Raw genomic sequence first — 99222 nt, 5'->3', positions numbered from 1 at the left:
TGAGTTCTCAAGGAACGGACGCTTCCTTTGTACTCACCCTCTCGGGCTTTCCTCCGGGCTTTTCCCTTCGGTCTTGCGTTTCCGACTCTATCAGACCGTTTTCCGATCCGATTTCCTCGGTGCTTTCCAGGTTCTCGCTCTCGCGTTTCCCTTTCCGGCGGTTCCGACTTTATCAGATCCTTTCGGGCCTGACCCCCAGTCAGCGGGTCTTGTCCTCGCGGCTGTTGGGCCGTTCCGACGAGTGAGACTTTAGCGGATTCCGTGCTCCCGAGCTAATCGGGGGCTGCGTTCTCTCGAACGCGGATTCCTCATTCCGTAATTACGCAGGCCAATGAGACGACGGCAGACAGATCGACTGTCGTCGAATGGCAGTTGGTACTTGCGGAGTGGCTGTCCGGGGACCGACCGGAGTCGGCGCTCACGTCGGACAACTCGGAGAACAGTACGGACGGCCCTGGGGCGTGTCAACTTCACTCCGTGTGGGACGCCGGGGGCGTAGTCTGGGACCCATGACGACGCGTACGTGCACCCAGCTGTGGTGGGCCGCCTGACGGCGGCCGTAGTCACGTATGTACTCAACGGCCGCCGCCTCGGCGGCCGTTTTCGTGTCTCCCTCCAGAGCTCCTGGGAGTCGGCCGGCCGGGACGGCGGCCTCGACCAGAAGGTGGAGAAGAGATGACGCGAGTCTTCAGCGGGGTCAAGCCGACCGGGCATCTGACGCTGGGGAACTACCTGGGGGCCATGCGGCGGTGGGCTGTCGTGGATCAGCACCAGGCCGACGCGCTGTTCTGCATCGTCGATCTGCACGCGCTGACCGTGGACCACGATCCGGCGCGGGTGCGCAGGCTCAGTCGGCAGGCGGCGACCTTGTTGCTGGCGTCCGGGCTGGATCCGGAGCTGTGCACCGTGTTCGTACAGAGTCATGTGGATGAGCACGCGCGGCTGTCGTACGTGCTGGAGTGCGTGGCCACGGACGGCGAGATGCGACGCATGATCCAGTACAAGGAGAAGGCGGCGCGGGAGCGGGTGCGGGGCGGGAGTGTGCGGCTGTCGCTGCTGACGTATCCCGTGCTGATGGCGGCGGACATCCTGGCGTACGGGACGGACGAGGTGCCGGTCGGGGACGACCAGACGCAGCATGTGGAGCTCGCGCGGGATCTCGCGGTGCGGTTCAACCAGCGGTACGGGCATACGTTCGTGGTGCCTCGGGCCACGTCGCCGCAGGTCGCGGCCCGGGTCATGAACTTGCAGGATCCGGCGTCGAAGATGGGCAAGAGCGATGACTCCGGGCCGGGGATCGTCTATCTGCTCGATGAGCCGGATGTGGTGCGGAAGAAGGTCATGCGGGCCGTGACCGACAGTGGGCGCCAGGTCGTGTACGACCGGGCCGCGCAGCCGGGGGTGGCGAATCTGCTGGAGGTCCTCGCTGCCTGTACGGGTGGGAACCCATCGGAGCTGAGCGGTGTATATGAGACGTACGGCGCCTTGAAGTCAGCCACCGCGGAGGCCGTGGTCGAGACTCTCAGGCCCGTACAGGACAGGCACAGGGAGCTGTGCGCGGATCCTGGCTATGTGGAGGGGGTGCTGCGGGATGGTGCGGAGCGTGCTCGGGCGATGGCTCGGCCGACCGTGGATGCCGCGTATCGGGCGATCGGGCTGCTGCCGGCGGCAGCGGCTGTGGCGGCGACCGCTGATATCGGGGTGACCGCCTAGGGACGGGTGGGCGGGGCCGCCCCCTGGGTCAGAGGGCGGCCGGGCGTCACTTGGTGCCGGAGGCCAGCTCGCGGCTGCGGTCGCGGGCGGCTTCGAGGGCCGCGATGAGAGCGGCTCGTACGCCGTGGTTCTCCAGTTCGCGGATGGCGTTGATCGTGGTGCCGGCGGGGGACGTCACGTTCTCGCGGAGCTTGACGGGGTGTTCCCCGCTGTCGCGGAGCATCGTGGCTGCGCCGATCGCGGACTGGACGATCAGGTCGTGCGCCTTGTCGCGGGGCAGGCCGAGGAGGATGCCGGCGTCGGTCATGGCTTCGACCAGATAGAAGAAGTACGCCGGTCCGGAGCCGGAGAGGGCGGTGCAGGCGTCCTGCTGTGACTCGGGGACGCGGAGCGTCTTGCCCACGGCGCCGAAGATCTCCTCGGCGTGGGCGAGGTCGGCTTCGCTGGCGTGGCTGCCGGCGGAGATGACGGACATGGCCTCGTCGACGAGGGCGGGGGTGTTCGTCATGACGCGGACGACAGGGGTGCCTGCGGTGAGGCGCTCCTCGAAGAAGGAGGTGGGGATGCCCGCGGCTCCGCTGATGACCAGGCGGTCGGTGGGGATGTGCGGGGCGAGTTCGTCGAGGAGGGTGCCCATGTCCTGTGGCTTGACCGTGAGGATCAGGGTGTCGGCGGTCTTGGCGGCTTCCGCGTTGGTGACCGGGGTGACTCCGTAGCGGGTGCGGAGTTCTTCGGCTCGTTCGGCGCGGCGGGCCGTCACCAGGAGGTCGGCCGGGGCCCAGCCGCCGCGGATCATTCCGCTGAGCAGGGCTTCGCCGATCTTGCCGGTGCCGAGGACTGCGACTTTCTGGGTCATGGCTGGGGTGCCCTCCGGGGGTTGCGTCGTCCGGGTTCATCCTCCCACCGGGGCCTCCTTTTCGAGGTGGCGTGTCCGGTGGGCGGACGAGTGGGCCTGGCCCGGTCCCGCGGAGGTCATGTGGTCCTGCGTCGCAGGGTCGCCGCGCCCAGGCCCAGGACCAGCAGGGCGCAGCCCGCCACGATCAGGGCGTCGCGGACGAAGTTGGCGGTCATGTCGGTGTGCTTGAGCACCTCGTTCATGCCGTCCACCGCGTAGGACATGGGGAGGACGTTGGAGATGGCTTCGAGGGCCGGGTGCATGTTGTCGCGGGCGGTGAACAGGCCGCAGAGGAGGAGTTGGGGGAAGATCACGGCCGGCATGAACTGGACGGCCTGGAATTCGGAGGCCGCGAAGGCCGAGACGAAGAGACCTAGCGCGGTGCCGAGCAGCGCGTCGAGCAGGGCCACGAGCAGGAGCAGCCAGGGGCTGCCGGTGACGTCCAGGCCGAGGAGCCAGAGGGCGAGTCCGGTCGCCAGGGCGGACTGGATGATCGCGAGGACACCGAAGGCGAGGGCGTAGCCGGCGATCAGGTCGCCTTTGCCCAGGGGCATGGCGAGGAGGCGTTCGAGGGTGCCCGAGGTGCGTTCGCGCAGGGTGGCGATGGAGGTGACCAGGAACATCGTGATCAGCGGGAAGATCCCGAGGAGGGAGGCGCCGATGTTGTCGAAGGTGCGCGGGCTGCCGTCGAAGACATAGCGCAGCAGGAACAGCATCACGCAGGGGACGAGCAGCATCAGCGCGATGGTGCGGGGGTCGTGGCCGAGCTGGCGCAGGACCCGGGCCGCCGTGGCGGTGGTGCGGGCGAGGTTCAGCGCGCCGGTGGGGGCGGGCCGCAGGGTCGCGGTGGGGCCGGTCGTCGTGGTCATCGGGTGGTCTCCTTCGCGCGGGCGGCCGCGACCGCCTCGTCGACCAGGTGCAGGAAGGCCGCCTCGACCGTCTCGGCGTCGGTACGGGTGCGCAGGGCGTCCGGGGTGTCGTCGGCGAGGATCTGGCCCTCGCGCATGAGGAGGAGGCGGTGGCAGCGCTCTGCCTCGTCCATGACGTGGGAGGAGATGAGGAGGGTGGCGCCGCGGGAGGCGGCGATGTCGTGGAAGAGGGTCCAGAGGTCTCGGCGCAGGACCGGGTCGAGGCCGACGGTGGGCTCGTCCAGGACGAGGAGTTCAGGGGTGCCGAGGAGGGCGACCGCGAGGGAGACGCGGCTGCGCTGGCCGCCGGAGAGGTTGCCGGCCAGGGAGTCGGCGTGGCTGGTGAGGTCGACGTCGGCGATGGCGCGGGTGACGTTCTCGTGGCGTCGGTCGGTGGCTCCGTGGCCGGGGTCGAGGATCGCGGCGAAGTAGGCGAGGTTCTGGCGGATGGTCAGGTCGTCGTAGACGGAGGGGGCTTGGGTGACGTAGCCGATGCGGGTGCGCAGGGTGGGGTGGCCGGCGGGGCGGCCGAGGACGTCGAGGGTGCCGGTGACCTTGGCCTGAGTGCCGACGATCGACCTCATGAGGGTGGTCTTGCCGCAGCCTGAGGGGCCGAGGAGTCCGGTGATCTGGCCGCGCGGGACGGTGAAGTCGAGGTCGCGGAGTACCTGGCGGGGGCCGCGTACGACGTTCAGGGACTCGGCTCGGATGGCGGGGGTGTCTGGGGGTTCGGAGCGGGTCGGCGCGTAATTCATCATGTGATGAATAATCCTCGGGTCAGGCTGCGCCGTCAAGCGCCGTGGCAGGCGCCGGGGTGCGGCTGCGCTGGGCGTGTGGGCGGTTGCCGGGTGCCCCGGGGAGGGTGCTGGGATGCGCCCGGTGCGGTGGGGGCGCGGGGTTCGCGTCCGTGCACATGACTCGCCCGCCCTCGCCGGTTGGGAGTGGCGGGGCGGGCGGCTGTTGGTGATCGGGGCTGTGGGGAGCGTCAGAAGGAGGTGGTGGTGGGGGCTACGGCCACGAGGAGGTCCACGTCGTAGGTCTCTTCGATGATTCCGTCCGGGAAGGCGGCGAGGAGGAACTGCTTCTCCTCGGTCAGGAAGGCTGCGCTCGCCTCCGTGCCGTGGACCAGGAAGATCGAGTGGCTGCCGATGTTGGCGAGGTGTGTGTCGATGGGGACGCGGCGGCTCCAGCGGACCTTGCGGCGGGTGAAGTCGAGGGTGCCGGTGGGGTCGGTCAGGGCGGCTCGGGCGCCGCTGCCATTCTGCTCGACGGCCGGGTGGGCGCCGAAGCGCCGTTCGATCCGCTCCGCCTGGGCGGCGTGCCAGGGGATGTCGAGCGGCGTGGTGTTCCACCACAGGGCGAGCGCTCCGCCGGGCCGGAGCACGCGCAGGGCCTCGGGCGCCGAGTGGGTGGGGTCGGTCCAGTGCCAGGCCTGGGCGTAGGTGAGGAAGTCGGCGGATGCGGTGGCCAGGGGGAGGGCGTCGCCGTTGCCGCGGACGATCGGCAGGTCGGGGTGGGCGCTGCGGAACTGGTCCGCCATGCCCTCGCCGGGCTCCACCGCCAGGACGTCGGCGCCGCGGCTGCGCAGCAGGGCGGTGGCTATGCCCGTGCCCGCGCCGACGTCGATGACGCGTGCGCCGGTGAGGGGGCGGTGGGCGAGTTCCTCGATCGTGTCGAAGAGGGCGGGCGGATAGGAGGGGCGGTTCGCGGCGTACTGGGCTGCGGCGGCGTTGAAGGAGCGGGCGCGGTCGGAGTGGGAAGGGGCGGCCATATGGCCATGGTGGCCCTGGCCGGTGGAGTGAGCACCGAGCTTTCCGAGAGGTTGGCCGACCGGTGATGCCCTGGACGGCGGACCACGCCGGAGGACTCCGAGGGACCGCGCCCGCGCGGGCCGGCCCCGGCCGGCCGCGTGTCGTCGGTCCGGCCTCGCAGGCAGGCGGCCGACAGCTGTGGCCCGCCCATGGCCGGGCCGCCCTCGCCCCGGCCTCGGCGGCTAGGGCCTGTCGTTTGGATCAGGTCGGCTGCGAGGTTCAGCGCCTTTCAGCCGGCCCGAGCGGGGTCTGGTGCGTGCAGCTGCAAGGCGGAGGAGGGAGTCGACGCGGAGCGTCGGCGAGTGACGACAACGCGGCAGATGTGCGTGCCAGACCCCGCGACGCCGACCTGATCCAAACGACAGGCCCTAGGTGCGGCGGCGCTTCTTCGAAGGGTTGCCGGTGCGGCGGGTCGTGCGGGTTTCGTGTTGTTCGCGGGCCGTTTCGTATTCCTCGCGGTGGAGTTTCTCGCCGGGGGCCTCGATGAGGGAGCGGAAGAAGTAGGCGAGGAGTGAGCCGACGAAGCCGATGGTCAGCAGGCCGCGGAGGGAGGCGTGGCGGTGGGGGTCGGTGCGTTTGGTGAAGCCGTCCCAGGTGTGGCGGAAGGCGAGCGCGCTGCACACGGCGAACATCACGACGACCAGCACGGTGACGAAGGTGCCGATGGCGGCGATCTCGATGCCCTGGTAGGCGAAGCGCAGGACCAAGCAGGAGATGGCCGTGGCGGCGAGGGAGCCGGCGGACACGGCGATACGGCGGGTGGTGTACCCGTGGTCGTGATCGACCCAGGTCGTGCCGAAGAAGCGTAGGGGCTCGGGGCGGGGGCCCGTGGAGCCCGCGGGGGTGGCCGGGGTGCCGTTCTTCTCGCTCACCAGTCGATTATGGCTCCGGCGGGCCCGCGGGGTCCGTACGGGTCCCGGCGAACCGGGACCGGCCGGGCTCAGGAGCAGCGCGGACGGACGTATCCGTCGCTGCCGGTGTTCACATAGGCGTCCGAGACGAACTCTCCGTTGTCGATGCAGTCCCAGATGTTGGTGGTGCCGTAGGGACCGCTGACGTTCGTGCCCGGCGTCTGGCAGAAGATCTGTACCTGGGCGCCCTCGGGCAGGGTGCGGACGACGGAGTACTGGGTGCCGGGGCCGCGCCGGACATTCAGGCGGACTCCCGGTGCGACCGAGTAGTAGCGCAGTGCCATGGTCGTAGCCGTGGCCTCCGCCATTGTCGTGACGGTGTCGCCCTCGTCGGCTCTGTCGACCTCTTCGACTCGGTCCATGGACATGATCGAACCTCCCCCGTTGATCCCCATGACTGCCATGGGGTCCCGTTGATTCCCCTAAATCACGCCACGCACACATGTGCGCGTTAGGAACACGGAGGCTAGCAAGCCGCCTCTGTCTCGTACGAGTCATCGACTAGGCTCCGTGCGTCGCGCGCGCGGACGAACAGCACGGGGGTGGTCCCATGGCGCCACAGCAGAACGCCGGAGCGGGCGCGGAAGCGGAACTTCCCGAATACGCCGGTCACTACCGCCTGGAGTCACATCTGGGCTCCGGCGGCATGGGCGTGGTCCATCTGGCCCGCAGCACCTCGGGCATGCAGCTCGCGGTGAAGGTCGTGCATGCCGAGTTCGCCAGGGATCCCGAGTTCAGGGGGCGGTTCCGGCAGGAGGTGGGGGCGGCGCGCCGGGTCAGCGGGGCCTTCACCGCGCCCGTCGTGGACGCCGATCCGGAGGCCGAACGGCCCTGGATGGCCACGCTGTTCATACCCGGCCCGACCCTCTCCGACCAGGTGAAGCGGAACGGCCCCATGGACCCGGCGCAGCTGCGTCGGCTGATGGCCGGGCTGGCCGAGGCGCTGCGTGACATACACCGGGTCGGTGTGGTGCACCGGGATCTGAAACCGAGCAACGTGCTGCTCGCCGAGGACGGTCCGAAGGTCATCGACTTCGGCATATCTCGGCCAAAGGACAGTGAACTGCGGACCGAGACGGGGAAGTTGATCGGTACGCCGCCCTTCATGGCGCCGGAGCAGTTCCGGCGCCCGCGGGAGGTCGGGCCGGCCGCCGACATCTTCGCGCTGGGGTCGGTACTGGTGCACGCGGCGACGGGACGGGGGCCGTTCGATTCCGACAGTCCCTATGTCGTCGCCTACCAGGTCGTCCACGACGAGCCGGATCTGACCGGTCTGCCGGCCGATCTCGCGCCGCTGGTGCTGCGGTGCCTCGCCAAGGAGCCCGAGGACCGGCCCACGCCCGACGAGTTGATGCGGGAACTGCGGTCGGTGGCGGCGTCGTACGACACACAGGCGTTCATTCCGGCGCAGCGGACGACGAGTGCGACCGGTGAGAGCGCGCAGGCGCCGGACGCGCGGCCCTCGGCGGTACGTGACGAAACGTCCCGCCCGAGGCGCGGGAGCCGCAGGACCAGGCTGGTGGCGCTCGGCGCCGGCGCCCTCGGGCTCGTCACGATCGCCGCGTTGGCCGTGGTGCGGATGCTCGGCGACGGCGCCACACCGCACGAGGCCGCGCCGCGCACCACACCGGCCGCCTTCAGCGCGTGGTCGGCGGCCCCGGCGCCCAAGAAGGGCACACCCCAGTGTTCGTACGGTGCGGGGAAGTTGCTCTGCGCCCAGACCGGGCTCACCTTCGCGCTCGACCCGCTGAACGGCCGGCTGCTGTGGCGGCACTCCGTCGACACCGAGCACGTCAGCGGACCGCCGGCCGTGGCGGGCGGCCTCGTGCAGCCGGCGTCCGGGCCGGGAGGCCGGCTGGAGGCACTGGATCCCGCGACGGGCAAGGCGCGTTGGCAGCGGGACATGCCCGCGTACAGCGCGTCGTCGGCCGCCGGGGGCATGCTGCTGCTCACCGGCGCCGACGGCACCCTCACCGGCGTGGACGGCGCTTCGGGCGACACGAAGTGGAGCCGAACCGTACCGGGTCACAAGGAGCCGTACTTCGTCGCGTTCGCCGGAGATCCGCTGGCGTACGCGACGCAGGCGTCCGACGACGGGTCGAGCACCCGGGTCACCGCGCTGGACCCGGCTACGGGCGACGTGCGCTGGGACGCGCGGCTGAAGGGCACGCTGGAGGCGGTCGGCGCGTCGGACGGGTCGGTCTTCCTCATCGCCGTCGACGCGGTCTACAGCGACGCCAGGAGCGTGGTCCGCTACTCCCCCGCCGACCGGAGCACGCGGCGCGTGGCGCTGTCGCTCCCTGTTCAGCAGGCGCACGGCACGGTGCGCGGGAACGTCGTCCATCTCGCGGGCTCCGGCGGTTCGCTGGTCGCCGTCGACATGGCGGCGGGCCGGCAGCTGTGGAGCCTGGAGACGTCCGTGACCCGTACATCGTCGCCCGTCGCCGACGATCGCCGTGTCTACATCAGCGCCCCCGACGGCCGGCTGCTCGCGGTGGACGCCCGCGACGGCAGGCTGCTCGGCCAGACGCCGACGCGGCTCGGTGGCGCCGAGGACGGGGTGGCGGCCGACCTGCCCGAGCCGCTGCTCGCCGACGGCCACGTCTTCGCCGCCGCTCCCGACGGCACCGTGTTCGCCGTGAACGGCAAGGACTCCGCCGCCTGGTGAAGCCGTAGACACGACACAGCCCCATGCGAAGGGGCCGCCCCCGCACCAGCGGGAAGCGGCCCCTTGCTGCGTGAGCCTCAGCCCAGCTTGGACACGTCCCGCACCGCGCCCTTGTCCGCGCTGGTCGCCATCGCCGCGTAGGCGCGCAGGGCGGCCGACACCTTGCGTTCGCGGTTGCCGGGGGCGTACACCCCGCCCAGCGCCTGCTCGCGGCGCGCCAGCTCGGCGTCGTCGACCAGGAGCTCGATCGAACGGTTCGGGATGTCGATACGGATCCGGTCGCCGTCCGCGACCAGGGCGATCGTGCCGCCGGACGCCGCCTCGGGGGAGGCGTGGCCGATGGACAGACCCGAGGTGCCGCCGGAGAAACGGCCGTCGGTGATCAGGGCGCAGGTCTTGCCGAGGCCGCGGCCCTTGAGGAACGACGTCGGGTAGAGCATCTCCTGCATGCCGGGGCCGCCCTTGGGACCCTCGTAGCGGATGACGACGACGTCGCCGTCGGTCACCTGCTTGTTGAGGATCTTCTCGACGGCCTCCTCCTGCGACTCGCAGACGACCGCGGGACCCTCGAAGGTCCAGATGGACTCGTCGACGCCCGCCGTCTTCACGACACAGCCGTCGACGGCGAGGTTGCCCTTGAGGACGGCCAGGCCGCCGTCCTTGGAGTACGCGTGCTCGACGCTGCGGATGCAGCCGCCCTCGGCGTCCTCGTCGAGGGCCGCCCAGCGCTCGGACTGCGAGAAGGCCTCGGCCGACCGGACGCATCCCGGGGCGGCGTGCCACAGCTCGACGGCTTCGACGGAGGGCGAACCGCCGCGCACGTCCCAGGTCTTCAGCCAGTCCGCAAGCGACGGGCTGTGGACGGCGTGCACGTCCTCGTTGAGCAGCCCGCCGCGGTGCAGTTCGCCCAGCAGCGCGGGGATGCCGCCGGCGCGGTGCACGTCCTCCATGTAGTACGTGCGGTCCTTGGCGACGTTGGGGGCGACCTTCGCCAGGCACGGCACGCGGCGCGAGACCGCGTCGATCTCGCCCAGCCCGAACGGGACGCCCGCCTCCTGGGCCGCGGCCAGCAGGTGCAGGATCGTGTTGGTGGAGCCGCCCATGGCGATGTCGAGCGCCATGGCGTTCTCGAAGGCGGCGAAGGTGGCGACGTTGCGCGGCAGGACGGTGTCGTCGTCCTGCTCGTAGTAGCGCCGGGTGATGTCCATGACGGTCTGCGCCGCCGCGACGTACAGCTGTTTACGGGCCGTGTGGGTGGCCAGCACCGAGCCGTTGCCGGGCAGGGACAGGCCGATGGCCTCGGTCAGGCAGTTCATCGAGTTGGCGGTGAACATGCCGGAGCAGGAGCCACAGGTGGGACAGGCGTTCTCCTCGATACGGAGGATGTCCTCGTCCGAGATCTTGTCGTTCACGGCGTCGGAGATCGCGTCGACCAGGTCGAGGGTGCGGACCGTGCCGTCGACGAGCGTGGCGCGGCCGGACTCCATCGGGCCGCCGGAGACGAAGACCGTCGGGATGTTCAGCCGCAGCGCGGCGTTCAGCATGCCCGGGGTGATCTTGTCGCAGTTGGAGATGCAGACCAGCGCGTCGGCGCAGTGGGCCTCGACCATGTACTCCACGCTGTCCGCGATCAGGTCGCGGGACGGCAGGGAGTACAGCATCCCGCCGTGCCCCATCGCGATGCCGTCGTCGACGGCGATGGTGTTGAACTCGCGCGGGATGCCCCCGGCCTCCGTGATCGCCTCGCTGACGATCCGGCCGACGGGCTGGAGGTGGGTGTGACCGGGCACGAACTCGGTGAAGGAGTTCGCCACCGCGATGATCGGCTTCCGGCCGATGTCCGCACCGGGTACACCGGAGGCGCGCATAAGGGCGCGTGCGCCCGCCATGTTGCGGCCGTGGGTGACTGTGCGGGACCTCAGCTCGGGCATCGTCGCTCGCTCCTTCAGGACTACAGAGACTGCGATCAGAGACTTCTGACTGCTAACGAGCGTACGCCCGTCATCCAGGGAGCGGGACGAGGTGTCCGGAATACGGGACGAATGTCTCGCGCATCAGCTGTCCGAGGGGCCCCGCCCGGTGAGATGTGCCTGCACCACGGGGGCCACGCGCGCGATGATCTGTTCCGGGTCCGCCGACGCGATCGGCTCGATCTTGATGACGTACCGCATCATCGCGACGCCCACCAGCTGGGCGGCGGCCAGCTCGGAACGCAGCTCGGCGTCCGGCGCGTCGATCTCGCCGGCGATCCGGCGCAGCAGCTGCGTCGACACCAGCCGCCGGAACACGGTGGCCGCGGCCTCGTTGTTGACCGCCGACCGGACGATGGCCAGCAGCGGCTTGCGGGTCACCGGGTTCTCCCAGAGCCCGAAGAGGAAGCGGGTCATGCGCTCGCCGACGTCGTCCAGGGGCGCGGCCAGCACGGCGTCGCGCACCTTGAGGGCGGGCACCAGGGCGACCTCCACGGCCGCCTCGAAGACCTGCTCCTTGGTGCCGAAGTAGTGGTGCACGAGCGCGGAGTCCACGCCGGCCGCCTTGGCGATGCCGCGCACGGAGGTCTTCTCGTATCCCCGCTCGGCGAACTCCTCGCGGGCCGCGTCCAGGATACGGTCGCGGGTGTCGGCGGATTCGGTACGAGGGGGCCGGCCCCGGCGCCGGCCTGCGGAGGTGTCGCTCACCGCCGGGGCACCTTCACCGCCGAGGCCAGATGCAGCCGCGTGAAGGCGAGGGCCTCGGCGAGGTCGGCCTCACGTTCGGCGCCGGACATCGCGCGGCGGGTGTTGACCTCGATGACGACGTGACCGTCGAAACCGCTCAGCGCGAGACGCTCCAGCACCTCGGCGCAGGGCTGGGTGCCACGGCCGGGAACGAGATGCTCGTCCTTCGCCGAGCCCCTCCCGTCCGCGAGATGGACATGCCCGAGCCGGTCCCCCATCCGATCGATCATCTGCACCGCATCCGTGCGCGCGGTCGCCGTATGGCTGAGATCGATCGTGAAGTGCCGGTAGTCGTCCTTCGTCACGTCCCAGTCGGGGGCGTAGGCGAGCATCTCGCGGTCGCGGTAGCGCCAGGGGTACATGTTCTCGACGGCGAACCGCACATCCGTCTCGTTCGCCATCCGCCAGATACCGGCGACGAAGTCCCGGGCGTACTGGCGCTGCCAGCGGAACGGCGGGTGCACGACGACCGTGGAGGCCCCGAGCTTCTCGGCGGCGGCCTGGGCGCGCTGGAGCTTGGTCCAGGGGTCGGTGGACCACACCCGCTGCGTGATCAGCAGACAGGGCGCGTGGATGGCCAGGATCGGAATGCGGTGGTAGTCGCTGAGGCGGCGCAGCGCCTCCATGTCCTGGCTGACGGGATCGGTCCACACCATGACCTCGACACCGTCGTACCCGAGGCGCGCGGCGATCTCGAAGGCCGTCGCCGTCGACTCCGGATAGACGGAGGCCGTCGACAGAGCGACCTTCGCATCCGGGATGCGCACCACTGGTTCTGCCACGAGGGACAGCGTACGGGGCGGCACGCAGCCCGGGGGAACCGATGACCACCCGCCCGCCGGGACCCTCGACAACCGGCCACGCGCGCGAACTGCGCGGATACCGAGCGAACGCGGCCCGGGGGTGTGGCGGGCTTCACGCTGCACCCCCCACCCCACCGCCGGAGGCGCCAGGCCGTCGCTAGCCCACGGCCAACTGATCCAGCTTCCGCAGGATCACGCCCTCCCGCAGCGCCCAGGGACAGACCTCCAGCGTCTCCACGCCGAACAGATCCATCGCCCCCTCGGCCACCAGCGCCCCCGCCAGCAACTGCCCCGCACGCCCCTCGGAGACCCCCGGCAGCTCCGTCCGCTGCTGCACGGTCATCCCGGCCAGCCGCGGCACCCACGCCTCCAGGGACTCCCGCTTCAGCTCACGCTGCGTGTACAGCCCCTCGGCGGAGCGGGCCGCGCCCGCGATCCGGGCCAGCTGCTTGAAGGTCTTGGACGTCGCGACCACGTGCTCGGGCGCACCGAAGCGGCTGAATTCACCCACCGTACGTGCGATCTGTGCGCGCACATGCCGTCGCAGCGCGCGTATGTCCTCAGCCTCCGGCGGATCCCCCGGCAGCCACCCCGCGGTCAGCCGCCCGGCCCCCAGCGGCAGCGACACCGCCGCGTCCGGCTCCTCGTCGATGCCGTACGCGATCTCCAGGGAGCCGCCCCCGATGTCCAGGACCAGCAGCTTCCCGGCGGACCATCCGAACCACCGCCGCGCCGCGAGAAAGGTCAGCCGGGCCTCTTCCGCGCCGGTGAGGACCTGAAGCTCGACCCCGGTCTCGGCCTTCACACGCGCGAGCACGTCATCGGCGTTGGTCGCCTCCCGCACCGCGGACGTGGCGAACGGCAGTACTTCCTCGACACCCTTGTCCTCGGCGGCCAGCAGCGCCTCGTGCACGACACCGATGAGCCGGTCGACGCCGTCGGGGCCAATGGCACCGCTGTCGTCGAGGAGTTGCGCGAGGCGCAGCTCCGCCTTGTGCGAGTGCGCGGGCAACGGTCGCGCGCCAGGGTGTGCATCCACCACCAGCAGATGCACCGTGTTCGATCCCACGTCGAGGACACCGAGTCTCATGTACGGAACGCTACTGCCACCTGGGCGATCCTCCGTCCTCGAAGTCGCAGGTACGGACGCCGTACCCTGGACCCGTGCCAAAGACGAAAAAGGCGAAGGACGACAAGACGGCCAAACCCGGCAAGGGTTCTTCGCAGGCGAAGGCAGCCATGAAGTCGAAGAGGTCCAAGAAGGGCTCCCCGGAGTCGGACGAGAAGGGCCTCGACTTCGCGCGCGCGTGGGTGGAGTTCCCTGATCCGGCAGATGACGAGCAGATCTTCCGCTGTGATCTGACATGGCTGACCTCCCGTTGGAACTGCATCTTCGGCAGCGGCTGCCAGGGCATCCAGGCGGGCCGCGCGGACGACGGCTGCTGCACGCTGGGCGCGCACTTCTCGGACGAGGACGACGAGAAGCGGGTCGCCGAGCATGTGGCGAGACTCACGCCGGAGATCTGGCAGCACCACGACGAGGGCATGGAGCACGGCTGGATCTCGGAGGACGAGGACGGCGACCGCCAGACCCGCCCCTTCCAGGGCTCCTGCATCTTCCAGAACCGCCCCGGCTTCTCCGGCGGCGCGGGCTGCTCGCTGCACATCCTGGCCCTGAAGGAGGGCCGCGAGCCGCTGGAGACCAAGCCGGACGTCTGCTGGCAGCTGCCGATCCGGCGGACGTACGACTGGATCGACCGGCCCGACGACACGCGGGTGCTCCAGGTGTCGATCGGTGAGTACGACCGCCGCGGCTGGGGTCCGGGCGGCCACGACCTGCACTGGTGGTGCACGTCGGCGACCTCGGCGCACGGCGCCGGCGACCCGGTCTACGTCTCCTACCGGGCCGAGCTGACGGAGCTGATGGGCAAGGCGGGCTACGACCGTCTGGTCGAGCTGTGCGAGGAGCGGCTGGCGTCGCAGCTGCCGCTGATGGCACCGCATCCGGCGGATCCCGTCACTTAAGCGCCCGCACCGGAACCGGCGGCCCTACGACCCGGAAGGGCTCGGCTCCCCGCTGCCGTCGGGCGGCGGTGTCGAGCTCACCGGGTCCGACGGCGCGGACGGCGAGGGCTCCGGCGACGAGGGCGGCGGATCGCTCGGCGTCGGGTCGCCCGGGGTCGGGTCGGACGGCGGCGGACTCGTGGGCGTCGGATCCGGCCCGGACGACGAGGGCGGCGGGTCGGTCGGCGTTCCGGGGTCGGTCGGATCGCCCGGGTGGGGTCCAGGACCTGGTCCGGGGCCGTGGCTTCCCGGGTCGGAGGGGCTCGGGGCGGTGCCGTAGCCCTCGATGGAGACGACGGCGCCGGCCGGTGCGATCGCCACGCGCGCGCTCCAGTGCCCCGAGGGCTCGCGCAGCTGATCGACATACACCTTGATCGTCAACGACTCGCCGGGCACGAGCGTTCCCGCCGACTGGCTCAGGTAGAGCCAGTGCGCGCCGGTGCTCGCCGACCAGCGCACCGGCGCCCGTCCGGTCGCCGTGAGCGTGACGAGCGTGGTGTCGCCGCTGCTGTCGGCCGAGACCTCCAGCTGCCCGGCGCCCGCCACGCGCGCACCGCTCACGCTGACGACCTCGACGAGGACGTCCTGGTCCGGCCGCTCGCCGAAGCGGCCGCCGGGTCTGGTGCTGGCGTTGCCGGCGTTCTCGTAGCCGCTGCCCGCGGCCTCCCCGTCGAGCGCTCCGGGGCCGTGCGCCTCGCTCGCGCTGGCCGCGCCGCCGCCCGCGCCGTCGCCGGTCGACGGGGACCGGTACGCGGCCCACAGGGCGAGGACCGGGGCGGCGACGACGGTGGCGACGACGGTCGTGGTGACGGCACGCGCGCGCAGCCGGTCGCGGCGGGCGGCACGATCCTTCGGGTCCATCGGAAAACCGCGGCGGTCGAAGCGCGGCACGGCACCGCCCCGCGCGCGCGGGCCGTGCGCGAGAGCCATGTGCAGGGCCGCGCGGGGCGCCTGGAGGACGGTCAGTTCGGCCGGGGTGACGGCCGCGCCGGGCCACCGGCCCGGGATCGCGCGCTCGGCCGTGCGGCGGCAGCGCGGGCAGTCGTCGACGTGCCGGACGAGTTCGCGGCGCAGGGCCGTGCCGAGCACGACCTGGTGGTCGCCGGTCAGCCGGGCGACGCCGGGGCAGGCGCCGGTCTCGACGACGGCGAGGGCCGCGCGGGTGCGCTCGACCTCGCAGGCGGCGGACGCGAGGAGCTCGCGCGCGGCGGCGAGGTCCATGCCGAGGACGGCGGCGACCTCGCTCGTGGCGAGGTGGTGGCGTACGGCGAGTTCGAGGGCCTCGCGCTGCTCCGGCGTGGTGCCGGCGGCCTCCGGCCAGGCGAGCAGGGCGAGTTCGCGGCGCCGCTCCTCCTGGACCTCTTCGGCGACGGGCGACCCCATGGGGCGTTCCCCCGACGACCGGTGCGCGCCGTGCCGCCCGGCCGCGTGGCTGCCGCTGCTCTGACGTTTCTGCTTGGCCTCGGCCAGCTTGCGCAGACACGCCCAGCGGGCCAGCGCGTACAGCCAGGGCCGCCGGTCCGCCGGGGCGTCCGGCACGCGCTGCCCGCGCCGCTCGGCGAGCGCGAGGACGTCGCCGAGGGCCGCGGTCGCGGCGTCGTGGTCGCACAGCACGGACAGGCAGTAGGTGAACAGCCCGTCCAGGTAGGGCTCGTAGCGCGCGGGCGGCCGCTGCGCCAACGTGCGCGCCGCCGCACGATCACGCGCCTCCCGGTGCGCCCGGTGCGCGCCGGTGGTGCGGGTCGAGGTCTCCGGAGTGCTGCTCATCATTGGTGGACCGTAGGCGGCTCGCGGTGGCGCCTTCCGCCCGCTTGAGCACTTTTAATCCATACGGGTGAAACGATCCCTCAAAGGGGTACAGGAACCCCGAATTCCGTGGCCTGTGCATGACGAGACGGGTCATCCGACGGGCGACGAGCCGGGGTTGTCAGTGGCCTCGGCTACGGTTCATCGCATGGCTGCCCGTACCAAGACCACGAAGGACCGCCCGTCCTACCGCTGCACGGAGTGCGGCTGGCAGACGGCCAAGTGGCTCGGCCGGTGCGCCGAGTGCCAGGCGTGGGGGACGGTCGAGGAGTACGGCGCGCCCGCGGTCCGTACGACGGCGCCGGGCCGGGTGACGAATTCCGCGCTGCCCATCGGCCAGATCGACGGACGGCAGGCGACCGCGCGGTCCACCGGCGTCCCCGAGCTGGACCGCGTCCTCGGCGGCGGACTGGTGCCCGGCGCGGTCGTCCTGCTCGCGGGCGAACCCGGCGTCGGCAAGTCCACGCTGCTGCTGGACGTGGCGGCCAAGGCGGCGAGCGACGAGCACCGCACGCTCTATGTCACCGGCGAGGAGTCGGCGAGCCAGGTGCGGCTGCGCGCGGACCGCATCGGCGCCATCGACGACCATCTGTATCTAGCGGCCGAGACCGATCTGGCCGCCGTGCTGGGGCACTTGGACGCGGTGAAGCCGTCGCTGCTGATCCTCGACTCCGTGCAGACCGTGGCCTCCCCCGAGATCGACGGTGCGCCCGGCGGTATGGCGCAGGTCCGGGAAGTGGCCGGTGCGCTGATCCGCGCCTCCAAGGAGCGCGGGATGTCCACCCTCCTTGTGGGACACGTCACGAAGGACGGCGCGATCGCCGGCCCGCGCCTCCTGGAGCACCTCGTGGACGTGGTGCTCCACTTCGAGGGCGACCGGCACGCGCGCCTGCGGCTCGTGCGAGGCGTCAAGAACCGCTACGGCGCGACGGACGAGGTCGGCTGCTTCGAACTGCACGATGAGGGCATCACGGGCCTCGCCGACCCCAGTGGACTTTTCCTGACCCGTCGCGCCGAACCGGTCCCCGGCACCTGTCTGACGGTCACCCTGGAGGGCCGCCGCCCCCTGGTCGCCGAGGTGCAGGCGCTCACCGTCGACTCACAGATCCCCTCGCCCCGGCGCACGACGTCGGGTCTGGAGACCTCGCGGGTGTCGATGATGCTGGCGGTCCTGGAGCAGCGCGGCCGGATCAGCGCGCTCGGCAAGCGGGACATCTACTCCGCGACGGTCGGCGGGGTGAAGCTCTCGGAGCCCGCGGCCGACCTCGCCGTCGCCCTCGCGCTGGCCTCCGCCGCGAGTGACACACCTCTCCCCAAGAACCTCGTCGCGATCGGCGAGGTGGGCCTCGCGGGCGAGGTCAGACGGGTCACGGGCGTGCAGCGCAGACTGGCCGAGGCGCACCGGCTGGGCTTCACCCACGCCCTCGTACCGGGCGACCCGGGCAAGGTCCCCGCGGGGATGAAGGTGCTGGAAGTGGCCGACATAGGGGACGCGCTCCGGGTCCTTCCGCGCTCCCGTCGGCGAGAGGCCCCACGGGACGCCGAGGACCGCCGGTAGACTTTGCCCTGGTCTCGCCCGTCCGTACGAACCGATAGTGCGAAACGGGAGCGCCTCAGAACCTGCGACCGGAGGAGTGCAGTGGCAGCCAACGACCGGGCAGCAGCTCCCGGAAAGTCCGGTGGGAGTGCCGGTTCCGATGGCCTGATGCGCGCCTCACTGAGCGCCGTGGCACCCGGCACCGCGCTGCGGGACGGCCTCGAACGGGTCCTCCGCGGCAACACCGGCGGTCTCATCGTGCTCGGTTTCGACAAGACCGTCGAGACGATGTGTACGGGCGGATTCGTGCTGGATGTCGAGTTTGCGGCGACGCGGCTGCGGGAGCTGTGCAAGCTGGACGGCGGCATCGTGCTGTCGTCCGACCTGTCGAAGATCCTGCGCGCGGGTGTCCAGTTCGTGCCGGACGCGACGATCCCCACGGAGGAGACGGGCACCCGGCACCGCACGGCGGACCGGGTCAGCAAGCAGGTCGGCTTCCCGGTCGTCTCCGTCTCCCAGTCGATGCGGCTCATCGCGCTCTACGTCGACGGGCAGCGCCGCGTCCTGGAGGACTCCGCGGCGATCCTCTCCCGCGCCAACCAGGCGCTGGCCACCCTGGAGCGCTACAAGCTCCGCCTGGACGAGGTCGCGGGCACGTTGTCGGCGCTGGAGATCGAGGACCTGGTGACCGTCCGGGACGTCTCGGCCGTGGCCCAGCGTCTTGAGATGGTCCGCCGCATCGCGACCGAGATCGCCGAGTACGTGGTGGAGCTGGGCACCGACGGACGTCTCCTCGCCCTCCAGCTGGACGAGTTGATCGCCGGCGTGGAGCCCGAGCGCGAGCTCGTGGTGCGCGACTACGTGCCCGAGCCGACCGCCAAGCGCTCCCGCACGGTCGACGAGGCGCTGTACGAGCTGGACGCCCTCACCCACGCGGAGCTGCTGGAACTGGCCACGGTGGCACGGGCGTTGGGCTACACCGGCTCCCCGGAGGCGCTGGACTCGGCGGTCTCCCCGCGCGGCTTCCGCCTGCTGGCCAAGGTGCCGAGGCTGCCCGGCGCGATCATCGACCGCCTGGTGGAGCACTTCGGCGGCCTCCAGAAGCTGCTCGCCGCCAGTGTGGACGACCTCCAGACGGTCGACGGCGTCGGCGAGGCGCGGGCGCGCAGCGTCCGGGAGGGGCTGTCGAGACTGGCGGAGAGCTCGATCCTGGAGCGGTACGTCTAGCGGACCTGTGGGTCCGGCGCGCCAGGACCTGTGCGGCGAGGGGATGCCTTCACGCCTCGGCGCGGCTCGACCTACGGTTTGTGGGTGACCCAGAGCAGTTCCGCCGGCCAGCGGTGTGCCCAGTCGGGTGGGTCGGTTTCGTTGTAGCCGTTGGGTGTGCCGCGTTCGGGCCGCGGCTCGATGAGGTCGTCGATGATGAGACCCGCGCCGCGCAGAACCCGGACCCAGCCGCCGTAGGTGAGTTGATAGCTGGTCGCGTCGTCGACTTCGGCGATGGTGTTCAGCCCGAAATAGTCCTGCCGCAGCGTCGTGGTCACGCGGCCGGCGGCTTCGTCGTAGCAGGCTTCGAACCATGGGCTGGCGACGTTGAACACCAGGCGCCCGCCGGGGACCAGAACGCGTGCGGCCTCCGGGACGGCCAGGTGCGGGGGCGCCCAGCTGAGTCCGCCGAAGTCGCAGAACACCAGGTCGAAGCTGTCGTCGGCGAAGGGGAGTTGTTCGGCGGCGCCCTGCACCAGCGGGTACTGGGCGGCTCCCATCGCGTCGGCCGCCGCAGCGAGTTGGACTTCGGACAGGTCGAGCCCGACCACGGTGGCGCCCTCGGCGGCGAGCGCCCTGGACCACTGGCCGGCGCCGCAGCCGAGTTCGAGGACGCGCTTGCCGGTGACCTCGCCCAGGGCGTGCAGGTGCGCGTCGGGGACGGAGTACATGCCCCACAGCCGGGGTGCGGCGCCGATCTGCGGGTCGTGCTCCTGCTGGTAGGCACTGCTGATCCGGTTCCAGAGCCGCCGGTTGGCGGCGATGCTGTCCACGTGCCGACTCCAGCACTGCCTGCCGGGGGCGGTCAACACGATGGGCGCACCGGCCCTCGCCTCGGTCCGGCCTGGCCCGGCCCGTGATCCGCCGGGCGAGCCCTGGGGCCTGTCGTTTGGATCATGCTGGCGTCGGCCGACAGGCGCAGTTCCTCTCAGCCGACCTGATCCAAGCGACAGGCCCTAGTCGTTCTCCAGCACGAACGACGTCTGCGCGGTCCCGAACCCCGGGGTCTTCGCCTCCACCAGATACGTGCCGGCTCCGGCCGACCCGGCGGCAGGGGTCGCGCACTGCGGGGCGCTGGCCTTGCGGTCCCACTTCACGGTGTAGGTGACGCTCTCGTCGGCCGGTACCCGGAAGCGCAGGCTGCCGGCGACATCGGGGCAGTCGGCGGAGGACCAGAGGGCGTCCTCGGATCCCGCCTGAGTGATCGTCACCACCGCGTTCTTCGGGCCGAGATCGACCTTGCAGTCGTAGGTGGAGGAGTTCGCCGCGGTCAGTAGCAGCGCGGGCGTCTCGCCCGGCTCGTAGGCGTTGTCGCGGCTGCTGACGGTCAGCTTCACCTGGCCCGAGACACAGTCGGGCAGCGAGGAGCCGTCGGCGACCGTGTCGTCCGCGCCGACACCACCGCCCGCGCCGCCGCCCGCGGACCCGCTGCCGGAACCGTCCGATCCGCCCGACGAACCGTCCCCGGAGCCGCTGCCGTCGCCGTCGCCGGACCCGGAGCCGTCGCCCGAGCCGCCGGAGTCCCCGCCGCCCGTCGACTCGTCGCGTCCGCCCGGCGCCTGACTGATCGCCGGCCCCGAGCCGGACGGGCCCGGTGTGATCGTCGAGGGCGCGGGATTCTTGCCGTCGGACCCGCCCCTGTCGTTCTTGCCGCCTCCGCCGCCCGACACCAGCACCCAGGCGACCAGCAACGCCAACAGGGCGAACACGGACAGCATTACGGCCCTCCGTCGCCAGTAGATGGAGGAGGGAAGCGGCCCGACCGGATTGCGCAGAGATCCCACGGCGCAAACCTTACGAGAGATCGGTGCGCCGGCCTGCTCCACCCGCCGCCCCGGACGACAACTTTTCCGGATCATCATCCCGGAAACCGCCGGGAGGCGCGCGCGTCACCCCTGTCCGCCGTCAGGGGCAGCACCTGACGATCGCTGGGTGTGACGGTTTCGGCCCGCCGCCTACGGTCCGTGACCATGGACTTCGAGGACGACGAGCTCTACCGCGACATCACCGGATTCGCACACGGCACCCCAACGTGGGTACAGCACACGGCCGAGGCATGGACGGAGGCCGGACTGCTGCTGTTCGCCGCGCTGTTCGTCACCGCCTGGTGGCGGGCGAGACGGGACACGCCCCGGGCCTTCGCGACAGCGGCCCTCGCACCTGTGGCCACCGCTTTGGCGTATGTGTGCAGTGAGCTGCTCAAGTTCGGCTTCACACAGGAGCGTCCGTGCCGGGCGGTGGCGGGCGCCACCGCTTCCCTGAGTGCCTGCCCGCCGCCCGGCGACTGGTCCTTCCCCAGCAACCACGCCACCATCGCGGGCGCCGCGGCCGTCGCCCTGGCCCTCACCCGGCCCGCCCTGCTCCGGCTGACCGCGCCCCTGGCCCTGCTGATGGCCTTCTCCCGCGTGTTCGTGGGCGTGCACCATCCGCACGACGTCGTGGCGGGGCTGGTCCTCGGCGCGGCCGTCGCGGCCACGGTCATACGCCTCGGCATGCGCCCCGCGATCGGGCTGACCGAGGCGATGCGGACCTCGTCGGCACCGGTCGTACGGGCGTTCACCGGCCCGGGACCGGAGCGCGTCCCGTCGTACGACAGCCGCTGAGCCTCATGTCTCCACCAGCCCCGCCTCGTACGCCACGATCGCCGCCTGCACACGGTTGCGCACGCCCAGCCGGTCGAGCGTCGCGCTCACATACGCCTTCACCGTGCCCTCGACGAGATGCAGCCGGGCGGCGATCTCCGGGTTGGACAGGCCCGCGCCGACGAGTCCGAGCACCTCGCGCTCGCGCGGGCTGAGTCCGGCCACACGGGTGCGTGCGGCGGCCTCGCGGCCCAGTCGCCCGTCGCTGCCGCCCAGGCCGTCGATGACGAACCGGGCCACCTTCGGCGACAGGAAGGCGGCGCCGCCCGCCACCGCGCGCACGCCCGCGATGAGTTCGTAGGGATCCCCGGACTTCAGCAGGAAGCCGGTGGCGCCGCCGCCGAGGGCGCGGGCCACGTAGGCCTGTTCGGAGAAGGTGGTGAGCATCGCGACGGCGGTGCCGGGGACGGTCCGTACGATCTCCTCCGCGGCGGCGAGCCCGTCCAGGCGCGGCATCCGGATGTCCAACAGGGCGACGTCGGGCCGGTGGGCGCGGGCCAGCTCGACGGCCGCCCGCCCGTCGCCCGCCTCCGCGACGACCTCGGTCTCGCCGCCGCTCGCCAGGATGGCGCGCACCCCGGCCCGCACCATCGCCTCGTCGTCGGCCAGCAGTACCCGGATCACCGTACGAACTCCTCATCCGTGGAGGGGCGTTGCGCGAGACCTGCCCTGGGGATCACGTCCTTGGCGGCCAGCCGTCCCCTGTCGTCGAAGCAGAGTCTGAAGTGGTCGACGGAGACGAGGAGTTCGCCGCTCGCCCGGTAGTAGCGGCACTCGCTTCCGCGTGGCGGCGGGCCGGGCGCGCGTTCCACGGGCGCGTCGCGCACGGTGCGGTCCGGCAGGACCCGGTCGACGTCGTGGGCGGGCGTGCCCAGGCGCAGTGCGGCGTACGCGGCGGGCGACAGCACCGAGTGGGTCTCCGTGTACGCGTACCAGGCGAACCCGCCGCCGACCAGCGCGATGCCCGCGCCGACGGCGGCGACGAGGGCGAGGGCGACGCGGCGGCGGGCCCGGGTGAAGGGGGCGTACGGGGCGGCGGGGGCCCGGGCCGCGGTCGGGGCGAGGGGCTGCTCGGGGACGTACGCCCGGACGCGGAAGCCGTCCTCGGACGGACCCGCCTCGAAGTCGCCGCCGACCGCGGCCACGGCGACGCGGAGGGCCTGGAGGCCGCTGCCGCCGGAGGACGTGGGCGCCCCGTCGGCCACCGGGCCCCGCCCGCTGGTCACCGTCACCGCCGTACCGTCGGCCTCCCGCGCCGCCGTCACCCCGACCGGGGCGCCCGGCGCGTGCCGGGCCGCGTTGGTGAGGGCCTCGCGGACGACCCGGTACAGGACGCGTTCGGCGACGCCGCCCGGATCCGCCGTACCGTCGGCCGGCCGCTCCCACCGCACCGGCAGCCCCGACTCGGCGGCGCGTGCCACGAGTTGCTCGACGGTCTCGCCGGCCGGCGTCAGGGAGACCGACACCGGTTCGCCCTCCTCGCGCAGGACTCCGATGATGCGGTGCAGCCGCTCGGTGGCGTCGGCGGCCGCCGCGCGCAGGTCGGCGACGGCGTCGCGATGGCGGTCCGGGAGGTCGGGGGCGATCTGGAGGGCGCCGGCGCGCAGGGCGATCAGGCTGAGCTCGTGGCCCAGGGAGTCGTGCATGTCCTGCGCGATCCTGGCCCGCTCGCGCAGCCGGGCGCGCTCCTCGGCGACGCGCTGCTCGCCCTCCAGGCGCGCGGCCCGGCTCCAGCCGGCCTCGGTCAGCTGCCGACTCTGCCGCCAGTAGCGGCCGCCGAGCCACGGGAAGACACAGCCGAACAGCAGCGTGCCGGTCAGTACCACCCACTCCGGCGCCGGGTCGACGCCGAACAGCGCGATCCGCGCCGTACCGAGACAGCCGACGCCCGCGAACACCACCACCGCCGGCCGTACCCGTGCCGCCCGCAGCCCGAGCAGCAGCGCGAACACGCCGAGCGCCGGGCCGTAGGAGAGGGTGAACAGGGCGGGGGCGGCGACGAGGCTCAGTACGGCGGCCAGCGCGAAGGCGAGCAGGGGCTGCCGCCGGGCCAGGGCGACCGCTGCGGCGAGCACGACGAGCCCGGCCGCCTGCTGCCACACGGCACGCGGCTCGTTCAGTCCCAGGCGGTCCGCCGCCGGGCCGGGGAAGGCGAGGGCGGCCCAGAGCAGACAGGCCCGCCAGGTGCGAGGACGTTCCATCCGGCCGACGCTACAAGCGGGTGCCGGGGTGCCACTGCTGCCGATCGTCAGGTGCGGTGCGCGCTCCTTCGCGCACCGGTCCCTCACGGCCGCGCCCCGCAGCCACAAACGCACCGGCGCCGCCGCCTACCCACCGCGTCGCCCCCGGCATGGCAGGATCGGAAAGCCATGACTGCGCCAACGAAGCCCCCGCACACCGAAGCCGACTCCGCCGGCCCCCTCGGTCAGCCTCTGCACAGCAACGTCATCGACTGGTTCGACGAGAACGCCCGTGACCTCCCCTGGCGGCGCCCCGAGGCCGGCCCCTGGGGAGTGATGGTCAGTGAGTTCATGCTCCAGCAGACGCCGGTGAACCGCGTCCTGCCCATCTACGAGCAGTGGCTGGCCCGCTGGCCCCGCCCCGCCGACCTGGCCAAGGAGGCGCCCGGCGAGGCCGTCCGCGCCTGGGGCCGGCTCGGCTACCCGCGCCGCGCCCTGCGCCTGCACGGCGCCGCCGTCGCCATAGCGGAACGGCACGGCGGCGACGTACCGACCGACCACGCCCAACTCCTCGCGCTGCCCGGCATCGGCGAGTACACGGCGGCCGCCGTGGCGTCCTTCGCGTACGGCCAGCGGCACCCCGTGCTCGACACCAACGTCCGCCGGGTGCTGGCCCGCGCGGTCACCGGCGTGCAGTACCCGCCGAACGCCACCACGGCCGCCGAGCGCAAGCTCGCCCGCGCGCTGCTCCCCGACGAGGAACGCACCGCCGCCCGCTGGGCCGCGGCCTCCATGGAGCTCGGCGCGCTGGTGTGCACCGCGAAGAACGAGTCGTGCCACCGCTGCCCGATCGCCGCGCAGTGCGCCTGGCGGCTCGCGGGCAAGCCGGAGCACGAGGGCCCGCCGCGCCGCGGCCAGACCTACGCCGGTACCGACCGTCAGGTGCGCGGCAAGCTGCTGGCCGTGCTGCGGGAGGCCCACTCACCCGTTCCGCAGGCCGCGCTCGACCGGGTGTGGCACGAACCGGTGCAGCGCGCCCGTGCCCTCGACGGGCTCGTCTCGGACGGGCTGGTCGAGCCGCTGCCCGGCGGGATGTACCGGCTGCCACTGAGCTGACGCACAGTCACATCACAGCGGCAGGGCCTTCGCAACAGCCCATGCACAGCCTCCACGTGGTGACAAATCGACCAAATCACCACAGACCACCCTCAACTCCTCGGCCGCTTTGCCCCTTTCCTGAATCCGTTACACAACCGACGGACAGCCGAGCGCTGGCCGCAGGCTGCTTCGGACAGCCCCGTGACAACGCCTCCGTAGCTTCATTTCCGTACCCGACAAGCGGGGACGACTACGAACCACAGGCAGTGGCACCGCCGGCGAACGAGCCGGCCGGGGACGGGGAATCGGGAGGCGGTCAACATGGCGCAGGGCGAGGTGCTCGAGTTCGAGGAGTACGTCCGCACCCGGCAGGACGCGCTGCTGCGCAGCGCCCGCCGGCTGGTCCCGGACCCGGTCGACGCGCAGGACCTGCTTCAGACGGCGCTGGTGCGGACGTACCACCGCTGGGACGGCATCGCGGACAAGCGGCTCGCGGACGCCTACCTCCGCCGCGTGATGATCAACACGCGGACCGAGTGGTGGCGGGCGCGCAAGCTGGAGGAAGTGCCCACCGAGCAGCTCCCGGACGCCTCGGTCGACGACGCCACCGAGCAGCACGCGGACCGCGCCCTGCTGATGGACATCATGAAGGTTCTCGCTCCGAAGCAACGCAGCGTCGTCGTGCTGCGACACTGGGAGCAGATGTCCACGGAGGAGACGGCCGCCGCCCTCGGCATGTCGGCCGGAACGGTCAAGAGCACGCTGCACCGGGCGCTCGCCCGGCTCCGCGAGGAGCTGGAGAGCCGCGATCTGGACGCACGCGCGCTGGAGCGTGAGGAGCGGGAGCGTTGCGCGGCCTAGGCACGACGACGGGCGGCACCGGGCACACGGACAGGGGTGACAGGGCCACGGACGGGGACTCCGAGGACTCCGGCTCCGCACATTCCGGGCCCGGCCGGGGGACCTTGCAGGCGGCGTTCACGGCGATGGCCGTGGTCGTCGCCCTCGCCCTTTTCGCCTCCGGCTGCGCCACCGGCGGCACCGGCGCCCGTGACGAGGGGCCCGCGCACGCCGACGTGGCGGGCGGCAAGGCCGTCTCGTCGTCGGCCGCGCCCTCGCCCGTCCCGGACCGCACCGAGGCCGTCCGGCTGGTCAAGGCGGACCCCGCGGTGTCGGGGGAGGTCAAGCGCGAGCTGACGCCGTGCGTGTCCGACGACTACCCGATCGACGTGTCGTACGGCGAGCTGACCGACGCGCCCGCGGACGACATCGTGGTCAACATCCTGTCCTGCGGCGACGGGGTCGGCGTGGCCTCGTACGTGTACCGCGAGCAGCACGGCTCGTACCGCAATGTCTTCAAGTCCGAGGAGCCCCCGGTCTACGCGGAGATCGACCGCGGCTACCTTGTGGTGACCAAGCAGGTGTACGCCGAGGACGACGCGCTGTCGAACCCCTCCAGCGAGGACGTGACCTCGTACGAGTGGAGCTCCGACCGGTTCGTCCGCAGGTACAGCACCCGCACCGACTACGGCTCTCTCGGCGACGGCGAGTCGGCGGCGCCCGACGGCTGACGTCGGGCGGCACAGCAGCACACCAGCAGAAGCACACGAGGACTGAGAGCACCGGGATGGCAGAGCAGACCCACGTCCTGTTCGTCGAGGACGACGACGTCATCCGCGAGGCCACCCAGCTCGCCCTGGAGCGGGACGGCTTCGCGGTCACCGCCATGCCCGACGGGCTGTCGGGCCTGGAGGCGTTCCGCGCGGACCGACCGGACATCGCCTTGCTGGACGTCATGGTCCCGGGCCTCGACGGGGTCAGTCTGTGCCGACGTATCCGCGACGAGTCGACCGTGCCGGTGATCATGCTGTCGGCGCGCGCCGACTCGATCGACGTGGTGCTGGGACTGGAGGCGGGTGCGGACGACTACGTCACCAAGCCGTTCGACGGTGCGGTGCTGGTCGCCCGGATCCGGGCGGTGCTGCGCCGCTTCGGGCACGCGGGCGGTGCCGACCGGGTGAAGCAGCCGGACGCCTCGGCCAACGGCAGTCCGCTGTCCTTCGGCGACCTGGAGGTCGACACCGAAGGCATGGAGGTGCGCCGGGGCGGGGAGCAGGTCGCGCTGACGCCGACCGAGATGCGGCTGCTGCTGGAGTTCTCCTCTGCGCCGGGCACGGTGCTGTCCCGGGACAAGCTGCTGGAGCGTGTGTGGGACTACGGCTGGGGCGGGGACACCCGTGTCGTCGACGTCCATGTGCAGCGGCTGCGGCAGAAGATCGGCCAGGACCGCATCGAGACGGTCCGTGGCTTCGGCTACAAGTTGAAGGCCTGAGCGGGGCTCGTATGCGGGGGATGTTCGGACGCCCGGCTCCGTCAGGTGCGGCAGGCCTCACGGAACCGGCGGAGATCGCGGGACAGGGGGCGAGTGTCCGTATGGGTTCGCTCATCGGAGGCCGTGCGCGTCCGCGCGTGAGCGGCCGGATCGCCATCCGTACGGGTCTGCGGTGGAAGCTGAGCGCGGCGATCGCGCTGGTCGGCGCGCTGGTGGCGGTCGTGCTGAGCCTCGTGGTGCACAACCAGGCCCGGGTCTCGATGCTGGACAGCGCGCGCGATCTCGCCGACGAGCGGATCCAGATCGCCCAGCGCAGCTATGAGCAGTCCAAGCGGCTGAACTTCCCCAACCTCACCATCGACGACCCTCAGCTGCCGGCGGCGCTGCGGGAGAAGGTCGAGGAGGGCCGGCGCGCGACCTATGTCACCGACTCGCCGAGCGGGGCGCCCGACATCTGGGCGGCGGTGCCGGTCAACAACGGGCACGTCCTGTCGCTGCGCACCGGCTTCACCGACCGCAGCGAGCACATCCTGGCCCGTCTCGACCAGGCCATGATCATCGGGTCCATCGCCGTCGTCCTCGGCGGCAGCGCGCTCGGCGTCCTGATCGGCGGACAGCTGTCACGGCGGCTGCGCAAGGCGGCCGCCGCGGCGAACCAGGTGGCCGGCGGGGAGCCCGACGTGCGGGTGCGGGACGCCATCGGGGGTGTCGTACGGGACGAGACCGACGATCTCGCGAGCGCGGTGGACGCGATGGCGGACGCGCTCCAGCAGCGGCTGGAGGCGGAGCGCCGGGTCACCGCGGACATCGCGCACGAACTGCGCACGCCGGTGACCGGGCTGCTGACCGCGGCCGAGCTGCTGCCTCCCGGGCGGCCCACCGAGCTGGTCCTGGACCGGGCGAAGGCGATGCGCACGCTCGTCGAGGACGTCCTGGAGGTGGCCCGGCTGGACAGTGCCTCGGAGCGGGCCGAGTTGCAGGACATCATGCTGGGCGAGTTCGTCGGCCGGCGGGTCGCGGCCAAGGATCCCGCGATCGTGGTGCGGGTCGTCCATGAGTCGGAGGTCACGACCGACCCTCGGCGCCTGGAACGGGTGCTGTTCAATCTGCTGGCCAACGCGGCACGCCACGGCAGGCCGCCGATCGAGGTCACCGTGGAGGGCCGGGTCATCCGGGTGCGCGACCACGGTCCCGGGTTCCCCGAGGACCTGCTCGCCGACGGACCGAGCCGCTTCCGCACGGGCAGCAGCGACCGCGCAGGCGTCGGGCACGGCCTCGGTCTGACGATCGCGGCAGGTCAGGCGCGGGTTCTCGGTGCCCGGCTGACCTTCCGCAACATCCGCCCCGCGGGCGCGCCGGACGAGGTGCGGGCGGAGGGCGCGGTGGCCGTCCTGTGGCTCCCGGAGCACGCGCCGACCGCCACGGGGAGCTACCCGATGCTTCCGTAGCGTCCGGTGGTACGGGTCACTCGAAGGACTTGCTGAAGTCGAGCTCCGCGCTGCGCTCGGTCAGTGAGTACCAGTTGCCGTTGTCGTCGCGGAAGATCGCCTCGATGCCGTACGGCCGCTCCTGGGGCTCCTGGATGAACTCCACCCCGCGTGCCCGGAAGGTCTCGTAGTCCCCCCGGCAGTCGTCGGTGTGGAAGGCGCCGGCCCCGATGACGCCCTTGGCCACGAGCTTCTTCAGCGCCTCGGAGGACTCGGGGTCGAGACCGGGCCCGTCCAGGCTCATCAGCGCGAGCTCGACGTCCGGCTGTCCCTCGGCCCCCACGGTGATCCACTTCATGTCACCCATGGACAGGTCGTTGCGCACCTCGAAGCCGATCTTCTCGGTGAAGAACGCCTTGGTTCGCTGCTGGTCGAAGGTCCATACGGTGGTGATGCCCAGGCCCTTGATCATGACGCTGCTCTCCCCTTGTGCCGCCTTGCGGTTCCTGCCGTCACGTTAGGCAGAGGCGTGGTCAGGGCGCTTCTCCAGAATTGCCCTCCTCGCGCTGCCGGAAGCCCCCCGCCCACAGCATCGCGTAGCACCCGGGTATCAGCGCGGCCCCGCGGCCGACGTGCTTCTCGCGGTACTCGCTCGGTGAGAGCCCGGTCCGCGCCTTGAACTTCGCCGAGAAGGTCCCGAGGCTGCTGAACCCGACCAGATGGCAGATCTCGGTGACGGTCAGGTTGGCCGCCCGCAGATACTCCTCGGCCCGCTCGATCCGGCGGTGCGTGAGGTACTGCCCCGGGGTCTCGCCGTACACCGCCTTGAAGGTCCGCACGAAGTGATACCGCGAGTACCCGGCGTGCGCGGCCACGGCGTCCAGGTCGAGCCCTGGATCGGCCCAGTCCCGGTCCATCGCGTCCTTGGCCAGCCGCAGCTGCCGCACCCTGTCCATGCAGCCGATGGTGGCACGCCGCACTGACAGGGCCCCCGGGCGGCGATCCACCCGGGGGCCCTGCACTCGTCCGGTACGTCCTACGCCTTCGGTCCCGCTCCCTTGAGCGGCACCTCCTTCACGAACACGGCCGCCGCCAGCGACACCACGGCGATCACGGCTCCGAGCAGGAACGCGGAGTGGGTGCCCGCCGACACCGCGTGCTGGTAGGCCTCCCGCACCGCGTCCGGCAGCTTGGCGAGGCTCTCCGCGTCCAGCTGCGCGGACTGCTCGGTCACCTTCGAACCCAGCGCGCCGCCCCGCTCGGTCATGACGTCGGTCACCCGGTTGTTGAACAGCGCGCCCATGATCGCGACGCCGAACGAGGAGCCGAGCGTACGGAAGAGGGTGGTGGACGAGGACGCGACGCCCATGTCCTTCATCTCGACGCTGTTCTGCGCGACCAGCATGGTGATCTGCATCAGACAGCCCATGCCCAGGCCGACCACGGCCATGAACACGCCGGACACGAACTGGCTCGTCCCGGTGTCCATGGTCGACAGCAGATACAGCCCGACGACCATCAGCACACTGCCGAGCACCGGGAACACCTTGTACCTGCCGGTGTTCGTGGTCACCCGGCCGGCGACCATCGAGGTGACCAGCATCGCGCCGAGCATCGGCAGCAGCAGGAGTCCGGAGTTCGTGGCGGAGGCGCCCTGCACCGACTGCTGGTACAGCGGCAGGAACAGCGTCGCGCCGAACATCACGAAGCCGGTGATGAAGCCGATCACGGACATCAGCGTGAAGTTCCGGCTGCGGAAGATGTGCAGCGGAACGACCGGTTCGGCGGCCTTGGTCTGCCAGTACACGAATCCGACGAGCGCGGCGACACCGATGCCGATGAGCTCCATGATCCGCGCGGACGTCCAGGCGTACTCCGTGCCGCCCCACGTGGTCACCAGCACGATCGCGGTGATTCCCACGGTCAGCAGGCCGGCGCCCAGATAGTCGATCCGCGCCTGCGCCCGCTTCTTCGGCAGGTGCAGCACCACGCTGATCGCGGCGAGCGCGACGACGCCGAGCGGCAGGTTGATGTAGAACGCCCAGCGCCAGCCCCAGTTGTCGGTGATGGTGCCGCCGACCAGCGGGCCGCCGATCATCGCCAGCGCCATCACGCCGGCCATCATGCCCTGGTACTTGCCCCGCTCCCGGGGCGGAATCAGGTCGCCGATGATCGCCATGACGCCGACCATCAGACCGCCGGCGCCGAGGCCCTGCACGGCCCGGAAGGCGATCAGCTGCCCCATGTCCTGGGCCATCCCGCTGAGCGCGGACCCGATCAGGAACAGCACGATCGACGACATGAAGACGCCCTTGCGTCCGTACATGTCGCCGAGCTTGCCCCACAGCGGGGTGGAGGCCGCGGTGGCCAGGGTGTAGGCCGTGACGACCCAGGACAGATGCTCCAGACCGCCGAGCTCACCCACGATGGTCGGCATCGCGGTGCCGATGATCATGTTGTCGAGCATCGCGAGCATCATCGTGATCATCAGGGCGAGCAGCACGACCCGTACGCTCTTGGGTTTCCCCTCCGGATCGGTCTGTTTCGACTGATCCGCCGCCCCCGTGTCCACTGCCAGTGTGTCCGCCATGATTCCCTCTCCCCCAGCTACTTACTTGCCGCCCGGCTAGTTGCCTACACTGAGGAAGGTAGGCGCGTAACTAGCCGGGCGTCAAGTAAGTTTGGTGGAAAGCCGAGGAGTAAGAGGATGGGTGGCACCATGGACGGCACCAAACAGCGGCGCCGCGGGGACACCCGCCAGCGCATCCAGGACGTGGCCCTCGAACTCTTCGCCGAGCAGGGCTACGAGAAGACGTCCCTGCGCGAGATCGCCGAGCGCCTCGACGTCACGAAAGCGGCCCTGTACTACCACTTCAAGACCAAGGAAGAGATCATCGTCAGCCTCTTCGAGGACCTGACGAAACCGATCGAGGAGCTCATCGAGTGGGGCAGGCGGCAGCCGCAGTCACTCGAGACGAAGCAGGAGATCGTACGGCGCTACAGCGAGGCCCTGGCCGGCGCGTCGCCCCTGTTCCGCTTCATGCAGGAGAACCAGGCGACCGTCCGCGAGCTGAGCATCGGCGAGACGTTCAAGGATCGCATGCTCGGCATGCGGGACATCATCATCGACCCGGACGCCGATCTGGTCGATCAGGTGCGCTGCATCAGCGCCCTGTTCACGATGCACGCCGGGATGTTCGTGCTGAAGGACCTCGAAGGCGACCCCGAGGAGAAGCGCAAGGCCATCCTCGAGGTCGCCACGGATCTGATCACCCAGGCGCACAAGGGCGCCTGAACGGCTCGGTGCCTCAGATCGACAGGCCCTGGGCCCGCAGGAAGGCCACGGGGTCGATCGCGGAGCCGTAGTTGGCGGTCTTCCGGATCTCGAAGTGCAGGTGCGGGCCGCTGGAGTTACCGGTGTTGCCGGACTTGGCTATGTTCTGCCCGGTCTTGACGATCTGGCCGACCTTCACGTCGATGCGCGACAGGTGGGCGTACTGGGAGAACGTGCCGTTGCCGTGCTTGATCACGATGGCGTTGCCGTACGCGGGACCGTCACCGGCGCCGTTGCCACCGGCCTTGACGACGGTGCCGCCGTGCGCGGCCATGACCTGGGTGCCGGTCGGGACGGCGAAGTCCTGACCGCTGTGGGTGGACTGCCACATGCCGCCGGCCTGCGCGAAGCTGGCCGACTTCGTGTACTTCTTCACCGGCTTGACCCAGGAGACGGCCTTCTTGGCGGGGGCCTTCTTCGCGGGCGCCTTCTTGGCGGCGACGGGCTGGGCCTGGACGGCGGCCGAAGCAGCGGGGGCGGAGGTCATCTCAGCAGCGACCGCGCCTCCGGCGCCCAGCACGACCGAGGCTCCCAGTCCGGCGGCCAGCACAGCAGCACGGGTGCGGAACGCGGACGTACGGGGCGAACGGAACGAAAAGCGCGGGGACATTCGAAACCTCACGAGAACGACGACAAGGAAAACCACCCGACGCACAAGGCGCTCTCCGGATGGCCATCCCTTGGTAACCCCCGCCGCCCCAAACCCCCAAACACCCCTATCTACGACGGTGGCTAGTACTCCACCCCAAATTTCCCCGCATCTTGACAGACCACCTAATACGGACGAAGCAGCACTGATACCGAAGCTGCGGGCCACTTTTGATGCTTTAAGCCCGTTTTGCCCGCCCGACCCGCTTCCACTATTCCCGCTAGTAACGGACAAATCGCCTGTGCGGCATGTCACCGCCGAGCGCAATCGGAAGACCCCGGAATGTGACGGGCGCTACCCCGCGCACCCACCCTTCGCCCAACAGCGCCTCGGTGTCCCGGTCCTGAAAAAACAGGGCGTTATGTGACGCACATCTCTGGCGACTTACCGCCCAGTAACCCTAGCTTTCCCCTCACGCCACCCCCACCCACGAACATGCACGCGACAACAACACAGCGCACGTGACGTGAGAGGACCCCCACCCATGACGCTTCGCCCCTGGGCGCGACGCATCGCGGTCAGCACCGTCTCCGCGGCCGCCCTCGTGGCTCTCGCGGTTCCCGCGGAAGCCGCGACGAGCACCTCGACCGCCACCACCACGGCCGCGACCACCGCGTCCTCGGCGGAGGTCGGCTACGACACCTGGCAGCAGGACTGCCAGGCGGTGATGGGCCAGGCGCTGCCGTACCTGAAGCAGCGGATCGCCAACACCAAGCCGGGCGAGAAGCAGGCGATCGTCTTCGACATCGACAACACCACCCTGGAGACGGACTTCGGCTTCAGCTACCCCCAGCCGGCCAACAAGCCGGTCCAGGAGGTCGCCAAGTACGCCCAGGAGCACGGCGTCTCCCTGTTCTTCGTCACCGCCCGGCCGGGCATCATCTACACGGTGACCGACTACAACCTCAAGTACGTCGGCTACAAGGTCTCCGGCCTGCACGTGCGCGGCTTCTTCGACCTCTTCAAGAACGTCGCCGACTACAAGACGGCCCAGCGCGTCGACATCGAGAACAAGGGCTACACGATCATCGCGAACATCGGCAACAGCGCCACCGACCTGTCGGGCGGGCATGCCGAGAAGACGTACAAGCTGCCTGACTACAACGGTCAGCTTTCCTGATCCGTCCCCCCAACTCCCGGTAGTCTCACCCCCGTTCGCGCGACAACGGGGGTGAGGCGGATGGAGCCCGCGGTCCTGGGCAGCCGGCTGGCGTCCGCACTGATCGGTCCGCTGGTCAGAAAGCTGTTCGCCCAGGACACCCCGGGCGCCGGAATGGTCGACAAGCCCGTACGCCTGTCGGACCTGGTCTCCTTCCGGGGCGAGAAGCGCACCCTCGGGGAGAAGGACGTCCGGCGGCTCGCCGCCAAGCTGGTGGCGGAGGCTGTGGCCTCACCCGGCGAACGGCCCTTCCCGCCCGACGAGGAGACGGCCGTCACCGACACGCTGGCCCGTCGGCTGCTCGCCCTGGGCGACCTGGACATGGACGACGTCCAGGCCGTCCGGCTCGGCAGCCACGAACTCGCCCAGAAACTGCGCCGCCGTGCCACGCCCCCGGACGGCCTGTCCGCGGATGCCTGCGTCTTCCTCGACTCGGCCACGCAGTGGGCGTGCCTGCACATTCTGGAGTTCTTCACCCGCCGCTCCACCTTTGTGGCCCGGACCCTGGTGGAGCACAGTCGCGCCCAGTCCGAACTGATCGCCCGTGTCGACGAGTTGATCACCCGGACCCCACGGCCCGACGCCCGGGACACCGCCTTCGAACGACGCTATCTGCCGTACGTCGTCGAGCAGCACAACCACATCACCATCTACGGCATAGACCTGCGCGACTCCCCCGACCGCTGGCCCCTGGAAGTCGCCTACCTCAGCCTGGAGGCGACCGGGGACGAGGAGCGCGCGACCTCCGGGATCCGCTCCGAGAGCACCTTCAGCGTTCACCTTCCCGCCGAGGAAGCCCTCCTCGACCACAACAGCGTGCTGCTGCGCGGAGACGCGGGCTCGGGCAAGACGACGCTGGTGCAATGGCTCGCGGTGACCGCCGCCCGCAACGGGGACCGCGTCCCGTACGTCCTGCCGCTGCGCACCCTGATCCGCGCGGGCAACCTGCCGACACCCCAGCGTTTCCTCACGGCCGTGAGCTGCCCCCTGTCGCCCCCGGAGGGGTGGGCCGAGCGGGTGCTGGCCGCCAGACGCGCCCTGGTCCTGGTCGACGGCCTGGACGAGATCCCCGCCGCGGACCGGCACCGGACCCGCGCCTGGCTGCTCGGGCTGATCCACGCCTTCCCCGGCAACCAGTGGCTGCTGACCTCACGCCCCACAGCGGTCCGCCCCGACTGGCTCACCGCCGACGGGTTTCGCGAACTGGTCCTCGCCCCCATGCGCCGGGGCGAGGTCACGACCTTCGTCCGCCGCTGGCACACGGCGGCGCGGGCCCCGGAGTATCTGACCCCGCTCCTGGACGCGCTGCGCACCAAGCGGGACCTGGCGCGGCTCGCCACCAACCCCTTGATGTGCGGGCTGATCTGCGCCCTCCACCGAGAACGCCGGGGCTATCTGCCCATCAGCCGCCAGGAGTTGTACGAGGCCGCCCTGTCGATGCTGCTGGCCCGCCGGGACCGGGAACGTGGCATGGGAGCCCCCGACGGCATCGACCTCAGTCAGGCGGCCCGCTCGGAACTGCTCCGGCGCATCGCCTACGCACTGATCCTGAGCAGCCGTACCGAGATGGACCAGGAGGCGGCCCAGGCAGTCGTGGAACGCGCCCTGCCCGGCATCGTGCCCTCCGGGCAGCACGACGCCCCCGGCGTCTTCCGCCACCTCCTGCTGCGCAGCGGCCTGCTCCGCGAACCGGCCCCGAACATCGTGGACTTCGTGCACCGCACCTTCCAGGACTACCTCGGGGCACTGGCCGCCGTGGAGGAAGGCCACATCGATGTGCTGGTCAGCCGGGCCCACGATCCTCAGTGGGAGGACGTCATCCGCATGGCGGTGGCACACGCGCGGCCGCACGAGCGGGCCGACCTCCTGAGGAAGCTGCTGACCCTCGCCCACACCCGCACCGACCTGCTGGCCCTGGCCTGTCTGGAGGATGCGACGTCGCTGGATCCGCAGGTGCGGACCGAGGTCGAGACGCGTGCGGCGCGGCTGATCCCCCCGCAGACCAAGGCGGAGTCCCGGGTGCTCGCGGCGGCCGGCGGTCCACTGATCCTGGAGTTGCTGCCGGGGCCGGAGGGTCTCTCCACGAAGGAGGCCGCCGAGGTGACACGAACGGCGGCGCTGGTGGGAACCGACGGGGCCCTGCCGGTCCTCAAAAGGTTCCGGGACCACCCCGATCTCGCCGTGCGGGCACAACTGGTCGCCGCCTGGAGCCAGTTCGACGCCGACGAGTACGCCGACGAGGTCCTCACCCACGTCGAGGCCGCCGACCTCTTCCTCACGGTGCGCGAGGACGCCCAGCTCCGCACCCTGCCCCGGCTGGGACCCCGCGCCAGGGTCCGCTTCAACGGACCGCACGACCCGGGGCCACTGCTCTCGGCGCTGGACGGGGAGGCCCTGAGCCACCTCGTGATCTACGAGAACAACCGGCTGACCGACCTGGCGCCCCTGCGCTGCCTGCCCCGGCTGACCTATCTGCATCTGCACCGCTGTCCCGGGATCAGCGACCTCTCGCCGCTGGCCGGCACCGCGCTCGACGAACTGCATCTGTGCTGGGACCGCCGCGGCACCCCGATGGTCGGCCTCGACCGCTGCACGGGGCTTCGCCACCTGGGACTCGACGGGGCACTCCCCTGGGGTGTGACCCTCTCCGAGTTCCTGCCCACCGCGGCACCGCTGGAGTTCCTGTTCCTCTCCCAGGGCGCCGTGGAGAGCCGCGGCGTGCGGGACATCGGCCAGTGGCCCACGCTGCGCACTTTGAGCTTCGGGCCGGAACCGGGGCGTCTGTGGCGTCAGGACTGGGAGGCCGTCGCACAGCTGCCCCGGCTCATCGCGCTGTACCTGCACAGGTCGGTGCTGGAGTCGATCGAGGACGCGCCACAGCTGCCCGGTATCGAGGTACTCAGGGTCACCCAGCTGGAGGGCAGGGAGCAGTTGCACAGGCTCGCCCTGTGCTTCCCCGGCCTGCGCCAGGTGACCCTGGTGGCGGCGCCGGACCGGCTGCTGAGGACCGAGTGGTACGCGGACGTCTTTCCCGACGCGGAGATCGTCGTGGAGCCTCGCTCCTGAGCGTGCCGGATATGCCGAAGGGGCCGCTGCCTGGTCGGCAGCGGCCCCTTCGGGGTGAGGCTTACGCCTCCTTGCTCAGGTTCGGCCCGCTTCCACCGGCCGCCTGCTCGATCGGCGGGACGTCCGGCAGAGCCGACTTCTCTTCACCGCGGAAGGTGAAGGTCTTGTTCTCGCCCTCGCCCTCGGTGTCCACGACCACGATGTGACCGGGGCGCAGCTCGCCGAAGAGGATCTTCTCCGAGAGGCTGTCCTCGATCTCGCGCTGGATCGTGCGACGCAGCGGACGCGCGCCCAGCACCGGGTCGTAGCCCTTCTTGGACAGCAGCTCCTTGGCGGACTGGGAGAGCTCGATGCCCATGTCCCGGTCCTTCAGGCGCTCGTCCACCTTGCCGATCATCAGGTCGACGATCGCGAGGATGTCGTCCTGGGTCAGCTGCGGGAAGACGACCACGTCGTCGACGCGGTTGAGGAACTCGGGCCGGAAGTGCTGCTTGAGCTCGTCCTGGACCTTGTTCTTCATGCGCTCGTAGTTGGACTTGGTGTCACCCGAGGCCGCGAAGCCCAGGTTGAAGCCCTTGGAGATGTCCCGGGTGCCGAGGTTGGTCGTCATGATGATGACCGTGTTCTTGAAGTCCACGACCCGGCCCTGGGAGTCGGTCAGACGACCGTCCTCCAGGATCTGAAGCAGGCTGTTGAAGATGTCCGGGTGGGCCTTCTCGACCTCGTCGAAGAGGACGACGGAGAACGGCTTGCGGCGGACCTTCTCGGTCAGCTGGCCGCCCTCTTCGTAGCCCACGTAACCGGGAGGCGAACCGAAGAGACGCGACACCGTGTGCTTCTCGCTGAACTCCGACATGTCGAGGGAGATCAGCGCGTCCTCGTCACCGAAGAGGAACTCGGCGAGCGCCTTGGACAGCTCGGTCTTACCGACACCGGACGGACCGGCGAAGATGAACGAGCCACCGGGACGCTTCGGGTCCTTCAGACCGGCACGCGTACGGCGGATCGCCTTCGAGAGCGCCTTGACGGCGTCCTTCTGGCCGATGACCCGCTTGTGGAGCTCGTCCTCCATGCGCAGCAGACGCGAGGACTCCTCCTCGGTCAGCTTGAAGACCGGGATGCCGGTGGCGGTCGCGAGGACCTCGGCGATCAGCTCGCCGTCGACCTCGGCGACGACGTCCATGTCGCCGGCCTTCCACTCCTTCTCCCGCTTGGCCTTGGCGGCCAGGAGCTGCTTCTCCTTGTCGCGGAGGGAGGCGGCCTTCTCGAAGTCCTGCGAGTCGATCGCGGACTCCTTGTCCCGGCGGACGCCGGCGATCTTCTCGTCGAACTCGCGCAGGTCCGGCGGCGCGGTCATCCGGCGGATGCGCATCCGGGAGCCGGCCTCGTCGATCAGGTCGATCGCCTTGTCCGGCAGGAAGCGGTCCGAGATGTACCGGTCGGCCAGGGTGGCGGCCTGGACCAGCGCCTCGTCCGTGATGGAGACCCTGTGGTGGGCCTCGTAACGGTCACGCAGACCCTTGAGGATCTCGATGGTGTGCGGGAGCGAGGGCTCGGCGACCTGGATGGGCTGGAAGCGGCGCTCGAGGGCCGCGTCCTTCTCCAGGTGCTTGCGGTACTCGTCCAGCGTGGTGGCGCCGATGGTCTGGAGCTCACCGCGGGCCAGCATCGGCTTCAGGATGGAAGCCGCGTCGATGGCGCCCTCGGCGGCACCCGCACCGACCAGCGTGTGCAGCTCGTCGATGAACAGGATGATGTCGCCGCGGGTGCGGATCTCCTTGAGCACCTTCTTCAGGCGCTCCTCGAAGTCACCGCGGTAGCGGGAGCCGGCGACCAGCGCGCCGAGGTCCAGGGTGTAGAGGTGCTTGTCCTTGAGGGTCTCGGGCACCTCGCCCTTGACGATGGCCTGAGCGAGGCCCTCGACGACGGCGGTCTTACCGACGCCGGGCTCACCGATCAGGACCGGGTTGTTCTTCGTACGGCGGGACAGCACCTGCATGACCCGCTCGATCTCCTTCTCGCGCCCGATGACCGGGTCGAGCTTGGACTCACGAGCGGCCTGGGTGAGGTTCCGGCCGAACTGGTCGAGGACCAGGGACGTCGAGGGGGTGCCCTCGGCAGGCCCGCCGGCGGTGGCGGTCTCCTTGCCCTGGTAGCCGGAGAGCAGCTGGATCACCTGCTGCCGCACCCGGTTCAGATCTGCGCCCAGCTTGACCAGGACCTGGGCGGCGACGCCCTCGCCCTCACGGATCAGGCCGAGCAGGATGTGCTCCGTGCCGATGTAGTTGTGGCCCAGCTGAAGGGCCTCGCGGAGCGACAGCTCCAGGACCTTCTTGGCACGGGGGGTGAAGGGGATGTGCCCGGACGGGGCCTGCTGCCCCTGCCCGATGATCTCCTCCACCTGCTGGCGGACCGCCTCGAGCGAAATCCCGAGGCTCTCAAGGGCCTTGGCGGCGACACCCTCACCCTCATGGATCAGGCCCAGGAGGATGTGCTCGGTGCCGATGTAGTTGTGGTTGAGCATCCGGGCTTCTTCCTGAGCCAGGACGACAACCCGCCGCGCGCGGTCGGTGAACCTCTCGAACATCGTTAATCGCTCCTCAGAGCGGTCAGGCAGTGGGGGGAACTTCCCCTCCCTGTCCTTCCGCAGCTTAGTCCCGCAAGCGGGGACCGCTCATTCCAACTGCCGACACCGTCGATGGCCTCCTGACCCCGAACGCCGACATCTGCTCCAACCCGATGGTGCGAGACGATGTTCCCGCAGGCCAGGTGGTTACCCTCACCATCAGTACGCCGATGGCGAACGTGAGACCCACTGTCCTGCGTGTCGCCCCCTCCCACTAGGGATGTCTTACCCGCTGGGACTGACACTCCATGCCGCGCCCCCCGGTTCCCTCCGCTACGGGCGAACAACCTTGCGCCTCCCCGCACCCCCCGCACGCCCCTTTTTCGACACTCTGCGCATCCACTAGTACACCCAGCGTAACCTGCATGCTCTTTCGGCGGTTGCACTTGGCATGGTCGGCACCCGCCTCTCGATCACCGCGGATCTCACCGCGATCCCCCTCCCCCGTCGGCCGCTCGATCCGGGCGACCAGGTCCTCCGGTGGTACGAGAACGAACTGGGCTGGCCGGTGGTGCCCACCCGCCCCGGAACTCCGCCGAGTCTGCGCGTGGGCCGTTGCTTCGACGTCCTGGACGTGCCGGCCGAGGCGGGCCGCGCGGCGCTGCGCCATCTGAGGCCGGACTCCCCCGTGGCCGCCCAGGGCGACCGGATGCTGCTGCTCATGGCGGCGGGCAGCGCGGAGGAGGTGCCGGGGGTCCTGCTCTGGCTGGAGTGGGGGACGCTGCCCCTGGACCTGCGGGCGCTCGGCGAGGGCGACCTCATGGAGGCGCCGCTGCCGCCGAAGCAAGGTCCGGTGCTCACGGAACGCGGGCCGGTCGCGGGCCTACGGCTTCCGGAGGCGATCGGGGCGGCGGCGGTCGTACGGCCCCGCGCCGAGGATCCGGGTCGGGGCGGCTTCGTTCGGCATGGCGCCGAGGATCCGGGTCCGGCCGCGCCGCGGGGCTGTGCCGGGGCGGCTGTGCGGCGGCCCGTCGATTCCGGGGCCAGGGGGGTCGTACGGCGATCCGGGCTGCCGGGGATCGAGGCGGTGCGGCCGCTTCCCCTGGGGCGCTCCGGTGCCGTGCAGGGGGCCGCCGTGTGGTTGCGGCCCCCCGAGCCTGGGGGCGAGGTCGAGGCCTCGCTGCCGACGCTGTCGGCCCTCGGGGGCGGTGGGGGCGCCCCCGATCTCGTACGGGTTCTGGACACGGTGGCGACGCGGTGCCACCGCCTGGGGCTGCGTCGCGTGGGCGCACAGCCGTCGGGCTGTCCGTAGGGCGGACACCGGCCTGGATCAGGCGTGGGCGTCCTCGTAAGCCTTGCGGATGTTCGCCGGAACGCGGCCACGGTCGTTCACGTCGTAGCCGTTCTCCTTGGCCCACGCGCGAATCTGCGCGGTGTCCTGGCTGCCACCGGAAGCGGCGCGCGCCTTTCCGCGTCCACCCGAAGCGCGGCCTCCGGTGCGACGGCCACCCTTCACGTAAGGGTCGAGAAGGCCACGGAGCTTGTCCGCATTGGCAGTCGTGAGATCGATCTCGTACGTCTTACCGTCCAGCGCGAACGTCACGGTCTCGTCCGCCTCGCCGCCGTCGAGGTCGTCGACAAGAAGGACCTGAACCTTCTGTGCCACCGGATTTCCTTTCATCGAAACTTGAGGGCTGGGGGTCTGCGGCGTCCGCCGTTTCGCCGTCCCCTGTTATATGCAGTACTTCGGTACGTCGGAAAGCAAACCGCTTTTGCTGGAAAAACACAAACCCCCGAGAGAGACCCACAGGCAGACCGCAGTCCGGAAACATGCGCGTTTCGGACATAGGGCACCTGGGCAGCCCCTGTCGGACGGAATACGGTTGTGGATCCACGTTGTGGATCGTGGGTGGATGCCGCGCGATCACAGATGCAGAAGCATGCGCCTGTTGCCCAAGGTGTTCGGTTTCACTCGTTCGAGACCGAGGAACTCCGCGACGCCCTCGTCATAGGAACGCAGCAGCTCCGCGTAGACATCGGTGTCGACCGGCGTCTCGCCGATCTCGACGAAGCCGCGCTTGCTGAAGAAGTCCACTTCGAAGGTCAGACAGAAAACGCGTCGAACACCGAGCCAACGTGCGGTGTGCAGCAACTTCTCCAGCAACTGGTGACCGACGCCCGCGCCCTTCAGACCCGGCTTCACGGCGAGAGTGCGCACTTCCGCCAGGTCTTCCCACATCACGTGCAGGGCGCCGCAGCCGACGACCTCGCCGTTGTCGTCCCGTTCCGCCACCCAGAACTCCTGGATGTCCTCGTAAAGCGTCACCGTGGCTTTGTCGAGCAGGATGCGACGGCGGACGTACTCGTCAAGGAGACGACGCACCGCCGGGACATCGCCGGTGCGGGCCCGCCGGACGGTGATGGCATTTGCGGTGACTTCTGGGCTCTCCGCCGAGGGGGGCTCGGCCGAGTGGCTCTCTGCTGACATGAGCGGACGCTATCGCCCGTCGGGCGACTGTGCGGAGCCGGGGTTCTCGACCGTATTGGCGATGTCGCTATCGGTGCTGGTATCGCTGCTGCGGGTATCGGTGGTCGTATCCGTGCCGGCGGTATCGGGGCCGCCGGTATCGGTGCTCGTGGTTTCCGGGCCTTGGACGATGCGTACGGCGTCCGTCAGTGCTCGGCGCTGTTCCTCGCTCATCATGCCGAAGAAGGCGACGAGCGCGGCAGCGGGGTTGTCGCTCTGTGACCAGGCGTCGTTCATCAGGGCGGCGGCGTAGGCGGCCCGGGTGGAGACGGCCTCATATCGATAGGCCCGGCCTTCCGCTTCACGGCGGACCCAACCCTTCTGATGGAGATTGTCCAAAACGGTCATCACGGTGGTGTACGCGATGGACCGTTCCTGCTGGAGATCTTCCAGGACTTCTCGAACGGTCACCGGGCGGTTCCACTTCCACACCCGCGTCATGACCGCGTCTTCGAGTTCTCCCAATGGGCGAGGCACAGCTCAGCACAATAGTGGGAGAAGTGGGGGTTGGCGCCCCGGACGTGCACTTTCTCTGACAATTAGGAACAAAAAGGGCGTACGACTCGGAAAGTGAGTGGGCTCGAGTCGTACGCCGTGGAGTGCGGCCTCGATGGGGGCCGCGGTGGGGCCGGTCAGGCGTCGGGGTTCGCGGACGGGCGGCGGGAGCCCTCCACGCGCGCGAGGGCGGCGTCCACGGCCGCGTCCTCCTTGGCCTTGTTGGCTCCGCCCTGGGTCTTCACGATCACCCTGATCACGCCGACGAAGAAGACGGCCATGACGGCCGGCGGGAGGAGTGCGGAGACGTAGTCCATGCGTCAAGGGTAGCGACGGGGCCTTGGGCCCGGCGGAGCGGGGCGTGCGGGGCGGCGGGGTGGTGTCGGGTCAGCCTGCGGCGAGCTGCTGGGGTGGGCTCGGGGGAGGCTGGGTCGGGGGTTTGCGGCGCGGGAAGACCTCGCCCGGGGTGGGGATGGGGCGCGTCGGCTTCGGGGCGGCGGGGCCGTGGCTCGGTTTCGGGGCGGCCGGCTTTTCGGCGGGCTTCTTCCGGGGTGGCTTGGCGGGTTCCTCACCTGCGGCTTGGGCGGGGAGGTCGAGCGGGGTGCCGGCACGGCCTCCGGGGAGTGCCTGGAGGTGCGTGCGCGACGCCGGGATGGCCGGGTGGGAGTGGGCGAGGGAGCGGCAGCGGTGCAGGAGGGTGGCCGCGGTGGGGTTGCCGTGCAGGGCCCGGAGGGCGGCGAGGTCCTCGGAGGTCGGGGCGTAGCCGGCGCCTAGGGCCTCTTCGAGGAGGGTGAGGTAGCCGGCTGCGGTGCCGGGGAGGGCGGCGCGGTAGCGGGCGAGATCGGCCACCAGGAAGGCACGCATCCGGGCGCCCTCGCGCATCGCCTCGTCTAGCGATTCGGCGAGGCGAAGACAGTCCTGGACGTCTTCGGCCGAGGCGGGGCTGGGGTGAAGGGCACGGTCGAGGGCGCGGCGGAGCACACGCAGCTCCTCCACGCCGAACGCCATGCCGCCGCGGGATCCGTATGGCGTGGGCATGTGCCGACGATACGCGCTAATCAGACAAACGCGGCATATGGGACGGGGTGTGGCGTGGGGTGACACTCGGGTGGGGGCGGGTGGCGGGGGATGCCTGGAGGGGGATGTCTGCGGTGCGTTTCCGCGCCGGTCGGCATCTCTCAGCCCGTCCGGCGTTTGAGGACGAGGCCCCTTCAGGGCCGACGCGGGGGTCTGGGGGCCGCAGGTCCCCAGGGGAGCGCCCGCGTCGGCGCCGGGTGAGGCTCAGAGCGACGGCATCGACATCCGCAGGCCGAGCGACGGAGTCACATGCGGGAGACGTTGCGTTCGTAGACCAGGCGCAGGCCGATCAGGGTCAGCCACGGTTCGTGTTCGTCGATGACCGAGGACTCACCCAGGACCATGGGGGCCAGGCCGCCCGTCGCGATGACCGTGACGTCGTCGGGGTCGTCCGCCAGTTCGCGGGCCATGCGGTTGACCACGCCGTCGACCTGGCCCGCGAAGCCGTAGATGATGCCGGACTGCATGGCCTCGACCGTGTTCTTGCCGATCACGCTGCGGGGGCGGGCCACCTCGATCTTGCGGAGCTGGGCGCCGCGGACGCCGAGTGCCTCGACGGAGATCTCGATGCCGGGGGCGATGACGCCGCCGATGTACTCGCCGCGCGCGCTCACCGCGTCGAACGTCGTCGCCGTACCGAAGTCGACGACGATCGCGGGGCCGCCGTAGAGGTCGACCGCCGCGACCGCGTTGATGATGCGGTCGGCGCCGACCTCCTTGGGGTTGTCCGTGAGGATCGGTACGCCCGTCTTCACACCCGGTTCGACCAGGACCGCGGGGACGTCGCCGTAGTAGCGGCGGGTCACCTCGCGCAGTTCGTGCAGGACGGAGGGGACCGTCGCGCAGATGGCGATTCCGTCGATGCCGTCGCCCAGTTCGTCGCCGAGCAGCGGGTGCATGCCCATCAGGCCCTGGAGGAGGACCGCCAGTTCGTCGGCCGTGCGGCGGGCGTCCGTCGAGATGCGCCAGTGCTCGACGATGTCCTCGCCGTCGAAGAGGCCGAGGACGGTGTGGGTGTTGCCTACGTCGATCGTGAGGAGCATGCCCGTTCCTACTCCGCCGCTCGCAGGTCCAGGCCGATGTCCAGGATCGGCGAGGAGTGGGTGAGGGCCCCGACCGCCAGGTAGTCGACGCCGGTGTCGGCGTAGGCCTTGGCGTTGGCCAGGGTCAGGCGGCCCGATGCCTCCAGGGCGGCACGGCCGTCCACGATCGCCACCGCCTCCTCGCACTCACCGGGAGTGAAGTTGTCCAGGAGGATCAGGTCGGCGCCCGCGTCCACCACCTCGCGGAGCTGGTGGAGGGTGTCCACCTCGACCTCGATGGCGAGGTCGGGGAACGACTCACGGACGGCCTTGAAGGCCTGGGTCACGCCGCCCGCCGCCAGTACGTGGTTGTCCTTGACCAGGGCCGCGTCGGAGAGGGACATGCGGTGGTTCACGCCGCCTCCGCAGCGGACCGCGTACTTCTCCAGGGCGCGCAGGCCCGGCGTCGTCTTGCGGGTGTCGCGAACGCTCGCCCTGGTGCCTTCCAGTACGTCCGTCCACGCGCGCGTGGCCGTCGCGATGCCCGACAGGCGGCAGAGGATGTTCAGTGCGCTGCGTTCCGCGGTGAGCAGGTCACGGGTGCGGGTGGTGATCGACAGGAGCTTCTGGCCCTCCGACACCCGGTCGCCGTCCTCCACGTGGCGTTCCACCTCGAACTCGTCCTCGCAGACGATCGAGACCACCGCTTCGGCGATCCTGAGGCCCGCCACGACACCGGCCTCGCGTGCCACGAAGTCGGCCGTGGCGACCGCCTCTTCGGGGATCGTCGCGACCGTCGTCACGTCCACGCCGTGGGCCAGGTCCTCCTGGATGGCGACGTTCGCGATGTCCTCGACCTCGACCGGGTCGAGGCCGGCGTCCGCCAGGAGCTCGGCGAGCGCGGGGTCGAGGCCGCACTCCATGTACTCCGCCTCGGCACCGCAGCCGCAGTCGTCGCCGCAGCCGCCGTTCGAGGCGAGGGGAAGGTCGGGGGTGGTCACTGCTGTCACTGCTCCTGGGGCCGGGTCGGGGGGAAGTCTGCGGTGTCTGTGGTGTGCACGGCCAGCGTGCGGTCGGGGTTCAGGCGTACGACGATGTGGCGGCGCCAGGTCGCGTCGTCGCGGTCGGGCTCGTCCTCGCGCCAGTGGCAGCCGCGCGTCTCCTCGCGCAGCAGGGCCGCGGCGACCAGGACGCGGGCCACGCACAGGAGGTTGGTGGCCTCCCAGGTGTCGACGCCGGGTTCGGCCGTCTTGCCGTTCTCGGTGAGGGCGTCGCGGGCCTCGGTGCGCAGCCGCTGGAGCTGGTCGGCGGCCTGGGCGAGGGAGTCCGCGGAGCGCAGGACACCGGCCCCGATCGTCATGATCCGCTGGATCGCGAAGCGGGCCTCGGGCGCGAGCAGGGGGTGCTCGGGGGTCTCGGGATGCGGCACCGGCTGCGGCACGCGCGCGTGGAGGTCGTCGGACGCCTGGGACGCCGTGATGTCCTCCACGATGCGCTCGGCGTAGACCAGGCCTTCGAGGAGTGAGTTGGAGGCCAGCCGGTTGGCGCCGTGCACGCCGGTGCAGGCGACCTCGCCGCACGCGTACAGACCGGGGACCGTCGTACGGCCCATGGAGTCGGTGCGGACGCCGCCGGAGGCGTAGTGGGCGGCCGGGGCGATCGGGATGGGCGTGGTGACCGGGTCGATGCCGTTCGCGCGGCACGCCGCGAGGATCGTCGGGAAGCGGTGCTCCCACATCTCGGCGCCGAAGTGGCGCGCGTCGAGGAACATGTGCTCGGCGTCCTGCTCCTGCATGCGCCGCATGATGCCCTTGGCGACGATGTCCCGGGGGGCGAGTTCGGCGAGTTCGTGTCGGCCGACCATGAAGCGGACGCCGTCGGCGTCGACCAGGTGGGCGCCCTCGCCGCGGACCGCCTCGGAGACCAGGGGCTGCTGGCCCTCCGCCTCCGAGCCGAGGAACAGGACCGTGGGGTGGAACTGGACGAATTCGAGATCGCTGACCTCGGCGCCCGCGCGGAGCGCGAGGGCCACGCCGTCGCCCGTGGACACGGACGGGTTCGTCGTCGCCGAGAAGACCTGGCCCATGCCGCCGGTCGCCAGGACCACCGCGGGGGCGTGGACCGCTCCCACGCCGTCGTGCTGGCCCTCGCCCATGACGTGCAGGGTGACGCCCGCGGTACGCCCTTCGGCGTCCGTGAGGAGGTCCAGGACCAGCGCGTTCTCGATCGTGCGCAGGCCACGCGCGTGTACCGCCTCGACCAGGGCGCGGGAGATCTCCGCGCCGGTCGCGTCGCCGCCGGCGTGGGCGATACGGCGGCGATGGTGGCCGCCCTCGCGGGCGAGCGCGAGTTCCCCTTCGGAGGACTCGTCGAAGTGGGCGCCGGTCTCGATGAGGCGGCGTACGGCGTCGGGGCCCTCGGTGACGAGGATGCGGACCGCTCCCTCGTCGCACAGGCCCGCGCCCGCGACCAGCGTGTCGTCCAGGTGCTGTTCTGGGGTGTCGCCCTCGCCCAGGGCCGCGGCGATGCCGCCCTGGGCCCAGCGGGTGGAGCCGTCGTCGAGGCGGGCCTTGGTGACGACGACCGTCGTCAGGCCGGCGGCCTCGCAGCGCAGGGCGGCCGTGAGGCCGGCGACACCGGAGCCGACGACCACGACGTCGGCGGCGATGGACCACCCGGGCGCGGGCGCGTGCAGTCTTATGCCTGTGGTGCTCACGAGGCGGCTCCGAAGGTGAGGGGAATGTTGTCGATCAGCCGGGTCGTCCCGACCCGGGCGGCGACGGCGAGGACGGCCTCGCCGGTGAAGTCGTCCCCGATCTCGGTGAAGTCGGAGGGGTCGACGAGGGCGAGGTAGTCCAGTTCGAGGGGCGGGTCGAGCCGGACCGCCTCGTCGAGGACCAGGCGGGCGGCGGCGCGGACGGCCGCGGCGCTGCCGGGGACGGCCTTGGCGACGGCGTGCGCGTCGGCCGCCGCGCGGGACTCGCCTATGGCGCTGAGCGCCTCCGCACGCGCGCGCGAGGCGGGCACTTCGCGGGCCCGCGCGCGCAGCGCCTCCTGGGCGGCGTGCCGGTCGCGGCCGGCGAACAGCGCCTGGGAGAGCGCGAGCGCGGTGCGGCGCTCCTTGGGCGAGAGGTAGCGGTTGCGGCTGGACAGGGCGAGGCCGTCCTCCTCGCGCACGGTCGGGACGCCGATGACCTCCACGCCGAAGTTCAGGTCGCGTGCCATCCGGCGGATCAGGGCGAGCTGCTGGGCGTCCTTCTGGCCGTACAGGGCGACATCGGGGCGGGTGAGGTGGAGCAGCTTGGCGACCACGGTGAGCACGCCGTCGAAGTGGCCGGGGCGCGAGGCGCCTTCCAGGCGCTCGCCCATGGGGCCGGCGCTGACCCGGACCTGGGGTTCGCCGCCCGGGTAGACCTCGTCGACGGCCGGGGCGAACACGGCGTCCGCGCCCCCCGCTTCGGCGATCTTGAGGTCGGCCTCCAGGGTCCGCGGGTAGCGGTCGAGGTCCTCGCCCTGGCCGAACTGCAAGGGGTTCACGAAGACCGTGACGACGACCTCGCCGTCCGGTCCGGCGATCCCGCGCGCGGTGCGGATCAGGGTCGCGTGGCCCTCGTGCAGGGCGCCCATGGTCATCACGACGGCACGACGGCCGGCACGCGCGCGTGCGTGCAGTTCGGCGGCGGTACGCAGCAGGGCGGTCATCGGGCGTCTCCCTCGGCGCCAGGGGCCCCGTCAGTCCCGTCGGGTCCGGCGCCTCCGTCGGCGAGTACCCCGAGGAGGTCCTCGGCGAGTTCCGGCTTGAGCAGGCCGTGGGCGAGCGCCCGGTCGGCGGTCGCGCGGGCCATCGCCAGATAGCCGGCGACGGCCTGCGGGGCGTGCCTGCGCAGCTCGGTGACGTGCGCGGCGACGGTGCCCGCGTCCCCGCGCGCGACGGGGCCGGTCAGGGCCGCGTCGCCGGAGCGCAGGGCGTTGTCGAGGGCGGCGCCGAGCAAGGGGCCGAGCATCCGGTCGGGGGCCGCGACGCCCGCCTCGCGCAGCAGCTCCATGGACTGGGCGACGAGGGTCACCAGGTGGTTGGCGCCCAGTGCGAGGGCCGCGTGGTACAGCGGGCGCATGTCCTCGGCGACCCACTCGGGCTCGCCGCCCATCTCGATGACGAGGGCCTCGGCGGCCAGCCGCAGCTCGTCGGGCGCGGTGACGCCGAAGGAGCAGCCCGCGAGGCGCTGTACGTCCACGGGAGTACCGGTGAAGGTCATCGCCGGGTGCAGGGCGAGGGGCAGCGCGCCCACGCGCAGGGCGGGTTCCAGGACCTTCGCGCCGTACCGTCCGGAGGTGTGCACCAGCAGCTGTCCCGGCCGTACGGCCCCGGTCTCGGCCAGGCCCTCGACCAGGCCGGGCAGGGTGTCGTCGGGGACGGTGAGCAGGACGAGCTCGGCGCGCGCGAGGACTTCGGCGGGCGGTACGAGCGGTACGCCGGGGAGCAGGTGCTCGGCACGTCGCCGGGAGTCGTCGGAGACCCCGGACACGGCCACCGGGCGGTGCCCGGCGAGCTGGAGGGACGCGGCGAGCGCGGGGCCCACGCGCCCGGCGCCCACGACACCGACGGTGAGCCGCGCGGGGCGGTCCTTGGGATCTGGCTGTTGGCTTGTACTCACGCGAAGGCGGCCTTCCCGTTCCAGTCCGCTCGGGGTACCGGACGATTTCTCGTCATGTTAACGCGATTGGTTCGAGAGGCGTTCGGTTGTCCACAGGCTGTGGTTGTCCACAGGCTGTGGGTTTCGCCACGCCCCTCGCGCGCGAGTGGCGGGCCGGAAATACGGGTGCCCGCGGGATCGCGCCCACGGGATGATCCGAGCCATGAGCGATACGGCGGAACAGAGCGGTACGGCGGAAAAGGGCGATACGGCGGAACACGGCGAGCAGCAATTGTCGGACGAGGGGTTGTCGGAGGACGAGCGGCGCAAGCGGCGCCGTGAACGGCGCATCGCCGCCTACCGCAGCGCGCGGCGGGTGCTCGCGCGCCCCGGCTTCCTGGGCACCCTGCGCGAGCGCCTGGCGTTGCTGGACGAGGCGCGCGCACTGGACCTGCACGACCTCGACGAGTCGGCGGACGCTTATGGCGACGGCATCGTCGAGGCCCTGGAGGAGAAGACCGCCGGGCTGCTCGGCAAGGAGGCCGCCGCGTTCTTCCCGACGGGCACCATGGCCCAGCAGGTGGCCCTGCGCTGCTGGGCGGGCCGCACCGGGAACCCGACCGTCGCCCTGCACGCGCTCGCCCACCCCGAGGTGCACGAGAGGAACGCGTTCAGCCAGGTCGGCGGCCTGCGCCCGGTCCGTGTGACGAGCGAGCCACGGCTGCCGACCGCCGCCGAGGTACGTGACTTCGACGAGCCCTTCGGGGCGCTGATGCTCGAACTGCCCCTTCGGGACGCCGGTTTCGTACTGCCGACGTGGGAGGAGCTCACGGCGGTGGTGGAGGCGGCGCGGGAGCGCGAGGCGGTGGTGCACTTCGACGGCGCGCGCCTGTGGGAGTCCACCGTCCACCTCGGCCGCCCGCTGAAGGAGATCGCGGACCTGGCGGACAGCGTGTACGTGTCGTTCTACAAGTCCCTCGACGGCTTCGGCGGCGCCGCACTCGCCGGTCCGAAGACGCTGGTGGAGGAGGCGAAGGCCTGGCGGCACCGCTACGGCGGAACGATCTTCCAGCAGTTCCCGACCGCCCTGTCGGCCCTCGCCGGCCTGCGCCGGGAGCTGCCCCGGCTGCCGGAGTACGTCCACCACGCGCGCGTGGTGGCCGCCGCGCTGCGCGAGGGGTTCGCGGCGAGCGGGGTGCCCTGGACCCGCATCCACCCGGACCCGCCGCACACCAACGAGTTCCAGGTCTGGCTGCCCTATGACGCGGACACCCTCGCGGAGGCCGCGACCCGTCAGGCCGAGGAGACGAAGACGGTCCTGTTCGCCCACGGCTGGGAGGCCAGGGGGCCGGGTATGGCCTACACCGAGGTCTACGTACGGGCCGCCGCCCTGGAGTGGACGCCCGACGACGTGCGGGAGGCCGTCGCCGACTTCGTGGCGCGGCTGGCCGACGTCAGCCGGTAGCCAGTAGGTGGAGCGGGGCCGCCGACGTCAGCAGGTGGAGCGCGGCCGGCCGACGTCAGCATGTGGAACGCGGCCGCGGGCGCAGCCACCGCCCCAGTGCCTCCCGCAGCCGCCCGCGGGCCGGACGGCCGGCGACCACGGCACGGAACCGGCGGTAGTCGCGGAACTCGCGCACGACCTGCCAGTCGTGGCGCCCCGGCGCCGGCGGGGGCGCCTCGCCGAGCTGGCGGGCACGGTGGCTGTCGAGGAGGTACTGCTGCGTGATGCTCATGATCGATCGCCTTCTCGGGACGTGACAGGGGCCGTGCCGGTGTTCCCGGGCCACCCCGGTGCTCGCAGGCCGCCCCGGTCCTCCCAGCCCGGCCCGGTGCTCCCAGGCCGCCCCGGTCCTCCCAGCCCGGCCCGGTGCTCCCAGGCTGCGCCGGTCACGGCGGCGGCGTCGCGTCGATTGACGGGCGCCGTCAATCGACGGCCGCGTTGTCAGTGGCGGGGTGCACCATGAAGGACATGAGCGTGACCATCGACATCGCGGGGCTGCGGCCGGAAGGGCTCGCCGTCGTGCCCTCACCCCTGGCCGAGCTCGGCATGGCGCTGCACGCGCTGTCGGAGCCGGGACACCACCCGGGCCTTCAGGGCTGGGTGACGGGTGTCACGGCCCGGCTGGACTCCCACCTGGCCGACCGGATGTGCGAGGCCGACTTTCTGTGGCGGACCACGTTCTCCGACCTGTTCATGCCCTTCGCCGGGATCCCGGGCCGCAGCACTCTCCCGGGTGCCACGCTGGCGGAGGATCTGGACCTGCTGGACAAGCTGACGGACGAGCAGTTCGTGGACGCCGCCCTGGAGTTCACCTGCGCGCTGCCCTACAGCGCACCCGGGCCCGGCGCGCTCTGCGACCCCGGGGTGCGGCAGCGCGCGCTGGACTTCGCCGCCGCGCGCGGGCCGCAGCAGCTGCGGTTCAGTGAGCGGCTGCTCGTCGATCCGCCGCGGATCAGGGCCTGGCTGCGGCAGTTCCTCCAGGACTGCGACGAGGCGTTCTTCGCGGATGCCTGGTCCCGGCTGCGCCACCAGCTCGCCTCGGACGCCCGTCACAAGACGGACCTCGTGCGGCACAAGGGCCTCGCGGACGCGCTGGCCGCGGTCTCCCCGGCGGTGACGCTCGACGAGGCCGCCGCGCGGATCACGGTCGACAAGCTGGGCAAGGCCCATACGGCCGTGGGGGACGGCGGCCTCCTCCTCGTCCCGACCAGCCTGGGCTGGCCCCACCTGACGGTCCTGCATCGCTACGCCTGGCAGCCGGTGCTGCACTACCCGGTCGGCTCCCCCGAGCCGGCCGACCCGCCCAGGGTCGAGCAGCTGGCCCTGCGGATGACGGCGCTCTCCCACCCCGTACGGATGCGCATCTGCCGCAACCTCGCCCGCGGCACGTACACCACGGGCGAGCTGGCGCAGGTGCACGGCATGACGGCACCGGAGATATCCCGGCACCTGAGCGTCCTGAAGAAGGCGGGCCTGCTCACCACCCGCCGCCGCGGGCGGTACGTCCTGCACCAGCTGGACGTGACGGTCGTGGCCCGGCTGGGCAGCGACTTCCTGGAGGGCATCCTGCGCTGAGCGCCCCGGCTCAGTCGAAGCGGATGTGCCGGACACCGACCCGCGCCTGCCGCAGCCGCGTCCGCAGCACGCCCTCGTCATTGGGCCGCAGCCGCAGCCCGGAGAGGACGGCGATGCGGTCGGCCGTCCTCGGCACGGTCGAGTGGTCCGTCCACAGCTGCTCGGCGAACTCCGGCCCCCGCAACCGCTCCAGGCAGTGGTCGAGCTGCTGGACGGCCCAGCTCTCCCGCCGCAGCCCGGCGTTCTTTCCGGCGACGTGCCGAAGGAGGTGTCCGAAGCCGCGCTCACGCAGCCGCCTCAGGACGGTCTCGCGTTCGGCGAGGAGCGTGAAGTGCCGTACGTCATGACCGAGTTCGCCCAGCCGTCCGACCGTCTCGGTGAAGTAGCCGGAGTGCGTGACCGTCATGGGGACGATCACCACGCCGTCCTGCCGCGTGAGGGCGAGGTCGAGGACCTCGACGACGCCCTGCCGCCAAGCCGCCAAGTCCTGGAAATCGCCGCGCAGTTCGGGCGGGAGCATGCGCCGCAGGCCGAAACCGGCGTGCTCCGGATCGCAGACCACGCTGCCGGGCAGCCGGCGCTGGATCTCGTACGGTCTGTGTCTTGCCGCCCCCGAAGGGGCCGTTGATCCACAGGAGCATGCGCAGACCCTAGTGCCCGGGCCGCAAGCGCGCCGCGCCCCCGCGGCCTCCGCCTCGGCCTCAGCCTCCCGGGCTCAGCCGTGCCCGCCGGCCCGCACCAGCCCCGTCTCATAGGCCAGCACCACCACCTGCACCCGGTCCCGGAGCCCCAGCTTGGTCAGGATGCGGCCGACGTGGGTCTTCACCGTCGCCTCGGACAGCACCAGCCGGGCGGCGATCTCGCCGTTGGACAGGCCCTGCGCGACCAGCACCATGACCTCACGCTCCCGGTCGGTGAGCCGCTCCAGCTCCTTGTGCTGGGGCTTGCTGCCGCTGGAGGGCAGCATGGGTGCGAACCGGTCGAGCAGGCGCCGGGTCGTCGACGGGGCGACCACCGCGTCGCCGCTGTGCACCGCGCGGATGGCGCCGAGCAGTTCGGCGGGCGGCACGTCCTTGAGCATGAAGCCGGAGGCGCCCGCCTTCAGCCCGGAGAAGGCGTACTCGTCGAGGTCGAACGTGGTCAGGATCAGCACCTTGGGCGGCTCGGGCTCGGAGCAGATGCGGCGGGTGGTCTCCACGCCGTCCAGCTTCGGCATGCGCACATCCATCAGCACCACGTCGACGGAGGTCGAGCGCAGCACCTGGAGGGCCTCGACGCCGTCGCCCGCCTCCGCAACGACCTCCATGTCCGGCTGTGCGGCGAGCACCATCCGGAACCCGGTGCGCAGCAGCACCTGGTCGTCGACGAGCATCACGCGGATCGCCATCGGGGTCCTCTTCCGTGTCTTTCGTATCCGTCTACAGGGCCGTTACAGGTGTCAATCAGGGGCATGGCTGAGAGGTCAGTGTGCTGGCTTGAGCGGCAGCAGCGCACTGATGCGGAATCCTCCGCCCGGACGCGGCCCCGCGTCCAGCGTGCCGCCGACCATGCCGACCCGTTCGCGCATCCCGATCAGGCCGTGCCCGCTGCCGTCGGCGCCGCCGTCCTCGTACAGCTCGTGCGGGGCGCCCTTGCCGTCGTCCTCGACGAGCAGGCCGAGCCCGTCGTCGAAGTAGACCAGGCGCACGCTGGCGCCCGCGTTCGGGCCACCGTGCTTGCGCGTGTTGGTGAGCGCCTCCTGCACGATGCGGTACGCCGTCAGCTCGACGCCGCTGGGCAGCGGGCGCGGCGTGCCCTCGACCTTGAAGTCGACCGGCAGGCCGGAGGTGCGGCACTGCTGGATGAGCTCGTCGATCTGCTCGACGTCGGGCTGGGGGACGTATTCGCCGGTCTCCTGGTGCTCGCCGGTGCGCAGCACGCCGAGCAGCCGACGCATCTCGGCGAGGGCCTGGCGGCCGGTGGAGGAGATCGTCTCCAGGGCCTTCTTGGCCTGGTCCGGGGCGGCGTCCAAGACGTAGGCGGCGCCGTCGGCCTGGACCACCATCACGGAGACGTTGTGCGCGACCACGTCGTGCAGCTCGCGTGCGATCCGGGCGCGTTCGGCGGCGACCGCGACCTTGGACTGCGCCTCGCGCTCCTTTTCGAGCCGGGTCGCGCGCTCCTCCAACTGCTCGTAGTAGGCGCGACGAGTGCGGATGGAGTCGCCGAGCACCCAGGCGAGCGCGAAGGGCACCGTCATGAAGATCATCAGGGCGATGTTGCCGAGGACGCTGGAGTCCTCCTCCGGCCAGCGCAGCTGTGCCAGGGGCGCCGCGCCCAGGCCCACGCCCAGCGCGAGCCAGGAGGCCCAGCGGGCGCCGCTCACGGCGACGGTGTAGGTGATCACCAGGAAGGCGAAGTTGGCGAGCGTGGTCGACACGTCCAGCGCCAGCTGCAACACCCCCACCGCGATGGCCAGCAGCAGCATCTTCTCCGGCATACGCCGGCGCAGCGCGATCACCAGGGACAACAGGAGGATCACCGAGAGCATGGCCGCCTCGGAGTCGGTGCCCGGAAGATCCTGTCCGGCCTCCTCCCGGACGGCCACGCCCACCACAGAGATCCCGAGCACGAGGACGGCCCAGAAGCTGTCGACCCATGTCGGGTGCCTGCGGATGAAGTCGTAGAGGCGCTGCACGTAACCCAGCGTAGGGAAGCGAGATGTGTGCAGGGGTCAACCGGAGGGCCGATCCGCAGTACGTGCGCGTACTCCCCAAGGTGGAGGCGTCGTTCCCCTGTGCGCCTAACCTGGGCCGGTGACAGCGGAGAGGGCGGGCGAGTGGCACGGGTGGCGCGCGGCGGCGGAGGCCGCCCTCTACGGGCCTGACGGCTTCTACCGCCGCCCCGAGGGCCCGGCCGGCCACTTCCGTACGTCCGTCCACGCCTCGCCGCTCTTCGCCGTCGCCGTGGCCCGGCTGCTGTGCCGGGTCGACGAGGCCCTGGGCCGGCCGGACCCCCTCGGCTTCGTCGACATGGCGGCGGGCCGCGGCGAACTGGTCACCGGCGTCCTGGCCGCCCTGCCGGCCGAGGTGGCGGCCCGCACGCGCGCGTACGCCGTCGAGATCGCCGGCCGCCCGGAGGCCCTGGATCACCGGATCGAGTGGCTGCCCGAACCGCCGCCCGGGATCACGGGCCTGCTGTTCGCCAACGAGTGGCTGGACAACGTCCCCGTCGAGGTCGCCCAGGCGGACGCCAGGGGCGTACCGCGCCGGGTCCTCGTACGACGTGACGGCACCGAACGTCTCGGGGAGCCGGTGGCGGGGCCGCAGGCGCGGTGGCTCGCGCGGTGGTGGCCGCTGGCGGGCGGCGCCGAAGGCACCCGGGCCGAGATCGGCCTGCCGCGGGACGAGGCGTGGGCCGCCGCGGCCGGCACGCTGGACCGGGGTCTCGCGGTCGCCGTGGACTACGCGCACACGGCCGCGCACCGACCGCCCTTCGGCACCCTCACCGGCTTCCGGGAAGGCCGCGAGACGGCACCCGTCCCGGACGGTTCGTGCGACCTGACGGCACATGTGGCGCTCGACGCGTGCGCGCTGCCGGGGGCGCGTCTCATGTCCCAGCGCGATGCCCTGCGCGGCCTGGGCATCACGGGCGCACGCCCCCCGCTCGAACTGGCCTCGACCCGCCCCGCCGAGTACGTGCGAGCCCTCGCGAGCGCCGGCGAGGCGGCCGAGCTGACGGCGACGGGCGGCCTGGGGGACTTCGGCTGGCTGATGCAGTCGGTTGGAATTCCCGACGTGCTGCCGGACGTACTGACTGAGTAGTCGGTTGGAATTCCGGACGTACTGCCGGAGTAGGCCCCCGACCGTCCTGCCGCCCCGCCGCCCTACTTGTCGATGTCCCCCACCACGAAGAACATCGACCCCAGGATCGCCACCATGTCCGCGACCAGCGTCCCCGGCAGCAGCTCGACCAGGGCCTGGATGTTGTTGTACGACGCCGAGCGCAGCTTCAGCCGGTACGGGGTCTTCTCGCCCTTGCTGACGAGGTAGTAGCCGTTGATGCCGAGCGGGTTCTCGGTCCACGCGTAGGTGTGGCCCTCGGGCGCCTTCAGCACCTTGGGGAGCCGCTGGTTGATCGGCCCCGGCGGCAGCTCGGCGAGCCGGTCGAGGCAGGCGTCCGCGAGGTCGAGGGCGACGTGGGTCTGCTCCAGCAGGCACTCGAAGCGGGCGAGGCAGTCACCCTCCTCGCGGGTCACCACCCTCAGGACGTCCCCCAGCTCGCGGTAGGCGAGATAGGGCTCGTCGCGGCGCAGGTCGAAGTCGACGCCCGAGGCGCGCGCGATCGGCCCGCTCACGCCGTACGCGTGCACGGCCGCCGGCGTGAGGACGCCCACGCCCCGCGTGCGCCCCCGGAAGATCTCGTTGCCGAGGACGAGGTCGTCGAACCGGTCCATGCGCGAGCGCACGTCGGCGACGGCCGTACGCGCGCGTGCGGTCCACCCGGACGGCAGGTCCTCCTTCAGGCCGCCGACCCGGTTGAACATGTAGTGCATCCGCCCGCCGGAGACCTCCTCCATCACGTGCTGGAGTTCCTCGCGCTCGGAGAACGCGTAGAAGATCGGCGTGATCCCGCCCAGCTCCAGCGGGTACGACCCGAGGAACATCAGGTGGTTCAGCACGCGGTTGAGCTCCGCGAGCAGGGTCCGGGTCCACACGGCCCGCTCGGGCACCTCCATGCCGAGCATGCGCTCGACGCCGAGGACGACCCCCAGCTCGTTGGAGAAGGCCGACAGCCAGTCGTGGCGGTTGGCGAGCATGATGATCTGCCGGTAGTCGCGGGCCTCGAAGAGCTTCTCCGCGCCCCGGTGCATATAGCCGATCACCGGCTCCGCGCGCGTGATGCGCTCACCGTCCAGCACGAGCTTCAGGCGCAGCACACCGTGCGTGGACGGGTGCTGGGGACCGATGTTGAGCACCATGTCGGTGCTCTCCGCGGCGCCGCCGATGCCGACCATGGTCTCCGTCGTAGGAGTCATGGACCCAGTCTCTCCTACGTACGCTGGCCTCATGGAGACGGGGAGCCCGGAGAACACGGGTACGGCACAGGAGGAGCGGGCGGCGGCCGAACCGGGGTGGACCGGGCTGCCGCCGGGTCTGCTCCGGATGCGCCGGCTGCTGCTGGTGGTGTGGCTGGGTCTGCTGGCGATCGGCCTGGGCCTGCTGCTCGGTCTGCTCGTCGGGCCCGGCTGGGCCGCGTTCGCGGTGCTGCCGCTGGCGCTGATGGTGTGGGGCTGGGTGATGCTGGGGCGCAACTGGCGTTCCTGGCGCTACGCCGAGCGCGCCGACGACCTGCTGATCAGCCGGGGCGTGCTGTGGCGCGAGGAGACGGTGGTGCCGTACGGCCGTATGCAACTGGTCGAGGTGACGTCGGGTCCGGTGGAGCGCCACTTCGGCCTGGCCAGCGTGCAACTGCACACGGCGGCCGCCGCGACCGACGCCACGATCCCCGGTCTCGACCCGGCGGAGGCGGAACGGCTGCGCGACCGGCTCACCGAGCTGGGCGAGGCCCGATCGGCGGGCCTGTGACGACGCAGGGCGTCGACGACGCCGTACGCGAACAGCGCCCCGTGACCGAACACCGACTGCACCCCGTCACACCGCTCAGGCGCGCGTGGGCGCCCGTGGCGGTCCTGATCGGCTGGGCGGTGCACGATCCGGACCAGGCGCAGCGCCACCTGATGAAGCTGACCACGACCACGCTCCTGCTCGCCCTCGCCGTACTGCTCCCCGCGGCGGCCCTCTACGGCTTCCTCACCTGGTGGTTCACGCACTTCGCGGTGACCGACACCGAACTGCGCATCCGTACCGGACTGGTGTTCCGGCGCACCGCGCACATCCGGCTGGAACGCATCCAGGCCATCGACGTCACCCAGCCGCTGCTCGCGCGCGTGGCGGGCGTGGCGAAGCTCAAACTCGACGTCGTGGGCACCGACAAGAAGGACGAACTCGCCTTCCTCGGCGCGGAGGAGGCGCGCGCCCTGCGGGCGGAACTCCTCGCCCGCGCGGCCGGTTTCGCCCCCGAGACGGCACACGAGATAGGTGAGGCTCCGTCCCAGCAGCTGCTGCGCGTACCGCCCGCGGTCCTCGCCACCTCCCTCGTCCTGACGGGTGCGACCTGGGGAGCCCTGGCCGCCGCAGTGGTCGTACCGACGATCCTCTGGCTGGTCACCGAGAGCGTGTGGACGGTGCTGGCGACCGCGATCCCGCTGTTCGGCGGGGCGGGCGCGAGCAGCGTGGGGCGTTTCGTCGCCGAGTACGACTGGACGGTGGGCGAGTCCCAGGACGGTCTGCGCATCGACCACGGACTGCTCGACCGCGCCCACGAGACGGTGCCGCCGGGCCGGGTCCAGACGGTACGGATCGTCGAACCGTTCCTGTGGCGGCGACGCGGCTGGGTGCGGGTGGAGCTGGACGTGGCCGGCTCCACCAACTCCCTGCTGCTGCCGGTGGCGCCGCGCGAGGTCGCCGAGTCGGTCATAGCCCGGGTGCTGCCCGGAGTGACCGTGCCGGGCAGCGCCGCCCTCTCCCGTCCGCCCCGCCGCGCGGCACGCTGTGTGCCCCTGTGGTGGCGCGGCTACGGCCTTGCCGTCACGGACGCGGTCTTCGCCGCCCGGACCGGTCTCCTGCGCCGAAGCGTCGCCCTGGTCCCGCACGCGAAGGTCCAGAGCGTGCGGCTGGCCCAGGGCCCCTGGGAGCGCCTGTGGGGCGTCGCCGACGTCCATGTGGACACCGGGGCCAACAAGACGGTCACAGCGCGTCTGAGGGACGTGGTGGAGGCGGCCGAGCTGCTGCGGGGGCAGGCGGAGAGATCCCGTACGGGGCGCAGGGACGCCCGCCCCGACCGCTGGATGGCCTGAAGGCACAGCACCGCGACGGGCGGCGGCGCCGTCAGGAAACGGCGCTGCGCAGTCCCTGGAGATCGATCTGCTCGGTCTCGTCATGCGCGGTCAGGTCGATGACCTGCCCGATCCCCCGCGACTCCGCGTCCACCGGCTTGAACTCCGCCTCGGACTCGGCCTTGTGCAGGGCGAGGGCCTCCTGGCCGACGACGTCGGCGAGGTCCTCGTTCTGGACGGACTCCAGCGCGGACTCCGCCTCCTGCTTCGTACCGAAGAAGTCGAACCCGCCCTCGACGGCCGGGCGCCGTACGGGCGCGGCCGGCGCGACGGCCACGGCGGTCGGCGCGATGAAGTGCCCCGAGGGCTGCTGAGCCGGGGGCAGCGCCGGGCGCGTGGTGGCGACCGCGCCTGCCGGGGTGACGGCGGCCGCGCGCTCATGCCCGTCGACCGCCCCGGACTTCCCCTGTGGGTCGTCCTCCAGCTCGGTCTCCGACTCGGAATTGCCGGTGGCCTCCGCCTCGACGGCATCGGAGTCGTCCGTCACGGGCTCGCCGTCGGAGGGGCCGCCGCCGTTCGGCGGTTCGTTGTTCGGGGGCTCGTCCTTCGGGGCCTCGCTCTTGGGAGACCTGTGTGCGTCGTCGTCCGTCGAGGACTCAGCGTCCGAAGGCTCGCCCTTCTCCGGCTCGCCGTCCTCGTCGAGCCGCGCCAACGCCGCCTGGGCCCGCAGAAACAGCCGGGACCCCTCCGGCGAGAAGACACCCGAAGTCTCGGGGTCCTCCTCGGAGCCCTCCTCGGCGACCTCGGCGGCCTCCACGAGCTCCTCGGCCTCGGCCTCGGCCTCCGCATCCGCGTCCTCGGCCGCAGCGGCCGGGGCAGCCACAGCCCCCGCCTCCTCGGCCTGTGCGTCGTCGACCGGAACCGGCGGCAACGCGCGCGCGGGCGCGGTCGCCTCTATCTCCAGAACCCGGCGCTCCTCCAGGACGGTCGCCCGCTCGGTCTCCGCCGTGGCGTACCGCCGCAGCAGGGCCGCGTGCTCGTTGCGCAGCCCGGCGAGCTCCGCCCGCTTGCCGCGCAGCCGCTGCTCCAGCTTCACCCGCAGCTCGCGCGACTCCTCCAGGTCGGTCTCCAGTTCGGCGACCCGCTCCTCGTGCCGCCATTCGTCGCTCGCACGCGCGCGCGTGAGGTCGGCGACCTGCTTGCCCGCCTGGCTGTCCCAGCGGCGCATGACGACCCCGCCGACGACCGCCGTCGCCGCGGCGGCCGCGGCGAGGCCGCGCAATGCCATCGGCTCGGTGAAGACCCAAGGAGCGAGCGCACAGACGACCGATACGCCAGCGATCGCCGACGGGGGCAGCAGCCTGTGCAAGGGCGGTGAATGGCGGTGACGTCCACGTGGCATGGCCAGAAACTTACCGCGCGTAGGCGAATCTTGGTGGCCCGGGCCGTAAAAAGACAGCCATCCCGAGTCGTTCACCCGACAACAGGAATCAGTTCCCCCACCGATCCGCCGCCGAATTGAGCACAAACCAAGATCGATAAGCCTGACCGGCCACCTCACCTGCCGACCGACCGCTCGCCCAGCCGCCCGCTCATCCACTCCGACGTCGCCGGAATCTCCCGCCGCCAGGTGTTGAAGTTGTGCCCTCCGCTTTCGAGGATGATCGACGAGATCCGGGTCGTACCGGTCGACTTCACGCGCGCAATGAACTTCAACGTGTCCTTGTAGTTGGATTCCCCGACTTCGCTGCTGCTGACGAGGAGTGAAGTGTCCGGAGCGGGCATGTGCTTGAGGTACCACCACAGGTTCGCGCGAGCGCGCACTTCCTCGTCGCCCTGGAACAGATCGCCCGTCGTGGCGTCGATCGGCGCCTTGTAGTACGCCGAGAGCCCCGCCCCGGCGGCGTACACCTCGGGATGGTGCATGGCGAGCTTCAACGCGCAGTAGCCGCCGGTCGAGTCACCGATGACGCCCCAGCCGCCGGACCCTCCGGCCACCCTGTAGTGGCCGCTCACCGCGGCCGGCAGGTCCGACGCGAAGAAGGTCTCGGTCTGCGGGCCCCCGGGGATGTCCACGCACTCCGTGTCCCGCGGCGGGGCCACGGTCGGCCGCATCATCACCAGGATCATCGGCTCCGTACGGCCTTCCGCGGCGAGTCTCGCGGCTGTGCGCGGATAGTCGAGCTTGTCCACCAGCGCCTCGGCCGTCCCCGGATAGCCGGTGAGGACGACGGCCGCCGGGAACGCGCGCGTGCGGTATTCCGGCTGAAAATACTCGGGCGGCAGATAGACGTAAGCGGGCGTGGCGATACGGACGTACGGCCCACGACGCGGATCTTCTGGACCTGTCCGCCCAGCCGCGCGCGCCCGCTCGCCGCCCCCGGCACCCGACGGGTGTCGACGACCTTCAGCGGCCCCTCACCGGGCGTGTGGTCCACGACGACCCCCTGCTCGTCCTCCTGCCCGAACAGGTCGGCCCAGCTCGCGTAGAACCCGAAGGCCTGGATGGCGACCAGCCCGACCGCCGCGAAGAGCGCCAACTGCGTGGCGAGCAGCAGCCCGACGCGCCCGGCGACCGCCCGCGGCCCCCGTCGCGCCAGCCGCGGCCACAGCCACACCGTGCCGACGAACAGCCCGACAGCGGCCAGAACCGCCGGCGCGACCACTTTGTCGCTCGTGAGACCCATCGATGGCACCTGCCCGCACTTTCCGCCGGCGGCCGCGCGGGGGCATACCCCGAGAGGGCGCGGGCGCATGCCTCCCGCGCCGTCTCCCCCGCACCTTCGCGAGGGCTTGCCCCGGACTTTCCTTGGCCTTTGAAACGGTTTTGGGGAGCCGAGTGAACCTCTCCCCTCAAGACACCGTCCTAGAGGGCGCAATGTCGCCGGATGCCCGAATCGGCACCGGATCCAAGGTCTCTCGCAGAACTAATGGGATGCGATGTCTGTCAGGACAGATGTGGAAATGTCGGGCAAGGTTCCTCAACGGTCGAGCCAGGTGGGCCACCTGCCGAGCCGTGCACGGCACTTGCTGCGCGGCCCCCGCCCCGATGCCGTCCCCGTCCTCGTCGGCCGGGCCTGTGCCCTGGTCGGCCTGCTGGACATCGCCGCGGGTGTCTTCCCGCGCTTCCGGCACAGCCGTATGCACGCGATCGCCGAGGTACTGCCGGGCGCCACCGGTCCGTTCGCGGCAGCCCTGTCGCTGAGCGCCGGCGTGCTGTTGCTGCTGCTCGCCCATGGTCTCAAGCGCGGCAAGCGCAGGGCCTGGCGCGCGGCCGTCGTCCTGCTGCCGGCCGGCGCGGTGGCGCAGTTCACCTACCGCCACTCCATCATCGGCGTCCTGATCTCCCTCGCGCTGCTCGCGCCCCTGCTGCGCCACCGCGACCAGTTCGACGCGCTGCCCGACCCGCGCAGCCGGTGGCGCGCGCTGGCCAACTTCGTCCTCATGGGCGCCGGTTCGCTCGCCCTCGGGCTGATCATCGTCAGCGCCCACCCCAACACCCTGCTCGGCGACCCGAGCCTGGCCGACCGCATCACCCACGTCCTGTACGGCCTGTTCGGCTTCGAGGGCCCGGTCGACTACCAGGGCAACACCTCCTGGACGGTCGCCTTCTCGCTCGGCGCCCTCGGCTGGATCACCGCGGTCACCACGATCTACCTCGCCTTCCGCCCCGAACACCCCGCCGCACACCTCACCGAGGACGACGAGGCACGCCTGCGCGCCCTGCTGGCCAAGCACGGCCGCCGCGACTCCCTCGGCCACTTCGCGCTGCGCCGCGACAAGGCCGTCGTCTTCTCCCCCAGCGGCAAGGCGGCCGTGACCTACCGCGTCGTGTCCGGCGTGATGCTCGCCAGCGGTGACCCCATCGGCGACGTGGAGGCCTGGCCCGGCGCCATCGAGCGCTTCATGGACGAGGCCAAGGCCCACTCCTGGACCCCCGCCGTCATGGGCTGCTCCGAGACCGGCGCCGAGGTGTGGACCCGCGAGACCGGGCTCGACGCCCTCGAACTGGGCGACGAGGCGGTGGTGGACGTCCCGGATTTCTCGCTCGCCGGCCGCGCGATGCGCAACGTACGACAGATGGTCAAGCGCATCGAGCGCGCCGGTTACGAGACCCGGGTACGTCGTGTCCGTGACCTCGGAGAGACCGAGCTGGAGCGCATCAGGCAGGCCGCGGACGACTGGCGCGGCACCGACACCGAGCGCGGCTTCTCCATGGCCCTCGGCCGGGTCGGCGACCCCGCCGACGGCGACTGTCTCATCGCCACCGCCCACAAGGCCGACGAGGAGCCGGGGCCCTACGGCGACCTCAAGGCGATCCTCCACTTCGTGCCGTGGGGCACGGACGGGGTCTCGCTGGACCTGATGCGCCGTGACCGCTCGGCGGATCCCGGCATGAACGAACTGCTGATCGTGGCCGCCCTCCAGGCCGCCCCGAAGTTCGCCATCGCGCGCGTGTCGCTCAACTTCGCCATGTTCCGCTCGGCGCTGGCACGCGGCGAGAAGATCGGCGCGGGCCCGGTGCTGCGCGCCTGGCGCGGGCTGCTGGTGTTCCTCTCCCGCTGGTTCCAGATCGAGTCCCTGTACAAGTTCAACGCCAAGTTCCAGCCGCGCTGGGAGCCCCGCTTCGTGGTCTACCGCAACTCGGCCGACCTGCCCCGGCTCGGCATCGCCGCCATGCAGGCGGAGGGCTTCGTGAACCTGGCCCTGCCGCTGCCGCGCTTCCTGCGCCGCCGTACGGCCGCCCCGCGCCCGTGCCCGCACCGGGTGGCGGAGCGGGACGTCCGTGCGGCGTGAGGCGAGCGCCCCGGACCGGCCCGAGCGGGAGCCCACCCACCCCCCTGGGCTGCCGCTCGGGCCGCGGCATGTCGCGGGCCTTGCTGGGCCTACGCTGAAGATATGAGCAAGAAGAGCGGACGCGGGCGCGTCGCGGGCCTTCCGCAGTGGGACCGGTGCGCGGTCATGGGGGTCGTGAACGTGACCCCCGACTCCTTCTCCGACGGCGGCCGCTGGTTCGACACCACGTCCGCCGTCAAGCACGGCCTCGCCCTGGCCGAGGAGGGCGCCGACCTCGTCGACGTCGGCGGCGAGTCCACCCGTCCCGGCGCCGCCCGGGTCGACGAGGACGAGGAACTGCGCCGCGTCGTCCCGGTCGTCCGCGGCCTGGCCGCCGAGGGCGTCACGATCTCCGTCGACACCATGCGCGCGTCCGTCGCCGAACGGGCCCTCGCGGCCGGTGCCGCTCTCGTCAACGACGTCAGCGGCGGACTCGCCGACCCCGCGATGATCCCGGTCGTCGCCGACGCCGGCGCCCCCTTCGTCGTCATGCACTGGCGCGGCTTCCTGGCGGGCGGGAACGTCAAGGGCGTGTACGACGACGTCGTCGCCGAGGTCGTCGAGGAACTGCACGCGCGCGTGGAGGCCGTGCTGGAGGGCGGCATCGCCCCGGACCGCATCGTCGTCGACCCCGGACTCGGCTTCTCCAAGGACGCCGAGCACGACCTCGTCCTCCTCGCCCACCTCGACCGTCTGCTCGGGCTCGGCCACCCGCTCCTCGTCGCCGCCTCCCGCAAACGGTTCCTCGGCCGTGTCCTCGCCGGACCGGAGGGCGCGCCGCCGCCCGCCCGGGAGCGCGACGCCGCCACGGCCGCCGTATCGGCGCTCGCGGCGCACACCGGCGCGTGGGCGGTGCGTGTGCACGAGGTCCGCGCCACCGCCGACGCGGTGCGCGTCGCACGCGCCATCGAAGGGGCGCGCGGCTCCGAGGGAGCCCGGTGAGCGCCCCCCACACCGACGTCGAACAGGTGGAGGCGGCCAACACCGCCTTCTACGAAGCGGTGGAGCGCGGCGACTTCGAAGCGGTGTCCTCGCACTGGCTCACCCCGTCCGACCTCGGCATCGATGAGACGTACCACGACCCGGCCGACTCCGGCGTGGTCTCCTGCGTGCACCCCGGCTGGCCGGTGCTGACCGGCCGCGGCGAGGTCCTCAGGTCGTACGCGCTGATCATGGCGAACACCGACTACATCCAGTTCTTCCTCACCGACGTGCATGTCTCCGTCACCGGCGACACCGCCCTGGTGACCTGCACCGAGAACATCCTCAGCGGCGGACCCGCGCCCGAGGGCGACGAGGAGCTCGGCCCGCTCGTGGGCCAGCTCGTGGTCGCCACGAACGTGTTCCGGCGCACACCCGAGGGCTGGAAGATGTGGTCGCACCACGCCTCGCCCGTTCTGGCCGAAAACGACGAGGACGACGGCGACGAGACCCCGTCCTGAGTGGGTAGGCGCTCCATAGGGACCAACAAGTGGTTGGAATCACGCGTGTACGGGTAGGGGCGGCTACCAACCCATGAGCCGCCGCATTCCCCAGGGGAAACACGCGATGAATCCTGCCGGCCGCAGGCCGGGCCCACGCCCCCGTGTCCCGGCCCTGTCCGTGCCCGCAGGTAGATTCGTTCGAGGCCGGTGTGCCGCCGCACCCGGCACCGACCGGCCGTCACCGACGATTGCAGGAGTGATTCGCGTGGATCGTGTCGCGCTGCGCGGCCTGAAGGCCCGCGGGTACCACGGTGTGTTCCCCGAGGAACGCAGAGAGGGCCAGACCTTCGTCGTGGACCTCGTCCTGGGCCTGGACACCCGGCCTGCCGCCGCCGACGACGACCTGACGAAGACCGTGCACTACGGCGTCGTGGCGGAGGAGGTCGTGGCCGTCGTCGAGGGCGAACCGGTCAACCTCATCGAGACGCTCGCCGAGCGCGTCGCCCAGGCCTGTCTGAAGCACGAAGGGGTCCAGGAGGTCGAGGTCACCGTCCACAAGCCGGACGCGCCGATCACGGTCCCCTTCGACGACGTGACCGTCACCATCACCCGGAGCCGAGTATGACTGCACCCTTCATCAAGGGCCCCAGCGATCCGACCGTACAGCCGGTACCCGCCTCCGTCGTCGAGCAGGTCGACGCCGCCGACACCACCCTGAGCAACCCGAAACGGGCCGTGATCTCCCTCGGCGCCAACCTGGGGAACCGCCTGGAGACCCTCCAGGGCGCCATCGACGCGCTGGAGGACACCCCCGGCGTGCGTATCAAGGGCGTCTCGCCCGTCTACGAGACCGAGCCGTGGGGCGTCGAGCCGGGCACCCAGCCCTCCTACTTCAACGCGGTCGTGGTCCTCAAGACCACGCTCCCCCCGTCGTCCCTCCTGGAGCGCGCGCACGCGGTCGAGGAGGCCTTCCACCGGATCCGCGACGAGCACTGGGGCGCGCGCACCCTCGACGTCGACATCGTCTCCTACGCCGACGTCGTCTCGGACGACCCGCAGCTCACCCTCCCCCACCCGCGCGCCCACGAACGGGCCTTCGTCCTCGCCCCCTGGCACGACCTGGAACCCGAGGCCCAGTTGCCGGGCCGCGGCGCGGTCGCCGACCTGCTCGGCACCGTCACCCGGGACGGCGTCGCGCCGCGCACGGACCTGGAACTCCAGCTGCCCGAGTAGTCGTTAAGGTCAGGACGACCATCATCCGCGGGGACCCGGGGGAGCTGAAGGAACACCGTGAGAGAGCTGCGCATCAGGACGCTGATCGGCGTGTTCATCATCGCCGGAGTCCTGTCGTGGGCGGGCGCCCGCCTCTGGAACTCCGTCGGGACCCTGCCCAGCGTCCCCCTGGCCGCCCCCATCGTCCTGGCCGTCATCGCCGTGGTCCTGCTGGCCACGGCGCTGTCGATCCGCGCCCGCCTCAAGGCCCAGCGTGAGCGCCGCCCGGAGGCCAAGGGCGTCGACCCCCTGATGGCGGCCCGCGCGGTCGTCTTCGGCCAGGCCAGCGCCCTGGTGGCCGCCCTGGTCGCCGGCATGTACGGCGGCACGGGCGTCTTCCTCCTGGAGTCCCTCGACATCCCGGCCCGCCGCGACCAGGCCATCTACGCCGGCTTCTCGGTCGTGGCCGGCCTGGGCGTGATAGCGGCGGCCATCTTCCTGGAACGGGTCTGCAAGCTCCCGGAGGACGACGAACACAACGGCGCGGGGGCGGCCCCGACGGTGTGAGGCGGGTGCGGCGGGGTGAGCGAACCGCCTGTCAGCGGGCCATGATCAGGCTCATCGCCTCGTTGCGCGTCGCCGCGTCCCGCAGCTGACCGCGCACCGCCGACGTTATGGTCTTCGCGCCCGGCTTGCGGATGCCACGCATCGACATGCACATGTGCTCGCACTCCACGACGACGATCACGCCACGCGGCTCCAGGATCTCCATGAGCGAGTCCGCGATCTGCGTGGTCAGCCGTTCCTGCACCTGAGGCCGACGGGCATAGACGTCCACCAGCCGAGCCAGCTTGGACAGCCCGGTGATCTTGCCGGACGTGGCCGGGATGTAGCCGACATGAGCGACGCCCCGGAACGGGACCAGATGATGCTCACACGTCGAGTACACCTCGATGTCCTTCACGAGCACCATCTCGTCGTGCCCGATGTCGAACGTCGTGGTCAGCACGTCCTCGGGCTTCTGCCACAGCCCCGCGAAGATCTCCTTGTACGCCCGCGCCACCCGCGCCGGCGTCTCCTTGAGCCCCTCACGGTCCGGGTCCTCTCCGACCGCGATCAGCAGTTCGCGTACGGCGTTCTCGGCGCGCTTCTCGTCGAACTCGCCGATGAAGCCCTCGCCGTCCAGCGTCACGGGGTCGGTCATGTGGTGCCTCGTTCCTGTGCGGGTGGCGCGTGTGGGTCACGCGTCTGAACTGCGGGCATACGAAATGCCGCGCCCCCCAGGCTAGAACCAGGGGGGCACGGCATCCATTCCGGGCCCGGTGCTGTCGCACCGGGAGGACCGGGCGTCAGCTCTCGGGGCGCTCCTCGGGAGCCGGCTCGGTCGCCGGGGCGGGCTCCGTCACCGTCGACTTGGCGGTGCTGATCGCCGGCGTCGCGCCGTTGGCGCCGTTCGTCAGTGCGAGCTCCTTCGGGGAGAGCACCGGCGGACGGGTGGACGGCGTACGGCGGGAGGAGCCGGTCCAGGCGGGCCGGGGCGGACGCTTGACGATGGGGGCGAAGATCTCGGCGATCTCCTCCTTGCCCAGCGTCTCCCTCTCCAGCAGCTGAAGGACGAGGTTGTCGAGGACGTCGCGGTTCTCGACCAGGATCTCCCAGGCCTCGTTGTGCGCGTTCTCGATCAGCTTCTTGACTTCCTCGTCCACCAGGGCGGCGACCTCTTCCGAGTAGTCGCGCTGGTGAGCCATCTCACGTCCGAGGAACGGCTCGGTGTTGTCGCCGCCGAACTTGATGGCTCCGAGGCGCTCGGTCATGCCGTACTGCGTGACCATCGCGCGGGCCGTGGTGGTGGCCTTCTCGATGTCGTTCGCCGCGCCCGTGGTCGGGTCGTGGAAGACGAGCTCCTCGGCCGCACGGCCGCCCAGCATGTAGGCCAGCTGGTCCAGCATCTCGTTGCGGGTCGTGGAGTACTTGTCCTCGTCCGGCAGGACCATCGTGTAGCCGAGAGCACGGCCTCTGGAGAGGATCGTGATCTTGTGGACCGGATCGGAGTTCGGGGAGGCCGCCGCGACCAGGGCGTGTCCGCCCTCGTGGTACGCGGTGATCTTCTTCTCCTTGTCCGACATGATCCGGGTCCGCTTCTGCGGGCCCGCCACGACGCGGTCGATCGCCTCGTCCAGCATCTGGTTGTCGATGAGCTTCTTGTCCGAGCGGGCCGTCAGCAGGGCGGCCTCGTTGAGGACGTTGCTCAGGTCCGCGCCGGTGAAGCCCGGCGTGCGGCGGGCGACCGCCGACAGGTCGACGTCCGGGGCGACCGGCTTGCCCTTCTGGTGGACCTTGAGGATCTCCAGACGGCCCTGCATGTCCGGGCGGTCGACCGCGATCTGGCGGTCGAAGCGGCCGGGGCGCAGGAGGGCCGGGTCGAGGATGTCGGGCCGGTTCGTCGCGGCGATGAGGATCACGCCGCCCTTGACGTCGAAGCCGTCCATCTCGACGAGCAGCTGGTTCAGGGTCTGTTCGCGCTCGTCGTGACCGCCGCCGAGGCCGGCGCCGCGGTGGCGGCCGACCGCGTCGATCTCGTCGACGAAGACGATCGCCGGGGCGTTCGCCTTGGCCTGCTCGAACAGGTCACGCACTCGGGAGGCACCGACACCGACGAACATCTCGACGAAGTCGGAACCCGAGATCGAGTAGAAGGGGACGCCCGCCTCGCCGGCGACTGCGCGCGCAAGGAGCGTCTTACCGGTACCAGGAGGCCCGTAGAGCAGTACACCCTTGGGGATCTTGGCGCCGACGGCCTGGAACTTCGCCGGCTCCTGGAGGAACTCCTTGATCTCCTGGAGCTCCTCGACGGCCTCGTCCGAACCGGCGACGTCCGAGAACGTCGTCTTCGGGGTGTCCTTGGTGATGAGCTTCGCCTTGGACTTGCCGAAGTTCATGACCCGGGAGCCGCCGCCCTGCATCTGATTCATCAGGAACAGGAACACGACGACGATGAGGACGAAGGGAAGCAGCGAGAGCAGGATGCCGACGAACGGGTTCTGCTTGGACGGCGAAACGGTGTAGCCGTCCGGGATCTGCTTGTCCTGGTACTTGTTCTGTAGCGTGCTGGCGATGGTCACGCCTTGGTCGCCGATGTAGCTCGCCTGGATCTTGTCGGCGCCTTCGACCTTCTGGCCGTCCTTGAGCTGGACCTTGATGGTCTGCTCGTCGCCGGTGGTGATCTTGGCCGACTCGACCTTGTTCTCATTGATCGCCTGGACGACCTGGCCGGTGTCCACCGTCTTGTAGCCGCCGGACGAGCCGACGACCTGCATCAACACGACCACGGCAAGGACGGCCAGCACGATCCACATGACCGGCCCACGGAAGTATCGCTTCACGTCCATCCATACGGAGCGGTGCCGCCCCGTCCCTCCTGCCATAGTGAGTTTGATAAGACAGTTCTTCTGACGGTACCCCAGCTTTGTCGCCCGTAGCCGCACGGGACGGCCGGTAAGCCCGTCTGCATGCTCCAACGGCGCGAGGCCCGCCGGGGTTCCCGATCTTCGTACGGGGGTTGGGCCCTTCGGGTCCGCGAGGGCGGACCGCCGGACTCAGCCGCCGTAGACGTGGGGCGCGAGCGTACCGACGAACGGAAGGTTGCGGTACTTCTCGGCGTAGTCGAGGCCGTACCCGACGACGAACTCGTTCGGGATGTCGAAGCCGACCCACTCGACCTCGATGGCGACCTTCGCGGCGTCCGGCTTGCGCAGCAGGGTGCACACCTTCAGCGTCTCCGGCTCGCGGGAACCGAGGTTCGACAGCAGCCAGGACAGGGTCAGTCCGGAGTCGATGATGTCCTCGACGATCAGGACGTGCCGGCCCTTGATGTCGGTGTCGAGGTCCTTGAGGATCCGCACCACACCGGAGGACTGGGTGCCGGCGCCGTACGACGACACGGCCATCCAGTCCATGGTGACGGGGGTGGACAGCGCCCGGGCGAGGTCGGCCATGACCATCACCGCGCCCTTCAGGACGCCGACGATGAGCAGGTCCTTGCCCTCGTACTCCGCGTCGATCTTCGCGGCCAGCTCGGCCAGCTTCGCGTCGATCTCTTCCTTGGTGATGAGCACCTGCTGGAGGTCGGCACCCATGTCTTTCGCGTCCACCCGCATCACTTTCGGTCGGTCGTCCCGCATTCTCGGCCCAACGGCCCCTCCGCGACGCACCGCGGAGGGGTCGCGAATCAGCCTTGCCGAATCACCAGTCTGCCACCCTGCCGCTGGGCGACGACTTTGCCGGGGAGATTGATGGCCCCCTGGCCGCGCCAGCCGGTGATCAGGCGGTCGACTTCCTCGATGTGACGGGCGAACAGCGAACCGGCGGGCGCTCCCGCCTCGATGGCGGCGCGGCGCAGGATCCGGCGGCGTACGGCGGGCGGCAGCGCGTACAGCTTGGCGCACTCCAGCATGCCGGTGGCGTCGCGTACGGCGGCCTCGGCCTGGCCGGCCCAGGCGTCCAGGGCGTCGGCGTCGTCGCGGGAGAGCTGGGCGGTGCGCGCCAGGGCCTCCACGACCCCCTTGCCGAGCGCCTTCTCCAGGGCGGGCAGGCCCTCCTGGCGCAGCCGGGACCTGGTGTACGCGGGATCGGAGTTGTGCGGGTCGTCCCAGACCGGCAGGGACTGGACCATGCAGGCCTTGCGGGCGGTCTGCCGGTCGAGGCCGAGGAAGGGGCGCCGGTAGCGGCCGCCGGCCCCCGAGACCGCGGCCATTCCGGACAGGGAGCGGATGCCGGAGCCCCGGGCGAGGCCGAGCAGGACGGTCTCGGCCTGGTCGTCGCGGGTGTGGCCGAGCAGGACGGCGACGGCGCCATGGCGTTCGGCCGCGTCGTCGAGGGCGGCGTAGCGGGCGTCGCGGGCGGCGGCCTCGGGTCCGCCGAGGCGGCCGACGTTCACGGCGATGGACTCGACCGGGTCGAGGCCGAGTTGGCGCAGGCGCAGGGCGACTTCCTCGGCGCGCAGATCGGAGCCGGGCTGGAGACCGTGGTCCACGGTGATGCCGCCGGCGCGCAGGCCGAGTTTGGGGGCTTCGAACGCGAGGGCGGAGGCGAGGCCCATGGAGTCGGCGCCGCCGGAGCACGCCACGAGCACGAGCGGGGAGGGGGGCCGCTCGTGCGGGGCAGCGCGCGGGGGCTCGTGCGCGGTCGGGCCGGGCAGCTCGTACGACGGTGCGGGTGCCGTGTCGAGGGCGGACCGGCCGGCGCCGGTCGAGGTGGCGGCGGACGGCGTCCGCAGCGCGGCCGCGCGCGGGCTGCTGGGCGCGGGCACGTCGGTGGTGCGGTTGTGTTCGGTGAGGATGTCGTGGAGGACGCGGCGAACCGCCAGGCGTATCGCCGCGACCGCAGGATGGGGACCCATGTCCGGTTCCCTTCATGAAATTGTCGGGGGGTGAGCCCGAGCTCGGTCACTCAGAGTGTGTAGATGGTGACAGAACCGGGCCGTTCCCCGAGCATCGCACGCCTACCCATGGCTCACGGTCCCTCGGACGGGTGATTGCAGGGGCGTTCGCCTGCCGTCGGCCGGATTCGGTTCACGACCTTCGTATGAGATGCGCGACGCGGCGCGCGTTTCACGACTCCGCCTTGCGGTGCACCCGCGCGATCCAGTCCGCCGGTTTGGAGATCTCCGCCTTGGTCGGGAGGGTGTTCGGGGACGTCCACACGTGGTTGAAGCCGTCCATGCCGACCTGTTCCACCACGGCCCGCACGAAGCGCTCGCCGTCACGGTACTGCCGGAGTTTGGCGTCGAGGCCGAGCAGTTTGCGCAGGGCCATGTCGAGCCTCGAGGCGCCCTTGGCGCGTCGCTGCTGGAACTTCTCGCGGATCTCGGCGACGGACGGCACGACGGCGGGGCCGACACCGTCCATCACGAAGTCGGCGTGCCCCTCCAGCAGCGACATCACGGCGGTGAGGCGGCCGAGGACCTCTCGCTGGCCGGGAGTCTGCACCAGTTCGACGAAGGACCGTCCGCCGTCGTCCTCCTCGGCCTCGGGCCGGCCGCCCGAGAGGGACTGGGCTGCTTCGCGGATGCGCTCCAGGACGGTCATGGGGTCGACATCCGTCTCCCCCAAGAAAGACTGGATTTCGCCCTCCAGGTGGTCCCGCAGCCAGGGCACCGCGCTGAACTGGGTGCGGTGAGTCTCCTCGTGCAGGCACACCCAGAGGCGGAAGTCGTGGGGCTGGACGTCGAGTTCGCGCTCGACGTGCACGATGTTCGGGGCGACGAGGAGCAGCCGGCCGCCGCCGTTCTCGCCCGCCGGCAGTTCGCGGGTGGCCGGGGCGAAGGTCTCGTACTGGCCGAGGACGCGGGAGGCGAGGAAGGACAGCAGCATCCCCAGTTCGACGCCGGTGACCTTGCCGCCGACCGCGCCGAGGACGGCACCGCCGGGGGTGCCGGTGCGCCGCTCCTGCATCTTTTCCAGCAGCGGCTTGAGGATCTCGCGGAACCCGGCGACGTTCGCGCGGACCCAGCCCGGGCGGTCCACCACGAGGACGGGGGTGTCGTGGATCTCCTCCGTGCCCATACGGGTGAAGCCCCGGACGTGTTCCTCGGAGGCCTTGGCATGTCGGCGCAGCTCGGCGACGACGGCCCTGGCCTCGTCGCGGCTCACCTCGGGGCCCGGCCGTACGAGCCGGGTCGCGGTCGCCACCGCGAGATTCCAGTCGACCATCTCGGCACCACCGATGCTCGTCATGTGTCAACCGTACGTGAGCGCTACCACTTGGGGCAGGCCGTGCGGGGGCGGCGAAGCGTCGGTGGCGGTCGGGAACCCGTGGCTCGGGGTGGTCAGCCGCAGCCGCACGCCGCCAGTGCCGTCGCCGTCCGGTCCAGGGCCGCGCGGGCCGCGCCCACGTCGTCGCCGGCCGCCAGGAAGGCGAAGGCGAGCAGTCGGCCGTCCTGGTCGACGACCGTGCCGGCCAGCGCGTTCACGCCGGTCAGGCTGCCCGTCTTGGCCCGTACGATGCCGGCCGCGCCGTCCGTGTAGCGGCTGCTCAGGGTGCCGGTGAAGCCCGCCACCGGGAGGCCGGTCAGCGTCGCGCGGAGTTCGGGGTGGGCCGGGTCGGCGGCCTTGGCCAGGAGGGCTGTGAGCAGGTGCGCCGTCAGTTTGTCGTCGCGGTTCAGACCGCTGCCGTCCTTGACGGCGATGCCCGCCATGGGGAGCCCGAGCTTCTTCAACTGCGCCGCGATCGCCTGTCCCGCGCCGTCGAAGTCGGCGCGCGCGCCGCTCGCCAGGGCGATCTGGCGGGCGAGGTGCTCGGCGATGTCGTTGTCGCTGTTGGTGAGCATGCGCTCGACGAGGGAGGACAGCGGCGGTGAGGAGACCCGGGCGAGCGGCTGGGCCCGGTCGGTCGCCTTCGACGGGCCGGGCGCGCTGGTCTTGATGCCACGGTCCGCCAGGAGGGACGCGAACTGACTCGCCGCGTCCTTCGCCGGGTCCTCGACCCGCTTCGCCGTGCCGCTGGTGGAGTCGTCCGTGCGGCCCTCGTCGGCCGTCAGGGCGCTGACCGGGGCGAGGTTGGGGTTCATTCCGATCGGGTGCAGTTCGGGGCCGGCGTAGAGGGTCTTGTCGTAGGAGAGGGTGACCTGGCGGATGTTCTGCTTCTTCAGCGCCTCGGCCGTCCGGTCGGCCAGTTCGCGCAGGCTCGCCCAGCCTTCGGCGTCCGCCCGGGCCGTGAGTGTGGGGTCGCCGCCGCCGACCAGGACCAGTTCCCCGGTGTCGGGTTCCAGTGCGGTGCGGGTGGTGAGGCGGTGGTCGGGGCCCAGCGCGGCGAGGGCGGCCGCGGCGGTGGCGATCTTCGTGGTGGAGGCGGGCGTGAGGGCGCTGCCGGCTCCGTCGCCGTAGAGGCGTTTGCCGCTCGCCACGTCGATGATCGCGGCCGACCTGCGGCCCAGCGCCGGGTCGGCGAGGAGCGGGCCCACGAGGCCGGCGACGGCCTTGCCGTTCGGGACCGCGTTCACGGCGCCGGTGCCGCCGCCGAGCCCGGTCAGGACGGACGCCGCACTGGGGGCCGGGCGGGGCTCCCCACCCGCCGTGTCGGCGGAATCGGACGAATCGGCAGAACGACCGTGATCTGCGCCACCCGTACTGTCCTGGGCGGCCGCCCAGTCGCGCTCGGCCGTACGCTGACCGGTGGAGTCCCAGGGGCCGGCGGCGGTGACCACTCCGGCGGCCAGCGCCAGTCCGGCGGTGGCGGCGCCTGCGGTGTACTGCCACGTCTTCGGCTTGCGTGGGCCCGTGGCCTGCGGCGATACGGCTCGCGCGAGCCGTGCGACCCGCGGTTTCGCGGCCGTCGCGGCGCGCGCGAGACGTGGGCGTACGGCCTGTCCGGCCCGTGCCAGACGGGGTCGTACGGCTTCCGCGACCCGCGTCACATGCGGTCTCGCGGCTCGCCAAGGCCTCAGCTCTGGCACTACCACCAGCCCCTTTCGCGATCACACACCTGCGTGAGGGACACTTAACCACCAGAACTATGTGTTGATCATGGAGGAGCCACCGGTGGAGTTCGACGTCACGATCGAGATCCCGAAGGGTTCGCGGAACAAGTACGAGGTGGACCACGAGACCGGTCGGATCCGCCTGGACCGTCGACTCTTCACCTCGACCAGCTACCCGGCCGACTACGGCTTCGTCGAGAACACCCTCGGCGAGGACGGCGACCCGCTGGACGCGCTGGTCATCCTGGAGGAGCCGACCTTCCCGGGCTGCCTCATCAAGTGCCGCGCCATCGGCATGTTCCGGATGACGGACGAGGCCGGCGGCGACGACAAGCTGCTGTGCGTGCCGGCGTCCGACCCGCGCGTGGAGCACCTGCGTGACATCCACCACGTCTCGGAGTTCGACCGCCTGGAGATCCAGCACTTCTTCGAGGTCTACAAGGACCTGGAGCCCGGCAAGTCCGTCGAGGGCGCCGACTGGGTGGGCCGTACCGAGGCCGAGGCCGAGATCGAGCGGTCCTACAAGCGTTTCGAGGACCAGGGCGGCCACTGACGCACCCTGGCCTTTGGGCCATGTGAACGGGCTGTACGCGTACGCGTGCGGCCCGTTCGTGTGTTTGTACGCATGGTGAGGTACGCATACTGAGGCGCAGGAGGTGTCTCAGAGGGAGTGCTACGCAGGTGACGGACGCGGAGGACCGTAAGCCGCAGTCGGACGAGGCGAGGATGGCTTTCACGCCGCCGGCCGGCATCGAGGTGGGGGACAGCGAGTCGGAGACCACATCCGAGTTCGCGCTCCCCCAGGGACTGGACGTGCCGCAGGCGCCGTCCGCGGAGCCGGAGGGCTCGGCGTTCAGCACGCCCAGTTGGTACGGCACGGCGGACTCCCCGGCCGCCTTCACGCCGCCGAACGGCATACCGCAGGTCAGCCTCACCAAGGATCTGCCCTGGCAGGACCGGATGCGCACCATGCTGCGCATGCCGGTGGCCGAGCGGCCCGCGCCCGAGCGGATGCCGCGGGCCGAGGAGGAGGGTCCGGCCGTCCCGCGCGTGCTCGACATGACCCTGCGTATCGGCGAGCTGCTGCTCGCGGGCGGTGAGGGCGCGGAGGACGTCGAGGCCGCGATGTTCGCCGTGTGCCGGTCCTACGGCCTGGACCGCTGCGAGCCGAACGTCACCTTCACGCTGCTGTCGATCTCGTACCAGCCCTCGCTCGTGGACGATCCCGTGTCGGCGGCGCGTACGGTGCGCCGGCGCGGCACCGACTACACGCGTCTGGCCGCCGTGTACCGGCTCGTCGACGATCTCAGCGACCCGGAGAGCCACATCTCGCTGGAGGAGGCCTACGGGCGGCTCGCGGAGATCCGCCGTAACCGGCACCCCTACCCGACCTGGGTGCTGACCGCCGCGAGCGGGCTGCTCGCGGGCGCGGCCTCCGTGCTGGTCGGTGGTGATGTGATCGTCTTCGTCGCCGCCATGGTGGGCGCGATGCTCGGCGACCGGCTGGCGTGGCTGTGCGCGGGACGCGGGCTGCCGGAGTTCTACCAGTTCACGGTCGCCGCGATGCCGCCGGCCGCGATAGGGGTCGCGCTCACGCTGAGCCATGTCGACGTGAAGGCGTCCGCGGTCATCACCGGTGGGCTCTTCGCGCTGCTGCCCGGACGGGCCTTGGTGGCGGGCGTGCAGGACGGGCTGACCGGCTTCTACATCACCGCGTCCGCGCGGCTGCTGGAGGTCCTGTACTTCTTCGTCGGCATCGTCGTCGGCGTGCTGGTGATCCTGTACTTCGGGGTCAACCTCGGTGCCAAGCTCAACCCGGACGCGGCTCTGAACATCTCCGAACGGCCGTACTGGCAGATCGCCGCGTCGATGCTGCTGTCGCTGACCTTCGCGGTGCTGCTCCAGCAGGAGCGGTCCACGGTGCTCGCCGTGACCCTCAACGGGGGTGTCGCGTGGGTGGTGTACGGCGCGATGCACTACGCCGGTGAGTTCTCGCCGGTCGCCTCGACGGCGGTCGCGGCGGGACTGGTGGGTCTGTTCGGGCAGCTGATGGCGCGGTACCGGTTCGCGTCCGCGCTGCCGTACACGACCGCGGCGATCGGGCCCCTGCTGCCGGGATCCGCCACGTACTTCGGGCTGTTGTCGATCGCGCAGAACGAGGTCGACGCGGGGCTGGTCTCGCTGGCCACGGCGGCTTCCCTGGCCATGGCCATCGCCATCGGGGTGAACCTCGGGGCCGAGATCTCGCGGATCTTCCTGCGGATCGGGTCCCCGGAGAAGCGGCGGGCCGCCAAGCGGACGCGAGGTTTCTGAGGCCGGGTGCCCGCCGGCTCGGTGCGTCCTGCTCGGCGGCGGCGCTTCAGTAGCCCTGGTTCGGCGGGTACTGCTGGTTCTGCTGTCCGTACCCCTGCGGGTACTGCTGGGCGTACGGCTGCTGCGGGGGCTGCTGGTGGCCGTAGTGCTGCTGGTCGTAGCCGTACTGCTGCTGACCGCCCTGGTCGCCGTACTGGTCGCCGTACTGGTTTCCGTACTGGTTTCCGTACGGCTGCTGGGGCTGGTCGTCGGACGGGATGCGGCGGAGCTGGGTCGTCGCGTCGTCCATCGGCGGGGCCTGCTGGTGCTGTGCGGCGGCGGGAGCCTGGGCTGCGGCGCGCTTGTTCTTGGCGCGCTCGCGCAGGAACTCGATGATGATCGGGACCACCGAGACGAAGACGATCAGGATGAGGATCGCCTCGACGTTCGTCTTGATGAACGCGATCTGGCCGAGCCAGTAGCCCGCGAGGGTGACGCCGGTGCCCCAGGCGACACCGCCGATGACGTTGTACGTGAGGAACGTGGCGTACTTCATACGGCCGGCGCCCGCCACGATGGGGGCGAAGGTGCGCACGATCGGCACGAAACGGGCGAGGACGATCGCCTTCGGGCCGTACTTCTCCATGAACTCGTGGGCCTTCTCCAGGTTCTCCTGTTTGAAGAGCTTGGAGTTGGGGCGGTTGAAGAGCTTCGGGCCGAAGAACTTGCCGATCATGTAACCGACCTGGTCGCCGATGACGGCGGCCAGCACGATGAGCGTGCACACCAGCCACAGGGGCTGGGTGATGTAGTTCCCCTCCGCCACGAACAGACCCGCCGTGAACAGCAGGGAGTCCCCCGGCAGGAACGCGAAGAGGCCGGACTCGGCGAAGACGATCAGCAGGATGCCGGGGAGGCTGAACGTCTCGATCAGATAGTCCGGGCTGAGCCACTCGGGAGCGAGCGCAAGCGTGGTCACGGGTTTGTGGCTCCTGCGGGGAAGGGGCGGGCGGGCTGTGACAGGCGGGTCAAAAATATCAACGCCGCACCGGTGGCCCAGGTTCCATGGACGCGTTCAGGATGCACTGTGCCCCCGCTGGGACAAAGCTGTGGGCCATGGGCATCGAAGAGTACGGCGGCGGGCAGGGGCCCCGGCCGGACGTTCTGGTCGTGACCACGAACGACATCCCCGGATACCGGGTCACGGAGGTCATCGGCGAGGTCTTCGGACTGACCGTGCGTTCCCGGCACGTCGGCAGTCAGATCGGCGCCGGACTGAAGTCGCTGGTCGGCGGTGAGCTCAGAGGGCTCACCAAGACGCTGGTGGAGACCCGCAACCAGGCCATGGAGCGGCTCGTCGAGCAGGCACGCGCGCGGGGCGCCAACGGTGTGCTGGCCTTCCGCTTCGACGTGACCGAGGCGGCCGACGTGGGCACCGAGGTGTGCGCCTACGGGACGGCGGTGGTCCTGGCCCGGGAGTGACCCGTACGGGCGTACCCGGGCCAGGACGTCAGGAGGCGTGCCGGGCCGCGTTCGCGACGATCGCGTCGCGCAGGTACACCGCCAGGCCGGGGCGGATGGCGTCGTAGGTCGCGGTGAACCGCGGGTCGGCGACGTACATCTCGCCCAGGCAGGTGTGCATCTCGTGCGAACAGTCGTAGTAGGTGCCGGCGATGAAGCGGCGGTGCTCCTCCGCCGTGTCCATCGCCGTCGCCGAGTCGGCCGGCGTGCCGTCGGCCATGAGGTCGGCCATGCGCTGGTGGATCGCGCCCATCCGCTCGTTGACGCGCTTCCAGTCCTCCTTGGTGAAGGACGCGGTGCGCTGCTGCGACTGCCGGTAGGCGTCCGTGTCGCCCCAGCGTTCCCGCACCTCGTCCTCGTACTGGTCCGGGTCGAAGTCCCCGAACACCTCGAACTTCTCCTCCGGCGTCAGGTCGATGCCCATCTTGCGTGCCTCCATCGCGTGTTCCACGGCCGCCGCCATCTTCTGGAGCTTCTCGATCCGGGCGGTCAGCAGTTCGTGCTGCCGGCGCAGGTGCGCGCGCGGGTCCGCGGCCGGGTCGTCCAGGAGTGCGGCGACCTCTTCGAGCGGGAAGCCGAGCTCGCGGTAGAACAGGATCTGCTGCAACCGGTCGAGGTCGGCGTCGCTGTAGCGCCGGTGGCCCGCGTGGCTGCGCTCGCTGGGCACGAGCAGACCGATGCCGTCGTAGTGGTGCAGGGTGCGCACCGTCACTCCGGCGAAGCCGGCGACCTGTCCCACGGTGTAGCTCACTTCCGCTCCCTTCTCGGTACGCGCTCCACGGTGCGTCCTCACGTCGCGTGAGGTGCAAGCCGGTTGACCCGCCGCACTCGGCCCACTCCGGATGAAGCGTCCGATTTGCCCGCTTATCGTGAGCGCGTGGCCCAGGAAACCGCGCAGCAGCCGCCCCACCCTCCCGCGACCCCGGCACGCACGCTGCTGCCGTCGATCCTGCCCGCCCTGGTCGTCGGTGTGATGGCGAGCCTGCTGCTCGTGGGCGTCAGCGAGGCCGCCGAGGCGCTTCAGGACGTGCTGTGGGGCGATCTGCCGGACGCCCTGGGGGTGGGCCGGTACTCCGTGCTGTGGATGCTGGTGATGCTCACCGCCACCGGGATCGCGGTGGGCCTGGTGGTGTGGAAGGTCCCGGGACACGCCGGGCCGGATCCGGCCACCATCGGCCTGGACGCGCCCGTGCTGCCGCTGTCCGTGTTGCCGGGGCTGACGTTGGCGACGGCGCTGATGCTGGCGGGCGGACCGAGTCTGGGCCCCGAGAACCCGATCATCGCGGTCAACGTGGGACTGGCCTACTGGCTGGGCAACCGGCTGATCCCCCGGGCGCCGGGCCGGCTGTGGCCGATCCTCGCGGAGGCGGCGACGATCGGCGCGCTGTTCGGTACGCCGGTCGCGGCGGCGCTGCTGCTGTCGGAGGCGTTCGCCGCGCGCGGGACGCGGGGCGCGCTGTGGGACAACGTGTTCGCGCCCCTGGTGGCGGCCGGGGCCGGGGCGATGACCGTCGACCTGGTCTCCGAGCCCACGTTCGACCTGGACCTGCCGCCGTTCGGGCACCCCGGCTGGGCCGATCTGCTGGCGGCGCTCGTGATCTCCTCGCTGGCGGCGGCGCTCGCCATGGCGGCCGTGTACGTCTTCCCGTACGTCCACGCCGTCTTCCGGCGCCTGCGGCACCCGATGGTGGCGCTGCCCGTCGGCGGGGTCGTGCTGGGCCTACTGGGCGCGCTGGGCGGTCATCTGACGCTCTTCAAGGGGCTGGACCAGGTCGCGGAGCTGGCGGCGGACCCGGACGGCTGGTCGGCCGGGGAGTTCGCCACCATGACGGTCGTGAAGCTGGCCGCCCTGGTGGTCGCCGCGTCCTGCGGGTTCCGGGGCGGGCGGATCTTCCCGGCGGTCTTCGTCGGCGTCGCGTTCGGGCTCGGGGCCCATGCGCTGGTGTCGGACGTGCACCCGGCGGTGGGTGTGGCGTCGGGTGTGCTGGGCGTGCTGCTGGCGATCACCCGGCAGGGCTGGGTGAGCCTGTTCACCGCGGCGGTCCTGGTCGCCTCGCCCTCGATCCTCTCGCTGTTGTGCATCGCCTCGCTGCCGGCCTGGCTGCTGGTGACCGGGCGGCCCCAGATGCAGTTGCGCGCGGACGGAACTCCGGTCCGCTGACACCCGTTCATGAATCCAGGAGGCAGGCCCATGTCGCTGCACAAAGGTCCCGAGGTCACCGACGAGCGTCATCTGTCCGTCAATCCCTTCTACGGCGAGGCGAATCCGGTCGCGGGCATGACCGACGCCCCGCCCACGCACAAGCTGCCGGACGCACCCATGTCACCGGCGTCGGCGTACCAACTGGTGCACGACGAGCTGATGCTGGACGGCAATTCCCGGCTCAACCTGGCCACCTTCGTCACCACCTGGATGGAGCCGCAGGCCGATGTGCTGATGGTGGAGTGCCGGGACAAGAACATGATCGACAAGGACGAGTACCCGCGCACCGCCGAGCTGGAGCGGCGCTGTGTGGCGATGCTCGCCGATCTGTGGAACGCGCCGGATCCGTCGGCGGCCGTCGGCTGTTCGACGACCGGGTCGAGCGAGGCGTGCATGCTCGCGGGGATGGCGCTGAAGCGGCGCTGGGCGAAGCGCAACGCGGACAGGTACCCGGGCGCCCGCCCGAACCTCGTGATGGGTGTCAACGTCCAGGTGTGCTGGGACAAGTTCTGCAACTTCTGGGAGGTGGAGCCGCGTCTGGTCCCGATGGAGGGCGAGCGGTTCCATCTCGATCCGCAGGCGGCGGCCGAGCTGTGCGACGAGAACACCATCGGGGTGGTGGGGATCCTCGGCTCCACCTTCGACGGTTCCTACGAGCCGATCGCGGACCTGTGCGCGGCCCTCGACGCGCTCCAGCAGCGCACGGGACTCGATGTCCCGGTGCACGTCGACGGCGCGTCCGGCGCGATGGTGGCGCCCTTCCTGGACGAGGGCCTGGAGTGGGACTTCCGGCTGCCGAGGGTCGCCTCGATCAACACCTCGGGGCACAAGTACGGGCTGGTCTACCCGGGCGTCGGCTGGGCACTGTGGCGGGACGCCGAGGCGCTGCCCGAGGAGCTCGTCTTCCGCGTCAACTACCTGGGCGGCGACATGCCGACCTTCGCGCTGAACTTCTCCCGGCCGGGCGCACAGGTCGTGGCGCAGTACTACTCGTTCCTGCGGCTGGGCCGGCAGGGCTACCGGGCGGTGCAGCAGGCCGCGCGGGACGTGGCCGGCAAGCTCGCCCTGGCCGTGGATGAGCTCGGCGACTTCCGGCTGCTGACCCGGGGCGACCAGCTGCCCGTGTTCGCCTTCACGACGGGCCCGGACGTCACCGCGTACGACGTCTTCGACGTCTCCCGGCGGATGCGGGAGAGCGGCTGGCTGGTCCCGGCGTACACCTTCCCGCCGAACCGCCAGGACCTGTCCGTGCTGAGGGTGGTCTGCCGCAACGGCTTCTCCGCCGACCTCGCCGAACTGTTCGTGGAGGACCTGACCCGTTGCCTGCCGGAGCTGCGCCGCCAGCCGCGCCCCTACACCCAGGACAAGGGGGCGGCCACCGGCTTCCACCACTAGGGCCTGGTCCATCGCCGGCTGATCAGCCGCGGTCCCCGGCGTGCCGCTCCCCCGTGGCGAACGGGTTCTCCTGGTCCTCGGCCAGGACGCCGACGAACGGGTCGCCCTCGCCGGAGAAGGTGTACGCGCCGCCGCGGATGCGTTCGATGAGGCCACGGGTCCAGTCGGCGCCGGTGTCCGCGGAGTGGACCCAGAAGTTCATGATCTCGCCGATGTGGCCGAGCTGCCCCGGGCCCTCCTCGGGCACGTAGTGCTCGGTGACGGCCTTGTGCCACTCCTCGATGCCGCGCACCCGCTGTTCGAGGAGCGTGAGCACCTCCGCGCGCTCCAGGTCGACCATGAAGCCGAGCGCGGCCGCGAGCACGTCCGGCCGCTGGTCGTAGGCGGTGAGGTACTGGCGCACCAGTCCGAGGTACTCCTCGGTGCCCTTCTCCGTGATCTCGTACTCCGTGCGCGGCGGCCCGCCGACCGTGGAGGGCGCGATCTCGTGCGCGACCAGCAGCCCTTGCTTCGCCATCTGCTTCAGGGCGTGATAGATCGAGCCGGGCTTGGCGTTTGACCACTCGTGCGCGCCCCAGTACTCCAGGTCGTTGCGCACCTGGTACCCGTGGGCCCGCCCGTGCTGACGGACGGCGCCGAGCACGAGAAGACGGATCGTCGACATGCGGTCCAGACTAGAACCGCGGCGGCCCGGGGCCGGGATCAGCCCCGGGAAACGCCTGGTACGCGGGGTCCGCTCAGAACGGGAAGCCGCTCCGACCGTGCTGCACCGAGATCCACTTCGTCGTCGTGAACGCGTCCAGCATCGTCTCGCCGTTCAGACGGCCGAGGCCGGAGTGCTTCTCGCCGCCGAAGGGGACGATCGGCTCGTCGTGGACGGTGCCGTCGTTCACGTGGAACATGCCCGTGTCGATCTGCTTGGCGAAGGCGACACCGCGCTCGATGTCCCCCGTGTGGACGGCGCCGCTCAGGCCGTACGGGGTGTCGTTGACGAGGCGTACGGCCTCCTCCTCGCCGTCGAAGGTGACGAGGAAGGCGACCGGGCCGAAGACCTCCTGCTTCAGCAGGGCCGAGTCGGCGGGCAGGTTCGTCAGGACCGACGGCTCGACCAGGTTGTCCGTCGTGGTGCCGTGCACCAGGGCCGTCGCGCCCTCGGCGATCGCCTGCTCGACCACGGCCGAGATCGCGTCCGCCTGGGAGGAGTTGATCACCGGGCCGATGACGGTCTCCGGGTCGCGCGGGTCGCCGGCCTTGAGGGTCTTCACCTTGGCGACGAACTTCTCCGTGAACTCGTCCGCGACCGAGCGGTCCACCAGGACGCGGTTCGCGGCCATGCAGACCTGCCCCTGGTGGACGTACCGGCTGAAGACCGCCGCGTCGACCGCGTAGTCGACGTCGGCGTCGTCGAGGACCACCAGCGCGCTGTTGCCGCCGAGTTCGAGGACCGAGCGCTTGAACTGCGAGGCGCAGACGGTGGCGACATGGCGGCCGACCTTGTCGGAGCCGGTGAAAGAGATGACCTTCGGGACCGGGTGCTCGATGAAGGCGTCGCCTATCTCCGCGATGTCGGTGATGACGACGTTCAGCAGGCCGGCGGGCAGGCCCGCGTCCTCGAAGATCTTCGCCACCAGCGAGCCACCGCAGATCGGCGTGTTCTGGTGGGGCTTGAGGACCACGCCGTTGCCGAGCGCGAGGGCCGGGGCGACCGACTTGAGGGAGAGCAGGAAGGGGAAGTTGAAGGGGCTGATCACGCCCACCACGCCGACCGGCACGCGGTAGACGCGGTTCTCCTTGCCGTCCACCGGCGACGGGACGATCCTGCCCTCGGGGCGCAGCGCCAGATGGACCGCCTCGCGCAGGAACTCCTTGGCCAGGTGGAGTTCGAACGCCGCCTTCAGCCGGGTGCCGCCGAGCTCGGCGATGATCACCTCGGTGATCTCCTGCTCGCGGTCCTCTATCAGGCGCAGCGCCTTCTCGAAGACGGTCCGGCGGGCGTAGGGATTGGTGGCGCCCCACTGCTTCTGGGCGCGGGCGGCCGCCTTGTAGGCGTCGTCCACCTCGTCGACCGTGGCTATGGTGATCGACGCCAGCTTCTCGCCGTCGTACGGGTTGAAGTCGATGATGTCCCAGGAGCCTGTGCCCGAGCGCCACTCACCGTCGATGTACTGCTGGGCCAGGTCGGTGAAGTAGGACGACATGTGATCCCTCAATCTCTGGCAGACCCGCGATCGGCACGGCCGCCATCGCGCTCGTCTTCACGGTCTGATCACACGTCATCGTACTTGCGTTTCAAGAGAGTTGAAGGAGACCCCGAAGAAGATCCCGACTCTCGTCCGGACCCGGGCTGTCCTGTTGGAGCTCCTTGAGCGCGGTCTCGTACTGGGCGACGTCCTCGTGCTTGTCGAGATAGAGCGCGGAGGTGAGCTGCTCCAGGTAGACGACGTCCGACAGGTCGGACTCGGGGAAGCTGAGGATCGTGAAGGCTCCGGACTCCCCGGAGTGGCCGCCGAAGCCGAACGGCATGATCTGGAGCCGTACGTTGGGCCGCTGGGAGATCTCGATGAGGTGCTGGAGCTGGCCGCGCATCACCTCGCGGTCGCCGTAGGGGCGGCGCAGGGCGGCCTCGTCCAGGACGATGTGGAACTCGGGGGCGTTGTCGGCGAGAAGGTACTTCTGCCGCTCCAGACGCAGCGCCACGCGCTTTTGGACGTCGGCCGCGCTCGCGCCCTTCATGCCGCGCCGGACGACCGCGCGGGCGTACCCCTCGGTCTGCAACAGGCCGTGCACGAACTGCACTTCGTAGGCGCGGATGAGACTCGCCGCGCCCTCCAGGCCGACGTAGGTCGGGAACCAGCTCGGCAGGACGTCCGAGTAGCTGTGCCACCACCCGGCGACATTGGCCTCGCGCGCGAGGGAGAGCAGCGAGGCGCGCTCCTGCTCGTCCGTGATGCCGTACAGCGTCAGCAGGTCCTCGACGTCCCGTGTCTTGAAGCTCACCCGGCCCAACTCCATGCGGCTGATCTTCGACTCGGACGCGCGGATGGAGTACCCCGCCGCCTCGCGCGTGATCCCGCGCGCCTCCCGCAGTCGCCTCAGTTGCGAGCCGAGCAGCATGCGCCGCACCACCGATCCGGGCTCTCCCGCGCTCACGTTCGCCAGCCTCCCCAACCGTCTTCAGGGCCCGCAGTCTGCCACTAAATCACTTCGAGCAGTACTCGTCCGATTACAGAGATGGAAAGAAGACAAGGATTCCTCTCAGGAAGGGAACAGCGGCAGGCAAGGAGAGGTAAGGAAGTTGGCGGAAAAAATGGCCAACAAGCGGTACGGGAGCGTCCAATTCGGTCACGTGCACGTGCATCTGCCCTTGCATCTGCCTGGCGCATCCGAAACCATGGTCCCGCGCAACCGCTGCATCGCAACGACCGCGAACTCTCGGGAGTGCCTCGCATGGGGACGAATGGATCGACCATGCTCGAGCCGTTACGGCAGGGCCTTCCGCCGCTAGATCCCGCAGCCGTCTCCAACGCCGCCTCCTGCGCACTGCCCGCCCGCTACGAAGCGGTGCGTGAGGCCCGGAAGTTCACGCGGCGCACCCTGGACCAGTGGGATCTGGACTACCGCTTCGACGACGTGTGCCTCGTGGTGTCCGAGCTGGTGACCAACGCGCTGCGCCACGCGCTGCCGACGGGTGCGCAGCGGATGCCGGAGCAGGCGCCGCCCGTGCGGCTGCATCTGATGCGGTGGACCGAGCGGCTGGTGTGCGCGGTGCGCGACCCCAGCCACGACAGTCCCGTCGCGCGCGATTCGGACGACTTCTCGGCCGAGTCCGGGCGGGGGTTGTTCCTGGTCGACTCCTTCAGCGACAGCTGGGGCTGGCACCCGATGGCGGGGACGCTCAGCGGAAAGGTCGTCTGGGCGCTGTTCCGGCTCCAGCCGGTGCCGGGTGGCGCGGGGGCCTCGGCGGACTCATGAACCGCGGTGCTCGACGGCGCGGCGGTTCTACGCGCGTTACTGGGCGACAGGCGTCGATGACCCCGAGTTGTGCGGGTTTGTGACGCGCCCGTTCAGCTCATCACCAGGTGGTCGAACTCGCCGTCCTTGACGCCCAGGAGCATGGCCTCGATCTCGGCGCGGGTGTAGACGAGGGCCGGACCGTCCGGGAAGCGGGAGTTGCGCACCGCGACCTCACCGCCGGGGAGCCGGGCGAACTCCACGCAGGAGCCCTGGGAGTTGCTGTGCCGGCTCTTCTGCCAGGCCACCCCGTTCAGATCCGTGGCTGCCATGCCGTTGTACACGTCGTGGTCCACAGGTCGCTCCCCGGTGTTGCGGTGGCTCGGGCCCATTGAGGCAAGAGGTGGTGCAGTGGTGCGGCAGTCAACTGCTTCCGGATCATAGCTCTGTTCACGTGCAACTGCATGAGCAGATGCACGTGCACGCGGGGTGTTCCTGTGGTTACTCCTGTGACGTACGCGGGTCTACATGCGTTCCAGCGCATGCCCCAGGGCTCGCATCACATGTGTCCGCCAGCCGCCGCCCATGATCTTCCGTGCCATGAGCTGAGCGGGGTCGTCCGGATCGAACCCCTCGTGCACTAGGAAGAGACGCGTTCCGCGCCCTTCCTGTTCCAAACTCCAAGTAACCGTCCAGTGCACAGGGTTCTCCGGCGACGGATCACTCCACCGCAGGCTCAGCATCCGCTCGGACTCGTAGGCCAGGACCTCGACCTCGACGGTGCCGGAGAAGTTCGTGTTGGGCCGCGGCACGGAAGTCATCGCGTACCGGTGGCCGACCTCCAGACGGAAGGCCTCGGCACCCTGCATCTGCCACTGCACGAGCAACTCGGGCTCGGTCAGGGCGCGCCAGACCTTGGCGGGCGGGTGCGGAAAGTACTGGTCCACCCGGATGACCGTGAGGTCGTCATCGGGTTCGGGGCCGAGATCGGAGCCGGGTTCGCTGTTCATGTCGGGTCATCGTCGGGCATGCGGTCGAGCAGTTCGCCGAGGCCCTTCATACGGGCGCGCCAGAACCGCTCGTACGGATGGAGCCAGTCCTGCACCTCGGCGAGCGGCGCCGCCTCCAGCTGGTAGATGCGCTGCCGGCCGGAGCGCTGCTCGGAGACGAGGCCGGCCTCCCGGAGCACCTTCAGATGCTCCGAGAGGCTGGGGCGGCGCATGTCGAAGTGGTCGGCGAGGGCCTGGACGGGCTGGGGCCCGCCGTCGCGCAGCAGCCGCAGCACCTCACGGCGCGTGCCGTTGGCGAGCGCGGCGAAGACGCGATCCTCCGCCGCCTCCAGGGCCCCGGTGGTGTCCATGCCCCGCCTTCCCGCCTTCCCGTCAGTGAACGGCCTCGTCAGTGAGCGGCCTCCGTCAGCAGCATCAGACTGTTTCCGTCGGGGTCCTGGAAGCCGGCCATCCGCCCCCAGGGCAGTTCGTCCGGACCCTGCACCGGGACACCCGCCTCGGTGAGCCGGGCACAGTCCGCGTCGACATCGGTCGTGACCAACATGATCCCCCGGGTCGACCCCGGCTCGAAACCGCCCATCCCCGGGCCGGAGAGGGTGAAGACCGTCTGCGCGCCCTTGGGCGCGACCTGGAGCCACCTCCCCTGGGGCATGTCCAGATCGGCGGTGACTTCGAAGCCGAGGACCTCCGTGTAGAAGCGCAGGGCGCGGTCCTGGTCGGCGACGGGGAGGGTGACGAAGGAAGTGTGAGTGATGTTCATGGGAGTGATGTTCATGGGGACGACAATAGGTAGGAGATTCCCTACGCGTCAAACGTAGGTAATCTCCTACCTATCGAGTGCGGAAGCCGGGTTACCGGGTCGAGTACGGCAGCAGCGCCATCTCCCGCGCGTTCTTGATCGCCTTCGCCACCTGCCGCTGCTGCTGGGCCGTCACCCGGGTGACACGGCGGCTGCGGATCTTGCCCCGGTCGGAGATGAACCTCCGCAGCAGATCGGTGTCCTTGTAGTCGACGTAGGTGATGCCGGCCTGGTCCAGCGGGTTCGGCTTCTTGGTGGGCTTGCGGTCGGGTTTGCGGGGCATGGGTCAGACCTCCAGGAGGGTGTCGAAGGCGGGCGGAAGCCGCCGCCAGGCGTCGCGGCCGGATGCGTACTCGGCGTCGGTCAGCAGACAGGACTCCAGGAGCCGTTCAAGGCCGTCCCGGTCCAGGCCGGGCGAGGTGAAGACCAGGTGCTGACAGCAGTCGCCGTGCTCGGGGTGCCAGTCCAGCGCGGCGGCCGCGCGGCGCACCGGCGGGACCATGTCCCAGGCAGCGTCGGGCAGCGAGGCCAGCCAAGGCCCCGCGCTCTCCACGCACAGAGCGCCGCCCGCCGCGTCCCAGTGCAGCAGCACGTCGGGCTTGTCGGCGAGCCAGAAACGGCCCCTGCTGCGGGCCGCCGCGCAGGTGATGTCCTCCAGCGCCTCGTACAGCCGCTCCGGATGGAAGGGGCGGCGGCGGTGCCAGACGAGGGTGGCCACGCCGTGCGCGTCGGCCTCGGCGGGGAGCAGCGCGCACGCCGGGTGCTGGGCCGCGGCGGCCGACTCCACGTCGAAGCCGGCCAGCGCCGCCTGCGCGAGGGGGGTGAGCGTACGGCGGCGCGGCGTCGGCACCGTCAGGTCATCGGCGGGCACGGCCGGGCCGATCGGAACCTGGCGGGCCGTCGGATGGAGCTGGGCCAGCAGTTCACGGTCCTCCTCGTCGGCCTCCGGGGAGGCGGCGACGGCGAGGACGGGGGCGTATTCGAGCTGCCGGGCGAAGGTGTCGGCCACCGTGCGCTGGTCGGTCGCAGCGGCGGCGAGGCCGCCCTCCGCCAGGTCGTCGCCGTTGCCCAGGTAGGGCAGCACCAGGGCGGGGTCGACCGCGGTGATCACCCCGGTGACGGTGAGCCCGCCGGCCGTGACGACCTCGGCCATCGCCTTGGGCTCGACGGAGTCCCAGAGCTCGACGATCGCCATCCGGGTGCCGTCCGCGTCCCGGAGCCGCAGCAGCTCCGGGACCAGGTCCTCGCGCAAGGCGCAGCACGCGCAGTCGTTGACCAGCGGCGCCTCGCCGGCGCCGACGAGACCGGTGGCGTCCCGGACCGTGCGGACGACGGTGCCGGCGGCGGCCGTGGCCAGGTCGTGGTGGAGTACGACGCTGCCGGGGACGTCGGCGAGCAGGTGCTCTACGGCCGCCTTGCGGGCGTCGGCGTGCAGCCCACCGACGATCACGACGGGAAGCATCAGCCCTTCCTTCCGTACCGGCGCTCGAAGCGCTCGACGCGGCCGGCGGTGTCCATCACGCGCGCGGTGCCGGTGTAGAAGGGGTGGCTGACGTTCGAGATCTCGACGTCGACGACCGGGTAGGTGTTTCCGTCCTCCCACTCGACCGTCTTCTCACTGGTCATCGTCGAACGGGTCAGGAACGCGTGGTTCGCGGCCCGGTCACGGAAGACGACCGGCCCGTAGGCCGGGTGGATTCCCTCACGCATGGCTTTGCTCAGCGCTCCTCTCGGAAGTCGACGTGCCGGCCGGCGACCGGGTCGTACTTGCGCAGGGTCATCCGGTCGGGGTCGCTGCGGCGGTTCTTGCGGGTCACATAGGTGTAGCCGGTGCCGGCGGTGGACCGGAGCTTGATGACCGGGCGGAGTTCGTTGCGTGCCATGCTGCTACCTTACTGAAAATGACTTCCATTAACAGTAACGACAGAGGAGAGGTACGTCACCCATGTCCGCCCACTGCATGCTGACCGGCGCCAAGCCCGGCTTCGGCAACACCGTTTCCCACTCCCATCGGCGGTCCTCCCGCCGCTTCGACCCCAACATCCAGTCCAAGCGCTACTGGCTGCCCGGCGAAGGCCGGTACGTACGACTGCGGTTGAGCGCCAGGGGGATCAGGACCGTCGACACCATCGGCGTCGAGGCGGCGGTCGCCCGGATCCGCGCGCGGGGAGTGAAGGTCTGATGGCCAAGAAGAGCAAGATCGCCAAGAACCGGCGGCGGCAGGAAGTCGTCGCGCGCTACGCCGCCCGGCGGGCCGAACTGAAGGAGATCATCCGTCGGCCGTCCACCGGCGAAGCCGAACGGCTCGCCGCCCAGCTCGAGTTGCGCGGGCAGCCCAGGGACGCCAGCGCCACGCGCGTACGCAACCGTGATCAGGTGGACGGGCGGCCGCGTGGCTACCTCCGCACCTTCGGGCTGTCCCGGGTGAATCTGCGGGAGCAGGCGCACGCCGGGTATCTGCCGGGCGTGCGCAAGGCGTCCTGGTAGAGCTCGACCGGCTCTGGGGCCCCGATGGGACTCCCTGGTAACTTGCTGCGGTCGTTTCGGCCAGGTCGGCCGAAACGGCCGTATGCCGACCGCTACAGCTTGGGAGCTTCCAGTGATCTCGGCGACTTTCTCCCGTACCCGCACGATGCCGGGCCGGCGGACGCGGGTGGCCGCCGCGGCCGCGGCCCTGGCCGGCGCGCTCGCGCTGACCGCGTGCAGCGGCGACGGCGACGGCGACTCCAAGGACGACGCCGCCCCCAGTGGCTCGGCGTCCGCCAGTGCCGACACGGGTGGCGGTACGGGCGGCGAATCGGCCTCCGCATCCGGTGAGCTGGAGGGCAGTTGGCTCGCCACGACCGACGGCAAGGCGGTCGCGCTGGTCGTCACCGGCAAGCAGGCCGGGCTCTTCGCGACCGGCGGGACCGTGTGCAGCGGGACCGCCGGCGAGGAGGACGGCATGCGGATGATCCGCCTCAAGTGCACCGACGGCAGCAAGGACCGGGCGACCGGGATGGTCGACTCCGTCGGCAAGACCTCGCTGAAGGTGACCTGGGAGGGCGGTCTCGGCGCGGAGACCTACACCAAGGCGGAGGGCGGCAAGCTGCCTACGGGCCTGCCGACGGCCGGTCTGGGATCGTGATGTCCGACGCGGGGACTGCCCGCGATCACTGACGCCACTGCCAGAGGAACCCATGCGCGCCTCCTCCCTCACCGTCGCCGCCCTCGCCGCGGCCCTTCTCCTGACCGCCTGTGACGACGGTGGGGACACCGGCCAGGACGCCAAGGCCGGTACCGACTGCGTGGCCGAACTGGCCGTGGAGTTCGGTCCGGCCAACGCCGCCCCCGCGGCCGGGGACACCGGCAACGTGCCCGTCACCGTGACCAACCGCGGTGGCGCCGAGTGCGCCCTGGACGGACTGCCCACCGTCGAGCTCACCGCGGACGGCACCACGGCCGCCGTCGCGCCCGACCAGGGCGCCCCGGCCCGGAAGACGACCCTCGCGAAGGGCGCCACCACGTCCTTCACGCTCACCTACGTCCGCGGCGAGGCGAGCGGCGACAAGGGCCTCGCCGTCGGGACCGCGAAGGTCCGGCTGCCCGGCTCCACCGAGACACACAACTTCAAGTGGTCGTACGGCGTCGTCGCGCTCAAGAGCGACGGGAAGACACCGGATGCGTCTGTGAGCGGGTTCCAGCGGTCGGGCGACTGACGTCGGGGAGCGGGTGGTCGGCGATCGATGCCGGGTCTGAACGGCGGCGGTCGGCGATCGATGCCGGGTCTGAACGGCGGCGGTCGGCGATTGACGCCGGTCAGCGGGGTGGTCGGCGACTGACGCCGGTCAGCGGGGTGGTCGGCGATCGATGTCGATCAGCTCAGCGGCGGTCGGCGGTTGACGCCGGTCAGCAGAGCGGCTGGCCGGTGACGCTTGTCAGCGCAGCGGTCGGCGGGGCGCCACCTGTGCCCGGTCGGCCGCCTCGGCGCCCTGCACCCAGCCGGCCTCGTCGCTGACGCCGCGCAGTCGGGTCGTGGTGGTCTGCGGGAACATACGGTCCAGCCGTGCCGTCACCGCGACCTCGCGGGAGGCCAGCACCGGGAGCAGGTCATCGGTCACCTGCGTCTGCGCCGCGGCGGCCAGGCGCGTGCCGATGCGATGGGCGTAGGCCGCCAGGAACGACTGCCGGAAGGTCTTGGTCCGCTTCCGGCCGCCCGCGCGCTGGGCCGCCTCCGCCTTCGTCATCGCGGTCTGGGCCTGCACCAGCAGCGAGGTGTAGAGGAGTTCGACCACCTCCAGGTCGGCCTCGAAGCCGACGACCGTGGAGAAGCCGAAGGCTTCGTTCCACACCGCACGGCAGCGGTTGGCACTCGCGACCGCGTCCAGCAGAACCGCCTTGGCCTGCTCGTACGGCGGCTCCACACCGATCCGGCAGGCGCCGGGCGCGTCCTTCGCGGCGGGTGTACGAGACGCCAGCAGGGCCTCGTCGATGCTGTACCGGGCCATCAGCTCCTGCGCCTTGGCACTGAGCGCCTCCGCCTCCTGCGGGAACCCCGTCGCCTCCGCCTTGGCCAGCAGCGCCCGGATTCGGGTGAGCATGCGGGACTCCGGCCGGGCGTCCCGGGTGGCGGGTTCGGCCGCCTGGTCCAGGGGCTCCAGCGTGGGCAGGCGCAGCAGCAGGCGGTACAGCTCCAGGACGGCGGTGGCCTGCGAGAAGCGGTCGGTGCGGGGCGGGTCCTCGGTGGGCAGCTCGTCGAGTTGCGCCTGCCAGCGGGAGCCGCGGGGCCGGTCGTCCGGCGCTTGCGCGCGTATCTCCGCCGCCAGCAGCCGTACATGGACGTCGTCCAGGTCGCGCCGCACCAGCCGTACGACGTCGGCCGGCTGCCAGCCGCGCCGCCAGGCCGCCGCCACGAACTCCGCACCGCGCCGGGCGAGTTCGGCGTCCGCCTCGGGGGTGGCGGCGAGGAGGGAGGCGCCGGCGTCGAGCGTGGTGTGCTCGGTGTCGTAGAGGGCGGACTCGAAGGCGCGGTCGACGGTGGTGCGGGGGCTGGGCGCGTCGGACGTGGGGGGCGTACTGGGCGGGCTCACCAAGGGATCGTAAGTCGATGGGAGGCAACGAGGGTGTCGTCAACCACGGGTTGACACCCCTGGACTGTCAACCTACGGTTGACACATGTCGACGAACCCGACCATCACGTCATCCGTACGTCTCGACGAACTCATCGCGGCCATCAAGAAGGTCCACGAAGAACCCCTGGACCAGCTCCAGGACGCGGTGATCGCCGCCGATCACCTCGGCGAGGTGGCCGACCATCTGATCGGTCACTTCGTGGACCAGGCCCGCCGATCGGGCGCCTCCTGGACCGACATCGGCAAGAGCATGGGGGTCACCCGGCAGGCCGCGCAGAAGCGGTTCGTGCCCAAGGAGGGCACCGACCTCGACCCCCAGCAGGGCTTCGGCCGCTACACGCCGCGTGCTCGCAACGTGGTGATGGCCGCCCACAACGAGGCCGTCGCGGCCCGCAACCCCGAGGGCCGCCCCGAGCATCTCGTCCTCGGCCTGCTGGCCGAGCCGGACGGCATCGCCGCCAAGGCGATCACGGCCAAGGGCGTCCTCCTGGACGCGGTCCGCCAGGCCGCCACGGCCGAGCTGCCGCCCGCCGCCGAGGAGGTCCCCGACCTCATCCCCTACGGCTCCGACGCCAAGAAGGTCCTGGAACTCACCTTCCGCGAGGCCCTGCGCCTGGGCCACAACTACATCGGCACCGAGCACATCCTGCTGGCGCTGCTGGAGTTCGAGAACGGCAACGGCGTGCTGTACGGGCTCGGTCTCACCAAGGAAGGGGTGGAGGAGTGGATCGTCGAGGTCCTCTCCCAGTTCCTCAAGAGCGGCGAGGAGACCGCAAAGCGGGCTCGGGAGGAGGGGGCTTAGGAGGAGGGGACTGGAGGAGAGGGCTCAGGAGGAGAGGGCTCAGGAGGAGGGGGCTCAGGAGGAGGGGGCTCAGGAGGAGGGGGCTCAGGAGGAGGGGGCTCAGGAGGAGGGGTGGCGACGGCCCGCGGCGGCAACGGCCCAGGCCCGTTGTCAGACCCGGGTGCCACACTCGCTTGCATGACCGACCGGTGGGCGCTCGCTCCGGCCGAGGACGGCGGCGTGGAGGTCGCCCCCCTCGGTCCGGACGGGCTGCTCGCGGGTCCGGTGCGCCGGGAGCCGGACGCGGCCGAGGCCGTGCGCGGGCGGCCGGAGGTGGCGCGGTGGGTCTGGCGGTCGACCGCCGAGGTCTATCCGCGGCTGCTCGCCACGGGGGTGCGAGTGGAGCGGTGCTACGACATCGAGGACGCCGAGACTCTGCTGCTGGGCCACGAGGGGCGGCACGGCGAGCCGAGGTCGGCAGCCGCCGCCCTCGCCCGCCTGCGCAACGGCCCCGTGCCACCCGACCCGCCACAGCGCTCGGCCGAACCGGGCTCGCAGTCCTCGCTCTTCGAACCCCAGGCGCTCCATGTGCCGCTCAGCGACCTGGTCGCGGTGTACACAGAGCAGCAACGGCGGCACGACCGGACCGCGCACCCGGAGCGGATGCGTCTGCTGACGGCGGCCGAGTCGGCGGGAATGCTCGTCGCCGCCGAGATGAACCGGTCCGGGCTGCCCTGGAGCGCCGAGGTCCACCGCAGGGTGCTGCACGAGTTGCTGGGCGAGCGGTACGCGGGCGGCGGGGAGCCACGGCGGCTGGCCGAGCTGGCGGACGAGGTGTCGACGGCGTTCGGGCGCCGGGTGCGCCCCGATCTGCCCGCCGACGTCATCAAGGCCTTCGCACAGGCCGGGATCAAGATCAGATCGACCCGTCGCTGGGAGATCGAGTCCCTGGACCATCCGGCAGTGAAACCGCTGGTCGAATACAAGAAGCTGTATCGGATCTGGGTGGCCCACGGCTGGTCCTGGCTCCAGGACTGGGTGCGCGAGGGGCGGTTCAGACCGGAGTTCCTCGCGGGCGGGACGGTCACCGGACGGTGGGTGACCAACGGCGGTGGCGGCCTCCAGATCCCGAAGGTCATCCGGCGTGCGGTGGTCGCCGACCCCGGCTGGCGGCTGGTCGTGGCCGACGCCGACCAGATGGAGCCGCGCGTGCTCGCCGCGATCTCCCGTGACCCGGGGCTGATGGAGGTGGCCGGGCGGGAGACCGACCTGTACCAGTCCGTCTCCGACCGCGCCTTCTCCGGCGACCGCGCCCAGGCCAAGCTCGCCGTGCTGGGTGCGGTGTACGGCCAGACCTCCGGCGACGGACTCAAGAACCTCGCCGCACTCAGACGCCGCTTTCCCAAGGCGGTGGCCTACGTCGACGACGCGGCGCGGGCGGGCGAGGAGGGGCGGTTGGTGCGGACCTGGCTGGGCCGGACCTGTCCGCCGGCGGCGGGGGCGGCGGACGGCGCGGGTGAGGAGGCCGGCATCCCGATCCCGGAGACGGGGGACGGTCCGGCCGAGGGCGCGGGGCCGCAGGACTGGGTGCCGGGCTACGCGTCCACCAACGCCCGCGCCCGGGGCCGCTTCGCCCGCAACTTCGTCGTCCAGGGCAGCGCCGCCGACTGGGCCCTGCTACTGCTCGCCGCGCTGCGGCAGACCTGTGCGGGGATGGCAGCCGAGCTGGTCTTCTTCCAGCACGACGAGGTGATCGTGCACTGTCCCGAGGAGGAGGCCGAAGCGGTGGTGACGGCGATCCGGGAGGCGGCGGAGCTGGCGGGGCGGCTGACGTTCGGGGAGACGCCGGTGCGGTTTCCGTTCAGTACGGCGGTGGTGGAGTGTTACGCGGATGCGAAGTGAGCGTCGGTGGCGGTGGCCGGCTGTGACTGGTGGGCTGATTGGGCCCGTTGGGGCCACTGGGTGTCAGGAAACACATTTGGCCAGATGTTGGCAATCTGTTGGCATGGCTTAATCTGATCAGCACATCGGGTCCGGCCCGACGGTGCGCGCGTATGACGCGCAGCTCGGGGGAGCGTCGCCGCCGAGGCCGGATCCGGGGACGTGCGGGTCCCGGTCGGCGGAGGTGAACGACCGGGGCCCGCGTCCCACTCCCCCACCGGTCCCGCGTCCCACTCCCGCACCGGTCCCGCGTCCCACTCCCGCACCGGTCAGACGACCGGCGGACGCCCCAGCCGGCACAGCCGCCACACCGTGCGCCACCGCATGGGCCGCCGCTCGCCGGCAGGTTCCCGCAGCCCCTCCATGAACCCCCCGAACCAGGCACGCAGGCCCGCGAGCGACCGGGTGCGGACGAGGGTGAGCAGGACCCAGGCACCCAGATGGACCGGGATCAACGGCATCGGCAGCTGTCGGCGGGCCAGCCACACACGATTGCGGGCGTTCACACGGAAGTAGATGGCGTGCCGGGCAGGCGAGGTTTTCGGATGCCGCAGGAGCAGTTCGGGCGCGTAGAGAATGCGCCAGCCCGCGTCGACCGCCCGCCACGCCAGGTCCGTCTCCTCGTGCGCGAAGAAGAACTCCGCGGGCCAGTCGCCCGTCTCGGCCAGCATCACCATCCGCAGCGCGTGTCCACCGCCGAGGAAGCCGGTGACGTAACCGCCCCTGAGCGGATCGGACTTGCCGATCCGGGGCACGTGCCGCTGCTGGGTCTCCCCGTGCTCGTCGGCGATCCGGAAACCGACGATGCCGAGCCGGTCGTCGGCGGCGTACAAGTCCCTTACCCGGCGCAGGACATCAACGCCGACGAGCAGCCCGTCGTCATCCAGCTCGACCACGACATCGACGTCCCCGAACGTCCGCAACCGCTCCAGCGCCACGTTGCGCCCACCCGGACAGCCGAGGTTCTCGTCCAGCTCGATCGCGGTGAACTCACCGGGCAGCGCCAGCCGTTGGGTGAACTCGGGCAGCGGGCACCCATTTCCCACGACGACGATCCGGTCGGGGGCGAGGTCCTGCTTGGCGACGGACTCCAGCAGCGCGTCGACCTCGGCGGGCCGGTTGCCCATGGTCACCACGGCAACCCCGATCCTCAGCCCCACCACACCCGCCCCCTCACCTCGCCCCGGCTGCGATCACCGGCGCGATGCTAGTGGTTCATGGTGAGGACGTCTAAAGTTCGCCCGTCCGCAGGGCGGTCGGAGAGCTGGGGACGGCGGTTCTCCCGGCACCGTAGGAACTTCAGCCCCGACCAGTCCTCCCCCAGCGCCGCCACCTGCCCATCGACGACGCCGAGCGGGAGGAAGACTTCCCGCAGCGCGTTCCCGGTGATGTCACTGACGTGGCCGACCGCGCGCCGGGGCCAGACGATCCACAGCATGGCGTCGTCGGCGAGATCGCCGACCAGCCCGGGACCTTCGGCGGCGAGATCGCCGTACGCCCGATAGAACGCCACGGCGACGTTCGCGCCCCGCGGACTCCCCTCGGCCACCTCGCACCCTTCCGAAACAGCCCGGGGATATCCCACCGATCCGGCGCGTGACGGAGCGGACTGCCATGTCCCGTTGCTGAGGCGTTCGTTGGGCTCGCCGTGAACGGGGTTGGGGGCGACAGGGAACTGGGCAACGCGATCAGTGACCGATACCTCCATAGGCCCCCCGGGGGCGCCGTCGTCCCGTCCGCGGCGGGGAGCGATTGCGCTGGGGGCGGGGGTGGGCTGGGAGCTGCTCGCCGGGCGTCGATATCCCCGGGGTGCGGTCAGCGGCGCTGCCGTGCGTCGAGCGGCAGGCGAGTGTCCGCGTACCGCAGTCGCGATCGGGGTCGCAGTCGCGATCGGGGTCGGGTCGCAGTCGCAGTCGCAGTCGCAGTCGCAGTCGCAGTCGCAGTCGCAGTCGCAGCGGTACGACGATGACGCAGAAAGGATCCGCCCACGAAGCCCGCGGCGTGAACGTAACCGCCACGAGGCTGTGGATTCACCACATGCCCGCTGCCCGTGCCGACTCACGGGCACGAGCAGCGGAGGAGACGAGGTCAGATCACGCGACGGCGGTGCCCTCGAGCTCGACCATCTGGCCGGGGATCGCCAGGCGTGTCACACCGAGCATCGTCGTGGTCGGCGAGACCTTGGCGGCGCCCAGCCGGCCCGCCAGCACACCGTAGTGCTGGAAGAGCAGGTCGACATCGGTCGTGTAGACGTTGAGCCGGACGAGGTTCGAGAGGGACATGCCGGCCTCGGCGAGCACCGCCTCGATGTTGTCGATGCTCAGCGCCAACTGCGCCGCCATGTCACCGTCGTGCTCGGGCTTGCCCTCCTTGCTCATCGCGGTCTGGCCCGAGATGTACAGGGTCCGCGAGTGCCCGGAGACGACCTCACCCTGGCTGAAGCCCATCTCGACCGACCACGTCACCGGGTTGACCGCGTTACGTTCCATTGCCGACTCGCTCCATCCGCTCGGTCCTCTGAAGTGCGTACGTCCAACGCCTCGACATCCGCCGGGCTTTGTCGTCGCGTGAGAGACCCTTCCAGCAAAACGTGACATCCTCGGTCATGTATTTGCCTAGAGTTTTCGCATGCGCGCCGACCGGTTGGTTTCCCTGGTGCTCCTGCTGCGTCAGCGCGGTCGGATGACCGCAGAGACACTGGCCCGTGAGCTGGAGGTCTCCACCCGTACGGTGATGCGCGACATCGAGGCGCTGTCCGCGGCCGGTGTCCCGGTCTACGCCGAGCGTGGCCGACACGGCGGTTTCGCACTGTTACCCGACTTCCAGACGGCACTCACCGGACTGACTCATGACGAGGCGCTCGCCCTGCTCGTGGCTGGATCGCGGCGCGGCGCACAGCTGTTCGGCCTCGGTTCGGCGCTCGCCTCGGCCATGCTCAAGGTGGTCGACGCGTTGCCCGAGGGCCTTCGGGACACCGCAGCCGATGCGACGCAGCGACTACTCATTG

The 99222-nt window shown here is 71.0% G+C and carries 98 protein-coding genes and 2 pseudogenes (1 of these 100 cut by a window edge); 40 read left to right on the top strand and 60 right to left on the bottom strand.

Translation table 11 applies throughout. The features are described from left to right. Window positions 1-523: 523 nt before the first annotated feature. Both ACIQWG_RS24405 and trpS read left to right on the top strand, forming a co-directional pair. Window positions 524-679: a hypothetical protein gene (locus tag ACIQWG_RS24405; RefSeq protein ID WP_404099366.1), complete on the top strand. Its 156-nt coding sequence runs from the start codon at window positions 524-526 to the stop codon at window positions 677-679. Further along, window positions 676-1713, top strand: a complete 1038-nt coding sequence (trpS, locus tag ACIQWG_RS24400) for a tryptophan--tRNA ligase (RefSeq protein ID WP_404099364.1) — start codon at window positions 676-678, stop codon at window positions 1711-1713. Before ACIQWG_RS24405 ends, trpS begins: the two co-directional genes overlap by 4 nt. Before the next feature lie 46 nt (window positions 1714-1759). Here trpS and proC read toward each other — a convergent pair whose 3' ends face one another. The 6 genes from proC to ACIQWG_RS24370 all read right to left on the bottom strand — a co-directional run bounded on the left by proC (window position 1760) and on the right by ACIQWG_RS24370 (window position 6606). After that, window positions 1760-2569: a pyrroline-5-carboxylate reductase gene (gene proC / locus ACIQWG_RS24395; protein WP_404099362.1), complete on the bottom strand. Its 810-nt coding sequence runs from the start codon at window positions 2567-2569 to the stop codon at window positions 1760-1762. Window positions 2570-2685: 116 nt separating this feature from the next. Continuing rightward, a complete protein-coding gene (locus ACIQWG_RS24390; protein ID WP_404099359.1) occupies window positions 2686-3477 on the bottom strand; it encodes an ABC transporter permease in 792 nt (263 codons plus the stop codon). Further along, window positions 3474-4274 (bottom strand): ABC transporter ATP-binding protein, encoded by an 801-nt coding sequence (locus tag ACIQWG_RS24385; RefSeq protein WP_404099357.1) that lies wholly within the window; start codon window positions 4272-4274, stop codon window positions 3474-3476. Before ACIQWG_RS24385 ends, ACIQWG_RS24390 begins: the two co-directional genes overlap by 4 nt. A gap of 227 nt (window positions 4275-4501) precedes the next feature. Further along, window positions 4502-5287 carry a class I SAM-dependent methyltransferase gene (locus ACIQWG_RS24380; protein WP_404099355.1) on the bottom strand — a complete coding sequence of 262 codons (786 nt, stop codon included), beginning with the start codon at window positions 5285-5287 and terminating at the stop codon, window positions 4502-4504. Between the two features lie 408 nt (window positions 5288-5695). Then, window positions 5696-6199, bottom strand: a complete 504-nt coding sequence (locus ACIQWG_RS24375) for an EamA/RhaT family transporter (protein WP_404099354.1) — start codon at window positions 6197-6199, stop codon at window positions 5696-5698. A gap of 68 nt (window positions 6200-6267) precedes the next feature. Further along, the gene (locus ACIQWG_RS24370) at window positions 6268-6606 is read right to left on the bottom strand and encodes an SH3 domain-containing protein (RefSeq protein WP_404099351.1); all 339 of its coding nucleotides are present in this window, start codon (window positions 6604-6606) and stop codon (window positions 6268-6270) included. A 182-nt stretch (window positions 6607-6788) separates the two neighbouring features. Here ACIQWG_RS24370 and ACIQWG_RS24365 point away from each other — a divergent pair, with 182 nt between their 5' ends. Next, complete coding sequence (locus tag ACIQWG_RS24365) at window positions 6789-8906, top strand: serine/threonine-protein kinase (protein WP_404099349.1); 2118 nt, start codon at window positions 6789-6791, stop codon at window positions 8904-8906. Window positions 8907-8983: 77 nt separating this feature from the next. Here the strand turns inward: ACIQWG_RS24365 and ilvD are convergent, their stop codons facing one another. The 4 genes from ilvD to ACIQWG_RS24345 form a co-directional block, all read right to left on the bottom strand. Then, window positions 8984-10837 carry a dihydroxy-acid dehydratase gene (ilvD, locus tag ACIQWG_RS24360; protein ID WP_404099347.1) on the bottom strand — a complete coding sequence of 618 codons (1854 nt, stop codon included), beginning with the start codon at window positions 10835-10837 and terminating at the stop codon, window positions 8984-8986. A gap of 123 nt (window positions 10838-10960) precedes the next feature. Beyond that, window positions 10961-11584 carry a TetR family transcriptional regulator gene (locus ACIQWG_RS24355; protein ID WP_404099344.1) on the bottom strand — a complete coding sequence of 208 codons (624 nt, stop codon included), beginning with the start codon at window positions 11582-11584 and terminating at the stop codon, window positions 10961-10963. Beyond that, window positions 11581-12405, bottom strand: a complete 825-nt coding sequence (locus ACIQWG_RS24350) for a sugar phosphate isomerase/epimerase family protein (RefSeq protein ID WP_404099341.1) — start codon at window positions 12403-12405, stop codon at window positions 11581-11583. The genes ACIQWG_RS24355 and ACIQWG_RS24350 overlap by 4 nt, the downstream gene beginning before the upstream one ends. Before the next feature lie 178 nt (window positions 12406-12583). Further along, entirely contained in the window at window positions 12584-13516 is a 933-nt protein-coding gene (locus ACIQWG_RS24345) for a Ppx/GppA family phosphatase (RefSeq protein ID WP_404099339.1), read from the bottom strand. Window positions 13517-13590: 74 nt separating this feature from the next. Here ACIQWG_RS24345 and ACIQWG_RS24340 point away from each other — a divergent pair, with 74 nt between their 5' ends. After that, complete coding sequence (locus ACIQWG_RS24340) at window positions 13591-14451, top strand: hypothetical protein (RefSeq protein ID WP_404099337.1); 861 nt, start codon at window positions 13591-13593, stop codon at window positions 14449-14451. 24 nt (window positions 14452-14475) lie between these two features. Here ACIQWG_RS24340 and ACIQWG_RS24335 read toward each other — a convergent pair whose 3' ends face one another. Continuing rightward, the gene (locus ACIQWG_RS24335; RefSeq protein ID WP_404099334.1) at window positions 14476-16260 is read right to left on the bottom strand and encodes a hypothetical protein; all 1785 of its coding nucleotides are present in this window, start codon (window positions 16258-16260) and stop codon (window positions 14476-14478) included. A gap of 184 nt (window positions 16261-16444) precedes the next feature. On the opposite strand from ACIQWG_RS24335, the gene radA reads away from it, so the two are divergent. Both radA and disA read left to right on the top strand, forming a co-directional pair. Beyond that, window positions 16445-17854 (top strand): DNA repair protein RadA, encoded by a 1410-nt coding sequence (gene radA, locus ACIQWG_RS24330; protein ID WP_404099332.1) that lies wholly within the window; start codon window positions 16445-16447, stop codon window positions 17852-17854. Window positions 17855-17935: 81 nt separating this feature from the next. Then, on the top strand, window positions 17936-19060 hold the full coding sequence (gene disA, locus ACIQWG_RS24325; RefSeq protein WP_404099331.1) for a DNA integrity scanning diadenylate cyclase DisA: 1125 nt from the start codon (window positions 17936-17938) through the stop codon (window positions 19058-19060). 71 nt (window positions 19061-19131) lie between these two features. Here the strand turns inward: disA and ACIQWG_RS24320 are convergent, their stop codons facing one another. Both ACIQWG_RS24320 and ACIQWG_RS24315 read right to left on the bottom strand, forming a co-directional pair. Beyond that, the gene (locus ACIQWG_RS24320; RefSeq protein ID WP_404099329.1) at window positions 19132-19872 is read right to left on the bottom strand and encodes a class I SAM-dependent methyltransferase; all 741 of its coding nucleotides are present in this window, start codon (window positions 19870-19872) and stop codon (window positions 19132-19134) included. A 183-nt stretch (window positions 19873-20055) separates the two neighbouring features. Then, complete coding sequence (locus ACIQWG_RS24315) at window positions 20056-20883, bottom strand: hypothetical protein (protein WP_404099326.1); 828 nt, start codon at window positions 20881-20883, stop codon at window positions 20056-20058. A gap of 186 nt (window positions 20884-21069) precedes the next feature. Between ACIQWG_RS24315 and ACIQWG_RS24310 the strand changes: the two genes are divergently transcribed. Continuing rightward, a complete protein-coding gene (locus ACIQWG_RS24310) occupies window positions 21070-21702 on the top strand; it encodes a phosphatase PAP2 family protein (protein ID WP_404099324.1) in 633 nt (210 codons plus the stop codon). Window positions 21703-21705: 3 nt separating this feature from the next. Here the strand turns inward: ACIQWG_RS24310 and ACIQWG_RS24305 are convergent, their stop codons facing one another. Both ACIQWG_RS24305 and ACIQWG_RS24300 read right to left on the bottom strand, forming a co-directional pair. Continuing rightward, window positions 21706-22365 carry a response regulator gene (locus ACIQWG_RS24305; protein WP_404099322.1) on the bottom strand — a complete coding sequence of 220 codons (660 nt, stop codon included), beginning with the start codon at window positions 22363-22365 and terminating at the stop codon, window positions 21706-21708. Further along, a complete protein-coding gene (locus ACIQWG_RS24300) occupies window positions 22362-23942 on the bottom strand; it encodes a sensor histidine kinase (protein ID WP_404099320.1) in 1581 nt (526 codons plus the stop codon). The genes ACIQWG_RS24305 and ACIQWG_RS24300 overlap by 4 nt, the downstream gene beginning before the upstream one ends. A gap of 168 nt (window positions 23943-24110) precedes the next feature. On the opposite strand from ACIQWG_RS24300, the gene ACIQWG_RS24295 reads away from it, so the two are divergent. The 5 genes from ACIQWG_RS24295 (at window position 24111) to cseC (ending at window position 28799) form a co-directional block, all read left to right on the top strand. Then, window positions 24111-25037, top strand: a complete 927-nt coding sequence (locus tag ACIQWG_RS24295) for an A/G-specific adenine glycosylase (RefSeq protein ID WP_404099318.1) — start codon at window positions 24111-24113, stop codon at window positions 25035-25037. A 303-nt stretch (window positions 25038-25340) separates the two neighbouring features. Further along, complete coding sequence (locus ACIQWG_RS24290; RefSeq protein WP_019756474.1) at window positions 25341-25880, top strand: SigE family RNA polymerase sigma factor; 540 nt, start codon at window positions 25341-25343, stop codon at window positions 25878-25880. A 125-nt stretch (window positions 25881-26005) separates the two neighbouring features. Next, entirely contained in the window at window positions 26006-26590 is a 585-nt protein-coding gene (locus ACIQWG_RS24285; RefSeq protein ID WP_404099447.1) for a hypothetical protein, read from the top strand. A 56-nt stretch (window positions 26591-26646) separates the two neighbouring features. Then, the gene (gene cseB / locus ACIQWG_RS24280; RefSeq protein WP_404099315.1) at window positions 26647-27351 is read left to right on the top strand and encodes a two-component system response regulator CseB; all 705 of its coding nucleotides are present in this window, start codon (window positions 26647-26649) and stop codon (window positions 27349-27351) included. Beyond that, window positions 27240-28799: a two-component system sensor histidine kinase CseC gene (gene cseC / locus ACIQWG_RS24275; protein ID WP_404099444.1), complete on the top strand. Its 1560-nt coding sequence runs from the start codon at window positions 27240-27242 to the stop codon at window positions 28797-28799. The genes cseB and cseC overlap by 112 nt, the downstream gene beginning before the upstream one ends. Before the next feature lie 16 nt (window positions 28800-28815). On the opposite strand, the gene ACIQWG_RS24270 is transcribed toward cseC, so the two are convergent. The 3 genes from ACIQWG_RS24270 to ACIQWG_RS24260 all read right to left on the bottom strand — a co-directional run bounded on the left by ACIQWG_RS24270 (window position 28816) and on the right by ACIQWG_RS24260 (window position 31368). Then, a complete protein-coding gene (locus ACIQWG_RS24270) occupies window positions 28816-29250 on the bottom strand; it encodes a VOC family protein (protein WP_404099313.1) in 435 nt (144 codons plus the stop codon). A gap of 61 nt (window positions 29251-29311) precedes the next feature. Next, window positions 29312-29734, bottom strand: coding sequence for a helix-turn-helix transcriptional regulator (locus ACIQWG_RS24265; RefSeq protein WP_404099310.1), 423 nt, complete (start codon window positions 29732-29734; stop codon window positions 29312-29314). An 80-nt stretch (window positions 29735-29814) separates the two neighbouring features. Further along, window positions 29815-31368: an MDR family MFS transporter gene (locus ACIQWG_RS24260; RefSeq protein WP_404099307.1), complete on the bottom strand. Its 1554-nt coding sequence runs from the start codon at window positions 31366-31368 to the stop codon at window positions 29815-29817. Window positions 31369-31485: 117 nt separating this feature from the next. Between ACIQWG_RS24260 and ACIQWG_RS24255 the strand changes: the two genes are divergently transcribed. Then, window positions 31486-32073, top strand: coding sequence for a TetR/AcrR family transcriptional regulator (locus ACIQWG_RS24255; RefSeq protein ID WP_404099305.1), 588 nt, complete (start codon window positions 31486-31488; stop codon window positions 32071-32073). Between the two features lie 13 nt (window positions 32074-32086). On the opposite strand, the gene ACIQWG_RS24250 is transcribed toward ACIQWG_RS24255, so the two are convergent. Next, on the bottom strand, window positions 32087-32722 hold the full coding sequence (locus tag ACIQWG_RS24250; RefSeq protein WP_404099303.1) for a M23 family metallopeptidase: 636 nt from the start codon (window positions 32720-32722) through the stop codon (window positions 32087-32089). A 523-nt stretch (window positions 32723-33245) separates the two neighbouring features. Here ACIQWG_RS24250 and ACIQWG_RS24245 point away from each other — a divergent pair. Together ACIQWG_RS24245 and ACIQWG_RS24240 are read left to right on the top strand one after the other, a co-directional pair. After that, a complete protein-coding gene (locus ACIQWG_RS24245) occupies window positions 33246-33881 on the top strand; it encodes an HAD family acid phosphatase (protein WP_404099301.1) in 636 nt (211 codons plus the stop codon). Window positions 33882-33941: 60 nt separating this feature from the next. Next, entirely contained in the window at window positions 33942-36986 is a 3045-nt protein-coding gene (locus tag ACIQWG_RS24240; protein ID WP_404099298.1) for an NACHT domain-containing protein, read from the top strand. Window positions 36987-37047: 61 nt separating this feature from the next. On the opposite strand, the gene ACIQWG_RS24235 is transcribed toward ACIQWG_RS24240, so the two are convergent. Next, window positions 37048-39573, bottom strand: coding sequence for an ATP-dependent Clp protease ATP-binding subunit (locus tag ACIQWG_RS24235; protein ID WP_393523434.1), 2526 nt, complete (start codon window positions 39571-39573; stop codon window positions 37048-37050). A gap of 430 nt (window positions 39574-40003) precedes the next feature. On the opposite strand from ACIQWG_RS24235, the gene ACIQWG_RS24230 reads away from it, so the two are divergent. Beyond that, on the top strand, window positions 40004-40864 hold the full coding sequence (locus ACIQWG_RS24230; protein ID WP_404099294.1) for an SCO3374 family protein: 861 nt from the start codon (window positions 40004-40006) through the stop codon (window positions 40862-40864). An 18-nt stretch (window positions 40865-40882) separates the two neighbouring features. Here the strand turns inward: ACIQWG_RS24230 and ACIQWG_RS24225 are convergent, their stop codons facing one another. The 10 genes from ACIQWG_RS24225 to ACIQWG_RS24180 all read right to left on the bottom strand — a co-directional run bounded on the left by ACIQWG_RS24225 (window position 40883) and on the right by ACIQWG_RS24180 (window position 49328). Further along, entirely contained in the window at window positions 40883-41218 is a 336-nt protein-coding gene (locus tag ACIQWG_RS24225; RefSeq protein ID WP_404099293.1) for an Lsr2 family protein, read from the bottom strand. Between the two features lie 258 nt (window positions 41219-41476). After that, window positions 41477-42040, bottom strand: coding sequence for an amino-acid N-acetyltransferase (locus ACIQWG_RS24220; protein WP_404099290.1), 564 nt, complete (start codon window positions 42038-42040; stop codon window positions 41477-41479). Window positions 42041-42049: 9 nt separating this feature from the next. After that, on the bottom strand, window positions 42050-42520 hold the full coding sequence (locus tag ACIQWG_RS24215; RefSeq protein ID WP_404099288.1) for a BlaI/MecI/CopY family transcriptional regulator: 471 nt from the start codon (window positions 42518-42520) through the stop codon (window positions 42050-42052). A 191-nt stretch (window positions 42521-42711) separates the two neighbouring features. Next, window positions 42712-42891 carry a hypothetical protein gene (locus tag ACIQWG_RS24210; RefSeq protein ID WP_404099286.1) on the bottom strand — a complete coding sequence of 60 codons (180 nt, stop codon included), beginning with the start codon at window positions 42889-42891 and terminating at the stop codon, window positions 42712-42714. Between the two features lie 70 nt (window positions 42892-42961). Next, window positions 42962-43582: a hypothetical protein gene (locus tag ACIQWG_RS24205; RefSeq protein ID WP_404099442.1), complete on the bottom strand. Its 621-nt coding sequence runs from the start codon at window positions 43580-43582 to the stop codon at window positions 42962-42964. Between the two features lie 314 nt (window positions 43583-43896). Continuing rightward, the gene (locus tag ACIQWG_RS24200) at window positions 43897-44694 is read right to left on the bottom strand and encodes a type III pantothenate kinase (RefSeq protein WP_194042480.1); all 798 of its coding nucleotides are present in this window, start codon (window positions 44692-44694) and stop codon (window positions 43897-43899) included. An 8-nt stretch (window positions 44695-44702) separates the two neighbouring features. Continuing rightward, on the bottom strand, window positions 44703-45674 hold the full coding sequence (nadC, locus tag ACIQWG_RS24195) for a carboxylating nicotinate-nucleotide diphosphorylase (RefSeq protein ID WP_404099283.1): 972 nt from the start codon (window positions 45672-45674) through the stop codon (window positions 44703-44705). A gap of 5 nt (window positions 45675-45679) precedes the next feature. Continuing rightward, window positions 45680-47389: an L-aspartate oxidase gene (locus ACIQWG_RS24190; protein WP_404099281.1), complete on the bottom strand. Its 1710-nt coding sequence runs from the start codon at window positions 47387-47389 to the stop codon at window positions 45680-45682. After that, window positions 47386-48375, bottom strand: coding sequence for a pantoate--beta-alanine ligase (panC, locus tag ACIQWG_RS24185; protein WP_404099278.1), 990 nt, complete (start codon window positions 48373-48375; stop codon window positions 47386-47388). Before panC ends, ACIQWG_RS24190 begins: the two co-directional genes overlap by 4 nt. After that, complete coding sequence (locus tag ACIQWG_RS24180) at window positions 48372-49328, bottom strand: Rossmann-like and DUF2520 domain-containing protein (protein ID WP_404099277.1); 957 nt, start codon at window positions 49326-49328, stop codon at window positions 48372-48374. Before ACIQWG_RS24180 ends, panC begins: the two co-directional genes overlap by 4 nt. A gap of 202 nt (window positions 49329-49530) precedes the next feature. Between ACIQWG_RS24180 and ACIQWG_RS24175 the strand changes: the two genes are divergently transcribed. Next, window positions 49531-50772 carry a threonine aldolase family protein gene (locus ACIQWG_RS24175; protein WP_404099275.1) on the top strand — a complete coding sequence of 414 codons (1242 nt, stop codon included), beginning with the start codon at window positions 49531-49533 and terminating at the stop codon, window positions 50770-50772. A gap of 55 nt (window positions 50773-50827) precedes the next feature. Here ACIQWG_RS24175 and ACIQWG_RS24170 read toward each other — a convergent pair whose 3' ends face one another. Next, entirely contained in the window at window positions 50828-51043 is a 216-nt protein-coding gene (locus ACIQWG_RS24170) for a hypothetical protein (protein WP_404099273.1), read from the bottom strand. Window positions 51044-51279: 236 nt separating this feature from the next. On the opposite strand from ACIQWG_RS24170, the gene ACIQWG_RS24165 reads away from it, so the two are divergent. Continuing rightward, window positions 51280-52386 (top strand): DUF5937 family protein, encoded by a 1107-nt coding sequence (locus ACIQWG_RS24165; protein ID WP_404099270.1) that lies wholly within the window; start codon window positions 51280-51282, stop codon window positions 52384-52386. A gap of 10 nt (window positions 52387-52396) precedes the next feature. Here ACIQWG_RS24165 and ACIQWG_RS24160 read toward each other — a convergent pair. The 3 genes and pseudogenes from ACIQWG_RS24160 to ACIQWG_RS24150 all read right to left on the bottom strand — a co-directional run bounded on the left by ACIQWG_RS24160 (window position 52397) and on the right by ACIQWG_RS24150 (window position 55063). Beyond that, window positions 52397-53027: pseudogene (locus tag ACIQWG_RS24160) on the bottom strand (ATP-binding protein). A 74-nt stretch (window positions 53028-53101) separates the two neighbouring features. Continuing rightward, a complete protein-coding gene (locus ACIQWG_RS24155; protein WP_404099268.1) occupies window positions 53102-53773 on the bottom strand; it encodes a response regulator in 672 nt (223 codons plus the stop codon). 75 nt (window positions 53774-53848) lie between these two features. Further along, window positions 53849-55063: a sensor histidine kinase gene (locus tag ACIQWG_RS24150; RefSeq protein WP_404099265.1), complete on the bottom strand. Its 1215-nt coding sequence runs from the start codon at window positions 55061-55063 to the stop codon at window positions 53849-53851. Between the two features lie 118 nt (window positions 55064-55181). Here ACIQWG_RS24150 and ACIQWG_RS24145 point away from each other — a divergent pair, with 118 nt between their 5' ends. Further along, window positions 55182-56189, top strand: a complete 1008-nt coding sequence (locus tag ACIQWG_RS24145; protein ID WP_404099263.1) for an SAM-dependent methyltransferase — start codon at window positions 55182-55184, stop codon at window positions 56187-56189. Between the two features lie 62 nt (window positions 56190-56251). Here ACIQWG_RS24145 and ACIQWG_RS24140 read toward each other — a convergent pair whose 3' ends face one another. Continuing rightward, window positions 56252-57403, bottom strand: a complete 1152-nt coding sequence (locus ACIQWG_RS24140; RefSeq protein WP_404099261.1) for an NADH-quinone oxidoreductase subunit D — start codon at window positions 57401-57403, stop codon at window positions 56252-56254. Window positions 57404-57434: 31 nt separating this feature from the next. On the opposite strand from ACIQWG_RS24140, the gene ACIQWG_RS24135 reads away from it, so the two are divergent. Together ACIQWG_RS24135 and ACIQWG_RS24130 are read left to right on the top strand one after the other, a co-directional pair. Then, the gene (locus ACIQWG_RS24135) at window positions 57435-57953 is read left to right on the top strand and encodes a PH domain-containing protein (RefSeq protein WP_404099258.1); all 519 of its coding nucleotides are present in this window, start codon (window positions 57435-57437) and stop codon (window positions 57951-57953) included. Beyond that, window positions 57950-59284, top strand: a complete 1335-nt coding sequence (locus ACIQWG_RS24130; RefSeq protein WP_404099255.1) for a PH domain-containing protein — start codon at window positions 57950-57952, stop codon at window positions 59282-59284. The genes ACIQWG_RS24135 and ACIQWG_RS24130 overlap by 4 nt, the downstream gene beginning before the upstream one ends. A gap of 31 nt (window positions 59285-59315) precedes the next feature. Here the strand turns inward: ACIQWG_RS24130 and ACIQWG_RS24125 are convergent, their stop codons facing one another. Beyond that, a complete protein-coding gene (locus ACIQWG_RS24125) occupies window positions 59316-60665 on the bottom strand; it encodes a hypothetical protein (RefSeq protein ID WP_404099253.1) in 1350 nt (449 codons plus the stop codon). 155 nt (window positions 60666-60820) lie between these two features. Further along, window positions 60821-61950 (bottom strand): annotated as a pseudogene (locus ACIQWG_RS24120) (alpha/beta hydrolase). Between the two features lie 277 nt (window positions 61951-62227). Here ACIQWG_RS24120 and ACIQWG_RS24115 point away from each other — a divergent pair. The 6 genes from ACIQWG_RS24115 (at window position 62228) to ACIQWG_RS24090 (ending at window position 67302) form a co-directional block, all read left to right on the top strand. After that, entirely contained in the window at window positions 62228-64060 is a 1833-nt protein-coding gene (locus ACIQWG_RS24115) for a phosphatidylglycerol lysyltransferase domain-containing protein (RefSeq protein WP_404099251.1), read from the top strand. 102 nt (window positions 64061-64162) lie between these two features. Further along, on the top strand, window positions 64163-65041 hold the full coding sequence (gene folP, locus ACIQWG_RS24110) for a dihydropteroate synthase (RefSeq protein ID WP_404099249.1): 879 nt from the start codon (window positions 64163-64165) through the stop codon (window positions 65039-65041). After that, entirely contained in the window at window positions 65038-65541 is a 504-nt protein-coding gene (locus ACIQWG_RS24105; protein WP_404099246.1) for a nuclear transport factor 2 family protein, read from the top strand. Before folP ends, ACIQWG_RS24105 begins: the two co-directional genes overlap by 4 nt. Before the next feature lie 247 nt (window positions 65542-65788). Further along, window positions 65789-66148: a dihydroneopterin aldolase gene (gene folB / locus ACIQWG_RS24100; RefSeq protein WP_404099243.1), complete on the top strand. Its 360-nt coding sequence runs from the start codon at window positions 65789-65791 to the stop codon at window positions 66146-66148. Then, on the top strand, window positions 66145-66756 hold the full coding sequence (folK, locus tag ACIQWG_RS24095) for a 2-amino-4-hydroxy-6-hydroxymethyldihydropteridine diphosphokinase (RefSeq protein WP_404099240.1): 612 nt from the start codon (window positions 66145-66147) through the stop codon (window positions 66754-66756). The genes folB and folK overlap by 4 nt, the downstream gene beginning before the upstream one ends. A 57-nt stretch (window positions 66757-66813) precedes the next feature. Then, entirely contained in the window at window positions 66814-67302 is a 489-nt protein-coding gene (locus ACIQWG_RS24090) for a DUF3180 domain-containing protein (protein WP_404099237.1), read from the top strand. Between the two features lie 31 nt (window positions 67303-67333). Here the strand turns inward: ACIQWG_RS24090 and folE are convergent, their stop codons facing one another. The 6 genes from folE to dacB all read right to left on the bottom strand — a co-directional run bounded on the left by folE (window position 67334) and on the right by dacB (window position 75148). Continuing rightward, entirely contained in the window at window positions 67334-67939 is a 606-nt protein-coding gene (gene folE, locus ACIQWG_RS24085; protein WP_404099234.1) for a GTP cyclohydrolase I FolE, read from the bottom strand. 145 nt (window positions 67940-68084) lie between these two features. Beyond that, window positions 68085-70124, bottom strand: coding sequence for an ATP-dependent zinc metalloprotease FtsH (gene ftsH / locus ACIQWG_RS24080; protein ID WP_404099440.1), 2040 nt, complete (start codon window positions 70122-70124; stop codon window positions 68085-68087). A 207-nt stretch (window positions 70125-70331) separates the two neighbouring features. Beyond that, entirely contained in the window at window positions 70332-70892 is a 561-nt protein-coding gene (hpt, locus tag ACIQWG_RS24075) for a hypoxanthine phosphoribosyltransferase (RefSeq protein ID WP_404099437.1), read from the bottom strand. A gap of 71 nt (window positions 70893-70963) precedes the next feature. After that, the gene (gene tilS / locus ACIQWG_RS24070) at window positions 70964-72133 is read right to left on the bottom strand and encodes a tRNA lysidine(34) synthetase TilS (protein ID WP_404099231.1); all 1170 of its coding nucleotides are present in this window, start codon (window positions 72131-72133) and stop codon (window positions 70964-70966) included. 211 nt (window positions 72134-72344) lie between these two features. Then, a complete protein-coding gene (locus tag ACIQWG_RS24065) occupies window positions 72345-73469 on the bottom strand; it encodes a zinc-dependent metalloprotease (protein ID WP_404099228.1) in 1125 nt (374 codons plus the stop codon). A gap of 92 nt (window positions 73470-73561) precedes the next feature. Further along, the gene (gene dacB / locus ACIQWG_RS24060) at window positions 73562-75148 is read right to left on the bottom strand and encodes a D-alanyl-D-alanine carboxypeptidase/D-alanyl-D-alanine-endopeptidase (RefSeq protein ID WP_404099225.1); all 1587 of its coding nucleotides are present in this window, start codon (window positions 75146-75148) and stop codon (window positions 73562-73564) included. A gap of 124 nt (window positions 75149-75272) precedes the next feature. Between dacB and ACIQWG_RS24055 the strand changes: the two genes are divergently transcribed. Both ACIQWG_RS24055 and ACIQWG_RS24050 read left to right on the top strand, forming a co-directional pair. Further along, on the top strand, window positions 75273-75764 hold the full coding sequence (locus ACIQWG_RS24055; protein WP_162468575.1) for an inorganic diphosphatase: 492 nt from the start codon (window positions 75273-75275) through the stop codon (window positions 75762-75764). 128 nt (window positions 75765-75892) lie between these two features. Then, on the top strand, window positions 75893-77524 hold the full coding sequence (locus ACIQWG_RS24050; RefSeq protein WP_404099222.1) for a threonine/serine exporter ThrE family protein: 1632 nt from the start codon (window positions 75893-75895) through the stop codon (window positions 77522-77524). A 46-nt stretch (window positions 77525-77570) separates the two neighbouring features. Here ACIQWG_RS24050 and ACIQWG_RS24045 read toward each other — a convergent pair whose 3' ends face one another. Next, window positions 77571-78482 (bottom strand): DedA family protein, encoded by a 912-nt coding sequence (locus tag ACIQWG_RS24045; RefSeq protein ID WP_404099219.1) that lies wholly within the window; start codon window positions 78480-78482, stop codon window positions 77571-77573. A gap of 137 nt (window positions 78483-78619) precedes the next feature. Between ACIQWG_RS24045 and ACIQWG_RS24040 the strand changes: the two genes are divergently transcribed. After that, window positions 78620-78985 carry a YbjQ family protein gene (locus ACIQWG_RS24040; RefSeq protein ID WP_404099216.1) on the top strand — a complete coding sequence of 122 codons (366 nt, stop codon included), beginning with the start codon at window positions 78620-78622 and terminating at the stop codon, window positions 78983-78985. Window positions 78986-79013: 28 nt separating this feature from the next. Here ACIQWG_RS24040 and ACIQWG_RS24035 read toward each other — a convergent pair whose 3' ends face one another. After that, complete coding sequence (locus ACIQWG_RS24035) at window positions 79014-79775, bottom strand: MerR family transcriptional regulator (protein WP_404099213.1); 762 nt, start codon at window positions 79773-79775, stop codon at window positions 79014-79016. Window positions 79776-79901: 126 nt separating this feature from the next. Here ACIQWG_RS24035 and ACIQWG_RS24030 point away from each other — a divergent pair, with 126 nt between their 5' ends. Next, window positions 79902-81185 carry an ion channel protein gene (locus ACIQWG_RS24030; protein ID WP_404099210.1) on the top strand — a complete coding sequence of 428 codons (1284 nt, stop codon included), beginning with the start codon at window positions 79902-79904 and terminating at the stop codon, window positions 81183-81185. Window positions 81186-81215: 30 nt separating this feature from the next. Further along, window positions 81216-82622 (top strand): glutamate decarboxylase, encoded by a 1407-nt coding sequence (locus ACIQWG_RS24025; protein WP_404099207.1) that lies wholly within the window; start codon window positions 81216-81218, stop codon window positions 82620-82622. Window positions 82623-82644: 22 nt separating this feature from the next. Here ACIQWG_RS24025 and ACIQWG_RS24020 read toward each other — a convergent pair whose 3' ends face one another. The 3 genes from ACIQWG_RS24020 to ACIQWG_RS24010 form a co-directional block, all read right to left on the bottom strand. Beyond that, on the bottom strand, window positions 82645-83286 hold the full coding sequence (locus ACIQWG_RS24020; RefSeq protein WP_404099203.1) for a PadR family transcriptional regulator: 642 nt from the start codon (window positions 83284-83286) through the stop codon (window positions 82645-82647). Between the two features lie 73 nt (window positions 83287-83359). Further along, on the bottom strand, window positions 83360-84820 hold the full coding sequence (locus ACIQWG_RS24015; protein WP_404099200.1) for an aldehyde dehydrogenase family protein: 1461 nt from the start codon (window positions 84818-84820) through the stop codon (window positions 83360-83362). Between the two features lie 91 nt (window positions 84821-84911). Beyond that, window positions 84912-85736, bottom strand: a complete 825-nt coding sequence (locus ACIQWG_RS24010; protein WP_404099435.1) for a helix-turn-helix domain-containing protein — start codon at window positions 85734-85736, stop codon at window positions 84912-84914. A 333-nt stretch (window positions 85737-86069) separates the two neighbouring features. Here ACIQWG_RS24010 and ACIQWG_RS24005 point away from each other — a divergent pair, with 333 nt between their 5' ends. Continuing rightward, the gene (locus tag ACIQWG_RS24005; protein WP_404099197.1) at window positions 86070-86594 is read left to right on the top strand and encodes an ATP-binding protein; all 525 of its coding nucleotides are present in this window, start codon (window positions 86070-86072) and stop codon (window positions 86592-86594) included. 92 nt (window positions 86595-86686) lie between these two features. Here the strand turns inward: ACIQWG_RS24005 and ACIQWG_RS24000 are convergent, their stop codons facing one another. The 8 genes from ACIQWG_RS24000 to rpmG form a co-directional block, all read right to left on the bottom strand. Beyond that, window positions 86687-86965 carry a DUF397 domain-containing protein gene (locus ACIQWG_RS24000; RefSeq protein WP_404099195.1) on the bottom strand — a complete coding sequence of 93 codons (279 nt, stop codon included), beginning with the start codon at window positions 86963-86965 and terminating at the stop codon, window positions 86687-86689. Window positions 86966-87097: 132 nt separating this feature from the next. Then, window positions 87098-87583 carry an SRPBCC domain-containing protein gene (locus ACIQWG_RS23995; RefSeq protein ID WP_404099192.1) on the bottom strand — a complete coding sequence of 162 codons (486 nt, stop codon included), beginning with the start codon at window positions 87581-87583 and terminating at the stop codon, window positions 87098-87100. After that, a complete protein-coding gene (locus ACIQWG_RS23990; RefSeq protein WP_404099189.1) occupies window positions 87580-87933 on the bottom strand; it encodes an ArsR/SmtB family transcription factor in 354 nt (117 codons plus the stop codon). The genes ACIQWG_RS23995 and ACIQWG_RS23990 overlap by 4 nt, the downstream gene beginning before the upstream one ends. A gap of 38 nt (window positions 87934-87971) precedes the next feature. Continuing rightward, window positions 87972-88343, bottom strand: coding sequence for a VOC family protein (locus tag ACIQWG_RS23985; protein WP_404099433.1), 372 nt, complete (start codon window positions 88341-88343; stop codon window positions 87972-87974). Window positions 88344-88434: 91 nt separating this feature from the next. Next, window positions 88435-88665, bottom strand: coding sequence for a 30S ribosomal protein S18 (gene rpsR / locus ACIQWG_RS23980; RefSeq protein WP_404099186.1), 231 nt, complete (start codon window positions 88663-88665; stop codon window positions 88435-88437). Between the two features lie 3 nt (window positions 88666-88668). Continuing rightward, on the bottom strand, window positions 88669-89844 hold the full coding sequence (locus ACIQWG_RS23975; RefSeq protein ID WP_404099183.1) for a CobW family GTP-binding protein: 1176 nt from the start codon (window positions 89842-89844) through the stop codon (window positions 88669-88671). Beyond that, complete coding sequence (locus ACIQWG_RS23970; RefSeq protein ID WP_404099182.1) at window positions 89844-90092, bottom strand: type B 50S ribosomal protein L31; 249 nt, start codon at window positions 90090-90092, stop codon at window positions 89844-89846. The genes ACIQWG_RS23975 and ACIQWG_RS23970 overlap by 1 nt, the downstream gene beginning before the upstream one ends. 8 nt (window positions 90093-90100) lie before the next feature. Further along, on the bottom strand, window positions 90101-90265 hold the full coding sequence (gene rpmG / locus ACIQWG_RS23965; protein WP_152776507.1) for a 50S ribosomal protein L33: 165 nt from the start codon (window positions 90263-90265) through the stop codon (window positions 90101-90103). A gap of 62 nt (window positions 90266-90327) precedes the next feature. Here rpmG and rpmB point away from each other — a divergent pair, with 62 nt between their 5' ends. From rpmB to ACIQWG_RS23945, 4 genes are all read left to right on the top strand, one after another. Next, window positions 90328-90564: a 50S ribosomal protein L28 gene (rpmB, locus tag ACIQWG_RS23960; protein WP_404099179.1), complete on the top strand. Its 237-nt coding sequence runs from the start codon at window positions 90328-90330 to the stop codon at window positions 90562-90564. Further along, entirely contained in the window at window positions 90564-90869 is a 306-nt protein-coding gene (rpsN, locus tag ACIQWG_RS23955; protein ID WP_404099176.1) for a 30S ribosomal protein S14, read from the top strand. Before rpmB ends, rpsN begins: the two co-directional genes overlap by 1 nt. Window positions 90870-91014: 145 nt before the next feature. Then, window positions 91015-91509, top strand: coding sequence for a hypothetical protein (locus ACIQWG_RS23950; protein ID WP_404099430.1), 495 nt, complete (start codon window positions 91015-91017; stop codon window positions 91507-91509). A 52-nt stretch (window positions 91510-91561) separates the two neighbouring features. After that, on the top strand, window positions 91562-92080 hold the full coding sequence (locus tag ACIQWG_RS23945; protein ID WP_404099174.1) for a DUF4232 domain-containing protein: 519 nt from the start codon (window positions 91562-91564) through the stop codon (window positions 92078-92080). 219 nt (window positions 92081-92299) lie between these two features. Here the strand turns inward: ACIQWG_RS23945 and ACIQWG_RS23940 are convergent, their stop codons facing one another. Continuing rightward, window positions 92300-93451, bottom strand: a complete 1152-nt coding sequence (locus tag ACIQWG_RS23940; protein ID WP_404099171.1) for a DUF2786 domain-containing protein — start codon at window positions 93449-93451, stop codon at window positions 92300-92302. Window positions 93452-93536: 85 nt separating this feature from the next. Between ACIQWG_RS23940 and ACIQWG_RS23935 the strand changes: the two genes are divergently transcribed. Next, window positions 93537-94295 (top strand): Clp protease N-terminal domain-containing protein, encoded by a 759-nt coding sequence (locus ACIQWG_RS23935; protein WP_404099170.1) that lies wholly within the window; start codon window positions 93537-93539, stop codon window positions 94293-94295. A gap of 177 nt (window positions 94296-94472) precedes the next feature. Beyond that, entirely contained in the window at window positions 94473-96176 is a 1704-nt protein-coding gene (locus tag ACIQWG_RS23930; RefSeq protein WP_404099167.1) for a bifunctional 3'-5' exonuclease/DNA polymerase, read from the top strand. Between the two features lie 308 nt (window positions 96177-96484). On the opposite strand, the gene ACIQWG_RS23925 is transcribed toward ACIQWG_RS23930, so the two are convergent. From ACIQWG_RS23925 to ACIQWG_RS23915, 3 genes are all read right to left on the bottom strand, one after another. Then, window positions 96485-97342 carry a glycosyltransferase family 2 protein gene (locus ACIQWG_RS23925; RefSeq protein WP_404099165.1) on the bottom strand — a complete coding sequence of 286 codons (858 nt, stop codon included), beginning with the start codon at window positions 97340-97342 and terminating at the stop codon, window positions 96485-96487. 80 nt (window positions 97343-97422) lie between these two features. Continuing rightward, window positions 97423-97764, bottom strand: coding sequence for a hypothetical protein (locus ACIQWG_RS23920; protein WP_404099162.1), 342 nt, complete (start codon window positions 97762-97764; stop codon window positions 97423-97425). A gap of 544 nt (window positions 97765-98308) precedes the next feature. After that, entirely contained in the window at window positions 98309-98704 is a 396-nt protein-coding gene (locus ACIQWG_RS23915) for a RidA family protein (RefSeq protein WP_404099159.1), read from the bottom strand. Between the two features lie 139 nt (window positions 98705-98843). Between ACIQWG_RS23915 and ACIQWG_RS23910 the strand changes: the two genes are divergently transcribed. Next, window positions 98844-99222: the start of a helix-turn-helix transcriptional regulator gene (locus ACIQWG_RS23910; protein WP_404099156.1), read on the top strand. Its footprint extends 596 nt past the window's final position; the window shows 379 of its 975 coding nt (coding positions 1-379); the start codon lies at window positions 98844-98846; its stop codon lies off the right edge, out of view.

Source organism: Streptomyces sp. NPDC098781, from assembly GCF_044759995.1.
GTDB lineage: Bacteria > Actinomycetota > Actinomycetes > Streptomycetales > Streptomycetaceae > Streptomyces.
Note: the sequence above shows the minus strand (reverse complement) of the source record. Positions and strands in the feature narration are given on the sequence as shown.

Coding starts and splice junctions, on each gene's coding strand:
- ACIQWG_RS24155 (WP_404099268.1), bottom strand. CDS start 53,773: ATGGCGATCCGCGTGATGCTCGTCGACGACCAGGTGCTGCTGCGCACC.
- ACIQWG_RS24335 (WP_404099334.1), bottom strand. CDS start 16,260: ATGATGAGCAGCACTCCGGAGACCTCGACCCGCACCACCGGCGCGCAC.
- folE (WP_404099234.1), bottom strand. CDS start 67,939: ATGACCGACCCCGTGACGCTGGACGGCGAGGGCTTCATCGGCGAGTTC.
- rpsN (WP_404099176.1), top strand. CDS start 90,564: ATGGCCAAGAAGAGCAAGATCGCCAAGAACCGGCGGCGGCAGGAAGTC.
- ACIQWG_RS24165 (WP_404099270.1), top strand. CDS start 51,280: ATGAGCGTGACCATCGACATCGCGGGGCTGCGGCCGGAAGGGCTCGCC.
- ACIQWG_RS24310 (WP_404099324.1), top strand. CDS start 21,070: ATGGACTTCGAGGACGACGAGCTCTACCGCGACATCACCGGATTCGCA.
- folK (WP_404099240.1), top strand. CDS start 66,145: ATGACTGCACCCTTCATCAAGGGCCCCAGCGATCCGACCGTACAGCCG.
- panC (WP_404099278.1), bottom strand. CDS start 48,375: ATGACCGCCCTGCTGCGTACCGCCGCCGAACTGCACGCACGCGCGCGT.
- ACIQWG_RS24010 (WP_404099435.1), bottom strand. CDS start 85,736: ATGCTGCTCGGCTCGCAACTGAGGCGACTGCGGGAGGCGCGCGGGATC.
- ACIQWG_RS23925 (WP_404099165.1), bottom strand. CDS start 97,342: ATGGGCAACCGGCCCGCCGAGGTCGACGCGCTGCTGGAGTCCGTCGCC.
- ACIQWG_RS24295 (WP_404099318.1), top strand. CDS start 24,111: ATGACTGCGCCAACGAAGCCCCCGCACACCGAAGCCGACTCCGCCGGC.
- ACIQWG_RS24230 (WP_404099294.1), top strand. CDS start 40,004: ATGGTCGGCACCCGCCTCTCGATCACCGCGGATCTCACCGCGATCCCC.
- ACIQWG_RS24135 (WP_404099258.1), top strand. CDS start 57,435: ATGGAGACGGGGAGCCCGGAGAACACGGGTACGGCACAGGAGGAGCGG.
- ACIQWG_RS24170 (WP_404099273.1), bottom strand. CDS start 51,043: ATGAGCATCACGCAGCAGTACCTCCTCGACAGCCACCGTGCCCGCCAG.
- ACIQWG_RS24250 (WP_404099303.1), bottom strand. CDS start 32,722: ATGTCCCCGCGCTTTTCGTTCCGTTCGCCCCGTACGTCCGCGTTCCGC.
- ACIQWG_RS24390 (WP_404099359.1), bottom strand. CDS start 3,477: ATGACCACGACGACCGGCCCCACCGCGACCCTGCGGCCCGCCCCCACC.
- hpt (WP_404099437.1), bottom strand. CDS start 70,892: ATGCGGGTGGACGCGAAAGACATGGGTGCCGACCTCCAGCAGGTGCTC.
- ACIQWG_RS24260 (WP_404099307.1), bottom strand. CDS start 31,368: ATGGCGGACACACTGGCAGTGGACACGGGGGCGGCGGATCAGTCGAAA.
- cseB (WP_404099315.1), top strand. CDS start 26,647: ATGGCAGAGCAGACCCACGTCCTGTTCGTCGAGGACGACGACGTCATC.
- ACIQWG_RS24115 (WP_404099251.1), top strand. CDS start 62,228: ATGTCGGGCAAGGTTCCTCAACGGTCGAGCCAGGTGGGCCACCTGCCG.
- ACIQWG_RS24040 (WP_404099216.1), top strand. CDS start 78,620: ATGGGCATCGAAGAGTACGGCGGCGGGCAGGGGCCCCGGCCGGACGTT.
- ACIQWG_RS24205 (WP_404099442.1), bottom strand. CDS start 43,582: ATGGCGTTCGGCGTGGAGGAGCTGCGTGTGCTCCGCCGCGCCCTCGAC.
- ACIQWG_RS24265 (WP_404099310.1), bottom strand. CDS start 29,734: ATGGACAGGGTGCGGCAGCTGCGGCTGGCCAAGGACGCGATGGACCGG.
- ACIQWG_RS24005 (WP_404099197.1), top strand. CDS start 86,070: ATGGGGACGAATGGATCGACCATGCTCGAGCCGTTACGGCAGGGCCTT.
- folP (WP_404099249.1), top strand. CDS start 64,163: ATGAGCAAGAAGAGCGGACGCGGGCGCGTCGCGGGCCTTCCGCAGTGG.
- radA (WP_404099332.1), top strand. CDS start 16,445: ATGGCTGCCCGTACCAAGACCACGAAGGACCGCCCGTCCTACCGCTGC.
- ACIQWG_RS24345 (WP_404099339.1), bottom strand. CDS start 13,516: ATGAGACTCGGTGTCCTCGACGTGGGATCGAACACGGTGCATCTGCTG.
- tilS (WP_404099231.1), bottom strand. CDS start 72,133: ATGGGTCCCCATCCTGCGGTCGCGGCGATACGCCTGGCGGTTCGCCGC.
- ACIQWG_RS24270 (WP_404099313.1), bottom strand. CDS start 29,250: ATGATCAAGGGCCTGGGCATCACCACCGTATGGACCTTCGACCAGCAG.
- ACIQWG_RS24370 (WP_404099351.1), bottom strand. CDS start 6,606: ATGTCCATGGACCGAGTCGAAGAGGTCGACAGAGCCGACGAGGGCGAC.
- ACIQWG_RS24255 (WP_404099305.1), top strand. CDS start 31,486: ATGGGTGGCACCATGGACGGCACCAAACAGCGGCGCCGCGGGGACACC.
- ACIQWG_RS24125 (WP_404099253.1), bottom strand. CDS start 60,665: ATGCCACGTGGACGTCACCGCCATTCACCGCCCTTGCACAGGCTGCTG.
- ACIQWG_RS24290 (WP_019756474.1), top strand. CDS start 25,341: ATGGCGCAGGGCGAGGTGCTCGAGTTCGAGGAGTACGTCCGCACCCGG.
- ACIQWG_RS24065 (WP_404099228.1), bottom strand. CDS start 73,469: ATGACGAGCATCGGTGGTGCCGAGATGGTCGACTGGAATCTCGCGGTG.
- ACIQWG_RS24210 (WP_404099286.1), bottom strand. CDS start 42,891: ATGGACTACGTCTCCGCACTCCTCCCGCCGGCCGTCATGGCCGTCTTC.
- ACIQWG_RS24385 (WP_404099357.1), bottom strand. CDS start 4,274: ATGATGAATTACGCGCCGACCCGCTCCGAACCCCCAGACACCCCCGCC.
- ACIQWG_RS24285 (WP_404099447.1), top strand. CDS start 26,006: ATGGCCGTGGTCGTCGCCCTCGCCCTTTTCGCCTCCGGCTGCGCCACC.
- ilvD (WP_404099347.1), bottom strand. CDS start 10,837: ATGCCCGAGCTGAGGTCCCGCACAGTCACCCACGGCCGCAACATGGCG.
- ACIQWG_RS24235 (WP_393523434.1), bottom strand. CDS start 39,573: ATGTTCGAGAGGTTCACCGACCGCGCGCGGCGGGTTGTCGTCCTGGCT.
- ACIQWG_RS24215 (WP_404099288.1), bottom strand. CDS start 42,520: ATGACGCGGGTGTGGAAGTGGAACCGCCCGGTGACCGTTCGAGAAGTC.
- proC (WP_404099362.1), bottom strand. CDS start 2,569: ATGACCCAGAAAGTCGCAGTCCTCGGCACCGGCAAGATCGGCGAAGCC.
- ACIQWG_RS24365 (WP_404099349.1), top strand. CDS start 6,789: ATGGCGCCACAGCAGAACGCCGGAGCGGGCGCGGAAGCGGAACTTCCC.
- ACIQWG_RS23935 (WP_404099170.1), top strand. CDS start 93,537: ATGTCGACGAACCCGACCATCACGTCATCCGTACGTCTCGACGAACTC.
- ACIQWG_RS24245 (WP_404099301.1), top strand. CDS start 33,246: ATGACGCTTCGCCCCTGGGCGCGACGCATCGCGGTCAGCACCGTCTCC.
- ACIQWG_RS24200 (WP_194042480.1), bottom strand. CDS start 44,694: ATGCTCCTCACGATCGACGTAGGCAACACCCACACCGTCCTCGGCCTC.
- ACIQWG_RS23975 (WP_404099183.1), bottom strand. CDS start 89,844: ATGCTTCCCGTCGTGATCGTCGGTGGGCTGCACGCCGACGCCCGCAAG.
- ACIQWG_RS23930 (WP_404099167.1), top strand. CDS start 94,473: ATGACCGACCGGTGGGCGCTCGCTCCGGCCGAGGACGGCGGCGTGGAG.
- ACIQWG_RS23950 (WP_404099430.1), top strand. CDS start 91,015: ATGCCGGGCCGGCGGACGCGGGTGGCCGCCGCGGCCGCGGCCCTGGCC.
- ACIQWG_RS23990 (WP_404099189.1), bottom strand. CDS start 87,933: ATGGACACCACCGGGGCCCTGGAGGCGGCGGAGGATCGCGTCTTCGCC.
- ACIQWG_RS24020 (WP_404099203.1), bottom strand. CDS start 83,286: ATGTCGACGATCCGTCTTCTCGTGCTCGGCGCCGTCCGTCAGCACGGG.
- ACIQWG_RS24380 (WP_404099355.1), bottom strand. CDS start 5,287: ATGGCCGCCCCTTCCCACTCCGACCGCGCCCGCTCCTTCAACGCCGCC.
- ACIQWG_RS24300 (WP_404099320.1), bottom strand. CDS start 23,942: ATGGAACGTCCTCGCACCTGGCGGGCCTGTCTGCTCTGGGCCGCCCTC.
- ACIQWG_RS23970 (WP_404099182.1), bottom strand. CDS start 90,092: ATGCGTGAGGGAATCCACCCGGCCTACGGGCCGGTCGTCTTCCGTGAC.
- ACIQWG_RS23985 (WP_404099433.1), bottom strand. CDS start 88,343: ATGAACATCACTCACACTTCCTTCGTCACCCTCCCCGTCGCCGACCAG.
- ACIQWG_RS24140 (WP_404099261.1), bottom strand. CDS start 57,403: ATGACTCCTACGACGGAGACCATGGTCGGCATCGGCGGCGCCGCGGAG.
- trpS (WP_404099364.1), top strand. CDS start 676: ATGACGCGAGTCTTCAGCGGGGTCAAGCCGACCGGGCATCTGACGCTG.
- rpmG (WP_152776507.1), bottom strand. CDS start 90,265: ATGGCACGCAACGAACTCCGCCCGGTCATCAAGCTCCGGTCCACCGCC.
- rpmB (WP_404099179.1), top strand. CDS start 90,328: ATGTCCGCCCACTGCATGCTGACCGGCGCCAAGCCCGGCTTCGGCAAC.
- rpsR (WP_404099186.1), bottom strand. CDS start 88,665: ATGCCCCGCAAACCCGACCGCAAGCCCACCAAGAAGCCGAACCCGCTG.
- ACIQWG_RS24240 (WP_404099298.1), top strand. CDS start 33,942: ATGGAGCCCGCGGTCCTGGGCAGCCGGCTGGCGTCCGCACTGATCGGT.
- ACIQWG_RS23945 (WP_404099174.1), top strand. CDS start 91,562: ATGCGCGCCTCCTCCCTCACCGTCGCCGCCCTCGCCGCGGCCCTTCTC.
- ACIQWG_RS23915 (WP_404099159.1), bottom strand. CDS start 98,704: ATGGAACGTAACGCGGTCAACCCGGTGACGTGGTCGGTCGAGATGGGC.
- ACIQWG_RS24000 (WP_404099195.1), bottom strand. CDS start 86,965: ATGGGCCCGAGCCACCGCAACACCGGGGAGCGACCTGTGGACCACGAC.
- ACIQWG_RS24015 (WP_404099200.1), bottom strand. CDS start 84,820: ATGTCGTCCTACTTCACCGACCTGGCCCAGCAGTACATCGACGGTGAG.
- ACIQWG_RS24025 (WP_404099207.1), top strand. CDS start 81,216: ATGTCGCTGCACAAAGGTCCCGAGGTCACCGACGAGCGTCATCTGTCC.
- ACIQWG_RS24175 (WP_404099275.1), top strand. CDS start 49,531: ATGAGCGATACGGCGGAACAGAGCGGTACGGCGGAAAAGGGCGATACG.
- ftsH (WP_404099440.1), bottom strand. CDS start 70,124: ATGGACGTGAAGCGATACTTCCGTGGGCCGGTCATGTGGATCGTGCTG.
- ACIQWG_RS24220 (WP_404099290.1), bottom strand. CDS start 42,040: ATGTCAGCAGAGAGCCACTCGGCCGAGCCCCCCTCGGCGGAGAGCCCA.
- ACIQWG_RS23995 (WP_404099192.1), bottom strand. CDS start 87,583: ATGAACAGCGAACCCGGCTCCGATCTCGGCCCCGAACCCGATGACGAC.